The sequence below is a fragment of the Spirillospora sp. NPDC048911 genome, assembly GCF_043198015.1.
Classification (GTDB): domain Bacteria; phylum Actinomycetota; class Actinomycetes; order Streptosporangiales; family Streptosporangiaceae; genus Spirillospora.
Map to the genome: position 1 here is coordinate 197,797 of NZ_JBICUD010000005.1, position 113,259 is coordinate 311,055.

At 71.6% G+C, this 113,259-nt stretch carries 102 protein-coding genes and 2 pseudogenes (1 of these 104 only partly in view); 57 read left to right on the plus strand and 47 right to left on the minus strand.

Translation table 11 applies throughout. From position 1 onward, the window contains the following. Positions 1-206 precede the first annotated feature (206 nt). The 9 genes from ACGFNU_RS23770 to ACGFNU_RS23810 all read left to right on the plus strand — a co-directional run bounded on the left by ACGFNU_RS23770 (position 207) and on the right by ACGFNU_RS23810 (position 8,478). On the plus strand, positions 207-1,034 hold the full coding sequence (locus tag ACGFNU_RS23770) for a carbohydrate ABC transporter permease (RefSeq protein WP_392596866.1): 828 nt from the start codon (positions 207-209) through the stop codon (positions 1,032-1,034). Continuing rightward, positions 1,031-1,849 carry a carbohydrate ABC transporter permease gene (locus ACGFNU_RS23775; RefSeq protein WP_392596868.1) on the plus strand — a complete coding sequence of 273 codons (819 nt, stop codon included), beginning with the start codon at positions 1,031-1,033 and terminating at the stop codon, positions 1,847-1,849. The genes ACGFNU_RS23770 and ACGFNU_RS23775 overlap by 4 nt, the downstream gene beginning before the upstream one ends. After that, complete coding sequence (locus ACGFNU_RS23780) at positions 1,846-2,802, plus strand: ROK family protein (RefSeq protein ID WP_392596869.1); 957 nt, start codon at positions 1,846-1,848, stop codon at positions 2,800-2,802. Before ACGFNU_RS23775 ends, ACGFNU_RS23780 begins: the two co-directional genes overlap by 4 nt. A gap of 197 nt (positions 2,803-2,999) precedes the next feature. After that, positions 3,000-5,798, plus strand: coding sequence for an ATP-binding protein (locus tag ACGFNU_RS23785; protein ID WP_392596871.1), 2,799 nt, complete (start codon positions 3,000-3,002; stop codon positions 5,796-5,798). 98 nt (positions 5,799-5,896) lie between these two features. Further along, a complete protein-coding gene (locus tag ACGFNU_RS23790; protein WP_392596872.1) occupies positions 5,897-6,097 on the plus strand; it encodes a hypothetical protein in 201 nt (66 codons plus the stop codon). Then, positions 6,097-6,501 carry a hypothetical protein gene (locus ACGFNU_RS23795; protein ID WP_392596873.1) on the plus strand — a complete coding sequence of 135 codons (405 nt, stop codon included), beginning with the start codon at positions 6,097-6,099 and terminating at the stop codon, positions 6,499-6,501. Before ACGFNU_RS23790 ends, ACGFNU_RS23795 begins: the two co-directional genes overlap by 1 nt. A gap of 47 nt (positions 6,502-6,548) precedes the next feature. After that, positions 6,549-6,866, plus strand: a complete 318-nt coding sequence (locus ACGFNU_RS23800; RefSeq protein WP_392596874.1) for a hypothetical protein — start codon at positions 6,549-6,551, stop codon at positions 6,864-6,866. Beyond that, the gene (locus ACGFNU_RS23805) at positions 6,863-7,237 is read left to right on the plus strand and encodes a hypothetical protein (protein ID WP_392596876.1); all 375 of its coding nucleotides are present in this window, start codon (positions 6,863-6,865) and stop codon (positions 7,235-7,237) included. Before ACGFNU_RS23800 ends, ACGFNU_RS23805 begins: the two co-directional genes overlap by 4 nt. Before the next feature lie 8 nt (positions 7,238-7,245). Next, positions 7,246-8,478, plus strand: a complete 1,233-nt coding sequence (locus ACGFNU_RS23810) for an ATP-binding protein (RefSeq protein WP_392596878.1) — start codon at positions 7,246-7,248, stop codon at positions 8,476-8,478. A 183-nt stretch (positions 8,479-8,661) separates the two neighbouring features. Here ACGFNU_RS23810 and ACGFNU_RS23815 read toward each other — a convergent pair whose 3' ends face one another. Then, entirely contained in the window at positions 8,662-10,569 is a 1,908-nt protein-coding gene (locus ACGFNU_RS23815; protein WP_392596880.1) for an ABC transporter ATP-binding protein, read from the minus strand. A gap of 166 nt (positions 10,570-10,735) precedes the next feature. Between ACGFNU_RS23815 and ACGFNU_RS23820 the strand changes: the two genes are divergently transcribed. Continuing rightward, complete coding sequence (locus ACGFNU_RS23820; RefSeq protein WP_392596882.1) at positions 10,736-11,914, plus strand: aminotransferase class V-fold PLP-dependent enzyme; 1,179 nt, start codon at positions 10,736-10,738, stop codon at positions 11,912-11,914. Here ACGFNU_RS23820 and ACGFNU_RS23825 read toward each other — a convergent pair. Both ACGFNU_RS23825 and ACGFNU_RS23830 read right to left on the minus strand, forming a co-directional pair. Next, complete coding sequence (locus ACGFNU_RS23825; RefSeq protein WP_392596884.1) at positions 11,911-12,978, minus strand: LCP family protein; 1,068 nt, start codon at positions 12,976-12,978, stop codon at positions 11,911-11,913. The two genes, ACGFNU_RS23820 and ACGFNU_RS23825, sit on opposite strands and share 4 nt — an antisense overlap. A gap of 2 nt (positions 12,979-12,980) precedes the next feature. Then, a complete protein-coding gene (locus tag ACGFNU_RS23830; protein ID WP_392596886.1) occupies positions 12,981-13,625 on the minus strand; it encodes an RNA polymerase sigma factor in 645 nt (214 codons plus the stop codon). Positions 13,626-13,779: 154 nt separating this feature from the next. Between ACGFNU_RS23830 and zwf the strand changes: the two genes are divergently transcribed. Continuing rightward, complete coding sequence (gene zwf, locus ACGFNU_RS23835; RefSeq protein WP_392596887.1) at positions 13,780-15,177, plus strand: glucose-6-phosphate dehydrogenase; 1,398 nt, start codon at positions 13,780-13,782, stop codon at positions 15,175-15,177. 249 nt (positions 15,178-15,426) lie between these two features. Further along, positions 15,427-18,054, plus strand: coding sequence for a D-alanyl-D-alanine carboxypeptidase family protein (locus ACGFNU_RS23840; RefSeq protein WP_392596889.1), 2,628 nt, complete (start codon positions 15,427-15,429; stop codon positions 18,052-18,054). Here ACGFNU_RS23840 and ACGFNU_RS23845 read toward each other — a convergent pair. From ACGFNU_RS23845 to ACGFNU_RS23855, 3 genes are all read right to left on the minus strand, one after another. Then, positions 18,051-19,274 (minus strand): PucR family transcriptional regulator, encoded by a 1,224-nt coding sequence (locus ACGFNU_RS23845; RefSeq protein WP_392596891.1) that lies wholly within the window; start codon positions 19,272-19,274, stop codon positions 18,051-18,053. The genes ACGFNU_RS23840 and ACGFNU_RS23845 overlap by 4 nt on opposite strands. Before the next feature lie 126 nt (positions 19,275-19,400). Beyond that, positions 19,401-20,030, minus strand: a complete 630-nt coding sequence (locus ACGFNU_RS23850) for a LysE family translocator (protein WP_392596893.1) — start codon at positions 20,028-20,030, stop codon at positions 19,401-19,403. A gap of 81 nt (positions 20,031-20,111) precedes the next feature. Beyond that, positions 20,112-20,732: a TetR/AcrR family transcriptional regulator gene (locus ACGFNU_RS23855; RefSeq protein WP_392596894.1), complete on the minus strand. Its 621-nt coding sequence runs from the start codon at positions 20,730-20,732 to the stop codon at positions 20,112-20,114. A gap of 287 nt (positions 20,733-21,019) precedes the next feature. Between ACGFNU_RS23855 and ACGFNU_RS23860 the strand changes: the two genes are divergently transcribed. From ACGFNU_RS23860 to ACGFNU_RS23870, 3 genes are read left to right on the plus strand one after another with little or no spacing between them, the layout of a single operon-like run. After that, positions 21,020-21,775 carry an SDR family NAD(P)-dependent oxidoreductase gene (locus ACGFNU_RS23860; protein ID WP_392596896.1) on the plus strand — a complete coding sequence of 252 codons (756 nt, stop codon included), beginning with the start codon at positions 21,020-21,022 and terminating at the stop codon, positions 21,773-21,775. Positions 21,776-21,785: 10 nt separating this feature from the next. Further along, positions 21,786-22,661, plus strand: coding sequence for an SDR family oxidoreductase (locus ACGFNU_RS23865; RefSeq protein WP_392596898.1), 876 nt, complete (start codon positions 21,786-21,788; stop codon positions 22,659-22,661). A gap of 10 nt (positions 22,662-22,671) precedes the next feature. Next, entirely contained in the window at positions 22,672-23,853 is a 1,182-nt protein-coding gene (locus ACGFNU_RS23870) for a cytochrome P450 (RefSeq protein ID WP_392596900.1), read from the plus strand. 34 nt (positions 23,854-23,887) lie between these two features. On the opposite strand, the gene galE is transcribed toward ACGFNU_RS23870, so the two are convergent. Continuing rightward, positions 23,888-24,901, minus strand: a complete 1,014-nt coding sequence (galE, locus tag ACGFNU_RS23875; protein ID WP_392596901.1) for a UDP-glucose 4-epimerase GalE — start codon at positions 24,899-24,901, stop codon at positions 23,888-23,890. A 305-nt stretch (positions 24,902-25,206) separates the two neighbouring features. Between galE and ACGFNU_RS23880 the strand changes: the two genes are divergently transcribed. From ACGFNU_RS23880 to ACGFNU_RS23920, 9 genes are all read left to right on the plus strand, one after another. Further along, complete coding sequence (locus tag ACGFNU_RS23880) at positions 25,207-25,872, plus strand: response regulator (protein WP_392596903.1); 666 nt, start codon at positions 25,207-25,209, stop codon at positions 25,870-25,872. Positions 25,873-26,023: 151 nt separating this feature from the next. Next, positions 26,024-27,448: a hypothetical protein gene (locus ACGFNU_RS23885; RefSeq protein WP_392596905.1), complete on the plus strand. Its 1,425-nt coding sequence runs from the start codon at positions 26,024-26,026 to the stop codon at positions 27,446-27,448. 5 nt (positions 27,449-27,453) lie between these two features. Beyond that, complete coding sequence (locus ACGFNU_RS23890; protein WP_392596906.1) at positions 27,454-28,644, plus strand: DegT/DnrJ/EryC1/StrS family aminotransferase; 1,191 nt, start codon at positions 27,454-27,456, stop codon at positions 28,642-28,644. Between the two features lie 2 nt (positions 28,645-28,646). Continuing rightward, complete coding sequence (locus tag ACGFNU_RS23895; RefSeq protein ID WP_392596908.1) at positions 28,647-29,894, plus strand: SDR family NAD(P)-dependent oxidoreductase; 1,248 nt, start codon at positions 28,647-28,649, stop codon at positions 29,892-29,894. 8 nt (positions 29,895-29,902) lie between these two features. Continuing rightward, positions 29,903-31,144, plus strand: a complete 1,242-nt coding sequence (locus ACGFNU_RS23900) for a glycosyltransferase (protein ID WP_392596910.1) — start codon at positions 29,903-29,905, stop codon at positions 31,142-31,144. Positions 31,145-31,155: 11 nt separating this feature from the next. After that, complete coding sequence (locus ACGFNU_RS23905; RefSeq protein ID WP_392596911.1) at positions 31,156-32,508, plus strand: O-antigen ligase family protein; 1,353 nt, start codon at positions 31,156-31,158, stop codon at positions 32,506-32,508. Next, a complete protein-coding gene (locus ACGFNU_RS23910) occupies positions 32,505-33,860 on the plus strand; it encodes a lipopolysaccharide biosynthesis protein (RefSeq protein WP_392596913.1) in 1,356 nt (451 codons plus the stop codon). Before ACGFNU_RS23905 ends, ACGFNU_RS23910 begins: the two co-directional genes overlap by 4 nt. A 4-nt stretch (positions 33,861-33,864) precedes the next feature. Continuing rightward, positions 33,865-34,659, plus strand: a complete 795-nt coding sequence (locus tag ACGFNU_RS23915) for a sugar transferase (protein WP_392596915.1) — start codon at positions 33,865-33,867, stop codon at positions 34,657-34,659. 28 nt (positions 34,660-34,687) lie between these two features. Then, on the plus strand, positions 34,688-35,602 hold the full coding sequence (locus ACGFNU_RS23920; protein ID WP_392596917.1) for a hypothetical protein: 915 nt from the start codon (positions 34,688-34,690) through the stop codon (positions 35,600-35,602). Between the two features lie 27 nt (positions 35,603-35,629). Here the strand turns inward: ACGFNU_RS23920 and ACGFNU_RS23925 are convergent, their stop codons facing one another. Beyond that, positions 35,630-35,836 (minus strand): hypothetical protein, encoded by a 207-nt coding sequence (locus ACGFNU_RS23925; protein ID WP_392596919.1) that lies wholly within the window; start codon positions 35,834-35,836, stop codon positions 35,630-35,632. 102 nt (positions 35,837-35,938) lie between these two features. Beyond that, a complete protein-coding gene (locus tag ACGFNU_RS23930) occupies positions 35,939-37,504 on the minus strand; it encodes a Rieske 2Fe-2S domain-containing protein (RefSeq protein ID WP_392596920.1) in 1,566 nt (521 codons plus the stop codon). Between the two features lie 288 nt (positions 37,505-37,792). Between ACGFNU_RS23930 and ACGFNU_RS23935 the strand changes: the two genes are divergently transcribed. The 10 genes from ACGFNU_RS23935 (at position 37,793) to ACGFNU_RS23980 (ending at position 47,616) form a co-directional block, all read left to right on the plus strand. Continuing rightward, positions 37,793-38,509 carry a sensor histidine kinase gene (locus ACGFNU_RS23935; RefSeq protein ID WP_392596921.1) on the plus strand — a complete coding sequence of 239 codons (717 nt, stop codon included), beginning with the start codon at positions 37,793-37,795 and terminating at the stop codon, positions 38,507-38,509. Further along, positions 38,506-39,159: a LuxR C-terminal-related transcriptional regulator gene (locus tag ACGFNU_RS23940; protein WP_392596922.1), complete on the plus strand. Its 654-nt coding sequence runs from the start codon at positions 38,506-38,508 to the stop codon at positions 39,157-39,159. The genes ACGFNU_RS23935 and ACGFNU_RS23940 overlap by 4 nt, the downstream gene beginning before the upstream one ends. A gap of 110 nt (positions 39,160-39,269) precedes the next feature. Further along, entirely contained in the window at positions 39,270-40,196 is a 927-nt protein-coding gene (locus tag ACGFNU_RS23945; RefSeq protein WP_392596924.1) for a cytochrome P450, read from the plus strand. 322 nt (positions 40,197-40,518) lie between these two features. Then, a complete protein-coding gene (locus ACGFNU_RS23950; protein WP_392596925.1) occupies positions 40,519-41,664 on the plus strand; it encodes an alpha/beta hydrolase in 1,146 nt (381 codons plus the stop codon). After that, entirely contained in the window at positions 41,661-42,872 is a 1,212-nt protein-coding gene (locus ACGFNU_RS23955; protein ID WP_392596927.1) for an alpha/beta hydrolase, read from the plus strand. The genes ACGFNU_RS23950 and ACGFNU_RS23955 overlap by 4 nt, the downstream gene beginning before the upstream one ends. Before the next feature lie 88 nt (positions 42,873-42,960). Further along, positions 42,961-44,220, plus strand: coding sequence for a sensor histidine kinase (locus ACGFNU_RS23960; protein WP_392596929.1), 1,260 nt, complete (start codon positions 42,961-42,963; stop codon positions 44,218-44,220). Next, on the plus strand, positions 44,217-44,882 hold the full coding sequence (locus tag ACGFNU_RS23965; protein WP_392596930.1) for a response regulator: 666 nt from the start codon (positions 44,217-44,219) through the stop codon (positions 44,880-44,882). The genes ACGFNU_RS23960 and ACGFNU_RS23965 overlap by 4 nt, the downstream gene beginning before the upstream one ends. A 117-nt stretch (positions 44,883-44,999) precedes the next feature. After that, complete coding sequence (locus ACGFNU_RS23970) at positions 45,000-45,623, plus strand: two-component system response regulator (protein WP_392596932.1); 624 nt, start codon at positions 45,000-45,002, stop codon at positions 45,621-45,623. A gap of 268 nt (positions 45,624-45,891) precedes the next feature. Beyond that, positions 45,892-46,479, plus strand: a complete 588-nt coding sequence (locus ACGFNU_RS23975) for a DUF6230 family protein (RefSeq protein WP_392596933.1) — start codon at positions 45,892-45,894, stop codon at positions 46,477-46,479. A 6-nt stretch (positions 46,480-46,485) separates the two neighbouring features. Next, a complete protein-coding gene (locus ACGFNU_RS23980) occupies positions 46,486-47,616 on the plus strand; it encodes a DUF6114 domain-containing protein (RefSeq protein WP_392596935.1) in 1,131 nt (376 codons plus the stop codon). A gap of 9 nt (positions 47,617-47,625) precedes the next feature. Here the strand turns inward: ACGFNU_RS23980 and ACGFNU_RS23985 are convergent, their stop codons facing one another. Then, positions 47,626-48,912 carry a serine/threonine-protein kinase gene (locus tag ACGFNU_RS23985; RefSeq protein ID WP_392596937.1) on the minus strand — a complete coding sequence of 429 codons (1,287 nt, stop codon included), beginning with the start codon at positions 48,910-48,912 and terminating at the stop codon, positions 47,626-47,628. A gap of 158 nt (positions 48,913-49,070) precedes the next feature. After that, positions 49,071-50,867: a protein kinase gene (locus ACGFNU_RS23990; protein WP_392596938.1), complete on the minus strand. Its 1,797-nt coding sequence runs from the start codon at positions 50,865-50,867 to the stop codon at positions 49,071-49,073. Positions 50,868-51,053: 186 nt separating this feature from the next. On the opposite strand from ACGFNU_RS23990, the gene lysX reads away from it, so the two are divergent. Next, positions 51,054-54,353, plus strand: a complete 3,300-nt coding sequence (gene lysX, locus ACGFNU_RS23995; protein WP_392596939.1) for a bifunctional lysylphosphatidylglycerol synthetase/lysine--tRNA ligase LysX — start codon at positions 51,054-51,056, stop codon at positions 54,351-54,353. Between the two features lie 15 nt (positions 54,354-54,368). On the opposite strand, the gene ACGFNU_RS24000 is transcribed toward lysX, so the two are convergent. The 6 genes from ACGFNU_RS24000 to ACGFNU_RS24025 all read right to left on the minus strand — a co-directional run bounded on the left by ACGFNU_RS24000 (position 54,369) and on the right by ACGFNU_RS24025 (position 60,658). Then, positions 54,369-54,950, minus strand: coding sequence for a hypothetical protein (locus tag ACGFNU_RS24000; protein ID WP_392596941.1), 582 nt, complete (start codon positions 54,948-54,950; stop codon positions 54,369-54,371). A 49-nt stretch (positions 54,951-54,999) separates the two neighbouring features. Beyond that, positions 55,000-55,380, minus strand: a complete 381-nt coding sequence (locus ACGFNU_RS24005) for a hypothetical protein (protein ID WP_392596942.1) — start codon at positions 55,378-55,380, stop codon at positions 55,000-55,002. 42 nt (positions 55,381-55,422) lie between these two features. Next, on the minus strand, positions 55,423-58,941 hold the full coding sequence (locus ACGFNU_RS24010; protein WP_392596944.1) for a hypothetical protein: 3,519 nt from the start codon (positions 58,939-58,941) through the stop codon (positions 55,423-55,425). A gap of 88 nt (positions 58,942-59,029) precedes the next feature. After that, the gene (locus ACGFNU_RS24015) at positions 59,030-59,236 is read right to left on the minus strand and encodes a PspC domain-containing protein (protein ID WP_392596946.1); all 207 of its coding nucleotides are present in this window, start codon (positions 59,234-59,236) and stop codon (positions 59,030-59,032) included. Between the two features lie 139 nt (positions 59,237-59,375). Further along, entirely contained in the window at positions 59,376-60,017 is a 642-nt protein-coding gene (locus ACGFNU_RS24020; protein WP_392596947.1) for an HAD family hydrolase, read from the minus strand. Beyond that, positions 60,014-60,658 (minus strand): MBL fold metallo-hydrolase, encoded by a 645-nt coding sequence (locus ACGFNU_RS24025; protein WP_392596949.1) that lies wholly within the window; start codon positions 60,656-60,658, stop codon positions 60,014-60,016. The genes ACGFNU_RS24020 and ACGFNU_RS24025 overlap by 4 nt, the downstream gene beginning before the upstream one ends. A 125-nt stretch (positions 60,659-60,783) precedes the next feature. On the opposite strand from ACGFNU_RS24025, the gene ACGFNU_RS24030 reads away from it, so the two are divergent. Beyond that, the gene (locus tag ACGFNU_RS24030) at positions 60,784-61,875 is read left to right on the plus strand and encodes a phosphotransferase family protein (protein WP_392596950.1); all 1,092 of its coding nucleotides are present in this window, start codon (positions 60,784-60,786) and stop codon (positions 61,873-61,875) included. Further along, positions 61,872-62,978 (plus strand): hypothetical protein, encoded by a 1,107-nt coding sequence (locus tag ACGFNU_RS24035; RefSeq protein WP_392596952.1) that lies wholly within the window; start codon positions 61,872-61,874, stop codon positions 62,976-62,978. Before ACGFNU_RS24030 ends, ACGFNU_RS24035 begins: the two co-directional genes overlap by 4 nt. Positions 62,979-62,987: 9 nt before the next feature. Here ACGFNU_RS24035 and ACGFNU_RS24040 read toward each other — a convergent pair whose 3' ends face one another. From ACGFNU_RS24040 to ACGFNU_RS24060, 5 genes are all read right to left on the minus strand, one after another. Then, positions 62,988-63,200: a hypothetical protein gene (locus tag ACGFNU_RS24040; protein ID WP_392596954.1), complete on the minus strand. Its 213-nt coding sequence runs from the start codon at positions 63,198-63,200 to the stop codon at positions 62,988-62,990. Positions 63,201-63,286: 86 nt separating this feature from the next. Further along, positions 63,287-63,577 carry a Fe-S cluster assembly protein HesB gene (locus ACGFNU_RS24045; RefSeq protein ID WP_392596956.1) on the minus strand — a complete coding sequence of 97 codons (291 nt, stop codon included), beginning with the start codon at positions 63,575-63,577 and terminating at the stop codon, positions 63,287-63,289. A 98-nt stretch (positions 63,578-63,675) separates the two neighbouring features. Next, the gene (locus ACGFNU_RS24050) at positions 63,676-64,632 is read right to left on the minus strand and encodes an LLM class F420-dependent oxidoreductase (RefSeq protein ID WP_392596957.1); all 957 of its coding nucleotides are present in this window, start codon (positions 64,630-64,632) and stop codon (positions 63,676-63,678) included. Positions 64,633-64,646: 14 nt separating this feature from the next. Continuing rightward, complete coding sequence (locus ACGFNU_RS24055; protein WP_392596958.1) at positions 64,647-65,414, minus strand: SDR family oxidoreductase; 768 nt, start codon at positions 65,412-65,414, stop codon at positions 64,647-64,649. A 94-nt stretch (positions 65,415-65,508) separates the two neighbouring features. After that, positions 65,509-66,438: a LysR family transcriptional regulator gene (locus tag ACGFNU_RS24060; protein WP_392596960.1), complete on the minus strand. Its 930-nt coding sequence runs from the start codon at positions 66,436-66,438 to the stop codon at positions 65,509-65,511. A gap of 59 nt (positions 66,439-66,497) precedes the next feature. Between ACGFNU_RS24060 and ACGFNU_RS24065 the strand changes: the two genes are divergently transcribed. From ACGFNU_RS24065 to ACGFNU_RS24075, 3 genes are read left to right on the plus strand one after another with little or no spacing between them, the layout of a single operon-like run. Continuing rightward, entirely contained in the window at positions 66,498-67,697 is a 1,200-nt protein-coding gene (locus tag ACGFNU_RS24065; protein ID WP_392596962.1) for an MFS transporter, read from the plus strand. A gap of 5 nt (positions 67,698-67,702) precedes the next feature. Beyond that, the gene (locus ACGFNU_RS24070; RefSeq protein ID WP_392597736.1) at positions 67,703-68,143 is read left to right on the plus strand and encodes a Zn-ribbon domain-containing OB-fold protein; all 441 of its coding nucleotides are present in this window, start codon (positions 67,703-67,705) and stop codon (positions 68,141-68,143) included. Between the two features lie 40 nt (positions 68,144-68,183). Continuing rightward, positions 68,184-69,341: a lipid-transfer protein gene (locus ACGFNU_RS24075; RefSeq protein ID WP_392597738.1), complete on the plus strand. Its 1,158-nt coding sequence runs from the start codon at positions 68,184-68,186 to the stop codon at positions 69,339-69,341. A gap of 4 nt (positions 69,342-69,345) precedes the next feature. Here ACGFNU_RS24075 and ACGFNU_RS24080 read toward each other — a convergent pair whose 3' ends face one another. Then, complete coding sequence (locus tag ACGFNU_RS24080; RefSeq protein WP_392596964.1) at positions 69,346-69,792, minus strand: hypothetical protein; 447 nt, start codon at positions 69,790-69,792, stop codon at positions 69,346-69,348. Positions 69,793-69,885: 93 nt separating this feature from the next. Here ACGFNU_RS24080 and ACGFNU_RS24085 point away from each other — a divergent pair, with 93 nt between their 5' ends. The 3 genes from ACGFNU_RS24085 to ACGFNU_RS24095 are packed head-to-tail and all read left to right on the plus strand — an operon-like array spanning position 69,886 to position 73,183. After that, positions 69,886-70,527 (plus strand): ATP-binding cassette domain-containing protein, encoded by a 642-nt coding sequence (locus ACGFNU_RS24085; RefSeq protein ID WP_392596966.1) that lies wholly within the window; start codon positions 69,886-69,888, stop codon positions 70,525-70,527. Further along, positions 70,524-72,599: a YhgE/Pip family protein gene (locus ACGFNU_RS24090; RefSeq protein ID WP_392596967.1), complete on the plus strand. Its 2,076-nt coding sequence runs from the start codon at positions 70,524-70,526 to the stop codon at positions 72,597-72,599. Before ACGFNU_RS24085 ends, ACGFNU_RS24090 begins: the two co-directional genes overlap by 4 nt. A 5-nt stretch (positions 72,600-72,604) precedes the next feature. Further along, positions 72,605-73,183: a TetR/AcrR family transcriptional regulator gene (locus ACGFNU_RS24095; protein WP_392596968.1), complete on the plus strand. Its 579-nt coding sequence runs from the start codon at positions 72,605-72,607 to the stop codon at positions 73,181-73,183. Here ACGFNU_RS24095 and ACGFNU_RS24100 read toward each other — a convergent pair. From ACGFNU_RS24100 to ACGFNU_RS24130, 7 genes are all read right to left on the minus strand, one after another. Then, positions 73,180-74,766: a serine/threonine-protein kinase gene (locus ACGFNU_RS24100; protein WP_392596969.1), complete on the minus strand. Its 1,587-nt coding sequence runs from the start codon at positions 74,764-74,766 to the stop codon at positions 73,180-73,182. The two genes, ACGFNU_RS24095 and ACGFNU_RS24100, sit on opposite strands and share 4 nt — an antisense overlap. Position 74,767: 1 nt before the next feature. Then, positions 74,768-75,238 carry a MarR family winged helix-turn-helix transcriptional regulator gene (locus ACGFNU_RS24105; RefSeq protein WP_392596970.1) on the minus strand — a complete coding sequence of 157 codons (471 nt, stop codon included), beginning with the start codon at positions 75,236-75,238 and terminating at the stop codon, positions 74,768-74,770. Between the two features lie 63 nt (positions 75,239-75,301). Next, the gene (locus tag ACGFNU_RS24110) at positions 75,302-76,873 is read right to left on the minus strand and encodes an acyl-CoA synthetase (RefSeq protein WP_392596972.1); all 1,572 of its coding nucleotides are present in this window, start codon (positions 76,871-76,873) and stop codon (positions 75,302-75,304) included. A gap of 72 nt (positions 76,874-76,945) precedes the next feature. Next, the gene (locus tag ACGFNU_RS24115) at positions 76,946-78,103 is read right to left on the minus strand and encodes a thiolase domain-containing protein (RefSeq protein WP_392596973.1); all 1,158 of its coding nucleotides are present in this window, start codon (positions 78,101-78,103) and stop codon (positions 76,946-76,948) included. Next, positions 78,096-79,136, minus strand: a complete 1,041-nt coding sequence (locus ACGFNU_RS24120) for a thiolase domain-containing protein (protein ID WP_392596975.1) — start codon at positions 79,134-79,136, stop codon at positions 78,096-78,098. Before ACGFNU_RS24120 ends, ACGFNU_RS24115 begins: the two co-directional genes overlap by 8 nt. Positions 79,137-79,233: 97 nt before the next feature. Next, positions 79,234-80,172: a Zn-ribbon domain-containing OB-fold protein gene (locus ACGFNU_RS24125; RefSeq protein WP_392596976.1), complete on the minus strand. Its 939-nt coding sequence runs from the start codon at positions 80,170-80,172 to the stop codon at positions 79,234-79,236. Beyond that, complete coding sequence (locus ACGFNU_RS24130) at positions 80,162-81,727, minus strand: acyl-CoA synthetase (protein ID WP_392596978.1); 1,566 nt, start codon at positions 81,725-81,727, stop codon at positions 80,162-80,164. Before ACGFNU_RS24130 ends, ACGFNU_RS24125 begins: the two co-directional genes overlap by 11 nt. 156 nt (positions 81,728-81,883) lie before the next feature. Here ACGFNU_RS24130 and ACGFNU_RS24135 point away from each other — a divergent pair, with 156 nt between their 5' ends. From ACGFNU_RS24135 to ACGFNU_RS24145, 3 genes are all read left to right on the plus strand, one after another. Then, a complete protein-coding gene (locus ACGFNU_RS24135) occupies positions 81,884-82,693 on the plus strand; it encodes a crotonase/enoyl-CoA hydratase family protein (RefSeq protein WP_392597739.1) in 810 nt (269 codons plus the stop codon). A gap of 105 nt (positions 82,694-82,798) precedes the next feature. Then, positions 82,799-83,233, plus strand: coding sequence for a hypothetical protein (locus tag ACGFNU_RS24140; RefSeq protein WP_392596979.1), 435 nt, complete (start codon positions 82,799-82,801; stop codon positions 83,231-83,233). 163 nt (positions 83,234-83,396) lie between these two features. After that, positions 83,397-83,648, plus strand: a complete 252-nt coding sequence (locus tag ACGFNU_RS24145; protein WP_392596981.1) for a hypothetical protein — start codon at positions 83,397-83,399, stop codon at positions 83,646-83,648. Positions 83,649-83,699: 51 nt separating this feature from the next. On the opposite strand, the pseudogene ACGFNU_RS24150 reads toward ACGFNU_RS24145, so the two are convergent. After that, positions 83,700-84,026 (minus strand): annotated as a pseudogene (locus tag ACGFNU_RS24150) (Uma2 family endonuclease); the annotation flags it as partial. A 169-nt stretch (positions 84,027-84,195) separates the two neighbouring features. On the opposite strand from ACGFNU_RS24150, the gene ACGFNU_RS24155 reads away from it, so the two are divergent. Both ACGFNU_RS24155 and ACGFNU_RS24160 read left to right on the plus strand, forming a co-directional pair. After that, entirely contained in the window at positions 84,196-84,627 is a 432-nt protein-coding gene (locus ACGFNU_RS24155) for a helix-turn-helix domain-containing protein (RefSeq protein WP_392596982.1), read from the plus strand. Between the two features lie 34 nt (positions 84,628-84,661). After that, positions 84,662-85,084: a VOC family protein gene (locus tag ACGFNU_RS24160; protein ID WP_392596984.1), complete on the plus strand. Its 423-nt coding sequence runs from the start codon at positions 84,662-84,664 to the stop codon at positions 85,082-85,084. A 43-nt stretch (positions 85,085-85,127) separates the two neighbouring features. On the opposite strand, the gene ACGFNU_RS24165 is transcribed toward ACGFNU_RS24160, so the two are convergent. Together ACGFNU_RS24165 and ACGFNU_RS24170 are read right to left on the minus strand one after the other, a co-directional pair. Further along, a complete protein-coding gene (locus ACGFNU_RS24165; RefSeq protein ID WP_392596986.1) occupies positions 85,128-86,237 on the minus strand; it encodes an NAD(P)H-dependent flavin oxidoreductase in 1,110 nt (369 codons plus the stop codon). Positions 86,238-86,383: 146 nt separating this feature from the next. Then, positions 86,384-87,406, minus strand: a complete 1,023-nt coding sequence (locus tag ACGFNU_RS24170; RefSeq protein WP_392596988.1) for a DUF3068 domain-containing protein — start codon at positions 87,404-87,406, stop codon at positions 86,384-86,386. 134 nt (positions 87,407-87,540) lie between these two features. On the opposite strand from ACGFNU_RS24170, the gene ACGFNU_RS24175 reads away from it, so the two are divergent. From ACGFNU_RS24175 to ACGFNU_RS24185, 3 genes and pseudogenes are all read left to right on the plus strand, one after another. Beyond that, entirely contained in the window at positions 87,541-89,061 is a 1,521-nt protein-coding gene (locus tag ACGFNU_RS24175; RefSeq protein WP_392596990.1) for an MFS transporter, read from the plus strand. Between the two features lie 11 nt (positions 89,062-89,072). Beyond that, positions 89,073-89,855, plus strand: a complete 783-nt coding sequence (locus ACGFNU_RS24180; protein WP_392596991.1) for a glycosyltransferase family 2 protein — start codon at positions 89,073-89,075, stop codon at positions 89,853-89,855. 116 nt (positions 89,856-89,971) lie between these two features. After that, positions 89,972-90,976 (plus strand): annotated as a pseudogene (locus ACGFNU_RS24185) (acyltransferase family protein); the annotation flags it as partial. Positions 90,977-91,003: 27 nt separating this feature from the next. Here ACGFNU_RS24185 and ACGFNU_RS24190 read toward each other — a convergent pair. The 5 genes from ACGFNU_RS24190 to ACGFNU_RS24210 are packed head-to-tail and all read right to left on the minus strand — an operon-like array spanning position 91,004 to position 99,639. Continuing rightward, positions 91,004-95,512, minus strand: a complete 4,509-nt coding sequence (locus ACGFNU_RS24190; RefSeq protein WP_392596993.1) for an alpha-(1->3)-arabinofuranosyltransferase family protein — start codon at positions 95,510-95,512, stop codon at positions 91,004-91,006. 60 nt (positions 95,513-95,572) lie between these two features. Then, on the minus strand, positions 95,573-96,940 hold the full coding sequence (locus ACGFNU_RS24195) for a glycosyltransferase family 4 protein (protein ID WP_392596995.1): 1,368 nt from the start codon (positions 96,938-96,940) through the stop codon (positions 95,573-95,575). Continuing rightward, a complete protein-coding gene (locus tag ACGFNU_RS24200; protein WP_392596996.1) occupies positions 96,937-97,794 on the minus strand; it encodes a glycosyltransferase in 858 nt (285 codons plus the stop codon). Before ACGFNU_RS24200 ends, ACGFNU_RS24195 begins: the two co-directional genes overlap by 4 nt. 31 nt (positions 97,795-97,825) lie before the next feature. Beyond that, the gene (locus ACGFNU_RS24205) at positions 97,826-97,957 is read right to left on the minus strand and encodes a hypothetical protein (protein WP_392596998.1); all 132 of its coding nucleotides are present in this window, start codon (positions 97,955-97,957) and stop codon (positions 97,826-97,828) included. Then, complete coding sequence (locus ACGFNU_RS24210) at positions 97,957-99,639, minus strand: hypothetical protein (protein ID WP_392597000.1); 1,683 nt, start codon at positions 99,637-99,639, stop codon at positions 97,957-97,959. The genes ACGFNU_RS24205 and ACGFNU_RS24210 overlap by 1 nt, the downstream gene beginning before the upstream one ends. 127 nt (positions 99,640-99,766) lie before the next feature. Between ACGFNU_RS24210 and ACGFNU_RS24215 the strand changes: the two genes are divergently transcribed. Continuing rightward, positions 99,767-100,558 (plus strand): alpha/beta fold hydrolase, encoded by a 792-nt coding sequence (locus ACGFNU_RS24215; RefSeq protein WP_392597001.1) that lies wholly within the window; start codon positions 99,767-99,769, stop codon positions 100,556-100,558. Here ACGFNU_RS24215 and ACGFNU_RS24220 read toward each other — a convergent pair. The 6 genes from ACGFNU_RS24220 to ACGFNU_RS24245 all read right to left on the minus strand — a co-directional run bounded on the left by ACGFNU_RS24220 (position 100,506) and on the right by ACGFNU_RS24245 (position 107,875). After that, positions 100,506-101,792: an RNA polymerase sigma factor gene (locus ACGFNU_RS24220; protein ID WP_392597003.1), complete on the minus strand. Its 1,287-nt coding sequence runs from the start codon at positions 101,790-101,792 to the stop codon at positions 100,506-100,508. The genes ACGFNU_RS24215 and ACGFNU_RS24220 overlap by 53 nt on opposite strands. A gap of 33 nt (positions 101,793-101,825) precedes the next feature. Next, the gene (locus ACGFNU_RS24225) at positions 101,826-102,188 is read right to left on the minus strand and encodes a YciI family protein (protein WP_392597004.1); all 363 of its coding nucleotides are present in this window, start codon (positions 102,186-102,188) and stop codon (positions 101,826-101,828) included. A 71-nt stretch (positions 102,189-102,259) separates the two neighbouring features. After that, on the minus strand, positions 102,260-102,949 hold the full coding sequence (locus ACGFNU_RS24230) for a DUF998 domain-containing protein (protein ID WP_392597006.1): 690 nt from the start codon (positions 102,947-102,949) through the stop codon (positions 102,260-102,262). Positions 102,950-103,046: 97 nt separating this feature from the next. Continuing rightward, positions 103,047-105,239 carry an acyl-CoA dehydrogenase gene (locus ACGFNU_RS24235; protein WP_392597008.1) on the minus strand — a complete coding sequence of 731 codons (2,193 nt, stop codon included), beginning with the start codon at positions 105,237-105,239 and terminating at the stop codon, positions 103,047-103,049. 74 nt (positions 105,240-105,313) lie between these two features. After that, positions 105,314-106,945, minus strand: coding sequence for a hypothetical protein (locus tag ACGFNU_RS24240; RefSeq protein ID WP_392597009.1), 1,632 nt, complete (start codon positions 106,943-106,945; stop codon positions 105,314-105,316). Between the two features lie 75 nt (positions 106,946-107,020). Next, complete coding sequence (locus ACGFNU_RS24245) at positions 107,021-107,875, minus strand: EI24 domain-containing protein (protein ID WP_392597011.1); 855 nt, start codon at positions 107,873-107,875, stop codon at positions 107,021-107,023. A 288-nt stretch (positions 107,876-108,163) separates the two neighbouring features. Here ACGFNU_RS24245 and ACGFNU_RS24250 point away from each other — a divergent pair, with 288 nt between their 5' ends. Together ACGFNU_RS24250 and ACGFNU_RS24255 are read left to right on the plus strand one after the other, a co-directional pair. Continuing rightward, entirely contained in the window at positions 108,164-108,541 is a 378-nt protein-coding gene (locus tag ACGFNU_RS24250) for a hypothetical protein (protein WP_392597013.1), read from the plus strand. A 29-nt stretch (positions 108,542-108,570) separates the two neighbouring features. After that, entirely contained in the window at positions 108,571-109,077 is a 507-nt protein-coding gene (locus tag ACGFNU_RS24255; protein WP_392597015.1) for a hypothetical protein, read from the plus strand. 89 nt (positions 109,078-109,166) lie between these two features. Here the strand turns inward: ACGFNU_RS24255 and ACGFNU_RS24260 are convergent, their stop codons facing one another. Beyond that, positions 109,167-109,742 (minus strand): TIGR03086 family metal-binding protein, encoded by a 576-nt coding sequence (locus tag ACGFNU_RS24260; protein WP_392597017.1) that lies wholly within the window; start codon positions 109,740-109,742, stop codon positions 109,167-109,169. Positions 109,743-109,807: 65 nt separating this feature from the next. On the opposite strand from ACGFNU_RS24260, the gene ACGFNU_RS24265 reads away from it, so the two are divergent. From ACGFNU_RS24265 to ACGFNU_RS24275, 3 genes are read left to right on the plus strand one after another with little or no spacing between them, the layout of a single operon-like run. Then, a complete protein-coding gene (locus ACGFNU_RS24265; RefSeq protein ID WP_392597019.1) occupies positions 109,808-110,575 on the plus strand; it encodes a helix-turn-helix domain-containing protein in 768 nt (255 codons plus the stop codon). Continuing rightward, a complete protein-coding gene (locus ACGFNU_RS24270) occupies positions 110,575-110,994 on the plus strand; it encodes a helix-turn-helix transcriptional regulator (protein WP_392597021.1) in 420 nt (139 codons plus the stop codon). Before ACGFNU_RS24265 ends, ACGFNU_RS24270 begins: the two co-directional genes overlap by 1 nt. Positions 110,995-111,004: 10 nt before the next feature. Next, a complete protein-coding gene (locus ACGFNU_RS24275; protein ID WP_392597023.1) occupies positions 111,005-111,421 on the plus strand; it encodes a VOC family protein in 417 nt (138 codons plus the stop codon). A gap of 36 nt (positions 111,422-111,457) precedes the next feature. On the opposite strand, the gene ACGFNU_RS24280 is transcribed toward ACGFNU_RS24275, so the two are convergent. Both ACGFNU_RS24280 and ACGFNU_RS24285 read right to left on the minus strand, forming a co-directional pair. Next, positions 111,458-112,273 carry an SAM-dependent methyltransferase gene (locus ACGFNU_RS24280; RefSeq protein ID WP_392597025.1) on the minus strand — a complete coding sequence of 272 codons (816 nt, stop codon included), beginning with the start codon at positions 112,271-112,273 and terminating at the stop codon, positions 111,458-111,460. 107 nt (positions 112,274-112,380) lie between these two features. Further along, positions 112,381-113,259, minus strand: partial view of an NADAR family protein gene (locus ACGFNU_RS24285; protein ID WP_392597026.1) — the 3' portion only. The gene runs 147 nt beyond the window's last position; only the last 879 of its 1,026 coding nucleotides appear in the window; its start codon lies beyond the right edge, outside the window; it ends in the stop codon at positions 112,381-112,383.

The window sequence follows — 113,259 nt, forward strand, 5'->3', positions numbered from 1 at the left end:
CCGCGCGGGGCTGGCCCCCCTGTGTGCCGGCCAATATTTTTTTTTTCTTGTGGTTGACAATGGGGGGGGGGGGGCGGGGGGGGGGGGGGCCGCCGCCCCCCCCCCCCGGGGGGGGGGGGGGGGCCCCCCCCCGGCCACCACGTTCCACGCTCGGGCGGCGGCTCGGCCGCGCGCTGACGCCGCTGCTGTGGCTCGGCCCGTCGATCGTGCTCATCGCGGTCGTGGTGCTGTGGCCGGTCGTCGAGATGGTCCGCACGTCCACGCTGAAGATCAGCTCTTCGGGCGTCACGCTCGGGTCGAACGGCACCGTCAACTACTCCGACCTGTTCGCCGAGGACGACCTGATCCCGGTGCTGGGCCGGACGCTGTTCTGGGTCGTCGGCGTCGTGGCCGTCACGATGGTGCTGTCGCTGGCGCTGGGGCAGTTGCTGAACGCCCGCTTCCCCGGGCGGCGCGTCGTGCGATGGGCGGTGATCGTGCCGTGGGCGGCGTCGGTGCTGATGACGGCGCTGATCTGGAAGTGGATGCTCGACAACTACTCCGGCCTGGTCAACCGCGTCCTGCTCGACCTCGGCGTCCTGGACGAGCCGGTCAACTGGCTCGCCCACCCCGGCCAGGCGATGGTGTGGATGATGTGGGTGGCGGTGTTCGTGTCGCTGCCGTTCACCTCGTTCGTGATCCTGGCCGGCCTGCAGACCATCCCCGGCGAGCTGTACGAGGCGGCGCGGGTGGACGGGGCGACCCCGCTCCGCACCTACTTCCAGATCACGCTGCCGCTGCTGCGGCCCGCCATCCTGATCGCGTCGATCGTGAACGTGATCAACGTCTTCAACTCGTTCCCGATCATCTGGGCGATGACCGGCGGCGGCCCGGGCCACGCCACCGACACCACCACGACGTTCATGTACAAGATCGCTTTCTTCGACCAGAACGTGGGCGAGTCGGCCGCCATGGCCGTGGTCAACTTCGTGCTCGTCCTCGTCATGGTGCTGCTCTATCTGCGCGCCTCGCGCTGGCGGGAGGAGGTCCGATGAGGCCCCGCACGGTCATCCTCACCGGCGTCGGCTGGCTGGTCGGGCTGCTGTTCCTGCTCCCGTACCTCCAGATGTTGCTGACCTCGCTCAAACCCGAGAACGAGCTCACCAAGTCGCCCGGCACCTACCTGCCGGGCGACTGGAAGTGGTCGAACTTCATCGACGTCTGGTCGTCGCAGCCGATCTGGCAGAACATGCAGGTCTCCCTGGTCGTCGCCGCCGCGGCCACCCTGGTCACCCTCGTCTGCGCGCTGCCCGCCGCCTACTACACGGCCCGCAACCGTTTCCGCGGCCGCAACGTGTTCCTCCTGATGGTGCTCATCACCCAGATGTTCGCGCCCACGGCCCTCGTGATCGGCATCTACCGGGAGATGGTGGCGCTCGACCTGACCGACACCCTGCTGGCGCTCATCCTGGTGAACGCGGCGTTCAACCTGCCGTTCTGCGTGTGGATCCTGCACGGCTACTTCTCCAGCATCCCCAAGGAGCTCGAAGAGGCCGCGTTCCTGGACGGCGCCGGCCGGGTGGGCGCCCTCACCCGCGTCACCCTCCCCATCTCGATGCCCGGCGTGGTGACGGCCGTCGTCTACACGTTCATCTCGGCGTGGAACGAGTACATCGTCGCGCTCACCGTGACGGCCTCCCCCAACCGCCGCCCGCTCACGGTCGCGATCCCCTCCTTCGTCACCCAATATCAGGAACACTGGCAATTCCTGTTCGCCACGTCCCTGATCGCTATCGTGCCTGTGGTGATCCTCTTCATCTTCATCGAGCGCTACCTCATCGGCGGCCTGACCGCTGGGTCGGTCAAATGACCGTCATCGCCCTCGACGTCGGCGGCACCTCCATGAAGGGCGCGATCGTCTCGGGCGACACCGTGCTGGAGACCGAACGCCGCCCGACCGACCGCGAACGCGGCCCCGAAGTCGTCGTGGACGCCATCCTGGACTTCGCCGCCGACCTCAAGACCCGCGCCGTCAACCGCGGCGAACCCCCTGTGGCCGCCGGCCTCGCCCTGCCCGGCGTCGTGGACGACGCCACCGGCACCGCCGTCCGCTCCGCCAACATCGGCTGGGAGAACGTCCCGATCCGCAAGCTGGCCGCCGAACGCCTGGACGTCCCGGTCGCCATCGCCCACGACGTCCGGACGGGCGGCATCGGCGAAGCCGTCCGCGGCGCCGGTCGCGACACCACCGACTTCCTCTTCCTCCCCATCGGCACCGGCATCGCCGCCGCCGTAATGATCGACGGCGCTCCCTACGCCGGCGCCACGTCCTGGGGCGGCGAGATAGGGCACATCGTCGTCCGCCCGGGCGGCGAGCCCTGCGCGTGCGGGGCCCACGGCTGCCTGGAGACCTACGCCTCCGCCGCCTCCATCTCCCGCCGCTACGCCGCCCCGGCCCGCTCGTCCATCGGCATCTGGGAGACCGAGCCCCCGCTCGCCGAGCCCCCCGTCCCCGCCGAAACGGTCATCGAACGCGCCGAAGCCGGCGACCCCGTAGCCGAACGGGTCTGGACCGAAGCCCTGGACACCCTCGCCGACGCCTTGGCCACCGCGACCATGCTCCTGGACCCCTCGATAATCGTCATAGGCGGTGGCCTGGCCGAGGCTGGAGAACGTCTCTTCACTCCCCTGACGACCCGCCTGACGGACCGCCTCCCCCTCCGTCCGCCTCCGCCGTTGGTCCCCGCCCAGCTAGGCCCCGAAGCCGCCATGCACGGGGCCGCAGTCCTCGCCTACCAAACCGCCGCCGCTCATGAGAACTGACGGATCGTCAATCGCGGCAACCGGAGAGAGTCGCGCGCATAAATCCGAACTCCGCACGCTCACCCGTCTTCGCCGGCCCATTTTCGGGGGTTTTGGGGCCGGGTGATCGGTGGGTTGATTCACTTTGACCGATGGTGGCCTTGGCTGAGTGGCGTGCGGTGGCCTGTGCGCGGGGGTCGGGTCTCTAGCGTTTGAGTATGGCGCTGGTCGAGCGGGATCGGGATGTGCGGGCGATTCTTGATCTGCTTGGCGGGGTCGGGACGGGGCGAGGTGTGACGGTGCTGGTGGAGGGGGCACCGGGCATCGGGAAGACGGCTCTGCTCGCGGCCGTGCGCGAGCGTGCGGCGAGTTCGGACGTGCGGGCGCTGGCGTCGGTGGGCGGAGAACTGGAGCGTGATCTGCCCTTCGCCATCGTGCGGCAGTTGTTCGAGCCGCCGTTGCGGGCGGCTTCGGCGGCGAGGCGGGCAGAGTTGCTCGCCGGGGCGGCGGGGCTGGCGTCGCCGGTGTTCGGTTACCGCGAGAAGCGGGATCTGTCGGATGCCGTTTACGGGCTGTACTGGCTGTGCGCCAATCTGGCGGAGGACGGGCCGCTGTTGCTGGCGGTGGACGATGTCCACTGGGCCGACGACGCCTCTCTGCGGTTTCTGTCGTATCTGTCGCGGCGCGTCTCGGATTTGCCGGTGCTGTTGTTGCTGGCCGGTCGTCCCTTCGACGGGAGCGCGTTCGCGCCGCAGGTGATCCGGTTGAGGCCGCTGACCGAGGAAGCGGTGCGCGTCGTGGTGCGCCAGGAGTTGTCTCTCGACGCCGACGAGGAGTTCTGCCACGCGTGCGCGGTCGCGAGCGGGGGCAATCCGTTCCTGCTCACGGAGGCGCTGACCCAGCTGCGGGCGGCCGGGACGAGGCCGGTCGCGGCCGAGGCGCATCGGCTTGAGCACCTGCGGGCCGAGACCCTCTCGCGGGCCGTGCTCGCCCGGATCGCGCGGCTGGGGCCCGACGCCGTCCGGTTCGCCAGGGCGCTGGCCGTGTTCGGGTCGGCGGCGCAGCCGCGGCATGTGGCCGCCTTGGCCGGGTTGTCGGTCGACGCGGCCGCCTCCGTCGCCGACGTGCTGGCGCGGGAGGCCATCGTGACCGCCGACCGCCCGATCGGGTTCGTGCATCCGCTGTTGCGGACGGCCGTCTATCTCGACGCGAGCAGCCTGCTGCGGGCGAGCCAGCACAAGCGGGCGGCACGGGTGCTCGCCGAGGAGGACGCCGAGCCCGAGCGGCTCGCGCCGCACCTGCTGGCCGCCGAGCCGGAGTCCGATCCGTGGGTGGTCGACTCGCTGCACGCGGCGGCCACGTCCGCGATCGGGCACGGCGCGCCGGAGTCCGCGGCCGTGTATCTGCGCCGGGCTCGCGCCGAGCCGCCGCCGGCGGCCCGGCGGGGCCCCCTCGCCGCGCTGCTGGGCCGGACCCTCGCCATGGCGGCGCGGCCGGACGAGGCCGCGGTCGTGCTGCGCGAGGCGATCACGCTCACCGAGCCGCCGGCCGAGCGATTGCGGCTGGCGATCGACCTGGGCCTCCTGCTGACGCAGACGGGCCGCGCCGACGAGGCGGGCGAGGTCGCCGCGATGGCCCGCGGCATGGTCACCGACGACGCCGAGCTGCCCGTCGGGCTGTACGCGGAGTTCGTCACGCTCGACCTCGTGACCCTGCGGCCGCCCGCGGCGGTGCTCGACCGCGTGGAGGCGATCGCGTCCCGGCTGACCGGCACGAGCGACGACGACCGGATGCTGCTGTCGGTGCTGGCGTACGGATGGGCCACCGCCGGCCTCCGTCCGGCCGCCCGGACCGCCGAACTGGCCCTGCGTGCCGCGGCGGGTCCCCTTCCCGCGCGCGGCGCATGGATCCTGGTCAACCTCGCGAGTGCGGCGCTGGGGCTCACCGATCACCATGCCGAGGCGCTGGAGCTGCTCGACCGGGGCCTGGAGGGCGCACGTGAGCTGGGCAACGCCGGGGATTTCCGCTATCTGTCGACGCTCCGGTCCCATACCGCCTGGTACGCGGGCCGCCTGATCGAAGCCGAGGGCGACGCGCGCGCCGCGCTGGAGAGGGTGCCCGGGGAGCCCAGCACGCCCAGCACGCCGCTCGCGGCGGCCGTGCTGGTCGACGCGCTGGTCGAACGCGGCGAGCTCGACGAGGCCCGGCGGGTGCTCGACGAGTACGGCATCGGCGGCGACCAGCCGGCGGGCACACTGATCATGCACTTCATCCCGATGGCCCGCGGCCGGCTCAGGCTCCGGTCCGGTGAGCCGGCCGCCGCACTGGCCGATCTCCTCGGCGTCGGCAAGTTCCTCGTGGACGCGGGGTACCTCTATCCCGGCTTCGCCGAATGGCGCAGCGACGCCGTCGGGGCCCACCTCGCGCTCGGTCAGACCGAAGCGGCCGCGGCGCTGGCGTCGGAGAATCTCGAACTCGCCCGGAGTTTCGGTGCCCCGCGTTCGACGGCGCGGGCGCTCCGCACCATGGCGCAGGTCGAACGCGGGGAACGCGGGCCGGCGTTGCTCGCCGAGGCCGTCGACCTGCTGGCCGGTTCGCCCTCCGAGCTGGAGCACGCCCACTGCCTGGTCGGCTACGGATCGGCGCTGCGCCGTGCCGGGCAGCGCACTCGCGCTCTCGACCACCTGCGTCACGGGCTCGACCTGGCCGTCCGCTGCGGTGCGGGCGGCCTGGCGGAACGGGCCAGGCAGGAGCTGCACGCCGCCGGTGCCCGGCCGCGCAGGGACGCCCTGTCCGGGCGCGACGCGCTGACCGCGAGTGAACTGAGAGTCGCCCGGCTGGCCGCCGACGGCGCGACCAACCGCGAGATCGCGCAGACCCTGTTCGTGACGACGCGGACCGTCGAGGTCCACCTCACCAGCACCTACCGCAAGCTGAAGATCCAGGGCAGGCGGCAGCTGCGGGCGATGATCGCCGATCCGCCCCCGGACCGACGGATCCACCCTCCTGGCCGATGAGCCGCCCCACCGAAACGGGGACCGCGGTGCGGGCGGGGCAGAACATTTCGGTGGCCACCACGAGGCCATCCGGCGCCGATCGGGTCATCGTCGTATCCATGACTGACACGAACAGCGAGATGTTGCGGGTGGAGCTCGACTTCGTCCCCGGCGTCGAGCCCATCCGGGGACGCGCCCGCGACGCCGACGGGGTCGAGCACGCGTTCGCCGGCTGGCTTGAGCTGGTCGAGGTACTCGATGAGGCACGCATGGGGCGGCGGGCCGGCGGCACCGGCCGATCGAAGGAGCCGCGACGGTGATGGCGGGCATCTTCCGGCGGCGGGGCGGTGCGGAGACGGCGGAGACGCGGGAGATGGCGGCGCCCGCCGACGGCGTCGCGCGAAGTCTCGTGGAGATCTCCCGGCTGGTCACCCTGCTCACCAGGACGCACGAGTCGATCAGGGCGGGCGGGCCGCCGGTCGTCGACACGATCACCATGGGGGAGGTGGTCGGGTTCTTCGTCGAGCACCGCGACGAAGCGAAGGGGGCCGTCGCCGCGGTCGCCGTACGCCGGCCGGACCCGCGCGGGCAGTTGCTGTGGCTCGGCTTCGTGGACGCCGCGGGGCGGCCCCTCGCCAAGCCCGCCCGCGCCTACGTGGCGAACTCGCTCGACCCCGAACTCGACGAGAGCTTCGGCGCGCACCAGGTCGTCCTCTTCACCTGAGACACGACTTCTCCTGAAACATCACGAGGGCAGGAGATCCCGAATCCATGGACCCGCTCACTCTGCTCATCCTCACCGCCGTCGCCCAGATCGTCATCGACGTGGTGGTCCAGCTGCTGCATCTGGCGTTCGCCCGGCTCGCCGAGTGGTTCGTCAGCCGGCAGGCGCAGGTCGCCGGCAACCCGAACCGCATGGCCGTCACCGTGGCCGAGAGCCTGCGCTCCGGCGACTTCGCCGTCGTCCAGGGCATCTTCGACCAGTACACGGGGAACTTCGTCGGCCAGCCGCGACGCGTCCGGGCGGGCTCGGCCGACCCGCAGGTCTCGTGGCTGCACAGCGGCAACCGCGTCGCGGTCTGGACGTGACGGCCGTGGTGCTCACGTTCATCCTCATCGGCGCCGCCGTCGGCTGGGGTGTGAAGAAGCTCTTCTTCGACGAGCCCGAGACCTACACGCGACAGACACCCGCTTACGCGCCGCGCATGTCCGTCCACCAGGCCGCCCGCACCCTGGTCACGGTGACGCTCCAAGCGATCCGCAACTGGCTGGGCCACCACAGCACCGCCGCCTACGCCGACATCATCCGCCGGCACCTCGCCAACGGCCAGGTCAACGTCGTCTCGATCGGGCTCACCGCGTACGGGCACCAGGTCGCCTCCAAGTCCTGGACAGGGCCGGTGGCGACCGACCTGAACGCCGCGTTCGGCACCGCCCATCAATTCCGCCTGTACACCTAAGGATCGCCATGTACGCCGAGACCGGATTCCAGCGGCTCCTGCGCCAGAAGACCCGCCCCCTCCACATCTCGGGCATCCCCGAGAACGCCGGGGCGACCGCCGTGGCCCTGCTCACCAGCAGGCTCGGCAAGGCGGTCGGCGATTTCCTCGACACCGAGGCACTGGACGGGCTGACGCTGCGCCTGTCCACCCGGACGCCGTTCGGCGGAGGGCCCGAGGACGAGGACGAGGAGCCGCCGGCGCGGTTCCGTCCCATCGAACCCGAGTACGACTTCGACCGGCTCATCCTGCCCGCCGCGACCCGGGAGCAGCTGATGCTCGCGATCACGACGATGGAGCATCGGGCGCAGCTGTTCGAGCGCTGGAACCTGGGGATGATCGAACCGCACCCCAACGCCGCGATCAGCCTGCACGGCCCCTCGGGGACGGGCAAGACGATGGCGGCCCACGCGATCGCCCACCGGCTCGGCAAGAAGATCATCCTGGCCGACTACGCGCAGCTGGAGTCCAAGTACCACGGTGACGGCACCAAGAACCTCCACGCCATGTTCGCCGCCGCCCTCGCGCACGACGCGGTCCTGTTCCTCGACGAGGCCGACGCCCTGCTCCACCGGCGCTTCGAGGCCACCAGCCAGGGTTCGGAGCACGCCGTCAACACCCTGCGCAGCGCCCTGCTCATGGCCCTGGACGCCTTCGAGGGCCTGGCCGTCTTCGCCACCAACTCGGCGAGCAGCTACGACCCCGCCGTCCACACCCGCGTGAGGCATGTGGAGATCCCGCTCCCCGACGCGCCCGCCCGCGAGGCCATCTGGCGCGCCCACCTCCCGCCGGGGCTTCCACTGGCGGAGGACGTGTCGTGCGCGGCCCTGGCCGAGCTCGACGGCGTCTCCGGCCGCGAGATCAAGAAGGCCGTCATCGAGGCGGCGACCCGCGCCCTGCGCGCCGGACGGTTCCACGTCGATCAGGCCGATTTCCGAACCGCTCTCGAATCCGCCCGCGCCGCCCGGCAGTCCGCGGAAACGCCGAGGCCCGCACAGGCCGGACAGGCCGCAGAGGCCGCCCAACCGGCAGAGGCCGCCCAACCGGCAGAGGTCGTCCAGCCGGCAGAGGCCGCGCAAGCCGGGCACCCCGCACAGGACAGGCCGGCCTCCGGCCCGATCCCCGCGCCGTCCGAGTTGGCCAGAGCCGTCCTTGACGCCGCGTCCGATCTGGAGAGCACCACCACAGGAAACGCCCGATGACCACAGCCCGAATCTGACCGCCCCCGCTCCGCACAGCGCGAGGGATGGGTCTGCACCCGCGTGACCCGCGGCTTCGGACGGCCGGCGCGATCGGAGCTCGCGCGGCCGAGCCGCGGCACCGAGCGGAGCGAGGAACCATGGCGTTGCCCTGCCACGGAACCTCCGGGGCAGGGCAACGACGATTCAGGCGATCGCTTCGAGTTCTTCGGTGCGGGGCTGGGACGGGCTGTCTTGCTCGTCGAACTGGGTGCGGTAGAGCTCGGTGTAGCGCCCGTTCGCGGCCAGGAGGTCGTCGTGGGTGCCGCGCTCGACGATGCGGCCGGACTCGACCACCAGGATCTGGTCGGCGGCCCGGACCGTGGACAGGCGGTGGGCGATGACGACGGCGGTGCGGCCGTCGAGCGCCTCGGTGAGGGCCTCCTGCACGGCGGCCTCGGAGGTGGAGTCGAGGTGCGCGGTGGCCTCGTCCAGGATCACCACCCGGGGGCGGGCCAGGAGGAGGCGGGCGATGGTGAGGCGCTGGCGTTCGCCGCCGGAGAGGCGGTAGCCGCGCTCACCGACGATCGTGTCGAGGCCGTCGGGGAGCGATCTGATGAGGTCGTCCAGGCGGGCGCGGCGCAGGACGTCCCACAGGTCGGGCTCGGTGGCCTCGGGGCGGGCCAGCAGGAGGTTGTCGCGGATGGACTCGTGGAAGAGATGGCCGTCCTGGGTGACCATCCCGAGGGTGGCGCGGATGGTGTCGAAGCTCAGGTCGCGCACGTCGACGCCGCCCAGGCGCACGGCGCCCTCGTCGACGTCGTAGAGGCGCGGGAGCAGCTGGGCGATGGTGGACTTGCCCGCGCCGGACGAACCCACGAGGGCGATCATCTGGCCGGGCTCCGCCTTGAACGAGACGTCGTGCAGAACCTCTACGCCGCCGCGGGTGTCGAGGGTCGCCACTTCTTCGAGGGAGGCGAGGGAGACCTTGTCGGCGGAGGGGTAGCTGAAGCGGACGTCACTGAACTCGACCGAGACGGGGCCCTCGGGGACGGGCGCGGTCTCGGGCTTCTCGGCCACCAGCGGCTTGAGGTCGAGGACCTCGAAGACCCGCTCGAAGCTCACCAGGGCGCTCATGACCTCGACCCGGGCGCTGGCCAGGGCGGTGAGGGGCGCGTAGAGACGGACCAGGAGGAATGACATCGCCACGACCGCGCCCGCGTCGAGGTTGCCCTTGAGGGCGAAGAAGCCGCCCAGGCCGTAGACCAGCGCCAGGGCCAGGGCCGAGACCACTGTGAGCGCCGTGATGAAGACGTACTGCACCATCGCGGTGCGCACGCCGATGTCGCGGACGCGGCGGGCGCGGCTGGCGAACTCCTCCGACTCGCGGGCGGGGCGGCCGAACAGCTTGACCAGGGTCGCGCCGGGCGCCGAGAAGCGCTCGGTCATCTGGGTGCTCATCGCCGAGTCGTGGGCGGCCGCCTCGCGCTGGAGCCGGGCGAGCCGGGAGCCCATGCGGCGGGCGGGGAGGACGAAGACGGGGAGGAGGACCAGGGCCAGCACGGTGATCTGCCAGGAGATGCCCATCATGACGATCAAGGTGAGGAGGAGGGTCACCAGGTTGCCGACGACGCCGGAGAGGGTGTCGCTGAACGCGCGCTGGGCCCCGATGACGTCATTGTTGAGACGGCTGACGAGCGCGCCGGTGCGGGTGCGGGTGAAGAACGCGACCGGCATGCGCTGGACGTGGTCGAAGACGGCGGTGCGCAGGTCGAGGATCAGCCCCTCGCCGATGCTGGCCGACAGCCAGCGGTTGAGCAGCGCCAGCCCGCCCTCGGCCAGGGCGATGATCGCGATGATCACGGCCAGCCAGACCACCGTCGAGGAGGACGAGCCCTTGACGATCGCGTCGACCACCCGGCCCGCCAGCACGGGGGTCGCCACCGCGAGGACGGCGGTGACCACGCTGAGCAGCAGGAACCAGCCGAGCTGGGCGCGGTGCGGGCGCGCGAACGCCCAGATGCGCTTGAACGTGGCCTTGGAGAACGGCCGTTTGTCATCTTGCGCGTTCATCGCGTGGTGCAAGGACATCCACGCGGTCACTTCCATATCCATGTGCACACACCGTCGCTTGTCAGAGAGCCTCGGCGGCCGCCGGCCGGCGACCTGATGATCAGGATGCAACCTCAACATTGATTGAGGTCAACCCCGAGGCCGCCCTCAGGGTCTCCCACAGGTCTGACACTTTGCGCCGCCGAAACTCATCGGGCAGCCTGTGATCATGGGAATCGACATCGACCAGGTCCGCGCCGAGACTCCCGGCAGCGCGGGCGTCGTCCACCTCAACAACGCCGGGGCCGCGCTTCCTCCCCGTCCGGTGACCGATTCCGTCCTCGCGCACCTCGAACTCGAGGCGACGATCGGCGGCTACGAGGCCGCCGACCGGAACGCCGCCGCGATCGCCCGCTTCTACGGCGCGGTGGCGGAGCTGATCGGTGCGGTTCCCGAAGAGATCGCGTACGTGGAGAACGCCACCCGGGCCTGGGACATGGCCTTCTACGCCATCCCGTTCGAACGCGGCGACCGCATCCTGACCACGACGAGCGAGTACGCCAGCAACGCCATCGCCTACCGCCAGATCGCGGCCGCGCGCGGGTTGAGCGTCGAGGTCGTCCCCGACGACGAGCATGGGCAGATCTCGCTGGAGGCGCTCGCCACCGAGCTCTCCAGGGGCGGGGTCCGGCTCGTCGCGATCAACCACATCCCGACCCACAACGGCCTGATCAACCCGGCCGCCGCGGTCGGGCGGCTCGCCCGGGAGGCGGGCGCGCTCTACCTGCTGGACGCCTGCCAGTCGGTCGGCCAGCTCGCCGTCGACGTCCGCGAGATCGGCTGCGACATGCTGTCGGCGACCGGCCGCAAGTACCTGCGCGGCCCGCGCGGCACCGGGTTCCTGTACGTGCGGCGCGACGTCGTGCAGTCGCTGGAGCCGCCGTTCCTCGACCTGCAGGCCGCCGACTGGATCACGCCCGAGACCTACGAGGTGCACGACGACGCGCGCCGCTTCGAGACGTGGGAGCGCTTCGTCGCCGGGCAGGTCGGCCTGGGCGTCGCGGCCGACTACGCCGCCGCGCTCGGCATGGACGTGATCGAGGAACGGGTGACGGGCCTCGCCACCCTTCTGCGCGGCGAGCTCGCCGCCCGTCCCGGCATCACGATCCTGGACCGGGGCGAGCGGCGCTCCGGCGTCGTCACGTTCACCGTGGACGGGCACGACTCGATGGCGGTCAAGCTCGCCCTGCGCGAGCGCGGCATCAACGTCAGCGCCACCGACAACGCCCACCAGCGCTTCGACCCGCACGCGGTCCCGTCCGCCGTACGAGCCTCGGTGCACTACTACAACACCGAGGACGAACTGGACCGCCTCCTGGCCGCGCTCCCCCAGACCCGTGCTCTCTAGACCCTGAACGTCTGGAAGAGCTTGCGGGCGGCCGGCTCGTCCAGGGCCAGCCGGTTGGGGTCGGCCGGGTACGGGCGTACGGGAACGGTGCTGAACCGCGCCGCGTCCGGCCCTGTCCGTTCGACGCTCCGGGCCAGCTCCCGCAGCACCGTCATGTCGAGCGGTCCGGTGCTCGTGATCGAGCCGGTCGCCGCCTTGACGAACGCCGCCAGCTTCGGCGCGTCACCGATCCCCAGTTCCTGGGCCCGGCGCAGCATGGAGGCCATGAACAGCTGCTGCCGTTCGATCCGGTCCAGGTCCGAGCCGTCCCCGAGACCATGCCTGGCCCGGACGTACGCCAGCGCCTGATCCCCTCGGACGACGTGGCGGCCGGCGCTCAGCCGCAACCCCGACTTGGAGTCCGACACCGCCTTCGGCACCACGACCTCCACCCCGCCGAGCGCGTTCACCATCGACGTGAACCCGGCGAAGTCGATCGACAGCGCGTGATCGACACGGACGTGGGTGAGGGTCTCGATCGCCTTGAGCGAGCAGCTCAGGCCGCCCATGCTGTACGCGGAGTTGATCTGCCCGATCCCGGCCTTCCCGACGTCGCCGGAAGGCGTCCGGCAGGACGGCAGCGTCATCATCAGGTCGCGCGGGATGCTGACCGCCGAGACCCGCTTGCGGTCGCGGGGCACGTGCACCAGCACGATCGTGTCCGACCGCGGCGAGACGCCGCCGCGGCCCCCGTGGGCATCGGAGCCACCGCGGGCGTTCGAGCCGTTGCGGGCGTCGGAGCCGAGCACCAGGATGTTGAACGCCTTCCCCGCTCCTGGCGACGGCGTGGGGCCGTCGGCGCCGGGCTCGCCGGGGTCGCCGCCCCGCAGCAGCACCGTCGGCACGAGGATGAGCGCGGCCGTCACCGCCGCGGCCACGCCGATCACGAGCCGGCTCCGGCCGCGCCGGCGGCCGGTCCGCCCGGCGGCCGTCTCCAGCAGGCGGTGCCGCTGCCGGACGAGCGTGGCGGGAGGTTCGTGTTCGAGGTCGTGACCCAGGTCGCGAAGCAGGTCGAGGTCGTCCATGGTCACTCCTCCTCGTTCATCGGGTTGGTGTCGCCCAGGACGGCCCGGACCTTGCGGCGGGCGCGGTTCAGGCGCGAACGGACCGTCCCGACCGGGATGCCGAGCGCCCGCGCGACCTCCTCGTACGCCAGATCGCCCCACGCCACCAGCAACAGCACGTCCCGGTCGCGGCGCGGGAGCCCGGCGAGCGCCTCGGCCAGCAACGGCCGCGACGCCGACGCCGTCACGCCGGCGGCCACCCGGTCGGCGGGCCCCTCGACCTGGCTCTCCACGGGGCTGCGGCGCAGCGCCCGGTAGCGCGCGGCCTCGCCGCGGTGATGGCGGGAGACGAGCTTGGTGATGATCCCGAACAGCCACGGCCGCGCGTCCGCGTGGCTCAGGTCGTACCGGTTCCGGCGGCTGAACGCGACGAGAAAGGTCTCGCCGACGAGGTCCTCGGCCACCTCGGGCCCGAGCCGCCGCGAGACGTACCGGTAGAGCATGCCGCTGTAGCGGTCGAACAGCGCGGCGAACGCCTCCGGATCCGTGCGCGACCGTTCGATCAGGTCCGCGTCACCCGCGGCGGGACCGGCATCGGCGGTGGCGGTGCCGCCGGCCGGAGAGGCTGCGGGAACACCGGTTCGGGCACCGGTGGGTGGAGCGGTCATCGCGGACACCATTGCATGAAGACCGGCCTTACCGTCATGGGGGGATTCGTTCGCGGATGTATCGCCACAACCCCCGATCCGGGTTCACGCACAAATTGGCAAAGTCTCGCTCTCCGCCATGGATCGGCGGCGGGATGCCGGGAAGGACCCGAGCATGAACGTCAACGACCAGCGGGCCGGCGCGCTCGTCCTCTTCGGCATCACGGGCGACCTCGCCAAGAAGATGCTGCTGCCCGCGCTCTACCGGCTGACCGCCCGCGGCGAGCTGGACGTGCCGGTCATCGGGGTGGCCAAGTCCGACTGGGACGACGAGGCGCTCCGTTCCCACGCGCGCGAGGCGATCGCCGCCGTCCACGAGATCGACGACGAGGTCTTCGGGCGGCTCGCGGAGCGGCTGAGCATCGTGACCGGCGACTACAAGGACGGCGCGACGTTCGACCGGCTCCGCGAGGCCGTCAAGGACCTCGGGTTCCTGACGCACTACCTGGCGATCCCGCCGTCGCTGTTCGAGACCGTGGCGGAGGCGATCGCCGCGGCGGGGCTGAACGAGAACGCCCGGCTCGTGGTGGAGAAGCCGTTCGGCCATGACCTGGAGTCGGCACGCGCGCTCAACGCCGAGCTCCAGAAGTACTTCGACGAGGACCGCCTGTTCCGGGTCGACCACTTCCTCGGCAGCGAGCCGGTCGACGGGCTGATGATCGCGCGGTTCGCCAACACGCTGATCGAACCGGTCTGGAACCGGTCGTACGTGGACAACGTGCAGATCACGCTCTCGGAGGACTTCGACGTCGCCGACCGCGGCTCGTTCTACGACTCGGTCGGGGCGCTGCGCGACGTCGTCCAGAACCACCTCCTCCAGGTCCTCGCCTACCTGCTCATGGAGCCGCCGGCCGACTCCGATCCCGGGTCGTTGCTGAACGAGAAGTGGCGGGCCCTCAGCGCGGCGCGCGCCATCGACCCCTCCGACGTGGTGCGCGGGCAGTACGCGGGCTACCAGGACGTCGAGGGCGTCGAGCCGGGCTCCACGACCGAGACGTTCATCGCGCTGCGGATGTTCGTCGACAACTGGCGCTGGGCGGGCGTCCCCTTCCATGTCCGTTCCGGCAAGTGCATGTCGGTCACCTCCACCGAGGTCATCGTGGAGCTGCGGCGGCCGCCGGTCACGCTCTTCCGGACGCCCGACGGCACCGCACCGCCCAACCTCCTCCGGTTCCGCCTCGAACCCAAGGCCGGGATGACCTTCGACCTCCTCGTCGAGCAGCCGGGGAACGAGGACCGGCCCGTGCCCGTCCCGCTCGCCGTGGACTTCTCCGACGTGCTCGGGCCCGGCGAGATGCCGTACGAGCACATCCTCAGCGCCGCGGTGAACGGCGAACCGGAGCTGTTCACCCGCTTCGACCTCGTCGAGGAGTCGTGGCGGATCGTCCAGGGCATCCTCGACGCGCCGGACCCGCCCGAGCCGTACAAGCCCGGCACCGACGGCCCCGCGGCGGCGGAACGGCTGCCCGGCCCGGCCGGCTGGCACGCCCTGGAAGGCGCCTCGCACCGGTAGCGGTCCAGCTCAACGGCCCCTTTCGGGTGCGATCAGGGTTCCAACCGCCCGTCCGGCCGGGCCGCGCCGGACTTCGGCACCATCGACGCGCACTGGACCCGCCGTCCCTGACCAGCGACGACTTTGATCACCAATGCATCACGGCGTGAACTTTCGGGCTAAGCTGCGCATCCTCAATGGTGCACGGGGGGTCGCCGGCGAGGCCGCTCCGTCCGCCTGTCCCGGAACAGTCGTCGAGGAGGTCGCGCGGTGAAGGAAACCCGGCACGAGCCGGAGTCTGCGGACAAGGCCGCCGACCCCACAGAGCCCGTCACGGACTCGGTCGGCGACGCCCCTGACCGTACGGACACGGCCGAGTTCCCCCTCCCCCAGCCCGCCCCGGCGGACGAGGCCCCCGCCGGCCCGGACGAGGTGACCCCGGACGGCGAGGCGCTCTCGGCCATCCTCGGCGTCCCCGCCACCCCGGAGCCCGAGGAGGCGCCCGCCGAGGCCGAGGCGAGCGCGCCCGAGGAGACCGAGCCGGAGCCCGCCGAGCCCGAGCCCGCGGAAGCCGAAGCCGAGCCCGCCGAGGCCGAAGCCCCCACGGCCGCCGAAGAGCCCAGGTCCTCCGCCCCCGACACCGATCCTGATCGCGGATCGTGGACCATCGAGGACCCCGGCGTCACAGCCGCGCTGGACGAGGTCTTGGCCGACAACGCCCCGCAGACCGTCGATCCGGACCATACGGCGACCGACCCCGTTCTGCAGGCCTCCCCGCCGGACGCGCCCGAGCCGGAGGCGTCCGCACCGGAGTCCGAGGCAGCAGCGTCCGCCCCCACCCCGGAGACGCCCGCGGCACCCGCTGAACCGACCCCAGAACCGGAAGCACCCGCGCCGCAGACGCCCACCGCACCGCCCGCTCCGGCAGTGGCTGAACCAGCTGCACCCGAACCCACGTCGGCGGAGTCAGCGCCCACGCCTGCAGCGCAGGAACCTGGACCGGCCGCGCCCGCCTCACCGGCCCCTGAACCGGAGGCGCTCACACCGCCAGCGCAGACCTCGTCGGCGCCCCCGTCTCCCGCACCGGCACCGCAGCCGCCTGCCTCACCACCATCCGCGCCCGCAGCGCCCGCACCACAGGCATCCGCACCGGCAGCTCCCGCGCCACAGGCTCCCGCACCGGCGCACAGCTCGTCGGCGTCCGCGCCACCGGCGCCCGCCGCACCGCCGCCCGCGCCGGGAAGGCATGCCGCACCGCCCGCGCCTCCAGCGCATGCCCCGCAGCCGCCTGCTCCGCCTGCCTCTCCACAGGGGGGTCCGTCCTCGTGGGGGGCGACGGTGGAGTGGGGGGCCGGGGCACCGGCGCCTGTCGATCCGGACGAGACGACCAAGGATCAGCCGCCGACGCTCAGGCAGGTCACGGAGTGGAGGGCGGCGGTCGCGCCGCCCCGGACGGATGTTCCTGAGCCCAGCCAGGCTTGGGGCAGCCCTCCTGCCGTTCAGCCCGATCAGTCCTTCCAAGAGGGCTGGGGGGCCGCGGCTGACCAGGCCTCGACGACTCAGACTGATCTGCCTAGGCGCAGCGCCGCCCCGACTGTCGAGACTCCGCTCTCGCATGCGCCCCAGCCCACGTCCACGGATTCCGGTCAGTGGGCGGTTCCGTGGGCGGGTCAAGAAGAAGCCGAAGCACCGCCCAAGAAGAAGCGGCGCGGCTGGCTCATCGCGACCGTTCTGGTGGTCGTGCTGCTGGCCGGCGGGGCGGTGGCGGGCCAGTTGCTGCGGCCGCTGCCCAAGCCCACGGTCACGTTGACCATGGCCAAGACCAGTCACACCTTCGCCGGGGCCAAGCCCGTGCTGGCCTGGCCCGCCCAGGGCCAGTCGGCGTTGTTCGTCGACGGCGTCGGGACGATGGGCTCGGCAGGCGGTTCGACGCCGATTCCCACGGCCAGCGTGGCCAAGACGATGACCGCGTACGTCTTCCTCAAGAGCCATCCGCTGGCCAGCGGGCAGCCTGGCCCGACGTACACGATCTCCAGGGAGGCCGCGATGCGGCTCCCCGGGCAGAAGCGGCGCGGCGAGTCGTTGCTGGACGTCAAGATGGGGCAGCGGCTCACCGAGCGCAAGGCCCTCGAGGCGCTGATGATCATTTCGGCGAACGACGTGGCGCACGAGCTGGCCCGGTGGGACGCGGGCAACCCGCAGGCGTTCGTCGCGAAGATGAACGCGGCGGCCAGGCAGCTGGGCATGACCAGCACCCGTTATACGGATCCGAGCGGCTACGACTCCCGCACGGTCAGCACGGCGGCGGACCAGGTGAAGCTGCTGCGCGCGGCGATGCGCATCCCCGCGTTCGCCGAGATCGTCGGCAAGCGGATGTATGTGCCCGACAACGGCGGCGTGACGCGGGTGGGCGGCAACATGCTGCTAGGCCAGCTGGGCGTCGTCGGCGGCAAGACCGGCTACACGGACGCGGCGGGCGGCAACTACATCTTCGCCGCGCGCAAGCGGGTCGGCGACGTCAACGCCCTCATCGTCGGCGCGGTGATGGGCCAGCGCTCGGCGAGCGCGGTCGGCGCCATCGACGCGGCCAAGAACCTGGTCGCCGGTGCGGAGAACGCGCTCGTCTCGGCCACGCTGGCCCCGGCGGGCCAGCAGGTCGCGGAGGTCGACGACGGCCTGGGCGGCACGACGCCGCTGACCGCGAAGACCCCGCTGACCGTGATCGGCTGGCCCGGGCTCACGGTGCCGGTGACGGTCAAGGCGACCGCGCCGCACGAGGCCGCGCAGGGCACGCAGGTGGGCACGGTGTCGGCGGGCGCGTCGCGCGTCCCGCTGGTGCTGGGCGCGGAGCTGACCGAACCGGCGATCATCAAGCGGCTCGTCCGCCTGGCCGACTAGGACGGGTCGGGCGGGCGGTCCACGGGAGTGGTGAGCCACACGGTGAGCACCATCTCCATCTCCAGGCGGTTCTCCGGGTCGTAGAGGCTCTCGCCGAAGAGCTCCTCCAGCTGGTGCAGCCGGTAGCGGACCGTCTGGGGGTGGACGTGCAGGCGCGTCGCCACCTCCGTGGCGTTGAACCCGCTCTGCAGGCACGCCAGCAAAGTGTGGGCGAGCCGTTCGCGATGGCGTGGCCGCACGGTGCGCAGCGGCGCCAAGCGCAGGTCGGCCACGGCGCGGACGAGTTCCTCGTCCTTGAAGACGACGAGCGTCGGCATGTGGTCCGAGCAGCGGATCAGCTGGTCGGACGGGAGGATGCCGCGCCGGGCGAGCGGCAGCGCCTCGCGTGCCCAGCGGAGCGACTTGGACGCGTCCTCGGTGCGCACCGTCGGGCCCATCGCGGCGACCCAGTTGCGCAGGGACGAGTCGAGCAGGCGGCCGCGCCCGGGCCCTTCCGGGTCCGGGACGACCAGGCACGGCTCGCGCCGGTTGACGTCGGCGAGCACGTCGGGCGGCAGCGACGGGTGGGAGAACGGATGGTGGCCCCGCTCGTACAGCACGACCGCGGCGACCGTGCGCGGAACGCGCCATTGGGCGAGCCGCGCGAGGTCGGCGATCGCCTGCGGTGACGCGGGCGGCTCGGCCAGCAGCAGGTCCAGCAGACGGCGGCGCCGGTGTTCGAGCTCGCCGGCCTCCTGCTCGCGTGCCTTGGTGTACCCCTCGGTCGCGGCGCGCGCGATCTCGTCGAGAAACGCGAAGATGGCCTCGGCGAGGCCCGCCAGGTGGCGGCGCGAGACGTTCATCTGCTCCGACTCCGCCGCCAGCCGCCGCCACGCCACCCGGGCGCCCAGCCGCAGCGTGCCCTGAAGCACGTCGAGGTTGCGGCCCTCCCGGGCCTCCGCCCAGCCGATCTCCCGGTAGACCGCGGCGACCGGCTCCCAGGACGCGTTCGGGTCGACGATCAGGTCCACGAACTGCCGCAGCGCCCCCTCCACCGCGAGCCGCACCAGCCGGGCGTACTCCTCGTCCTGCGGCCGGTCGTACTCCGGGATGCCGGCGAGGATCTCCTCGATCATCTCGTCGGCCAGCTCGGCGAGATGGGGCCGGAAGATGTCGGAGAGCTCGCCGGGGACACCGGCCCAGGGCTTGCGGGGCGAAGGCTCCTCGATCGCCGTCGTCACGTCCGCACCTCCAGCCCCCGCACCGGGAACGCGGGGGTTCGGAAGTTACCTCGGAGTGATCGAAAGCACTGCACCGCCCATGAAGCAAAGAGCCCGTCGAATTGTCACCTGGGTGACAAGGTGCGTTCAGGCGCGCCGGTGGCCCGGACCGGCGAAGACCGCCGCCGCGCCGAGCCCCAGATAGATGACGCCGGTGGCGAAGCGCTGGCGCCGCTGGAACGTCGGTCTGGCTCGCAGCCAGCCGGCGATCGAGTCGGCCGCGAGCGCGTACAGGATGTCGCTGACCAGCCCGATCAGTCCCGTGATCAGCCCCATGACCAGGATCTGCATGGGCACCGCGCCCGCCTTCTGGTCCACGAACTGCGGCAGGAACGCGAGGAAGAAGAGGATGACCTTGGGGTTGAGGACGTTGACCAGCGCGCCGTCCAGGTAGACGCGGCCCAGTGACTGCGGCTTGAGGTCGGGCGCGCCGTGGTCGCCGCGGCTGCGGAACGTACGGATCGCCATGTAGACCAGGTACGCGGCGCCCGCGTAGCGCACGATCCCGAACGCGGTCGAGGAGGCCGCGATCACCGCCGACAGGCCCGCCGCCGCGGCCGCCATGTGCACGATCGTGCCGGTCTCGACGCCGAGCGCGGACGCGATGCCCGCGCGCCGGCCCTCGGCGATGCTGCGCGTGGTGATGTAGAGGTGGTTCGGCCCGGGGATGACGATCAGGGTCGTCGCCGCGAGCAGAAAGAGCAGTGGATTCGTCACGTCTCGGACGTTACGGGGTCGTTCTGGACCCCGAGTAGGGCCAAACCGCCACAGCTGACGTGGACCAAACGGACCGCGCGATCAGGCTCCGGCGGGCGCCGGGCCGACGGCCAGGGCGCCCGCGAGCACGAGCCGCCCGGACGTGCGGACCATGCGCGTGACCTCCTCGGTCGGCCGCCGCAGCGCGGTGAGGCTGACCAGGGCGGCGAGCAGGATGTGCCCGAGCACGATCTCGACGTCGTCGAGGTCGGGCACGGGGTCGCCGATCGCCGCCGACAGGCGGTCACGGACGAACAGGAACAGCACCGTGCGGGCGTCGTCCACGCTGGAGTCGTCCGAGGTGACCGCCTGGATGATGGCCGACGTGAGCGTGAGCTCGCCGGCCGCGACCTCGACGATGCGCTCGAGCATCGTGGTGAGCCGCTCGGCCGGGGTGTCGCCGATGGCCAGCGCGTCGACGTCGTGGGTGACCCGGTGCGCCCAGGTGGCGGCGACCTCGGTGAGCAGGTGGTCCTTGGTGGCGAAGTAGCGGTAGACCGTCGCCCTCGCGACGCCCGCGCGGTCGGCCACGTCGTGCATGGTGACGGCCGGGTAGCCGCCCTCGTGCGCGAGGTCGCGGGCGGCGTCGAGCAGCCGTTCCCGCCGTGCCTGCTGGTCCTTGCTCAGCGTCCGCGTGACGGTGATCCGCACATCGCCGGTCAAGTGTCGCCTCCTATATGTGGCCGCGCCCATTCTCTCGCACATTTGTTACAACCCGGTCGCACATTGCGAGTCAGTAAGCGAAAACGCCCTTCGCGGACACGACCGCACGACCACAACCGGCCGCCGCTTCACGGCGCCCGCACCGGCGCGCGGCGCACATGAGCCCCGGCACTTGCCGCCCATCTCGCGGGACGTCAGGATGGCAGGAGGCTTGGCCTACCGCTTGCTTGGTTTGACCGTTCCGCGACGCTAGCCTAGACCGGAGTCTCACTCCCCGGGAGCCGCCCATGCAGCACCCCTCCCCCTCGACCGGCGTCATCGTCACCGGCGGCGCCTCCGGCATCGGGGCCGCCAGCGCCCGCGCTCTCGCCGAAGCCGGCCGCCCTGTCGCGCTCTGGGACCTGGCCGACCCCGCGACGCTCGCCAAGGAGATCGCCGAGAAGTACGGCGTCGCCACCCATCCCGTCACCATCGACGTCACCGACACCGCCGCCCTCCCCGCCGCCGTCGCCGCGAGCCGTACCGCCCTCGGCACCATCGGCGGCCTCGTGCACGCCGCCGGCAGGCCCGGGCCGCATCCGGTCGGCGACCTGACCGAGGAACGCTGGGACTCCGTCCTCGACGTCAACCTGCGCGCCCAGGCCCTTCTCGCCCAGGAGCTCCTCGCCGACCTCAAGACCCACCCCGGCTCCGCGATCGTCGGCATCTCCTCCATCGAGGCGTTCCTCGGCCAGGCGTTCATCCCGGCCTACTGCTCGTCCAAGGCGGGGCTGCTCGGCCTCACCCGATCCCTCGCCCACCTGCTCGGCGGCGACGGCGTCCGGGTGAACGCGGTCTGCCCCGGCTACATCGACACCCCGATGCTGCGCGGCTCCGCGCCCGCCGAATACATCGCGCGCTACTCCACCAAGGCCGTGCTCGGCCGCCTCGGCGATCCGGCCGAGGTCGCCAGGGCCGTGCGCTTCCTCATGAGCGACGAGGCCTCGTTCATCACCGGCACGCACCTCACCGTCGACGGCGGCACCACCGCGGTGGACCACTGATGGAGGCCCCATGAGCACATCCCTCGCCGGAACCGCCGCGCTCGTCACCGGCGGCGGCAGCGGCATCGGCCTCGCCTGCGCGCGCCGCCTCGCCGCGGACGGCGCGATCGTGACCCTCTGCGGCCGGACGGAGGAACGCCTCGCCCGGGCCGCCAAGGAGATCAGCACCAAGGAGATCGGCGCCATCGACATCGGCGCCAGGAACATCGAGGTCCGGCACATCGTCGCGGACGTCACCGACGAGGAGCAGATCGCGGCCGCCGTCGCGTTCGCCGCCGAGCCCGCGCCGCTGCGCGCCGTCGTCCACAGCGCGGGCGGCTCCACCTCGATCGGCCCGATCGGCGGGCTCGACACCGACGCCTGGCGCGCGACCCTCGAACTCAACGCGACCGGCACGATGCTCACGCTCAAGCACGCCGCGAACCAGATGGCGCGCACCGGCGGCGGCGCCTTCGTGGCCATCTCGTCGATCGCGAGCTCCAACACGCACCGCTGGTTCGGCGCGTACGGCGTCTCCAAGGCCGCCGTCGACCATCTCGTCGCGCTCGCCGCCGACGAGCTCGGCGGCGCCGGGATCCGCGTCAACGGCATCCGGCCCGGCCTCGTCCGGACCGAGCTCGTCGGCGGGATCGCCGAACCCGGCCCGATCCTCGACGACTACCTGGCCTGCATGCCGCTCGGCCGCGTGGGCGAGCCGGAGGACATCGCGGCGGCAGCCCGATTCCTCGCCGGCCCGGACTCGTCCTGGATGACCGGCCAGGTCATCAACGTCGACGGCGGCCACCATCTGCGCCGCGGCCCCGACCTCCGCGCCATGTTCGAGCCCATGTTCGGCGCCGGCGCCCTCGACGGCGTCCCCGAAGTGCCCGGACCCGAAGCGCCCTAGGAGCACGCCGATGACCGACCTCAACGTGGATCTGCTCGACGGGGAGATGTACGCGACCGACCCCTGGTCGGTGTACGCGCGGCTGCGCGCCGAGGCGCCCGTCTACCACGACGCCGCGAACGGCCTCTTCGGGATCTCCCGGCACGCCGACGTCTTCGCGATCGAGCGCGACGCCAGGCTGTGGAGCAACGCCGGCGGCTACCGCCCGCAGCTCCCCGCCGACCCGTCCATGATCGGCCAGGACGATCCCGAGCACATGCGCCGGCGCCGGCTCGTCTACGACCGCTTCACCCCGCGCGGGGTGGCCCGCTACGAGGACCGGATCCGCGCCACCGCGATCGACTGCGTCGACACCGCGCTGGCGAAGGGCACGGTCGACGCCGTCGCCGGGCTCGCCGCGCCGCTGCCCGCCCGCGTCATCGGCTGGCTGCTGGGCTTTCCCGAGGACGCCTGGCCGAAGATCGTGCACTGGTCGGAGACGGCGGGCCTCGCGGGCGGCGGCCGCCGCTACATCACCGACGAGGCGACCATCGCGGCCGGCGAGTTCGCGCTGGCCGCGCTGGAGATGGCGAAGGAACGCCGCGCCTGCCCGACCGACGACCTGCTGTCCATCTGGTCGAACGTGGGCCCCGGCCAGCCCGAGTACGACGACGAGCACCTCGCCCATGAGGCGCTGCTGCTGCTCGTCGGGGGCGCCGAGACGACCAGGACGGTCATCGCCACCGCGATCGACGCGCTCATCCGGCATCCGGCCCAGTGGGAGCTCCTCCGCGACGATCCGTCGCTCATCCCGGACGCGGTGGAGGAGTTCATCCGCTGGACGACGCCCATCCTCAACATGTGCCGCGTCCCCAAGCACGACACCGAGCTCCACGGCGTGACCATCCCGGCGGGCGAGCAGGTGCTCCTGATGTACGGGTCCGCCAACCGCGACGAGACCGTCTTCGAGGCACCCGACACGTTCGACGTGACACGCACGCCGGGCGACCACATCGCGTTCGGCCTCGGCGCCCACTTCTGCCTCGGCGCCTCGCTCGCACGGCTGGAGCTCCGCGTCTTCTTCGAGGAGTACCTCGCCCGCGTCGGCACCGCCGGATGGGCCGACGCCGAGGGGCCGCGCTTCTTCCGCAACGCCTTCTTCCGCGGGGTGAACGAGTTCCCCATCTCCCTCACCCCGCGGAGCCGCCCATGACGGCGGGCAAGCCGGACTACGCCCGGGCCCTGACCTATGCGACGTCGAGTTCGCGGCGGCGTTCGGCCCAGAGCAGCGAGTGACGGATGGCGTCCTCGATCGTGTACTCGGGCTGCCAGCCGAGCAGGGCCCGGGCCTTGGCCGGCCTGACGAAGGCGCCGACCACGTCGCCGGGACGGGCCGGGGCCTCCTCGGCCAGGAAGCCGTCGCCGACGACGTCCCGGAACGCGGTGACCAGCTCCCGTACCGTGGTGCCGTCGCCGGTGCCGAGGTTGATGACCTGGTAGGCCCGCTGCCGGCCGGCCGGCCGGAGCGCCGGCACGATCGCGTCGAAGCGGCTCGCCGCCTCGTAGAAGGCGCGCGCGATGTCCCAGACGTGGATGTAGTCGCGGATCGCGGTGCCGTCGCGGGTCTCCCAGTCCACGCCGGTGATCTTGAACGGGACGCCGAGCTGGTACGACTCGATCATCTTGCCGAGCGCGTGCGTGGGCTTGCTGTTCTGCAGGCCGGTGCGCAGCTGCGGGTCGGCGCCGATCGGGTTGAGGTAGCGCAGCGAGATGACGCGCAGCCCGTACGCGGTCGCGAAGTCGTGGAGCATCTCCTCGGCCATCATCTTCGAGCGCGTGTACGGATTCTGCGGGTCCAGGCCGGAGTCCTCCGTGACCGACAGGTCGGCCTCGGGCCGGTACATGCCGGCGGTGGACGCGAAGATCATCCGATCGCACGAGTTGCGGTGCAGGTGCCCGGCCAGTTCGAGCGTCTTGGCCAGGTTGACCCGGTAGTACCGCAGCGGGTCGGTCATGGAGTCGGGCACGACGATGAGCGCCGCGCAGTGCACGGTGACGGTGATGTCCGGGTGGTCGCGGAAGATCTGGTCGACCAGGTCGCCGTCCGCGATGTCGCCCTGATAGAAGATCTTTCCTTCGGTGAATTCCGGCCGGCCGGTGATGAGGCTGTCGAGCACGACGGGAGTGACACCCCGCTCGGCGAAGGCCGAGGCGATCGTGCTCCCGATGAACCCGGCGCCCCCAGTGATCAGGACTTTCACGGTGTTCCCCTGAAATCCGATGAGCTCCCCTGAATCTGTACGCACAGGATCAACAGGCAGTGGTGGACGGTCAACGCCGCGTCGTCCAGGTTGACCGGCTCCGGACTCGCGTCAACCAACGCGGAGCGCCGGGCGTCCGCGCGTGATTCGACCATGCGGGCACGCTCCCACCCACCCGGGACGGGATACGGACGTACCGGAGCGGTGGATTCGGCTCCCGTCCCGCGGCGTGGACCGGTCTCCGGTCCACGGCGTACAGCGTTTGGAGGATCCGTTCCGGCGCCGGACGCGTCATCGTCGTGGGCATGCAGCACATCCGCGTCCTCATCGTGGACGATCACGCACTGTTCGCCGAGGCCCTGTCCGCCCGCCTCGGCCGCGAGCCCGACCTGGTGATCCTGCCGGTGGCCGCCGACGTCCGGCGCGCCCTCGCGCTCACCGCGACCGAACGGCCGCAAGTGATCGTGCTCGATCTGACGCTGGGGCCCGAGAACGGCCTGGACGTGCTCGACCGGGTCCGCGAGCACCATCCGGACGTCCGGGTGGTGTGCCTCACCGCGATGAGCGACGTGGACGCGATCGTGCAGGCGATCCGGCGCGGCGCGGTCGGCTGGCTGTCCAAGACCGAGAGCGCCGACCTCGTGGCGCAGGTGATCCGGAGCGCGGCCCGGCGCGGCGGCTGGATCCCGCCGGACGTCCTCGGCGACGTGCTGCGCCGGCTCCTCGGCGACGATCCGGAGCCGAACGGCGGCGCCCAGCTGCTCGCCGACCTCACGCCGCGCGAGCGCGAGGTGCTCCAGTGCATGGTCGACGGCCTCAACCGGGCGGAGATCGCCGACCGGCTCGGCCTGTCCGCCAACACGGTCCGCACGCACACGCAGAACCTGCTGGCCAAGCTGGACATGCACTCGGCCCTGGAAGCGATCACGCTCGCGATGCGGGCCGGCATGCGCCCGGTACGCCGCGACTAGGGCCCTCGGGGCCTGTGGTGCAAACGACGTAGCGGGCCATCGTCTCGATGGGCGATTCGACCTCCGCCAGCCCTTCCTACGCTCGGGCCAACGTACAGCCGCGCCACGATGCGCGGAGCGAGCCCACGAGCGGGGCGCTGGAGGGAAGATCGTGGAGATCGACGAGGTCGCGGCGCGCGTCATCCGGAGTTACTGGGCGCTCCTGCTGGTCATGACGGTCCTCCCGCTGCTGCTCGTCGGGTACGTGATGAGCGGCCAGGAGCCGCCGCACGTCGCCAAGTCGCGGATCCAGGCCAGCAGCCGCGCCACCGACGCGGCCGCAGGGGACGCGGGCGTGAGCATCGTGGTGAGCCAGGTCAAGGCGTTCGCGACCAGCCACACCCTGCTGCTGCGGGTGCTGCGGGCGCAGAACGTCAACCGCGACCCGGAGAAGCTCGCCAAGCAGATCGGGGTCACCGGCTTGGGCACATCGACGATCGTCGAGATGTCGGTCAAGGATGCCGACCCCGACGTGGCGCGCAAGCTCACCGACGCCATCGGGACCGCCGTCGTCGACGAGATCAACGAGTCGAACCAGGGCGCGATCACCCGCCAGATCAAGGAGCTCGACAAGCGCATCCGGGAGCTGGAGAAGCGCCTGGGTCCGCTGTCGCGCCAGGCCGGTGCCGTGCCGAACCCCAGCATCAGCGCTGCCAACGAGCGCGAACGCGTCCAGGCCGAGCTGACCGATCTGCGCTCCAACCGCACCGACCTGCGCACCCAGCTCACCGCGGCCGGGACCGCCTCGGTGGTCCAGCCGGCCGTCCTTGCGCCGCAGTCCAACCCGGTGGTCATGATGTCGGCCATCGCCGGGCTGGTCGGGCTGATCTTCGGCATCCTCGTCGCGGTGGTGACCGAGATGTTCCGGCCCACGATCCCCGGCCAGAGCCGGGTGGCCAGGCGGCTCGGCGTGCCGCTGCTGGGCTGGGCCGACCGCACCGACGCCGAGCTCGTCGACCTGGGCCGCCGGATCCGCCTGGCCTCCAAGCGCGCCGGGGTCACGCGGGTGACGCTCGTCGGGACCGGCAAGGAGCCGCTGCCCCCGGAGCTGGTCTCCAAGGTGGCCGCCGCGGTGTACGGCGACGAGACCAAGGTCGTCACGACGGCCCGCCCCAGCGCCGCGAAGCCCGCGCCCGGCAAGCCCGGCGGCGACGGCAGCACCAACGCCGCGGCGAACGGCAAGGTCACGGACACGGGCAAGGACAAGGGCGCCGGCAAGAGCGACGGCACGTCCTCCTCAAGCGGCACGTCGGTCGTACGGGCGGGCAGCGGCACCGCGCTCAAGCCCAAGCCGTCCGGCAGCGAGGCCGTCTCCCCCAGCGAGCTGACGCAGCCGCTGCAGATCCCGGTGCGCGCCACCTGCCACGTGCACGCCTTCGAAGACATCGACCCGGGCGCCGACGACGAGGTCGGCGTGGTCGCGGTGGCCGGGCCGGTGACCCTGCTCACCGGCCTGGAGTCGGTCCGCGATCTGATCACCGCGTCCGGCTGGCCGCTGCTCGGGGTCGCCGCCACGGCACGGAAGACGAAGGGGTAGCCGACATGACCACCACCAGCGAGAAATCCAGCACCGAGAAATCCGGCACCGAGAAGTCCACGATCCCGTTCGCCGTTCCGACCGTGGCCGCCGGGGTGCCGGACGCCGTCGCGAAGGTGCTCGGCTCGGGCTGGATCACGACCGGCCCGCAGACCGCCGCGTTCGAGCAGGACTTCGCCGGATTCCTGGGCGCCACGCACGTCGTGGCGGTCTCCTCCTGCACCGCCGCGCTGGAGCTGTGCCTGCGCGCGATGAACCTGCCGCCCGGATCGGCGGTGCTCACGCCGAGCCTGACGTTCTGCGGAGCGATCAACGCCATCCTGCACGCGGGGCACCGGCCCGTCCTGGCCGACATCGACGAGGACACCCTCGTCGCGAGCCCCGAGACGGTCGCCGCGGCCGCCGCCCGCGTCGCGCCCGCCGCGATGGTCACGCAGAACCAGGGCGGTTACCCGGTCGACGTGGCGGCGCTCACCGAGGCGGCGGGCCTGGACCGCACGAGGGTGATCGAGGACGCGGCGCACGGGCCGGGCGCGGCCCGCGACGGCGTCCCGGTCGGCGCCCACTCCTTCGCGGCCTGTTTCTCTTTCTATGCCACCAAGAACATGCCGATCGGTGAGGGCGGCGCGGTCGCCACCAGCGACCAGGAGCTCGCCGACCGCGTCAAGTCCATGCGGTTGCACGGTATGAGCAAAGACTCCTGGCGCCGTTACCTTCCGGGTGGCAGCTGGCGCTACGACGTGAAGAACGTCGGCCTCAAAGGCAACATGACCGACGTCCAGGCTGTCATCGGCCGCGCCCAGCTCGCCGCCCTGCCCGCATGGCAGCGGGAACGCGCCGAGCTCGTCGCCCGCTATGACGAGGCCCTGTCCGGCCTGCCCAACCTGACGCTTCCCCAGCGCCACCTGGACGGCGTCCAGCACGCCTGGCATCTCTACCAGATACGCGTACCGGACAGGGACGCCATCATCGCCGAGCTGGAGACGGCGGGCGTCGGCACGTCCGTGCACTTCATCCCGGCCCATCACATGACCTCCTACCGGTCGATCCTCGGCCCCGAGGAGTGCGCGACGGTCCCGGTCACCGACCGGGTGGCCGACGAGCTGCTCTCGCTGCCGCTCTATCCCGGCCTGCCCGCCGCCGCCCAGGACCGCGTCGTCGCCGCGATCACCGAGGCTCTGCGGACACGAGGCTGACCGTGCCCAGGTTCCTGCGGCGCGGCCCGCTGTCCCGCCCGAGGGGCGAGGACCCCCCGCGCCCCGCGTGGCGGCTCCGCCGCCCGGGCGAGCCCCTCGCCCCGGCGCCGCCCGCCGAGGTGAGCCCGCTGGCCCGGCTGATGGGCCGGGACGAGGTCGTCCTGACCGGGCTGCGCGGCCACCGGCTCGTCGCGGGCCGGCGGGTGCTGGTCACCGGCGCCTGCGGAACGCTCGGGTCTGCCTTCTGCCACCAGGTGAAGAACCTCGGCCCGGCCGCGCTGTGCCTCGTCGACCGGGACGGCCCGCGGCTGAGCCGGCTCGGGCACGAGATGACGGGCCGCCTCGACGCGGAACGGATCACCCTCGCCGAGACCGACGTGAGCGACCGGGCCGCCGTCGACGACGTCTTCCGCACCGCCCGGCCCGACCTGGTGTTCCACACGGCGGGGCAGAACGAGCTCGCCAAGGTCGAGTCGGAGCCGTGCCGGGGCGTCACCGCCAACGTGGTCGGCACCCGGCATGTGGTGGCCGCCTCCGTCCAGCACGACGTGACGCGCATGGTGTTCGTCTCGTCCGACAAGGCCGCCGACCCGACGTCGGTGTTCGGCGCGACGATGCGGCTGGGCGAGCTGCTCACGCAGAGCGCGACCGGCGGCCCGACCCGCTTCGCCGCCGTCCGGATCGGCAACATCATCGGTGAGCCGGGCGCGCTGCTGAGCACGCTCGCGCACCGCATCTCCTCGGGCGAGGTCGTCACGATCACCCATCCGGAGGTCGCCCGCCACTTCATGACCGTGGACGAGGCGGCCGGGCTGCTCCTGGAGGCGGCCGCGCTCGCCGAGGAGGCCGAGACGTTCGTGCTCGACATGGGCAGCCCCGTCCCGGTGATCGAGCTCGTGCACCGGTACGCCGAGCAGCTCCGGCTGCCCGAGGTGACCATCCGGTTCAGCGGGCTCGGGCCGGGCGAGAAGCTCGCCGAGAAGACCTTCGCCGACTCCGAGCGGCGGATCCGCACCGCGCATCCCAAGATCTGGGCCACCCGGCCCGCGCCGCCCCCCGCCGGGCTCCCGCAGCTGCTCGACGCCCTGTGCGACGCCGCCGGCACCGGCGACGACGACGAGGTGCGCCTGCTGCTGCGGCGGCTGCTCCCCGAGTATCACCCCGTACGACGCCCGCGCCCCCAGCGCGAGCCGGGCGGCGACCCGCCGCTCTGCGACGCGGGCTGCAGCCCCGATCCACCCGGCCTGTGAGGTGCTCCATGGGTACAAGCCGCAAGCTCAGAGTGGCCACCGTGATCACGCGGTTCAACGGCGGCGCCGGTCAGGTGGCGCTGAACGGCGCACTCGCCCTGCCGCCCGGCGACTACGAACGCGCCGTCATCACCGGCGGCGTCGGCATCGACAGCAAGGCCGGCGGGGCGGGCGGTGAAGCGGCGGCGAGCGTGCTGTACGGGGACGAGGCGGTGGCCAACGCGGCCGCCGGCGACCTCACCCCGCGCGCCCGGGCGGCCGGCATGGAGATCGTCCAGGTGCGGTCCCTCGTCCCGCAGATCTCGCCGCGCGACGACCTGGCCGCGCTGCGCACGCTCACCCACGTCCTGGCCGAGGGCCGGTACGACGTGGTGCACACCCACAGCGCGAAGGGCGGCGTCATCGGCCGGGTCGCGGCGGCGCGCGCCGGGGTGCCGCGGATCGTGCACACCTGGCACGGCTTCCCCTTCAACGAGTTCCAGTCGTGGGCGCGGCGCCGCGCCTACATCGCGCTCGAACGCGTCGCGGCCAAGCACACCGACGCCTTCCTGGCCATCGGCTCCGAGACGATCACCACCGCGCTGCGCCTCGGCCTGACCACGCCGGAGCGGGTGCGGCTGTCCTGGCCCGCCGTCGACACCGCCGCGTACACGACCATGCCGGGCTCGCGCGCGCAGGCGCGGCGGCGCCTCGATCTGCCGCTCGGCGTGAAGGTCGTCGGCTCGGTCGGCCGGCTCACGTTCCAGAAGGGGCCGGAGATCTTCGTCCGGGCGCTGGCCGGATTGCCCGACGACGTGTTCGGGCTGTGGGTCGGCGGCGGTCCGATGGCCGGCAAGCTCGCCGATCTGACGGCCAAGCTCGGCGTCGAGGACAGGATGCGCTGGCTCGGCCACCGCGACGACGTCGCCGACGTGCTGCCCGCGTTCGACCTCATGGCGATGGCCAGCCGCTGGGAGGGCCTGCCGTGCGTGCTGGTCGAGGCGATCAGCGCGGGCATCCCGCTGGTCGCCACCGCCGTGCCGTCCAACCAGGACCTCGTGCTCGCCGGGGAGACCGGCCTGCTCGTGCCGCCGCAGGACGCGGGGCAGCTGGGCCGCGCCATCGCGCACCTCCTCGACAACCCGGCGGCGGCGGCCCGGATGGCCGAGCGCGCCCGGGACCGGGTCGGCGACTGGTTCTCCCCCGGCTACCTCGGCGACGTGCTCGACGACACCTACCGGGGGAACTCCAAGCGGCCGTTCCAGAAGTGAGCGGGAGAGTGATGATGTCGCCGACCACCAAGGCTCCGCGGGTCGAACCGCCGCCGGCCGCGGCGGCGACGGTCACGTCCGACCCGGCGCCCGCGCCGGGACCCGCGCCTCAGCCGGAACTGCGGCGCCGCCGGTCGCTGGCCGCCATCGTCACGGTGTTCGGCATCGCGTCGCTGCCGATGCTGATGCCGTTCGGGATGGGCCCGGGACCGGGCAACACCGGGCTGCCGGACGCCGCGCTGATCGTGGTGACGGCGGTCGTGCTGCTGTGGGCGGGCTCGCGCAAGCAGGCGATCCGCTGGCCGTTCCTCATCCCCACCCTGCTCACCATCATCGCGGGCGGCATCGCCTCGATCGCGAACGAGGGCATCGGCGCGCTGACGCTGGTCAAGGACCTGTTCGTGCTGCTGTGGGCGGTCAGCCTCGCCAACCTCGGCCGTGACCCGGCGCTGCTCCGCGTCGCCATCAAGTCCTGGGTGTGGATCGGCACCTTCTACGCGCTGGTCATGATCTTCGGCTTCGTGATCGGGAACGACACGCTGTCGGGCAAGCAGATCGACGGCGAGCGGGCGATGTTCACGTTCGGCGACGCCAACTACGCCTCGAACTGGTTCATCTGCGTCTTCTTCGTCTCGCGTGCCTGCCGGTTCCCGGAGCGGAACGCGCACCGGTACGCGATCTGCGGCATCCTCCTGGTCGCCGAGGTGCTGACCGGCTCCAACGGCGGCGCGCTGGCGCTCGGCTGCGCGATCGTGCTCGGCCACCTCTTCCGGCTGTTCCGGGAGGGCAAGGCGCACCAGGCGCTCGCCACGGGCACGCTGGCGGTGTTCCTCGGCGGCGGCGGCGTGGCCCTGCTCTCGGTCGTCGACATCCAGCCGCTCCTCGACCGCGCGAGCGCGACCTCGCCCATCCTGCGCGACTCGATCGGCAGGACCACCGGGGAGAGCACCGAATCGCGCAGCACGGTCTTCGGCACCACGGTCCGGATGATGGAGGAGCAGCCGCATCCGTGGGGCATCGGCCCGGGGCACACCGAGAAGGCGATGCTCGTCAACCAGGAGACCTACGTCCGCGAGGCGCACAACGACTACATCGCGGCGGTACTGGAACGCGGCTTCCTCGGCGGCATCGCGCTGATCGTGCTCATCTTCGTCCTGCTGCTCAAGTGCACGCGCATCGCGCGGCGTGACGCGCTCAAGCCCGAGTACGCCCGGCTGGTGCCGAGACCCGAGCTCTTCGGCGCGCTCGTCGCGGTGTTCCTCATCTCCGGGCTCTTCTACGAGACGTTGCACTACCGCCACGGCTGGGCGTTCTTCGGCCTGATCGCCGCCCTGGACCTCTTCGGCCGGAGGGACGCCGCATGACCGACACGCAGACCCCCGGTACGCAGACCCCCGGCGCCCAGACGCCTGCCGCCGCGCCGGCGGCGGCACCGGCACCGGCACCGGCGCGCACGATCACCGGCAGGCTCGTCGCGCTGATGGCGGGGAACATGGCCGGCCGCGTGGGCGCGCTGGCCTCGCTCGGCATCGCGACCGTCATGGTGGCGCGGATCGGCGGGCCCGCCCTGGTCGGCGCGTTCACGCTCGTCCGGATCCTGCCGGGGCTGCTCTGCCACCTGTCGAACGCAGGGCTCCCCGCAGCCGCGCCGTACTTCCTCGCAGGCAAGGAGTACGACCAGTCGCGGGTCCGGCCGACGCTGGCGTGGCTGACCGTCGTGGGCGCGCTGATCGGCGGGCTCTCCTGGCTCGGCCTCAGCCCGCTGATCTACCTCGGGTTCTTCAAGTCGTTCGGCTACTGGGTGGTGCTCGCCGCGACGGTCCCCGCGTTCACCCAGGGGTTCGTCTCGGTCGGCAAGGGGCTGCTTCAGGGCACCGACGACATGCGCGGCGCGAGCTTGGCGATCGCGGTCGAGGAGTTCGTCTTCCTGCCGATCTACCTGGTCATCCTGCTCGGCTGGTACGGGCCGGGCGCACTGATCACCGGGCTGGTGCTCGCGGACGTGGCCGCGGCCGCCTGGATCGCGGTCCGGCTCGCACGACGCGAGTTCTTCACCGGATGGGGCCGCCCCGACCTGCGGCTGGCGCGCACCGTCTCCGGCTACGGCTTCCGCGGCTACCTCGGCCAGCTCATCGACCTGCTGCAACTGCGCTTCGACATGGCCCTGCTCGGCGCGCTCGCGGGGCCGAAGGTCCTGGGCGTCTACACGGTCGCCAGCAAGTTCGCCGAGCTCGTGCAACTGCCAGGGCTGGCGGTCAACTACGTCCTCTATCCCGACTTCGCCAAGGAGAGCCGGGCGGAGGCCACCCGCCGCACGCGCAAACTCATCCTCCCCGCGTTCGGCGTCTCGGTGCTGGCCGCGCTGCCGCTCGCGGCCATCGCGGGAACGGCGCTGCCGTGGGTGTTCGGCGACGTCTTCGACGACGCGGTGGTGCCGACCTACATCCGGCTCGCCGGGGTCGTCACCTTCGGCGTCACCGGGCTGATCATGGCGTACCTGTACGGCGTCGGCCGGCCCGGCGCCGCCTCCACCGGGCAGGCGATCGGCCTCGTGGTGGTCGTCCTCTCCGGCGTGCTGCTGATCCCGTCGTACGAGGCCGAGGGCGCCGCGATCGCCACCGCGCTCTCCTTCGTCGCCACCACCGCCGCGTTGCTGGCGTGGTTCTTCCACGTCGCGCGCCTCCAGAAGAAGCAGCTCCCCGAGAAGAAGGGGTGACCGCATGTCCGCCGAGAAGGAGTTCGGACCTCCCAAAGAACTCGAGACGCGTTCGGTCGATCCGTCGGACGGCATCGCGCCCTCCAGGGGACGCCGCGTCCTCGACATCGCCGGGGCGCTCGCCGGTCTGGTGCTGCTGAGCGTGCCGCTGCTCTGCCTCTACCTGCTCGTGAAGATGACGAGCCCGGGGCCGGGGATCTTCAGGCAGACGCGGGTCGGGCAGGGCGGGCGGCCGTTCGTCATGTACAAGTTCCGCACCATGCGCGAGGGCGTCGGCGGGCTGACCGTCACCGCCAACTGCGACCCGCGGCTGACCAAGGTCGGCAAGCTGATGCGGGAATGGTCGCTGGACGAGCTGCCGCAACTGGTGAACGTGCTGCGCGGCCACATGACGCTGGTCGGGCCGCGGCCCGAGACGTACGACCTGGCCGTGCACTACGACGCGCACTGCCGCTGGATCTTCGACCACCGGCCCGGCCTCACCGGCGTCTCGGAGGTGCGCTTCCGCGACTTCGACGTGCTGCCGCCGGGCGAGGAGGTCGATCTCGTCAACTACATCGAACGCATCGTCCCGGCTCGCGTCCAGGTCGACGCGATCTACCTGAGCCACCCGTCGATGCGCGCCACCTTCCGCGCGCTCTGGGACACCGTGCGGCACATACTCGGCTTCCAGATCCCGCCGCTGCAGGTCACCGCGGACGGCACCGTGGCGCAACGGCCCGCGCCCGCGCCCCGGTCACCCGCACCACTGCACCAGGCCGACGGCCAGCGGGTGGAGGAGCCGGGCTCGGCCGCCTGACGTTCCGCCCCGGGGAAGGACATCGTCGATGGACATCCGCTTCAAGGTCTCGGCCGTGGTCGCCACGGTGGTGCTCGTCGCGGGCTTCCTCTTCTATGTGCAGCGCAGCGCCTCCGACACCCACGAGCCGTACCGCGGGCCACTCGCCAGCCCCGGCGTGGCCGCCACCAGTCCCGGCATGACCCTGCACATCACGCTCAACACCAAGCCGGGCGACCATCCGCGGCTCAAGGAGCTCGGCTACGACCTCGTCGACGTCAAGCCCGACGACGGCGATCTCGCCGCGCTGCCCGAGGGCATGCGGGCGCTGCTCTGGGCCGGCAACTTCCAGTGCGACGACTTCGAGCTGTCGTACGACGAGTTCACCGCCGCCGTCCGGAAGTACGGCAGCCATCCCAAGGTGTACGGCTGGTATCTGTCGGACGAGCCCGATCCCGGCACGTGCCCCAAGATCGCCGGTGACATCCGCCGCCGCGCCGACTACGTGAAGCGGCACGCCCCCGGGCAGGTCACGTTCATCTCGCTGACCGACTTCCCGATGAAGCCGGTCACCCCGAAGAAGGTGAACGTCGATCTCGTCGGCCTCGATCCCTACCCATGCAAGGGCGCCTCGAAGGCCCGCGCGGAGTGCAACATCGACGCGATCGACCGCATGGTGCGCATGGCCGACGACGCGGGCATCCCGCGGCGCGTGATCGTGCCGGTCTTCCAGACGTTCGGCACGGAGTGCTCAGACGGCCCCCGGCACTACTGGCTGCCGACCGCGGGCCAGTTCCGGGAGCTGCTGCGGCGCTGGGACCGGCTCGTCCCGCGGCCCCCGCTCGACATCGCGTACTCGTGGGGACACCAGGGCGAGTGGGCCTGCCCGACGCTCGCCGACGCCGACGGCCGGAACGGGCATCCCGACCTGCAGTCGCTCCTCAAGGAGCACAACGCGAGATGAGTGGCCGAATCAGCGGTGACCGGGTGATCAGCCGCCGGCCGCGGTGCCCCCGTCGTCGCCGCCGAGGAGCGGCACCTGCACGTGGCCCAGCTGGAGCGCGGCCACTTCGAGCAGGCCGACCATCACGACGAACGCGACGATGAGCACGCCGATCCGCTTCGGTGTGTTCAGCGCGTCCAGCTTCCCGAACACGGCCGCCAGCCTGCTCGCCAGCTCGGCCTTCTTGCCCGCCATTCCCCGACACTCCCCCCGAAACCCGTTCAAAGCAAAGGCAAACCTTACCGTTACGGACATGGGGGAGAGTGACCAGGGTACCAAAACGTGATCTTGCCGGGCTCAGGCCAGCCGGCGGCTGGTCAGGTTGGCCGACCGGGCGTTGATGCACACGCCGGTGGTGAGGTCGAACGCGAAGTTGTGGGCGAGGCAGTGCAGCCGCCCGTCGCGGATGACGGCGCCGACCGCGAGGTCCTCTCCGGCGTGCGGGCAGTACCGCGGGATGTCGTAGGAGTGGCCGGCCGACTCCACCACGATGCGCTCCGACTCGTCGCGGCCCGTCTCGTACGCCTCGACGGCCTGCAGCGCGGGCGCGTTGGCGTGCTTGAGGAGGCCGACCAGATAGTCGTTGTAGACGTCGGGGTCGCGGTAGAGGCTGAGCCGGAACGAGATCAGCAGATCCTCCCAGGCGAGCCGGCCCTTGAGGATGCCGTCCACCCAGCGTCCCGCGGTGGTGATCCGGTAGTGCGGGCGCGTGCCCTGGCGGGCCACTCCCACCGTGAGCCCGTCCGGGGAGAAGTCGACGTCCCAGACGCCCCCGTTCGGCCCGGTGATCTCGAAGCGGACCAGCATGCCGATCTGGCGCAGGAAGTAGTCGCTCAGGCCGCCCAGGTACTCGAAGTGGGCGACGAAGCGATCGAAGAGCCCCGCGTCGGGCACCGGGTACTCGGCGAGGACCTCCTCGATGTGCGCGGCGCGGTCGGCGGTGTAGCGGGCGAGGTAGTCCGGCCTGGCCTCGTCGCCGAACTCGAACGCGGCCGACGTGGGGTCGAGCGTGATCTCGCCCGTGTCCAGGTCGATGGTGTCGCCCGGCTTGAAGTACTCCCAGCGCTGGGCGGGGAGGTGTTCGCGCAGCCATCCGGTGGCGACCGACGCGTCGCAGAACGCGCCGTCCGCCTGGTCGAGCACCCAGTTGAGCCGCTCGACCTCCTCGCCCAGGAAGCACGGCGGCCCGGCGAACGGCACCGCCAGCTCGGGCGCGGTCTGCCGGACGAGCCGCTGGGCCGCGCGCAGCTTGGCCACGCGCTTGTCCATGGAGACCTTGGCCATCTCCTCCGGCGGGTACTCGTAGCAGATCGGATGCCAGGAGGCGCCCGCGGTCTGCAGGGCCATGAGGTCGAGCCGCCCGCCCGCCTGATGCTTGGCGCGGCGGGCCTGTGCCGCGGTCAGCCGGGCGTCGTTGCAGTGCAGGATCCCGCGCCCGTCGGCAACTATCAGAAATGCCGCGTCATGACACATTGGGGACAGCTCTGGAATCGCGGTGATCCATGATCCGCGATTGTCGAGAGGGAATTTCTCCCAGGCCGGGATCTCGATTACCTGACGGGCTCCCGCGGCCTCCTGCATCCGTTCCCGGAAGGCGGGTCCGGGGTAACGCGGAATGAGGATTCTGGCCCGTTCGGGAAGGCGCGCGATGACCCAGGGATCGAAATGATCTAGATGCTCGTGGGACACGGCGATCCAGTCGGCATCGAGCAACGCGGGAACGTCAAGATGATCGTTTCTCGGGTACTGGTGCCAGGCCCCGAGAAACGCACCCGTTGGAGCGAGCCACGGGTCCGCGAGCAGGTGGAACGCGTCCCCGTCGACCGCCAGCCCTGCATGTCCGAGAAAGGTGACCGTCGGCATACCAAGACTGTCGCTCCGGGGGATGGCGTTCACACCCACCGGAATGCGCAAGGTAACTACGCCGTAGGCATGAAAGAAATGGCGAGAGCAAAACCGACAATCTTGGCTTGGACGCCCCGACAATGGGGAGGGTTTACCTCAACTCGGCTATGTCCACTTCCGGTCATGGCTCGGTCGGTTGCGGTCAATTGTCTGGACAGAGGTGGCGTTTCGGGTGACGGTCATCATGGTGCTGGTATTACGGACGGGGGTCCATCCATGAAAAACGGGCAGTCTCGGTCATCACCGTTGGACACGCCCGAATACGCCGCGACGCTCACCGGGGTGAGCCCGCGGGGGCCCGAGCCGGGGGACTCGGCCCTGTGGCGGCGGCGGCTACGGCACGACATCAGGCACGAACTCGGAACGATCATCATGCTCGCCTCGGCGGTGGTCGTGGCCGACGACATCGGCGCCGGCAGCCGCGAGCGCATCGAGCAGCTGCTCGGCGAGACGCGGTGGCTCGACCATCTGATCCGCCAGCTCGACGAGGACAACGACGACGACATCACCACCCAGCCCATGGTCTGCCCGGAACGCATCCAGGTCGACGGCCTCACCGCCGAGGTCGTCACCGGCATGCGCCTCGCCACCTCGCACGAGGTGGCGTTCGAGGGCACCGCGGCCTGGGCGCACATGGACCCGGTGGCGCTGTGGCGGGCGCTCCGGAACGTCCTCGACAACGCCTGCCGGGTGGCCGCCGGCCGGGTCGACGTCCGTGTCGGCGTCGACCAGGGCTGGGTCACCATCCAGGTGGACGACGACGGACCGGGATTCGGCGCGGGCACGGGCGGGCTGGCCTCGCTGGGGCTCGGCATCGTGCACGACCTGATCTCGGGTTACGGCGGCAGCCTGGAGATCCGTACCTGCGAGATGGGCGGCGCGCGCGTGCGCATGCTGCTGCCCTCGGCCCCGCCCGTGGAGATGACGGACATGACGAAGGACGACTGGCGGCTCCATCCGTGAGGGTCATCATCTGCGACGACCACGCCGTCTTCGCCGACTCGTTGTCGCTGGTGCTCAACGACGCGGGACACGTCGTCGTGGGGGTGGCGTACTCCCCCGACGACGTGCTCCCCGTGCTGCGGGGCAGGCGGGCAGATGTCTGCCTGATCGACCTGCACTTCCCGGGCGGCACGATCCTGGAGTGGATGCCGCGGCTGCGCGCCGCCGCGCCCGAGACCATGTTCGTGGTGCTGACCGGCTACCTCGACCGGGCGGTCCTGGACGCGGGCATCGCCGCCGGCGTCCGCGGGTTCGCGCACAAGGGGCAGCAGGCCGGCGACATCCTGACCGTGCTGCGGCGCGTCGCCGGCGGCGAGGTCGTGATCGACCAGGGCACCCGCCGGGACGCCCTGGACGTCCGGCCGCGCAGCCAGGCGCAGAAGGTCGCGCAGTTCCTCACCCCGCGCGAGCGCGAGGTGCTCACCAGGCTGGCCCGGGGCGAGTCCACCCAGGCGCTCGCCAAGGCGATGGGCGTCACGCGCAGCACCGCCCGCAGCCACGTGCAGAGCGTGCTGAGCAAGCTCGGCGTGCACTCCCAGCGCGAGGCCGTGATCGAGGCCGCGCGGCACGGCCTGGTGAGCGTCGAGACCGGCGAATGGCTGGTCGGCTGACCGGACGCCCGAGGCATCGCGGCAGTTGCGCGTTCGACACGACCGAAACCGGACATAGAGGGGAGAGCCGGGACGCGTTAACTTCCGCATAGGAAGAGCAGGAGGTCCCCATGCCTCAACGACGAGGCGCGCTGCCCATCTCCGACACCGAGGTCCTCAACTGTCCGGACACCTACGCCCGCGGCGTCCCCTACGACTGCCTCGACCGCCTGCGCGGCAAGACGCCGGTGGTGTGGCTGGACGGGCGCTTCGCGGGCGAGCCGGGTTCGTGGGCGGTCCTGAGGTACACGGACGTGCGGCGAGCGCTGTCCCGGCCCGAACTGTTCTCCCCCATCCCCTTGGAGACCCTGCACGGTCCCGTCGTGCGGGGCTCGGCACATGACGGGATGCCGATCGACACCGGAGGTACGGCGGCCGACGACGGAGGCGGGGCGGCCGCGGGGACGCCCATCGACATGGACCCGCAGGCGCAGGCCCTGCTCAGCCGGATCGGGCAAGAGAGCGCCGACCTCATCACGGGCGTCCTCAACGAGATGCCCGAGACGTTGCGCAACACGGTGGCCGGCGGCGCGTACGCCCTGGTCCGGCACCCCGAGCAGTACGCGCGGCTGCGCGCGGGCCGTGCCGACGAGACCCTCCTCGACAGCGCGGTCGAGGAGATGCTGCGCTGGTGGACCCCGGTGATGCAGGTACGGCGGCTCGTCCGGCGCAGCACGAAGATGGGCGGCGTGCCGTTGCGGACCGGTGAGCAGGTGGCGCTGTGGCTCACGGCGGCCAATCACGACGACGAGGTCTACGTCCAGCCCGGCCGGTTCCTGCCCGAACGGTTCGTCTCCGGCAGCGAGCGGCATCTGAGCTTCGGCCACGGCGCCCGGGTCTGCCTCGGCGGGCATCTGGCGCGCGTCCACCTGCGCGCGATGATCCTCGCGATCCTCGACCGGCCCGGCCGGCTGGAGCTCGCCGGCGAGCCCGTCCGGCTCCGGTCCACCGCCCGGCACGGCTTCGAGCACCTGCCGGTCCGCTGGGCGCCGGAATGACGACGGCCGGAATGACGACGGCCCGAGTGACGACGGCCCGACTGACCGACCGGCCGGTTCCGGCCATCTGAGCCGTCCCTCGCGTCCGCTGCGTACCTCACGGCACGGCGCCCACATCGCGATGAATGCCCGGCCGTGGCACGACACGGCATTCCGGAGACGTGCCGGAGACGCCCGGTCCGTTAGGTTCTTGATCGTTTGCCGCAGAGTCGCTGGAACTCTCCTGAATGCCCGCTGAGTTGTCACTTCGGCTGGTGTCGATCAGCTGAGTGGCGCGCCCGGCCGTCGGGGGCAGGGTTCATCGGACGAGGAGTGCAGGGTCGTGGGACTGACGAGCTGGGGCCTGCTCGGGGTGCTCTCCCTGATCACGGCGGTGTGCCTGGCGGGCACGGTGTGGGCCTGGCCGCGGCTGGCGGCCGCCGGGATCAAGACCACGGCGGCGCGCGCGGGGCTGCTGTTCGGCGGCCAGGTGCTGATCGTTCTCACCCTGCTGGTGTGGGTCAACGCCTACTACCTCTTCTACGGCACCTGGACCGACCTGGTGGGGGCGGCGGGCGGCAAGGCGCAGGTCCGGCAGCATCCGCGGCCGGTGACCGGGCCGGGCGCCGCCGCGGCCACGCGGGTGGTCAGGACGGTGCAGGCCAAGCTCGGCCCCCGCGACGGTGCGAAGCCCGTCCGCGACGGGCAGGTGCAGCACCTGGAGATCAGCGGCGTGCGGAGCGGCATCACCTCCGAGGCGTACGTCTACCTGCCGCCGGAGTACTTCCAGCCGCAGCACGCGGTCAAGCGGTTCCCGGTCGCGCTCTTCATCGCCGGCTACCCCTCGCGGGACCGGCTGGTCTGGATCGAGAAGGGCCATCTCCCCGAGGAGGTCGCGAGGCAGCGGGCGGCCGGCGGGATCCAGCCGATGATCTACGTGATGATGCGGCCGACGGTCGAGCCGGGCTGGGACACCGAGTGCACGGACGTGCCGGGCGGCCCCAAGGTCGAGACGTTCTTCACCCAGGACGTGCCCGAGGCGATCCTCGACACCTACCGGGCGGCGCGGTCCCGCCAGGGCTGGGGCGTCGCGGGCTACTCGGCGGGCGGCTACTGCGCCGTCAAGCTGGCGATGCTGCACTCCGACCGGTTCACCGCCGCGGCCAGCCTCGCCGGGCATTTCCACGCGATCCTCGACACCACGACGCGTGAGCTCTACGACCGCAGCAAGCAGCTGAGGCAGGACAACGACCTGCTCTGGAGGATGCGGAACCTGCCCCAGCCGCCGATCTCCGTCCTCGTGGCCTCGGCCGACGTCGGCGAGAAGACCTACGCGCAGGCGAAGACGTTCATGCAACTGGCGCGGCCGCCGCTGCTGGTCGACAAGGTGCTGCTGCCCACCGGCGGCCACAACTTCAAGACGTTCCGCAAGTACATCCCGCCCACCATCGAATGGCTGAGCACGCACCTGCGAGGAGAAGGCCAGTGACCTCGCTGGAGCCCACGAGCGCGGGACTCATCCTCCCCGTCTGCCTGCTGGCCGCCGTCGCCTTCGTGCTGTCGGTACGGCGGTGGCCGCGGCTCACCGGGCGCGGCCCGCTGCCGCTGCTGGCCCGCTCCGGCCTGCTGCTCACCTGCCAGGTGCTGCTGACGGCGGCGATCGTCCTGATCTCCAACCGCTACTTCGTCTTCTACGCCACCTGGAAGGACCTGCTCGGCAGCGACCGGGTGAACGTGAAGGTCAAGCAGGTGCAGCAGAGCAAGGGCGCGGAGGCCGACCCGGCCGTCCTCGTCCGGCGGACCACGACCGGCCTCGGGCCGTCGCGGCGGGGGCGCAAGCACGATCCGGTGAAGGACGGCCAGGTCGACCGGCTCGACATCACGGGCGCGCGGAGCGGCCTGCGCGGCGAGGCGTACGTCTACCTCCCGCCGGAGTACTTCAGGCCCGAGTACGCGGCCAAACGGCTGCCGGTCACGATCTTCATGTCCGGGGCGCCGTCCGACGACAGGCTGGCCTGGATCAAGCAGGCCCGGCTGCCCCGGAGCGCCGTCGAGGGCGCCTCCGGCCCCCCGATGATCTCCGTGATGATCCGTTCGCCGCAGGGCCTCTCCCCGGTGAAGCAGCCGCCTGCCGGCCCTGAGGCGGGCAAGGGTCTCCCCCACCGAGGGAAACCCGTCGTCGGTCGCCCCACCGCCTGCCTGGACGTGCCAGGGCAACGTGGCGGCCGCGCAGAGACGTTCTATGCCCAAGACCTCCCGGTCGCACTCGGCGACACGTACCGGCTGCCTCAGTCACGCCAGGGATGGGGGATCGCCGGGTTCGGCGCGAGCGGCCAGTGCGCGACCCGCCTGGCCATGCTGCACTCAGACCGCTTCGCGGCGGCGGCGAGCATCTCCGGCGTCTTCACGGCCGCACAGGGCCCGTTCTATGGCGGCAGCAGGGTCTACCAACAGGACAACGACCTGTTGTGGCGCCTCAAGAACCTGCCCACCCCGCCGATCGCGTTCCTGGCCGCGGCGGGGAAGGCCGACCCGAGGACGATCCAGCAGGCCGCCCAGTTCGTGAGGCTCGTCCGGCCGCCGATGACGGCCCAGCAGCTGGTGCTCGCGGTCTCGCCCGAGACCCTCCAGGGCTGGCAGGGCCACGTCCCGCACGTCGCCGACTGGCTGGTCCGGCACCTCCGGACCGACCAGTGAACCGGGTTCGGCGTACGCCTGGGGGAGTATCCGCGAACGCGCCTCTGAGCCGACGCCATACCGGGAAGCGGTGGCCTAACGTGCAGGAATGAGCACCTCCACGCCGCACCAGCCGCACTGGCCGCGGCCCGCGCAATGGCCGGTCTGGGTCGTCCCGCTGCTGATCCTGCCGATCCAGGTCATCGGGTCGTTCGGCGCGCAGAGGTCGGACGGGCACGGCCCGCCCTGGGCCCAGGACGGGTCCGACGGGGGAGGCGCGGGCTCGGGGGACGACTTCACCCATCTGGGCGTGCTGGGCGTCGCGCTGCTGATCGCCGGACCGGTCTTGCTGCTGCTCCGCCGCCGGTATCCGCGCGAGACGCTCCTCGGCGTCGCGGCGGTCACGGCGACCTACGCGCTGAGCCGCTTCGTCCCCGGGCCGGTCTTCATCTCGCTCTGCGTGGCGCTCGTCGCGGCGGTCGTGGCCGGGCACCGGCTGGTGGCCTGGGCCGGCACGGTCGTGTCGCTCGCGGGGATGCTGGCGGTCGCCTGGCTGTTCGGCGGCGACGACCCGCTGCCCGTGAGCAGGCCCGGCTGGGGCGCCTCGACGATGGTGGTCGGCTGGGCCCTGGTCGTGCTCACCGGCGCGGAGCTGGTCCGGATGCGCAGCGCCCAGCTCGCCGAACGGGCCCGGACGCAGGCCGAGGAGGCCAGACGCCAGGCCAGCGAGGAACGGCTGCGGATGGCCCGCGAACTGCACGACGTGCTCGCCCACAACATCTCGATGATCAACGTGCAGGCCGGGGTCGCGCTCCATCTGATGGACGACGACCCGCAGCAGGCGAGGACCGCGCTCGCGGCGATCAAGGACGCCAGCAAGGAGGCGCTCACCGAGATGCGCTCGGTGATCGGCGCGCTGCGCTCGCAGGGCGAGACCGCGCCGCGCTCCCCCACCGCCGGGCTGGCCCGGCTCGAAGAGCTGCTCGACCGCGCCCGCAACGCCGGGCTGCCGGTCACGGCCGAGATCGAGGGCGACCGGCGGCCGCTGCCCGCCGGGGCCGACCTGGCCGCCTACCGGATCGTGCAGGAGTCGCTCACCAACGTCAGCCGGCACGCCGGTCCCGGCCCGGTGACGGCCGAGGTCCGGATCGCCTACGGTGAGCGGGAGATCTCCGTACAGATCGACGACGACGGCCGAGGTGTCTCCTTGCTGGACGATCACGCGGGCACCGGCAGCGGCATCCGCGGCATGCGGGAGCGGGCCACGGCGCTCGGCGGCTCGTTCACCGCCGGGCCCCGGCCGGGCGGCGGCTTCGGCGTCCGCGTGACACTGCCCATCGCGGCCGAGCCCGAGAGGGAAGTTCAATGATCAAGGTGCTGCTGGCCGACGACCAGGTCCTCGTCCGGGCCGGGTTCCGGGCCCTCCTGGACGCCCAGCCCGACATCGAGGTCGTCGGCGAGGCGAGCGACGGCGAGGAGGCCGTCGCGCAGGCCCGCCGCCTGCACCCGGACGTGATCCTGATGGACATCCGGATGCCGGGCCTGGACGGGCTCAGCGCCACCCGGCGGATCGCCGCCGACGAGCGGCTGAACGGGGTGCGCATCGTCATCCTCACCACGTTCGAGCTGGACGAGTACGTCTTCGAGGCCCTGCGCGGCGGCGCCGGCGGGTTCCTCGTCAAGGACACCGAGCCGGTCGAGCTGATCCACGCCGTCCGGGCCGTGGCGGCGGGCGACGCGCTGCTCTCGCCCAGCGTCACCCGGCGGCTGATCTCCGAGTTCGCCACCCGGGCCAAGGAACCGGCGCCCTCACCGCGGCTCAACGCGCTCACCGAGCGTGAGCGCGAGGTCATGACCCTGGTCGGCGAGGGCCTCACCAACGAGGAGATCGCGGCACGGCTGGTCGTCAGCCCGGCGACGGCGAAGACCCACGTCAGCCGGACGATGGTGAAGCTCGGCGCCCGCGACCGGGCACAGCTGGTCGTCTTCGCCTACGAGTCCGGCCTCGTCAAACCAGGCTGGCTTTCCTGACATAATCACCCTACGTGGAAATTCGGTGACTCTGCGAGGATTCACTGTCACGGACGGCAAGGGCATGACAGGGTAGGTTCCGAAATGCACACTGACGGCAACGAGAGGAGGCGCTCGGTGCCGCACACCACGAAGATCCTCGCAGTGGACGATCGCGAGGAGAATCTGGTCGCGCTGTCCGCCGTGCTCGACTCGCTGCCGGTCACCGTCGTGCCCGCCGCCTCGGGCCATGAGGCCCTGCGCGAGCTGCTGCGAGACGAGTTCGCCCTGATCCTGCTGGACGTCGTGATGCCCGAGATGGACGGCTTCGAGACCGCCGGGCACATCAAGGGCCGGGCCCGCACCCGCGAGATCCCGATCATCTTCCTCACCGCCGCCGGCTCGGACGGCGACCAGGCGTTCCGCGGCTACGAGGCGGGCGCCGTCGACTACCTGACCAAGCCGTTCGACCCGTGGCTGCTGCGCGCCAAGGTCTCGGTCTTCGTCGAGCTGCACCAGCGCAACCTCCAGCTGCACCGGCAGGCCGCGGCGCTCCGCCACGCCATCGCCGAGGACACCGGCCTCCCCTCCTGCGAGCAGCTGCTCAAGAACCTCCACCAGCGGATCGCCCTGATCGAGGACGACCTGGCCCGCGTCCGCGCCGAGACACCGCCGGACATGCCCGTCGAGTCCCTCAAAAGCCTGGAGACCAACGCCGCCGAACTCCGCGCGACGCTGGACGCACTGGTCGCCGGAGCCTGAGCTTTCCGGACTCCCTTCTCGTCCTCTCACAAGGCCTCTCGATCTTTGTGCTCATCACCGTAAGTAGTCACTTTCGGCATGCCCGAAATCTGCTGCACCAGCGACAGATCGAGCATCTTTGCAGGTCAGCGACTCAAGATCTTTACGGTCGGCACCCCGGTTTGGGTTTTGCGCAAGTAAGTACTTGGGGGTAACTTCGCAGCAGTTCGTCACGTAAGTGGCGGGCGTCACCTGTGTCCGGTTCGGACGTTCTCCCCCTGGAGTGCACATGAGCAAGACCCCCGAGGCCCCCCTCGGCCGGGTGCGCTGGAAGCGGCTCGCCGCGATCGCCGCGCCCGCGACCCTCGGCGCCGGTGCGCTGATCTTCATGACCGCTCAGGGCACGATCGCGTCGTCCTTCGCCGTCTCCGGCAGCAGCTTCAAGGTCAGCGCCGACTCGCTCGACGGGAACGGGTTCGTGCAGTACGGCGGCGTCGACCACCAGGGCGACGGCACCAAGCACCCGGTGCAGGTGTCGGGCATCACCGAGGCCACGATCCGCAACATGTGCCAGTCGGTGAAGGTCGGCCCGTTCACCCTGCGGCTCACCGCGGGCACCGGCAAGACCCCGGTCACCGCCGAGAACCTCACGCTGGACGTGGCGCAGCTCGACGCCGACGCGGTGTTCAGGAACATCGAGATCGGCCGCGACGCCAGCACCCTCGACAAGGGCCCGGGCAAGGGCGCCGCGGGCATGTTCGGCCAGCAGGCCGACGAGATCCACCTCAAGAACGTCCGGCAGACCGCCTGGGCGACCACCGCCGGCACCTTCAGGCTGAGCGACCTCAGCATGAAGCTCGGCGACGAGTGCTTCTGAGGATCTATGAAGAACGCTGAACCGCACGGGTTCCGCCTGTGGAGGCGGACACGTCCCTTCTGGGGCGGCGTGTTCGCCGCCGCCGGCGGCGTCGAGCTGATCGCGATCCCCCTGGCGCCCATGCCGGTGACGGTCCACCAGGGCATGGCCGGAGTCGCCAGCTGGCTGCTCGGCGCGCTCCTCATCGTGGCCGGTGGCCTGCTGTGGTTCCAGCCCGCCCAGCGCAGCTTCTACGGCATCCTCATCGTGCTGCTGTCGCTGGCGTCGTTCCTCACGTCCAACTTCGGGGGCTTCGCGGCCGGAATGCTGTTCGGCCTCATCGGCGGCACGATGGGCTTCGCCTGGTCGCCGCTCCCGTCCCGGTCGGACGCTCCGGCGCCCGGGGCCCCCGTCGTGGAGCCCAAGCCGGTCTTCCCGGGCGAGGTCCTGGGACGGGAGGTCCACGCGGCCCCGCGCCACCGCAAGCTGATGGCGTTCGCGGCGCCCGCGCTGCTGCCCGCGGTGCTCGGCGTGCAGTTCCTCGGCCCGGCCCCATCACCGCAGGCCACCTCAACGGCGAGCCCGTCGGCGTCCCCTTCGGCTTCTCCTTCGCCGACCTCGACGGCGTCCCCGCCCGTGACGCCCACGCCGAGCGGCAAGGCGTGCCCTGAGGTCCCGGCCGGCACCTCCGGCCTCTCGCAGGGCGAGGCGGCCAAGCTGCTCCAGAAGCTCGAGGACTGCCCAGCTTCAGGCAAGGCCAAGTCCGCCGGGGGCTTCCAGACGTACACCGACCCGTCCACGCTCCGCGCGAGCTCGCTGACGATGTCCGGGCTGAGCTATGACGGCGTCGCCGAGCTCACCACCAGGACCGGCACCGTGCGCGCGCTGAAGTTCAGCATGAGCAAGGCCGTCCTCAAGAACGTCGACCAGGCGACGGTGAGGAGCGGGCTCACGACCCCGAGCCTCACCCTGAACGACGGCGTGGTGATGTTCACCACCAGAATGTCGGCCAAGCTGCTCGGCGTCCCGCTCACGTTCACCCCCGAGCGGCCGCCGCCGCTGACGCTGCCGATCATGGTCATGACGGACCTGGTGTCGGAGCAGTGCGCGGTACGGGCCGGGGGCGCCGAGATCGACGGCCTCGGCGTCCGGGCCTGAGCTCCGGGCCTAGAGGACCAGCACCGACCCGTGCTGCTGGACCGGCATCGCCGTCCCGTTCCGCTTCTGGCGCAGGATGAACGCGCCGGCGAGGACGGCCGCCACCACCAGGATCACCGCTATCGCGACGATCACGATCGTCTTCGTCCGTTCACGCGGGCGCCCCTGCGGCATCTCGATCGGCTGCGACCACTTCGCTGGCTGCGCCTCCCAGGGCGACCGCGCGCCGTGGTCCGGCGGCGGCGTCCACTCCGTCTCCGCGAGCGTTCGCACCTCCGGCTCGGGGGGCCGCCGCACCTCCGGCTCGGGTGGCCGGTAGGGCCCACCGGACCCGTTGCCCGGCTGCCACTGCGGGCCGCTGCGCGGGTATCCGCCCGAGTCCTCACGGGTGGCGGCCTCGAACCGCGCGGAGTCGAGCACGGTCTCGGCCGCGGGGAGCCGGCTCGGCTCGTCCAGCACGGTCTCGTCCACCGGCGCCGCCACCGGCATCGTGGCGACCTCGGTCAGCAGCGGCAACGCCTGCGGGCCGGTGATCCGGTGCCTCGGCTCCCGCGCCAGCAGCCCTTCCAGCACCCTCGACAGCGGCCCGGCGTTGCGCGGCGGCGGCACCGGCTCGCTCAGGGCCGCGGCCAGGGACGACATCGCGTCGGACCGCTCGTACGGCGACCGGCCCTCGACCGCCGCGTACAACGTCGCCCCCAGCGCCCACAGGTCGGACGCGGGGACCGCCCGCTCGCCCTGCGCCCGTTCCGGCGGGATGTAGGCGGGCGAGCCCATCACCAGGCCCGTCTGCGTCAGCGTCGCGTCGCCCTCCACCTGCGCGATGCCGAAGTCGGTCAGCACCACCCGCCCGGCATCGGTGATCAGCACGTTGCTGGGCTTGACGTCACGGTGCAGGATGCCCTTCTCATGGGCGTGCCGCAGCGCCGCCAGCATCTGCAGCCCGATCTCGGCCGTCCGCCGCGGCGTCAGCAGCCCCTGCTCGATGACGTCCTGCAGCGACCGCGCCCGGACCAGCTCCATCACGATCCAGGGCCGCCCGCCCTCCTCGACCACGTCGTGCACGGTGACGACACCCGGATGGGTGAGCCGCGCCGACGCGCGGGCCTCCCGGAACGTGCGCTCGTACAGGACATCGCGCTCGGGCACGCTCAGCCCCGGCGGGAGCACGACCTCCTTGACCGCGACCTCGCGATCCAGCATGACGTCGTACGCGCGCCACACCGTGCCCATCCCGCCGCGGCCCACCACCGACTCCAGCCGGTAGCGGTTGCCGAGCAGATGACCCTCTCCCATGGCTAAATGGTCCCCCGTCGCACGGAGCGCTGCCTAGAGGAACGCCCCCCGCACACCTCACCGACAACTGTTGTATCTGGGACGTCTCCACCCGTCCCCCGGTTCGCGACCTTACCGACCTAGAACAACAGATCGGAACAGGTACGGCGCGCCACCCGTCATTTCGCGGGCTTGAAGTGCTCGTAGACCGGCGCCAGCTTGTCGATGGTCTCGTCCCAGTCGTCAGCGGGGGCGCAGATCAGGATGGCGTAGCCGTGGCCGTTCGCCACAAAGCCGCGGTTGAGCACGCGGACCTTCCCCCGAGAGGTCTCGTGGGTGAACTCCCAGTCCGCGGACTTGGAGCCGTCGCCGGTGTCCGGAACCGGCGGCTTGTTGCCCGTCTTCTCCATCCGGAGGAGCTTGTAGCCGCTGAAGCGTGCGCCGCCTCCTTCCTGCTCCCGCCAGTCGGCCAGGGCGCTGGAGCTCGGATCGTCGGTCTGGTCGATCTGAATGTAGGTGCCCCGGTCGGGCGAGTAGAAGAAGTCACCGCCCGACTTGCTTTCGGGCCCGCTCCAGTCGTCGGGGACGACGATCTCGTATCCGCTCCCGTCCTTGTGGCGGCGGAAGCCCGCGGGGACGTCGTTCTTGGCCTTGGCCTTGGTGGCGGTGGCCGGGGTGGACGGGGAGGTCTGCTTGGGCGTGGACTTGCTGGTCGTCGGGGTGGGGCCGGGCTCGTCGTCGCCGCCCGACTGGGCGAGGGCGATGCCGATGATGGCGACCAGGAGGACCACCACGACGCCGGCGATGATCAGGGTGTTGCGGCTCAGCGGGAGGGCGGACCCGCCGGTCGCGGGAGGCTGCGAGACCGGCTCGGTCGCCGGGGGAAGGTCGTGCCGCTCCGGCATGAGGTTGAGGCGGATCTCGGGCTCGGGGGGAGTCTCGTTGTACGCGGGCTCGTTGTGCGCGGGCTCGCCGCGGGCGGACTCGTTGTACGCCGGTTCGTTGTAGGCGGGCTCGCTGTACGCCTGCTCGTCATATGCCTGCTCGTCGTACGCCTGCTCGGCGTAGGTGGGGTCGGCGGCGGTCTCCTCGGCCATGAGGTCTTCGAGGGCGACCTCCACGGCGAGGGTGCGCTGGGTGTCGACGGTCTCGCGGCGGACGATCTCGTCGAGGAGGGCGCCCGCCTCGATGGCGTCCATGCGCTGGTCGGGGTTCTTGGTGAGCAGGCCCTCGATGACGGGCGTCAGGGGACCGGCGTTGGCCGAGGGCATCGGGTCGTCGGAGATGATCGCGACGAGGGCGGCCATGGGCTCGGCGCGTTCGAACGGGGACTTGCCCTCGACCATCGCGTAGAGCGTGACGCCCAGGGACCACAGGTCGGAGGCCGGGCCGGCGATGCGGCCGCGGGCGCGCTCCGGGGCGATGTACGCGGGCGAGCCCATGACCAGGCCGGTCTGGGTGAGGGTGGCGTCGCCGGACGCGGTGGCGATGCCGAAGTCGGTCAGGACGGCGCGGTCACCGCGGGTGATGAGGACGTTGCTCGGCTTGACGTCGCGGTGCAGGACGCCGGCGTCGTGGGCGGCGTGCAGGGCCGCGAGCATCTGGCGGCCGATCTCGGCGGCGCGGCGGGGCTCCAGCGGCCCCTCCTGCTTGATGACCTGGTCGAGGGAGCGGGCGTGGATGAGCTCCATGATGATCCACGGCCGGCCGTCCTCCTCCACGACGTCGTAGACGGTGACGACGCCGGGGTGGCCCAGCCGCGCGGCGGTGCGCGCCTCACGGAAAGTGCGCTTGTATTGGACGCTGCGTTCCTCATCGGTGAGACCATGCGGCAGGATGACCTCCTTCACCGCAACGTCACGACCGAGGACCTCATCGTGAGCCTGCCAGACCGTGCCCATGCCACCGCGACCGACCTGGGTCCCCAGACGGTAACGGCCTGCGAGCAACCGCTCCCCGGTGGTGTCATTCGGCATATCCGCGACCATACCGAGTTTTGCTGACAATCTTTTACCCGGCCCGCGGGCCGAGTCCCCTCACTCTTTCACTATGACGCCCGTACCGCCCCAGGGGTTCACGGGCACTGGACGAGCGACAGAAGCGTGATGCCCGTGACAACCGGTACAAATAAGAGACCAAGGCAGAGCCGCGACGGGGGGACGATGGCGGACACGGGCCTGCGTGACGGGTGGCGGCGCCTCATCGAGGCGGTGCCGACCGGTTTCTTCTGGTACACGCGCCTGTCGGGAATCCTGTCGCTGATCTCGTGGGTCTCCTACGGCCTGATCGTCGACCTGCTGGAGTTCTGGGCCCTGCGGTGGCTCAACTTCCTCTTCATCATGCCGAGCGTGCCGGTCGCGCTCATGTGGATCCTGCTCTCGATGGGCGTGCGGCGGCGCAAGAAGGCCGCCTGGCGGATCCTGATGCTGATGTACGGCTTCTTCGCGGCCGTGAGCGCCCTCGGGGTGCTGTCGAGCCTGCTGGGCGCCAGCGAGGACCCCGATCAGCCCAAGCTGGTGGCCCTGTTCGTCACCGCCGTGCTCTACGCGCTGGTCGTGGCGCTGCTGATCGCCGCGCGCGGGCAGTTCACGACGGTGCCCGACCGGGCCAACCGGCGGATGGCGGCGATCGTCTTCTCGCTGCTGCTGATCGTCACCGGCGGCATCGGCACCATGCTCGTCACCCTGACGGACAAGAACCCCAAGGGCGGCTTCTGGACCCATCCGCTGTACGTGCTGGCGCAGACGGTCCTGGGACCCCGGGTCACCGGCGCGCCGATCTCCGTCTCGGTCCCGATGTGGGTCGACGGGATCCTGTGGGTGCTGGGCACCGGCCTGCTGCTGATCACGCTCTGGGCGTTGTTCAAGCCGGGCAGCCGCGACGCTGTGCTGAGCCCTGAGGAGGAGCTTCCGGCGCGGGCGCTGCTGGCCGAGTACGGCGACCAGGACTCGCTGGGCTACTTCGCCCTGCGGCGCGACAAGGACTTCATCACCGCCCCCAACGGCAAGGCGGGCATCGCCTACCGGGTCGAGGGCTCGGTCTCGCTCGCCAGCGGCGATCCGCTCGGCGACCCGGAGTCCTGGGACCAGGCGATCGAGGCGTGGCTGGGCGAGTGCCGCAACCACGCGTGGATCCCCGGCGCGGTGAGCGTCAGCGAGCGCGGGGCGCAGGCCTACCGGCGGCACGGGTTCGACGCGCTGGAGCTGGGCGACGAGGCGATCATCGACCTCACCGACTTCAACCTCGACGGCCGCGAGATGCGGCAGGTCCGCCAGGCGGTGCGCCGCGTCGAGCGGGCCAATTACACGGTCCGGATCCGGCGGCACTCGCAGATCCCCGACTGGGAGATGGCCAAGCTCATCCGCAGCGCCGACGCCTGGCGCGGGGAGAACACCGAACGCGGATTCTCCATGGCGCTGGGGCGGCTGGGCGACCCGACCGACGGCCGCTGCGTGATGCTGGAGGCGTTCGACGCCAAGGGCGAGCTGCGCGGCCTGCTCAGCTTCGTGCCCTGGGGCCGGACGGGGCTCTCGCTGGACCTCATGCGCCGCGACCGGTCGGCGGAGAACGGCCTCAACGAGTTCATGGTCGCCAAGCTGGCCGAGCGGGCCGCGACCGTCGGGGCCCAGCAGCTGTCGCTCAACTTCGCGATGCTCCGGTCGGCGTTCGAACGCGGCTCGCAGATCGGCGCCGGGCCGATCGCCCGCGTCTACTACCGGATGTTGTCGTTCGCCTCGAAGTTCTGGCAGCTGGAGTCGCTCTACATCTCCAACTCCAAGTACAACCCGCACTGGTACCCGCGCTTCATCTGCTACATGCAGAGCCGCGACATGGTGCGGCTCGGCCTGGCGTACGCGCGCGCCGAGGGCTTCGTGCCCTCCTTCAACCGGCCCAAGCTGGAACGGGTCGCCAACGCCGCGCCGCCCGCCTCGCTCGTCTCCAAGATCAAGGAGATCGAGGAGGCCGCCGACGCCGCCCGCGCGCCGCAGCGCCGCCTGTCGGAGCAGGAGCGGGTCCGGCACGCCAAGCTGGCGAAGATCCACGAGGCCGGCATGGAGGCCTATCCGCTGGGCTTCGAGCGCACCGACTATGCCGCCGGCATCCGCGAGCGGTTCGCCGAGCTGGCGCCCGACACCCGCACGGGCACGACCGCCGCGATCGCCGGCCGGGTGGTGCTGGCCCGCCAGCACGGCAAGCTGATCTTCGTGACGCTGCGCGACGAGACCGCCGACCTGCAGGTCATGCTGACCGCCGACGCGCTCGGCACCGAGTCGCTGCGGTCCTGGAAGTCGCTGATCGACCTCGGTGACCAGGTGGGGGTGCGCGGCGAGGTCGTCACGTCCAAGCGCGGGGAGCTGTCGCTGCTGGCGTCCGACTGGCGGCTCACCGCCAAGTGCCTGCGGCCGCTCCCCAACAAGCGCAGCGGCCTGTCCGACCCCGAGGCCAAGGTCCGGCAGCGGTACGTCGACTTCATCGTCAACGACGACTCCCGCAAGATGTTGCGAATGCGCGGGGACGCCGTCGCCGCCGTGCGGGACGGGCTGCGCGACCGCGGCTACCTCGAGGTCGAGACGCCGATGTTGCAGCCGATCCACGGCGGCGCGGCGGCCCGCCCGTTCACCACGCGGATCAACGCCTACAACATGCAGCTCTACTTGCGGATCGCGCCGGAGCTGTACCTCAAGCGGCTGCTGGTCGGCGGGGTCGGCAAGGTCTTCGAGCTCAACCGCAACTTCCGCAACGAGGGCGTCTCGCAGAAGCACAACCCCGAGTTCACGATGCTGGAGGCGTACGAGCCGTACGGCGACTACGACACCATGGCCGAGCTCACCCGCAGCCTCGTCAGGGACGCGGCCGAGGCCTCGCTCGGCACGACCGTGGTGGTGCGCGACGGCGTGGAGTACGACCTCGCCGAGCCCTGGCAGGAGATCACCGTCTACGGCTCGGTGTCGGAGGTCCTCGGCGAGGAGATCACGCCCGACACCGCCCTTCCCGCCGTCCACCGCCTCGCCGAGAAGGCCGGGCTCAACTTCAACTCCGAATGGGGCCAGGGCAAGGTCGTCCAGGAGCTCTTCGAGGCCCTGGTCGAGGAGGAGCTCAAGGCGCCGACGTTCGTCCGCGACTACCCGGCCGAGACCTCTCCCCTCACCCGGCCGCACCGCGACGATCCCCGGCTCGCGGAGAAGTGGGACCTCATCGTCTTCGGCCTCGAACTCGGCACCGCCTACTCGGAGCTGATCGACCCGGTGCTCCAGCGCCGCCGCCTCACCGAGCAGTCCCTCCAGGCGGCCGGCGGCGACCCGGAGGCGATGGAGCTGGACGAGGACTTCCTGCGCGCCCTCGAATACGCCATGCCTCCGGCGGGCGGCATGGGCATGGGCATCGACCGGCTCCTGATCACGCTCACGGGACGCAGCATCCGCGAGACGATCCCGTTCCCCCTCGTCCGCCCCGGCTCCTGATCGGGGCTCGCGGGCTCAGAGACCGCGCGGGGACGGACGGAGGCCGTACGCGGCGAGCCACAGCCGGGCCTTGCCGCGCTCGCGCTCCTCGCGGACGAACGGATCGTCCGGCGGCTCGTCGGCGGCGGGGCCGGCGGCCTCGGGCACCAACGTCAGCCAGCGCTCGCGGTCGTCGTCAGGGCCCAGCTCACCGGACGCCTCGTCGGGCGCCTCGGACAGTGGCAGCACGTCGCCGCGCGCCAGGTCGATGACGAACGGGCCGTCACCGAGCCGTCCGTGCAGCGCCCCCGCGAGCTCCCCCAGATCGACCGGCACCCGGGCGAACCCGTCGTCGGCGCCGCCCAGCGCCTGCGCCAGCTCGTCCGCGAGCTCGCGGTCGCCCGCCTCGCCACGCGCGTTGAGCGCCTGTACGCACTTCTCGGCCAGCGGCTGCGCGCCCGGAACGGACTGGCCGACCGCGGCCACGAGGACGTCACCCGCGTACTGCAGCACCGGCTCCAGCGGCCGCGTGCGCACCAGCTCGGCCCCCGCCGCGCCGCTCCCCAGGCTCGCCGCGGCGCGCAGCCCGCCCAGCGCGCCCTCGTCCCAGTCGGTCACGAGTCCTTTGTACAGAACCCCGGTGACACGCGATGAGTTGTGGGGAAATTCACCGGCCCGGGCGCTTGTCCTCGACGTGGACCACCGTGAGCTCGTGCCCGTCCTGGTCGCGCTTGGACCTGCCGACCAGCCCGACCGCCAGCTCCTCCGGGGCCGTGACCTCGTCAGGGGCGACGTAGGTGAGCACGTCGTTGTGGTGCCCGTAGACGACCCAGCCGGGCGCGGCCTCCAGGTCGATGGTGCCGAAGTCGCCCGCCGCACTGCCGGGGTGCACGGGACCGTACTCCCGCAGGATCTCGGTGGCCTGCGCGGCCAGGTCCTCCTCGGGCTCCATGAGGATCACGCAGGTGTCGTTCTCGAACAGCACCCAGGACTTCTCGTCGCCCACGATGACGCGCCGCCACACGTCGACCATCTCGATCGTCTCCACGGCACGGATCATGCCTTATGCCTACGACACCGGGCATCCCGATTATTCGGCCGCGCGATCCGCCTCTTCCCGGTAGGCCTCCACGGCGTACCGGAGCCGCGCTCCGACGAGCAGGTCCTCGTCCTCGGGACAGCCGAGCAGTTCGCGGGCCCGTTCGAGCAGCCGGTCGTCGGACAGGCCGGGCTCGCTCGCGGCGAGCCGGCGCACGATCTGGATGAGCTCCGGCCGCTTGTAGGAGACGATCGACCGGCCGCGTTCCACGGTGACCGGCCCGGCGGGAACGGGCTGCTCCGGTGCGGGTGGCGGCTCGGGGGCGGCCTGGAGCGCGCCGGGCGCCGGCGGGACGAAGCGCGTCAGGAGGATCTCGAACAGTGGCGCCGTCGGCGTGACGAGCTCGCGCAGGTCGTCGGCGAGGAGGTCGGCGGGCACCTCGTCCGCCGGCGCGGGCAGCGCGTCGCCGCTCTGGCCGACGAGGATCACGCGCGGCGCCGGCCAGAGGAGGAAGAGCGCCTCGGCGCCCGCCTCGTGCTCGCCGTCGATGATGACGACGTCGAACGCGTCGGGCTCGGCCGAGACGAGGGCGGGGATCTGCCAGAGGGGAGCGATCCAGGCCGGGACGGCGGGCGCCTCCGGGTCGAACCGTGTCAGGCAGGCCTCCCACGCCTGCGCTCCGGCGAGCGCGTCCGTGAGGCCCTCCAGCTGCGCCTCGGCCTCGGCGAGCGCGGTCCGGAGGCGGCTCTCGGCGGCGGACCTGGGCAGCTCGGCGAGCCGCGACGAGGCGTACGCCCACGCCCACGCCTGCTCCCAGCGCCGTACGGGCGGGCCTCCGGCGAGGAGTCCGGCGAGCTCGGGGTGAGCCGCGCGAAGACGCTCGTACAGGCCTTCGCAGCGGACTTGGAGCGCACGCTCATGCCGGACCTCGGCCAGCGCCGACAAGGCGGACGCGTACGCGGCGGCGTCGCGCTCGTCGATGGCGTTCACGGCGGCGACCAGTTCGGGGGGCGAGCCCTCGGGAAGGACGCCGATCGAGTCGCGGAGCGCGGTCAGGTCGGCGGTGGCGCGGTTGACCTTCAGGCCGAGCAGCGCGTTCTCCAGCGCGATCACGTAGCCGTGCCACTGGACCGGATGGGTGACCTGCACGCCGATGCCCGCCAGCAGCCCGCACGACTCCTCGATGGAGGGCAGCACCCGCCGGATGACGGCGAGACGGTCGTGGGCCCGGGCGAAGAACACGACCCGCTTCTCCGCCGGCGCGTCCGGGAACGTCGCGCCGACCGCCTCCCACACGTACTGCAGCTCCTGCGACGACATGCGGATCATCAGATGGACGAAGACGACGTCCAGCAGTTCCGGCGTGGTCGGCGGATGACCGTCGACCCTGGCGCCCGTCAGCAGCGGCTCGGCCGCGCGCTGCGCGGCTGAGCGCAGGGGGCCGCGCTTGAGCACGCCGCCGTCGGCCAGGTGGTTGCGCAGCTCCTGCGCGGCCGCCGCGAGCTGCCTGAGGTGCAGCTCGCCGGGCGGCAGCCGGACGTCGCGGCCCGCGATCGACGCGAGGGCGTGCCGCGCCCACTCGGCCTGCGGCGCCATCTCGGCGACCCGCGCCCAGAGCGTCGGGCGGCGGTTGCTCAGCGCGTCGCTGAACGCGCGGGCGGCCGGATCGCCCGGGTCCCATTCCCTCGGATGGCCCGCGAGCCCCAGTTCCTCCAGGGCGGCGGTCACGGTGGCTGCGCATCCGTCGAGCCGGGCGAGGAACGCGACGTCGCACTGCCGCAGCCGCCGCGACAGCTCGGTCTGCGACCGCTCGGCCCGTTCGGCGGCCACGGCCTCCGCGTCGATCAGCGTCCGGACGTAGGCGGCGCTCGGCAGCGAGCCGGGATCGACGTCCCGCTGGCCGGTGCGGGCGCGCCGGCGCGGCGTCTCCTCGCCCAGCAGCCGCTGGAGCTCGGCCGCCTGGGCCCCGTTGACGGGCGGCCGCTCCGGCATGCCCGTCAGCGGCGGCAGCCAGGAGTGCTCCGGGGCCTCGGCCGCCAGCCGCCGTTCCAGCTCGGCGCGGGCGCCGCGGTAGCCCGGCGCCAGATCGACCACGTCGGTCGCCTCGGTCAGCGCCAGCCGCTCGCGCAGCTCGTTCACCGTCCGGTCGGCGGCGGCGCCCCGTTCGGCGAGATTCTCCTGCCAGGCACGGTGGCGCCGCGGATCGTGCGCGACGCCCCGCGACCTCAGCCGTTCGAGGACGTCGGCCTCGTCGGTCGTCGCGCACAGCATCCCGATCTCCGCCGGCAGCGCCGCGTGCAGCCGGTCGGCCTCGGGACTGGCGACGAGCACCCGCCGGCCGCGCGTCAGCAGCCCGGTCAGCAGATCGGCCGACGTCCGAGGCGTGCGATCTGGGACATGCAGGATGCGCGTGTTGGATCCGGGGGCCAGGAACCGGGCGATCCCGCCGGGCACGCGCGCCCCCGGCCGGGCCAGCCACGCCAGCAGCTTGTCGTAGTGGTCGGCCAGCCCGCCGCGATCGGGCGGCCGCACGACGATCGCGGGCGCCAGGCGCAACTGCGGGATGGGCGCCGCGCCCTGCCCGGACGCCCAGTCCTCACGGAAGACGGCCGCGACATCGGTGCCGGTGAACGCGACCGTGCACCACTTGCGGAGGACGTCGGAGACCGAGGCGCGCAGCCCGAACCCCTGTCCGGCCTGCACGGCGTCCCACACCCAGTCGGTCCGCGCGGGCCGGAAGCCGGACAGGCCGCCGAGCAGCTCACGATCGCGCAGGGAGGTGTGGCCGGTGAGCACCACGTCCACCCGCTCGGTCCGCTCGTCCACCACGATCCGGACGGGCGTGGTCAGCAGATGGTCGCGGATCCCCGGCCCGGTTCCGGGCTGCCAGCTCAGCAGCCCGGTGGCCAGGACCAGTTCCTGGCCCTGCGCGGCGAGATCGCGCAGCGTCCGGTACCAGTGCCGCATCGCCAGCCAGCCGTCGAACTCCTCGATCACGGCGGGCGGCGACAGCGGGATCACCGGGACGCTGAACAGCACCTCCCCCGGACCCGCCTCGGCCTCGACATAGACGTCGCCGGGCAACTCCGCCAGCCAGTGGACCTGCCCGTAGGCGTCGACGTCGCGCGCCACCCCACGCCGTGCCCGGGCCAAGTCACGCAGGTAGCGCAGAAGATCGGTCGCCTCCTGCAACGGGCCGTGCTCTTCGCGGGCCACCCCGGCTCCGATACCGCCGTGAAGCCCGACCCGCGTCTCCCCCGGCTCGCGGCCGGCGTCGCGCGACGCCCGGACCGCCTCGCGCGGCGGTGCGACAGTGCCCTCGATCTCGGACGGCTCGGCGATGTCGTCCGGCTCGGGCGGCTCGGACGGGCGGCCGTTCTCAGGTGGGCGTGGGCGGTCTGCCGCAGCCGCACGGTAGAACGGCCTGGAGGCCGCCGGGGGCGGCCCGGCGGCCTGCTGCGGGACCCCGGGCGCCCCGGGGGGCGGCCACGGCATGTCGCGATGGCGCCGCCCGCCCCCCGGCCGGGAGTGCGGCCCGGGAGGCTCGCGGAGCGGGCCCTGGTCCGGCACGGTCACACACCTCTCGCCCGAAGCGAACTATGTGCACCGATCTAACACCCCGGAATGCCCTGTTCCAAGTGGTCCCCCGGTCCTTTGATCAGTAGGACGCCCGCGCGTGGTGCCTGTCCTCGCTCGGCAGCATGACCCAGAGGACGAGGTAGACCACGAACTGGGGGCCGGGCAGCAAGCAGGAGAGCAGGGCGAGCAGGCGGACGGCCCCGGCGCTCATCCCGAACCGCCGTGCGAGGGCCGCGCAGACTCCGCCGATCATCCGGCCGTCGCGCGGACGGTAAAGGCCGTTCATGTCGTTCTCCCCGTTTCAGGTTGATCCGTAGGTACCCGCTGATCTGCGGTTACGTGGTCCACACTACGAATCGGGAAGGCAGTCATGTATCGGCCGAACGGCTTGTTCCGCCCCATACTCCCGGATTAGGGGATCACCCTTAGGGGGCTACCAGGGCGGGAAGCCCGGTCAGATCGTCAAGGACGAATCGGCACCGCGCGAGGGCCTCGTCGTCCTCTTGGATGTGCCCCCACGGGCCGCGCCGGAGGAAGGCGACCTGCATGCCGAACGCGAGGGCCGGGCGCACGTCGTTGTCGATGCGGTCGCCCACGTAGAGGACCCGTTCGGGGAGCAGATCCGCCAGTTGCGCACACCGTTCGAAGAACTCGTGGGAGGGCTTCTCGACGCCCCAGACCTCCGAGATCCCGATGACGTCGGCGTCGAGGCGGAGGGCCTCCAGCTGCTCGGCGGCCTCGGCGGGCTGGTTGCCCGCGATGCCCACGAACAGGCCCTGGGCGTGGAGGCGGGCCAGGCAGTCGCGCGCGTCCGGGTAGAGGTCGTCCGCGCCGAAGCCGTTGGCGACGCCCGCCTCGGCCCGCTTCTTCTCCTCGACGACCAGGTCGAAGCCCGGCCGGAAGTACTCGAAGAGGTCCATGTGGGTGCCGCCGGTGGCGAGGACGGCGCCGAGCTTGGTCAGGAACGTGTGCCGGGGCACGCCGAGCCAGTCGGCCCAGCGGCCGTAGATCTCACCCTCGTTGATCAGGGTCTCGCCGATGTCGAAGAAGACGGCCTCGATCTTCACAGCTCCACCGACTCGCCCGGCTTGAGGCGGCGGTAGTCGACGCCCGGGTCGCGGTCCTGGGCGGCGCGCGCGAGCCCGCTCTCCATGACCATGATCCCGTTCTCGTTCAGCAGCCCGTCGTGGATGATGAACGCCCGCTCCGGCGCGACCGTCCGCGCGTAGTCGTAGAACTCCCGGACCTTCATCCAGGGCGCGTTGCCGGGCAGGCAGAGCGTCGGAACCGGCTCGGACGGGACGGTCAGGGCGTCTCCGGGGTGGAAGACCTCGCCGTCCACGAGGAAGCCGACGTTGGGGATCGGCGGGACGTCGGGGTGGAGGATCTCGTGGTCCTCGCCGTAGACGTGGAGCTCGAAGCCGGCGGCCGTCACCGCGTCGCCGTGCCCGACCTGGTGCACGCGGCTTCCGAGGTCCGCCAGGTTCTCGGCGACGACGCGGGAGGTCCACACCTCCAGCAGCGGGTCGTCGGCCATGGCCTCGCGCAGCACGTCGGGGTTGAAGTGGTCGAAATGCTCGTGGGTGATCAGTACCGCGTCGGCGCCGGTGAGGGCGGAGGACTCGCTGAAGGCACCCGGGTCGATGACGAGGGTCCGGTCGTCCTTCTCCAGCCGTACGCACGCGTGTCCGAACTTGGTGAGGCGCATCGGACGATTTTTTCACGCCGCCGCGGCGGCACTTCCACGGCCCGGGACGAAACGAGCGCTTGGCCAATTGACCGTCCCACGCGAGATTGATAGAACACGTTTCACTTTCAGTCTTGGAGGCGGCGATGCCCGTTCCCGACCAGCGAGATCCCGAGCTCACCCGCGCGATCCTCACCCGATGGCTGAACCGGCATCTTCCCGGCGTCCGCATTCCCATGATCGAGACGCCCAAGACCAGCGGATTCTCCAGCGAGACCCTGCTGTTCGACGCGTCCTGGACCGAGGGCGGCGACGCGGGCGAGGGCACGGACGGCGGTGCGGAGCGGCACGAGCCGTTCGTCGTCCGCGTGGCGCCCGTGCACTACCAGATCTTCCCCGAGCCGCGGTTCGAGGAGCAGTACCGCCTGATGCGGATCCTCGACGAGCGCACCGGCGTCCCCGTGCCGCCCATCCGCTGGTACGAGCCGTCCGCCGAGCCGCTCGGCGCCCCGTTCTTCGTGATGGGCCGGATCGACGGCGACGTGCCGACCGACATGCCGCCGTACCACCAGGACGGCTGGGTCACCCACGTCCCGCCCGAGGAGCGCGCGGCGATGTGGTGGTCGCCGCTGGAGATCCTCGCGGAGCTGCACACGCTGGACGTGGCCGCGCTCGACCTCGGCTTCCTCGATCAGCCGGCCTGGGGCGCCACGGGGCTCGACCAGCGCCTCAACTACTACGAGCACTACCTGCACTGGGCGTACGAGGGGCCGCAGGAGACGGCGCTCCGGGCGCTGGAGTGGCTGCGGGCCAACCAGGTCGACGAGCCCGACCCGCCCGCCGTGCTGTGGGGCGACGCCCGCATCGGCAACATCATCTTCCAGAAGGGCGAGCCCCGCGCCGTCCTCGACTGGGAGACCGCGATGCTGGGCGCCCCCGAGGAGGATCTGGCCTGGTACATGTTCCTGGACCGGCACCACTCCGAGGGCATCGGCGTGCCGAGGCTGGCGGGCTTCCCCTCCTACGCGGACACGGTGGCGCGGTACGAGGCGCTGCTCGGGCGGCCGATGCGGCACCTGGACTACTACGAGATCCTGTCCGGCTTCAAGTTCTCAGTGATCATGGCCCGGATCGGGCAGGCGATGATCGACTTCGGCTGGATCGAGCCCGGCAACACCTTCCCGCACGACAACAACTGCACCCAGCTCCTGGCGCGCATCCTCGGAGGACTCCAGTGACGCTCTCCCCCCTCGACGACTACCCGATCCACCAGGCGCCGGAGGTCATGCGGCACGTCACCACCTCCGACCGCAACTTCTACGACCGCTACTACTTCAACGTGCACGCCTGCTCCGACGAGCTGATGCTGATCATCGGCGTCGGGCAGTACCCGAACCTCGGCGTCACCGACGCGTTCGCGGTCGTGCGGCGCGGCCCCCTGCACAAGGTCGTCCGGGCCTCGCGCGAGCTCGGGCTGGACCGGATGGACACCAACGTCGGCCCGTTCCACGTCGAGGTGATCGAGGGCCTCAAGAAGCTGCGCGTCGTCCTGGACGAGAACGAGCACGGCCTCGCGTTCGACCTCACCTGGGAGGGCGCGATCCCCGCCCAGCTCGAACCGCGGCACTACCTGCGCTGGCAGGAGCGCCTCACCTTCAACACCCAGCGGCTCGCCCAGACCGGCCGCTGGACCGGCACGATCGTCGTGGACGGCGAGAGCATCGACGTCACCCCCGACCGCTGGTGGGGCTCGCGGGACCGTTCGTGGGGCGTCCGCCCGGTCGGCGAGCCGGAGCCGCCCGGCATCCAGGTGAAGAACGCGGGCACGTTCTACTGGCTCTACACGCCGATCCAGTTCGAGGACCACGCGATCCTCGGCATGGTCCAGGAGGACGAGAAGGGCCGCCGGCTCATGGAGGAGGCCGTCCGCGTCTGGCCGGACGAGTCGCGCGACCCCGAGTACCTCGGCCGTCTCGACTACACGCCGGTGTACTCGGAGGGCACGCGCGACGTCGTCACCGCGACGCTGGCGTTCAGCCCGCCGGGCGGGAAGCCGTTCGAGATACGGGCGACGCCGATCCTGCCCGTCCATCTGATGGTCGGCACCGGGTACGGCCTGGAGCCCGACTGGAAGCACGGCATGTACCAGGGCCCGGAGCTCAAGGTGGAGGGCGTCGCCTACGACACCCGCAAGGAGGAGGACGCCGCCCGCATGTGGGGCCTGGTCGACGCCGTCGGGCGCTACGAGTACGCGGACGGCTCGGCCCCCACGGCCGCCGGCACCGGCTACGGCCTCTACGAGTACTGGGCGCTCGGCCCGCACCCGAGCTTCCCCGAATAGCTCAGCGGCTCAGCGGACGGCGAGGACGGCGGCGAGAACGGCCAGCCCGAAGGCCACGGTGGTCAGCACGAAGAACGCGGCGATCACCGCGCAGGCCACGCCCTTGGGCTGGTCCCGCCAGGTCCCGTAGTGGTCGCGCACCTGCTGATCGAGCTCCTCCCGCGCCGGCCCGCCGCCGGCCGGTCCGTCAGCGGCCGGTTCGTCGGCAGGGGGAGACGTCACGCCGCCCAGTCTCGCATCCCGAACGCGGAAGGGGCGCCGGTCCAGGTGGACCGGCGCCCCTTCGCGAAGCGTGCGTGCCCGCGGGGCTAGTGGGCCGTCCCCTCGGCGATGGTGAAGGAGACGTCACCCTGGGGGTCGACCGCCGCGTCGAGGGTCTTGTCGTCCAGGAGCTCGGCGACGTTGGACTCCAGGTAGACCCGGGCGCCCTCCTCCTCGACGACCTGGTCGCCCACCTCGGGCGCCGGGGCGACCGACAGCTGCAGGGCGTCGGCCCCCTCGGTGCCGGGCTCGATGCGGATGCCCGTCTCCGGCGGCAGTTCGGGGTTGGCGGTCACGGTCCGTATCACCTGAACGGCACCGCTGGTCAGTGTGAGCACGATCAGCTCCTCCGGGTTTTCGCAGGTCGGGTGGATTGACCCGACCCACCCTCCCCGCGAATCCCAGCGGTAAACACCCGAGTGGAAACCGATTGTGATCAGGTGTTCGGTGCCAGCGCGCGCACCGCGTCGATAGCGGACAGGCCGCCTCCGGGCACGATCGCGAGTACCGGAGTGGTGAGCCCGTTCGCCACGTACTCGCGGACGCGGGCACGGCAGGTCTCGGGCGAGCCGTGCACGATGAGGTCGTCGACGACCTCGTCCGGGATCACTTCGAGGGCCTTCTTGCGGTCACCGGCCGCCCAGGCGTCGTTCATCGGCTTGAGCGCCTCGCCGCGGCCCAGCCACTCGTGGAAGGCCTTGTAGACCGGGACCGTCATGTACGCGGCGATCATCCAGCGCCCGATCGCGCGGGCCTCGTCGGCGTCCTCGGTCGGGCACACGAACAGGCGGGCGATCAGCTCCGGCTCGTCCCCGAGCTCGGACCGGACGGTCCGGACGTCCTTGGGCGCCAGCCAGTTGGTGATGGCGCCGTCGGCCTCGCGGGCGGCCAGCCGCAGCATGCCGGGACGCAGCGCGGCCAGCACGATCGGCGGCGGGGTCTCCGGCGCCTTCTCCAGCTTGAAGCCCTTGACGGTGAAGGTGTCGTACTCCTCCTTCACCTTCTCCCCGCCGAGGGCGCGGCGCAGGAAGCGCAGCGTGTCACGGGTGCGCTTGTACGGCTCCTCGAACGGGATGCCGTTCCAGCGCTCGACGATCGTGTCGGAGGAGGTGCCGATGCCCATCACGAACCGGCCGGGTGCCAGCTCGGCGAGCGTGGCGGCCTGCTGGGCGAGCAGGGCGGGACCGCGCGTGTAGACCGGCACGATGGCCGGGCCGAGGCGCAGATCCGGGGCCCACTGCGAGGCGAGGGCCAGTGGGGTGAACGCGTCGGTGCCGTTGGTCTCGGCGGACCACGCGTCGGTGTAGCCCAGGGAGGGCAGCGAGGTCACGATCTCCTGATGCTCGGCCAGCGAGACACCGGTGAGCGGAATGGTCAGTCCCCAGCGCGACATGGATTCAGGTCACCTCAGGCGATGGAGGGGCGGATGGTGGCGCCGCCGTCGACGACGAGGGTCTGGCCGGTCAGCCAGGAGGCGGTGTCGCCGGCCAGGAACACCGCGGCGTTGGCGATGTCCTCGGGCTCGCCGATGCGGGCGAGCGGCATGAACTTGCTGATCGCTTCCTCGTTGTTCTCCCACAGCGCGCGGGCGAGGGCGGTCTTGACCAGGCCCGGCGCGATGCAGTTGACGCGGACCTTCGGCGCCAGTTCCATGGCGAACTGCCGCGACAGGTGGATCACGGCGGCCTTGGTGGCGTTGTAGTAGCCGATGCCGTGCTCGGTGACCATGCCGCCGACCGACGCGATGTTGATGATCGAGCCACCGTGCTCCTGCATGGACTTCTTCCAGGCCAGCTGCGTCCACTGGACGACCGCGAACTGGTTGACCTGGACGGTCTTCTCGGCGGCGGCGGGCTCGATGTCGACCATGGGGCCGAAGTAGGGGCTGGTCCCGGCGTTGTTGATCAGCACGTCCACGCCGCCGAACTCGGCGATCGCGGCGTCGAAGCACGCGGCGGCCTGCTCGGCGTCGCCCACGTGGGCGGCCTTGGCCAGGACGCCGGCCGCCGGGTACGCGGCCTGGATCTCCTTGGCCGCCTCGTCGAGCCCCTCCTGCTTGCGCGACGACAGCACGACGTTCGCGCCCTCGGCCGCCAGCGCGGCCGCGATCGCCTTGCCGATGCCGCGGGACGCCCCCGTGATCAGGGCCGTCTTCCCCTGCAGTCCAGTCCGCATTCGTACTCCTTGTGTCGCACCGTCTCGCGCGTGTCGCGCTGGGAGCCCCTAACAGAATCCGGCTCGGTTTCACTGTACCGAAGTGACTGACGAGTCAGTTATATCCGGGTGCCCCGGACAGCTCCTCCACCCGCGAGAGTACGAAGCGCCGGAAGCCGTCCACCACCGGCGGGCGGGTCCTGGCCTCCACCCAGGTCAGCCCGATGGTCCGGGTGGCGCCCGCGTCGGCGATCCCGAGGTGCCGCACCCCCTCGTGCGGCTCGTTCCCCGGGGGCGCCGGGGACACCAGCGCCACGCCGAGACCCGCCGCGACCAGGCCGCGCACGGTCTGGAGCTCCTCGCCCTCGAACGCGATCTCCGGCCGGAACCCGGCCCCGGCGGCCAGGTCGTCCAGGATCGTGCGCAGCCCGCCGCCCCGCTTGATCCCCACGAACGGCTCGCCGGCCAGCTCGGCCATCCGCACCCGGCGGCGGCCCGCCAGCCGGTGGTCGGCGGGCACGGCGAGCTGGAGCCGCTCGGTGATCAGCGGCGCCCAGGCCAGCCCGGCCGCCGCCGGTCGCGGGCTGGTGATCGCCACGTCGGCCCGGCCCTCGCGGACCGCCTCCTCCAGCGTGACCGCGCGATCCTGGATGAGCCGGACGGTGACCTGCGGATGGTGCTGCCGGAAGCCGCGCAGCAGCTCGGGCACCAGCCAGACGCCCTGGGTGTGGAGGAACGCGAGCACGACCTCGCCGTGTTCGGGGTCGGCCGCCTGGGCGAGCGCGCGGCGGGCCGCCTCCTCCTCGGCGACCAGGCGGCGCGCGTGCTCGGCGAAGATCCGGCCGTAGCCGCTGAGCCGGACGCCGCGTCCCTCGCGGTCGAACAGGGGGACGTCCAGTTCCCCTTCCAGCCGGGCGATCGCGCGCGACAACCCGGGCTGCGAGACGCGCAGTTCGGCGGCGGCGTTCGTCACATGCCCGAGCTCGGCGACCACGAGGAACCAGCGCAGCGTCGTCAGATCCATGCCCTCATGCATATCGCGCATCGTTTTGAATGAAAAGATTCATTGGACGCATGAGCGGCAGAGGACGAACCTATCGGGACATGACACCCGCCCGGAAAAGGGATCTCGCGCTCTTCGCCGCGGGGCTCAGCACGTTCATGTCGCTCTACTGCGCGCAGGTGCTGCTCCCCGAACTCTCCCGTGACTTCGACGTCACGCCTTCCCAAGCGAGCCTGCTGGTGTCGCTGGCCACCGGCGCGCTCGCCTTGGCGATCATCCCGGTGAGCTCGCTGTCGGAACGGCACGGACGGACGCGCGTGATGCTCACCTCGTCCGCCGTGTCCGTGGGCGTCGGCCTGCTGCTGCCGCTGTGCCCCTCGTTCGAGGCGCTGGCGGTCGTGCGCGCCCTCCAGGGGCTCGCCCTGGCAGGGGTGCCCGCCGTCGCGATGGCCTATCTCGCCGACGAGGTGCCGCCCGCGTCGCTGGGCGGGGCCATGGGACGGTATGTGGCGGGGACCGCCATCGGCGGGGTCATGGGACGGCTCGTCCCCGGCGTCGTGACCGATCTCGCCGGCTGGCGGTGGGCCTTCACCGTGACCATGATCGCCTGCCTCGGGTTCACGGTCCTCTTCTGGGCGCTGCTGCCGCCGTCCCGGAACTTCCGTCCGGGCCGGGCCGACCACCGTGCGCTGCTCGGCCATCTCGGCGTGCCGGGGCTCCGGCGGCTCTACCTGGTGGCCCTCGTGCTGATGGCCGGGTTCGTGACCACGTTCAACTTCCTGCCGTTCCGGCTCCTGGACGCTCCGTTCGGGCTGCCGCAGGCCGTGGTCAGCCTCATCGCGGTGGCCAACCTTGCGGGATCGTTCACCTCCGCGTGGGCCGGGACCCTCGCCGACCGCGCCGGCCGGCGCCCGGTGCTGCTCGGCGCGATCCTGGTGTCGGCGCTGGGGCTGCTGCTCACGCTGCCGCCGTCGCTCCCGCTCATCGGGCTCGGACTGCTGCTGTTCACCGGCGGGTTCCTCGCCGCGCACGCCGTGGCCAGCGGCTGGGTCGGATCGATCGCCACCACGGCACGGGCCCAGGCGTCGGCGCTGTACCTCTTCTCGTATTACCTGGGCAGCAGCATCGGCGGCGCGGCGGGCGGGCTCGCGTACGAGCGGGCGCACTGGGCGGGTACCGGCGCGTACGTGCTGGTCCTGCTCGCGATCGGGCTGGCCGCGGCCGCGTTCGCGGGAGGTGGGCGGGCCCGGGCCGCGCGTCTTGATTTGAGCGGTCGCTTGGTTGGTAAGCTGCCCCGGTGAGCACCATGAAGGAACGGCGCCCCGCCGTCGACGGCTGGTTCACCACGGATTCAGGGGACGTCCGGCTGCTGGGCACGCGTTGCACGAGCTGCGGCACCCCCTACTTCCCCCGGAACGAGCTGGCCTGCCGCAACCCCGGCTGCGGAGGTCCGAAGGACGGCTCGGAGCTGGAGGAGCACGCGCTCTCCAACCGCGGCACGATCTGGTCGTACGCGGACGCCCGTTACAAGCCGCCGCCGCCCTACGTCTCCCCCGACCCCTTCGTCCCCTACACCATCGCCGCCGTGGAGCTCACCGAGGAACGCATCGTCGTCCTCGGGCAGACGGTGCCGGGCGTCGGCGTCGCCGACCTGGAGGTCGGCATGGAGGTCGAGCTGACCACCGGCACCCTCTTCGAGGACGACGAGGCCGAGTACACCGTGTGGATGTGGAGGCCCAGTGACTAGCGGGAGCGCGACCAAGGAGATCGCCGTCCTCGGGGCCGGGATGCACCCGTGGGGCAAGTGGGGGCGCAACTTCGTCGAATACGGCCTGGCCGCCGCCCGCGCCGCGCTCGCCGACGCCGGGCTGTCGTGGCCCGACGTCCAGTACGTCGCCGGGGCCGACACCATCCGCAACGGCTACCCGGGCTTCATCGCGGGCGCGACGTTCGCCCAGGCGCTCGGCTGGTCCGGGGCCCGCGTCTCCAGTTGTTACGCCGCCTGCGCGTCGGGCGCGCAGGCGATCGGCAACGCCCGTGCCCAGATCCTCGCGGGGCTGTGCGACGTCGCCCTCGTCGTCGGTGCCGACGCCGCGCCGAAGGGGTTCTTCAAGCCGGTCGGCGGCGACCGTCCCGATGACCCCGACTGGCTTCGCTTCCGGCTCCTCGGCGCGACCAACCCGATCTACTTCGCCCTCGCGGCGCGCCGCCGGATGGCCCTGCACGGCGCCACGCTGGACGACTTCGCCGCGGTCAAGGTGAAGAACGCGCGGCACGGGCTGGCCAACCCCAACGCCCGGTACCGCAAGGAGGTCACGGCGGAGGACGTGGCCGAGTCGGCCGTGGTCGCCGACCCGCTGCGGCTCCTGGACATCTGCGCGACCAGCGACGGCGGCGCGGCCCTGGTGCTGTCGTCGATGGACTTCGCGCGGCGGCACGGCGTCAGTGATCCGGTCCGCATCCCGGCGTTGTCGACGGTGACGCCGACGTTCCCCAAGACCGTGATCGACCTGCCCGACTTCGCGACCGACTCCGCGATGACCGTCCCCGAGCCGGAGCGGCCGTTCCGCTCCGCCATCGCGCACGCCGCGTACGAGGAGGCGGGCATCGGGCCCGAAGACCTCTCCCTGGCCGAGGTGTACGACCTGTCGACCGCCCTGGAGCTGGACTGGTACGAGGACATCGGCCTCTGCGAGGTCGGCGGGGCGGAGGAGCTGCTCCGGTCCGGCGCCACGGCCCTGGGCGGCAGCATCCCTGTGAACGCCTCCGGAGGCCTGGCCTCCTTCGGCGAGGCCATCCCCGCGCAGGCCATCGCCCAGGTCTGCGAGCTGACCTGGCAGCTGCGGGGGCAGGCCGAGGGCCGTCAGGTCGAGGACGCGCGCGCCGGCATCGCCGTCAACCAGGGCCTCTTCGGCCACGGCTCGGCCATCATCACCGTTCGCTGACGCTTTAGTCCGCGCTGCGGGCGCCCTTGTCTCGGGTGCCCGTGTCGCGGGCGCCCTTGTTGTGGGTTCCCGCGTTGTGGGTTCCCGCGTTGCGGGCGACCAGCAGGGCCCAGCCGATCAGCGGGGCCTGGATCGGCAGGCGCCCGTACACGACGGCGCGCAGCGGGAGCGGGCGGTGCCGCCAGTCGCGGGCCATCTTCACGTTCGCCGGGAAGACCGCGGCGAAGAGCGCCGCCGCCGCGAGCGCGCCCTTGCGGCGCGTCTTCGGGTAGGCGACCGCGGCCGCGACGCCCAGTTCGGCGACGCCGCTGAGGTGCGTCCACGTCCGCGCCTTGCCCGGCAGACGTGCGGGGACGATCGCGTCGAAGGGCCGCGGCACGAGGAAGTGCGTCGTGCCCATGGTGGCCAGGAACGCGGCCAGCCGGCGAGCCGTACGTGACGAATCAGACATGCGCCGAGTCTGGCAGAACGGGCAGATCACCATCCGGCGGGGCTACATTGGTTTTTGTACTGACTGGTCAGTTCAAATAGGAATGTGGCGGCGATGGCACTCCGGATGGAAACCCGAGGACTCTCCCTCCGCGGCTCACGCGGGTGGGTCTTCCGCGACGTGACGGCGACCGTCCCGGCGGGGGGCCTGGCGGCGGTGAGCGGCATCGCGGGTTCCGGGCGCACGGCCCTATTGCTCACCCTCGGCGGCCGGATGGAACCCACCGGCGGCATCGGCATGATCGGCGATCGGCAACTGGGGCGCGGCGTCCAGCGCGTCGCCGCCCTCGGCGTGATCGCCGGGGTCACCGAGCTCGACCCCTCGCTGACGGTACGGGAGCACGTCAGCGAGGCCCTCGACCTGCACGAAGGGATCTTCGGCAGATGGCGGGGACGGAAGGCGCGCATCGGTGAGGCGCTCGGCCGGGTCGGGCTGGACGTCGATCCGGGAACCCTCGTCCAGGATCTGGCCCCCGACGAGGCCCAGCTGCTCGGAGCGGCGCTCGGCCTGATCGGCGAGCCCGGCCTGCTGCTCCTCGACGACGTGGACGAGGGCCTGCCCTCCGACCGGCAGCACGAGCTGTGGCGGCGGCTGCGCGCCATCGCCGACTCCGGCGTGACCGTCGTCGCGACGTGCCACGACCCCGCCCCTGCCGAAGACGTCGCCCAGATCATCGAATTGGAGCCCTCCCGATGAGACTTCCCGCGCTGACGTCGGGCGGCCTGGAGCTACGGCGCTTCGGGCGGAACCGGCTGACCCGGATCGCGGTGGCCGGACTCGTCCTCCTGCCACTGCTGTACGCGGGCCTCTACCTCTGGTCGTTCTGGGACCCCTACGCCCGCCTCTCCCACGTACCGGTCGCGCTCGTCGTCGACGACAAGCCCGCCAAGGCGGACGGGAAGACGGTCCAGGCCGGTGCGGATCTCGCCGCCGAGCTGGAGAAGCGCAAGGTCTTCGACTGGCACACGGTCAGCCAGGACGCGGCGGACGACGGCGTGCGGTCCGGCAAGTACTACATGTCGCTCACCATCCCCTCCGACTTCAGCTCGCGGATCGTCTCGCCGAGCGGCTCCGGGGCGCCCCAGGCGGCGGCCTTGAAGCTGCAGATGAACGACGCCAACAACTACGTGGTCGGGACGCTCGCCCAGGCCGCGTTCAAGGAGGTCAGCACGGCGGCCGGGAGCGACGCGGTGCGCGGCTACTTCGACCAGATCTTCGTCTCGTTCGGCAAGCTGCACGGTGAGCTCGACAAGGCCGCGGATGGCGCCGGGCAGCTCGCGGACGGTTCCGGCAAGGCGCATGACGGCGCAGGCAAGCTGGCAGGCAAGCTCGGCCAGGCGCACTCGGCCGGTGAGCAGCTGACCTCTGGGCTCGGCACACTGCACGACGGCACCGGCGAGCTTGCCGACGGCAGCAGGCAGGTGTCCGACGGCATGCGGCAATTGACGGCGACGGTCGACAGGGCGGCGGACGCGGTCGTGCCGCTGCTGCGCGAGAACGCCCCGCAGATCCGTTCCGCCGCCTTGCTGGTGGCGAAGGGAGCCGACCGTCTGGCCGATGCCGCCGGGACCCTTCCCGCTCAGTCACGCGAGGCCGTCCGGGCCGCGGAGGCGGCTCAGGCCCAGCTCGACCGCTACCTCGCCGCCCACCCGGAGATCCCGCCGAACGTCCGGCACAGGCTGACGCAGGCCGCCGGCCAGGTCGTGTCGGTGGCACGCCAGGTCGACAGGTACATCCAGACGCACACGGCCGACCTCAAGAAGCTCGCCGCCGACGCCCGCGAGGCCGAGCGGCTCGCACGCAAGGTCGCCGCGAACGCGCCCACTCTCGCGGGCAAGGTCGAGGCGGCTCGGCGGAACGTGGACCGCCTGAACAACGGCGCCCGCCAGGTCGCCTCCGGCGCCGCTCAGGTCGATGCTGGCACCGGCAAGGCGTTCACTGGGACGTCCAAGCTGACCAGTGGGCTCGGGCAGCTTTCGGAGGGCGCCGTAACTCTCGACACCGCACTGCTGCAGATCTCCCAAGGAAGCAACGACCTCGCCCAGGGGCTTGAGGACGGCGTGAAGCAGGTTCCCTCGTACAGCAAGGGCGAGCGGAACGACCGCGCCGACATGATGAGCAGCCCGGTGCGGCTGGCCAGCACCACCGACAACAAGGCACCGAACTACGGCACCGGCTTCGCGCCGTTCTTCGTGCCGCTCGCGCTGTGGGTCGGCGGGATGGTCATCTACATGATGCTGCGCCCGCTCAACCCGCGGGCTCTCGCCGGGACCGCGCCCGGCTGGCGCGTCGCGCTGGCGGGCTGGCTTCCGGCCGCCGCGATCGGGGTCGCGCAGGCAGGGGTCGTGCTGGCCGTGCTGCACTTCGGCCTGGGACTGGAGGCCAAGCACTGGGCGGGGCTGATCGCCTTCCTGTCGCTCGCGTCCGCCGCGTTCCTGGCCGTGATCCAGTGGGTGAACGCGCGCTTCGGGCCGGTCGGGCGCATCCTCGCGCTCGCCCTGCTGATGTTGCAGCTGACGTCCGCGGCGGGTACCTATCCCATCGAGACGAGCCCGGGATTCTTCCAGGCGATCCAGCCGTACCTGCCCATGCCGTGGGTGGTCACCGCCGTCCGTCATCTGATCAGTGGCGGCAGCCTGCTCCCGGTGTGGCAGGGTGGTGCGGTGCTGGCGGCCTTCCTGGCAGGCGGGCTCGCGCTCACGTCCCTGGCCGCCCGGCAGAACCGCGTGTGGACGATGAAGCGGCTCCACCCCGTACTGAAACTGTGAGGCCCATGGGCAGGACGGCGACCCGCGAGCGGCTGTTCGCGGCGGCGATCGAGCTGATCGCCGCGCAGGGCTTCACGGCGACCACCGTCGACCAGATCGCGGACGCGGCGGGCGTCGCCAAGGGAACGGTCTACTACAACTTCGGCAGCAAGGCCGCACTGTTCACGGCGCTGCTCGACTACGGCATCGAGCGACTCTCGGCCACGCTGCGGGAGGCGTCGCGAGGGCGCAAACCGCTGGCGGCGCTTGAGGCGGTCGTCGGCGCGGAGCTGGCGTTCATCGGCGAGCACGAGTCGTTCGCCCGGCTGCTGATCGCCGAGACCTGGCGGTCGGGCGGCGGCGACTGGCGGCACGCCGCCCGGCTCATCCGCGAGCAGGCGATCGGCGTGATCGCCGACGTGCTGCGCGCCGCCGTCACCGCCGGTGAGCTGCGCGAGGACCTCGACATCGGCATCGCCGCGTCCGCGGTCTTCGGCATGGTCTTCACGGTCGCGCTCGACTGGCGCACGCTCCAGCCGGAACGCCCGCTCGCCGACGTCCACGCCACCCTGATGGACCTCCTGCGCGGCCGCCTCGCGGGCTAACGGGGACGGAAGACGCCGCCGATCAGCTTCTTGCCGTAGGGCACCTCGCCCACGCAGCGGTACATGCGGTCGCCCTGTTCGAACCGGCTCTGCGAAGGCGGGATCAAGCCCACGTCCCACCGCAGCGACCGGTACTTGGCCGCCCGGCCCTGCAGCGACCGCCGCAGGACGTTCTTGTTGCAGACCTTGCGCACGGTCGGGTTCTTGGCCAGCAGGTCCCGGTCGCCGGTCTCGCCGTCGGGCGGCATGAGGGCGATCGCGAAGACCTGGCGGCCGTGCGGCTCCTTGCAGTCGAACCTGCTCATCGACAGGATCCAGCCGTTCACCCAGACACCGCCTCCCCAGCACTCCGCCGTGCGGGTGCAGCGGGCCCGGGCGCCGGGCACGAGCGCGGCCGGGCAGTTCGCGGTGACGGTCTCCACGCCGTAGAGCTTCTTGTCAGCGGCCGCCGTATTGGCGTTGCCGGAGCCCTTTCCCGGCGTGGTTCCACCGCCCTGCTGCGAAGTGCCGGACTTGCCGGGGCCGGAGCCCTTGCCCGAATCGGAGCCCGAATCGGAGCCCGAATCGGGCGCGAACGCGACCAGCGCGCCCGCGCCGAGGATGCCGGCACCCACCAGCGCCGCGGCTCCGAGAATGAGGCCCTGCGACAACCCCCGCGACTGCCCGGCGGGAGCAACCGCAGGCTCGGTCGTGTGCCCGCCGATCGTCATGGGCGGCGCCATCACGGTGCGCAGCGGCGTCGGTGATTGCATGTCGACACCGGCCAGCGCGTCCCGGAAGGCGTCGGCGGTGGGAATGCGGGCGTTCCGGTCGAACGCCATGGCCTGCCGGAGCACCCCGGTCAGCGACGTCGGTACGCCGGGGAGATCGGGAACGGGCTGCTGCTGCGCCGCCATCAGGGCCGCGATGCTCAGCTGGCGATCAGGCGGGAAGTGCGGCGGCCGGCCGGACAAAAGCGCGTACAAAGAGGCCGCGAGAGAATAGACGTCGCCCGCCGGGCCCGGCTCGTCCAGCCGGAACGCCTCCGGCGGCGCGTACGCGGGCGTCAGCGCCTCGCGCGTGGCCGATGACTCCATTCCGGGCGTGGGCATGCTCGCCAGCCCGAAGTCCGCGAGCCCGGGGTTGCCGTACTGGTCCACCAAGATGTTGGCGGGCTTGACGTCGCGGTGCAGGACCCCGGCGGCATGCGCGGCGGCCAGCGCGTCGGCGATGTTGACGCCGATGTCGCGCACCTCCGGCGGCTGGAAGGGGCCACGCTCCCGGAGCCGGTCGTTCAGCGAGCCGCCCGGACAGAGCTCCAGGACCATGTACGGCCGCCCGTCCGGCAGCACGCCCGCGTCGTAAACAGCGACGACGTGCGGGTGGCCGGACAACCGCCCGGCGGCGGTGACCTCGCGCATGAACCGCCGCTGATCGCGCTCGGACGTGAGCGAGCGGCTGTCGACCTTCAGCGCCACCTCGCGCCGCACCGAGAGCTGGCGGGCGCGGTAGACGGTGCCGAACCCGCCCGCGCCCAGCGTCTCGACGAGCTCGTAGCCGGGGATGTTCATGCCGTACCGCTCCTGGAATGCCGGGATCAGCACCCTAGGGCATCTCGCGGACCTGCTCGATCACCCGCGGCATGATCGTGTTGTTGTCGCTCACATACCCGAGCAGGAATCCCAGCTGCTCGTCGGTGAAGCCGTCCAGTTTCTCGCCGAAGGCCCGCGCGATCGGCTCGAAGTACCGAGCGAAGCGCCCGATGCTCTCCGGCACCAGCTCGATGATCACCCGCCGCCGGTCGTCCGGATCCCGGGTGCGCCTGACGAACCCGGCCTTCTCCAGCCGGTCGATGACGGCGGTGATCGCTCCCCCGGTCGTGATGCCCATGAGCTGCGCGAGCTGCCCCGGCGTCTGCGGCCCGTCCAGCGTCAGCGCGTTGATGCACTGCGCGTCCGTGACGTTCATGCCGGCCTTGCTCGCGGTGGTGTGGTGCAGCAGCACCGTCCACATGGTGCTGCGCTGGATCGCCAGCTGCAGCTCCCGCTCCATCCGCGCCCGTTCCGGGTTCGACACGCACCCACCCCAATTCTCTCTTATACCGAGAGATTCTACCAGGGCAGGCGGGCGACGGCTCTGTCAGGCCTCCTGGGCTATTTGTTTGGCCCAGCGGTAGTCGGCCTTGCCGGCGGGCGAGCGCTTCATCTCGTCGACGAACGCGTAGGTGCGCGGGACCTTGTAGCCCGACAGCTCCTTGCGGCAGTGCGCGTCGAGCTCGTCGGGGGACGGGGGCTCGCCCTGCGGCTGGATGACGGCGGCCACGCGGCTGCCCCAGCGTTCGTCCGGAATGCCCGTGACCACGGCGTCGTAGACCGCGGGATGGCCCTTGAGGACCGCCTCGATCTCCTCGGGGAAGACCTTCTCGCCGCCCGTGTTGATGGCCTGCGAGCCCCGGCCGTACACGGCGATCGAGCCGTCCTCCTCGACGGTGGCGATGTCACCGGTCAGGAGCCAGCGCTTGCCGTCCACCTCGGGGAACGTCCGGGCCGTCTTCTCGGGGTCGTTGTAGTAGCCGCGCGCGATCCAGCCGGAGCGGGCCACCTGGCCCACCACGCCCGAGCCCGGCTGGACCACCTTGAGGGCGTCGTCGAGGACCGTCACGTTCTCCACGTCCGGCGCGAACCGCAGGCCCTTCTCGGGGGTCGAGCCCGCGACGGCCGCGGCGGTCGAGCCGGACTCGGTGGAGCCGAACCGGTCCAGGATCATGACGTTGGGCAACGCGCGGGCCAGGCGGTCGCTGACGGTGCCGGAGAGGATGGCGCCGGTGGAGACGTAGGCGAACAGGCTGGACACGTCGTACGAGGCGCCCGGCCGTTCCAGCTCCTCCACCATGGGGATGGCCATGGCGTCGCCGGTGATCGTGACGGAGTTGACCTTCTCCCGCTCGATCGTCCGCCACACCTCCGCCGCCTCGAACTTGCGGACGTAGACGACCGTGGCGCCCATCCACCAGGAGATGAACGTGGCCATCTGCGCGGCGCCGTGCATCAGCGGCGCGATCGGCATCATGGTGACGTGCCCGGCGTTCACGGCCTGGTCGACGACGTCCTGCGGCTTGCCCGGGCGGGGGAAGGTGGGGTTCCAGAACGCGAGGAGCATGTCCTCCATGCCCCACATCACGCCCTTGGGCATGCCGGTCGTGCCGCCGGTGTAGATGATGTAGGTGTCATCGGCCGACCTCGCCGGGAAGCCGCGCGTGGCGGGCTGGGCGGCGATGGCCTCCTCGTAGGCGACGGCGCCGGGGACCGTGGACGGGCCCGCCACCGCGATCAGATGCCGGATGGCCGGCACCTGCGGGGCCGTCGCCGCCACCCGCTCGTCGAACTCGGCGTCGTAGAGCAGCGCGACGCTGTCGGAGTCGCGGTAGACGTAGAGCAGCTCCGACTCGACGTAGCGGTAGTTGACGTTGATCGGCACGGCCCGGATCTTCAGCGCGGCCAGCAGCGCGACCGCGTACTCGATCCCGTTGTAGAGCTGGATCGCGACGTGCTGCCCGGGCGCCACGCCGGCGCCGTCCAGATGGTGCGCGAGCCGGTTGGCCTCGGCGTCCAGCTCGGCGTAGGTGAGCCGCCGATCGCCGCAGACGAGCGCGACGCGGTCCCCGATCGCGTCGGCGACTCCCTCGAACATGTCCGCGTAATTGAACTCCATCGGGCTTCTTCCTCCGGAGGGGCGGGAAGTGGGTGGGTGCCCGGGGCGCGCGCCTTCGCCCCGGGTGGAGAACTACGGTTTGTCGCTGCCGACGATCCACATGGCGAAGAACTGGGCCCCGCCGCCGTAGGCGTGGCCGAGGGCCCGGCGGGCCCCCTCGACCTGGTGCTCCCCGGCGAGGCCGCGGACCTGGAGGGCCGCCTCGGCGAACCGGATCATGCCGGAGGCGCCGATCGGGTTGGACGAGAGCACGCCGCCGGAGGCGTTCCACGGAATGTCGCCGTCGAGCGCGGTGGCGCCCGACTCGGTGAGCTTCCAGCCCTCGCCCTCGCCGCAAAAGCCGAGGTTCTCCAGCCACATCGGCTCGTACCAGGAGAACGGCACGTACACCTCGGCGACGTCGAGCTCGCTGCGCGGGTCGGCGATGCCGGCCTGCCGGTAGACGTCGGCCGCGGCGTCCATGCCGCCCTGCGGGTTCACCGTGTCGCGGCCCGCGAAGAAGATCGGCTCGGACCGCATCGTGGTGCCGTGCACCCAGGCCGGCTTGTTGGGGGTCTTGCGCGCGGCCTCCTCGGACGCGAGCACCATCGCGCACGCGCCGTCGGACGACGGGCAGGTCTCCAGGTAGCGGATCGGCTCCCAGAGCATCGGCGTCGACTCGACCATCTCGCGCGAGATGCCCGGGATCTTGAGGTGCGCGTACGGGTTCTTCAGCGCGTTCTCCCGGTCCTTGACCGCGACGAGCGTGCCGATGTGGTCGGGGGCGCCGGAACGCCGCATGTACGCGCGGATGTGCGGGGCGAAGTAACCGCCCGCCCCGACGACCAGCGAGGTCGAGTAGGGGGTGTTGACGGTGAGCGCCCAGGTGGCGTTGGACTCCGACTGCTTCTCCCACGCCACGGTGAGGACCCGGTCGTGCACGCCGCTCTGGATGAGGCTCGCCGCGACGTTCGCGGTCGAGCCGCCGACCGAGCCCGCCGTGTGCACGCGCATCATCGGCTTGCCGCGCGCGCCGAGCGCGTCGGCGAGGTAGGCCTCCGGCATCATGACGCCCTCGAAGAGGTCGGGCGCCTTGCCGATGACCACCGCGTCGATGTCGTTCCAGGTCAGCCCGGCGTCGTCGAGCGCGCGCTGCGCCGCCTCACGGACCAGCCCGGCGATCGAGACGTCCAGCCGCTTGGTCTTGTACGCCGTCTGACCCACGCCGATGATCGCGCACGGGTTACCCATTGTTCTCTCCCGAAAGGACGCAGACGAGGTTCTGCTGGAGGCACGGGCCGGACGTGGCGTGCGCGAGCACGCGCGTGGCGGTGCCGTCGGCGATGCGGGCGGCGGCCTCGCCGATGCGGATCAGGCCGGTGGCCATCACCGGGTTGGCCGACAGCGCGCCGCCCGAAGGGTTGACCGTCACGTCGTCGCCGAGGCCCAGCGCCTCCCGGAGGATCAGCTCCTCGTGGGTGAACTGGGCGTGCAGCTCGGCGACCTCGATGCCGGTGGCGCCGGCCTTCTCGCCTGCGATCCGGGCCGACTCCGAGCGGGTCAGGTCGCGTACGCCGGGAAGATGGGCCTCGCTGCGATGGTCGATCCCGGTGATCCAGGCGGGCCGTTCGCACAGCTCGCGAGCCTTGTCGCCGGCGGCCAGCACGATCGCCGCCGCGCCGTCGGCGTCCGCCGCGATGTCGTGCGGGCGGAGCGGCGCGACGTCGTAACCGGAGTCGCCGGGCTCGTCGAGGTGGAGGGCGAACGGGTTGTCGCGGCCGGCCGCGCGGGACCGGGCGGCGACGGCGCGCAGATCGTCCTCCTTGGCGCCCGACCGTTCCAGGTAGGCGCGGGCCTGGAGGGCCGCGAGCGACACCTGGTCGACCCCGAGCGGCGCCAGGTAGTACGGGTCGAACTGCTGGGTCATGATCTCGCGCAGCGTTCCCTGCGAGGGCTTGCCGAAGCCGTACACCAGCGCGGTGTCGATCTCGCCGTGCTGGAGCTTGACCCACGCCTCGTACAGCGCCCACGCCGCGTCCATCTCGACGTGCGACTCCATGATCGGCGGCCAGGCGCCGACCGCGTCGAGCGCGGACACGAACGAGAACGGCGCGCCGGCGAGGTAGTCGCACGACCCCGAGCAGGTGAAGCCGAAGCGCTTCACCCCGGTGCGTTCCTTGATCTCGGTGATGACCGGCGCGAGGAGCTCGACCTCGGCCTGCCCGGTGTCCTCGGCGGTGTGCCGCGTCTGGACGAACGCGACGACGGCCACATCTCTGCTCATTGTTCGCTCCGCTCACGGTGCGCCGCCGCTTCGACCCGGCGGCTTCCCTCGTCGCTCGTCCCTGGCTCCTCGGTCCGGCCGCCGGGCGGCGGCGCACTCACAGGTAGTCCTTGATCGCGTCGAAGGGGACGTCGGGCTCGTCGAGCGGCTCGAACCACTTGATGTTGGCCATGGTCTTGCCCCACTCCTCGCGGGGCTTCCAGGCCGCCTTGACCCGCATGCCCATCCGGACCTGGTCCGCCGGGATGCCCGCGACGAGGGCGAGCATGGTGAGCCCGGCGCCGTCCAGCAGGATGTAGGCCGACACGAACGGCACCTCGGGGGCGCGCGGGTCGGGCAGGTTGTTCACCGCGAACGTGGTGACGGTGCCGGTGTCGGCGACCTCGACCTCTTCGGTGGTGGGCACTCCGTCCTTGGGGCACAGGCCCTTCATCGGGACGATGACCTGCTCGCAGACCGGGCACCGGTGGCCGATGAGCTTGCCCTGCGACACGCCCTCCAGGAAGCGGTCGAGCGCCCGGCCGCCCCGCAGGTCGTACTCCAGCCGCGACGGCGCGTTGATCATCGTGACCTCGGGCTCGAAGCACTCGATGTCGCCGATCGACCCGGCCCGCTTGCCCCGGCCGCGGAACTTGGGCCGGACGCGCATGCCCGTCTTGAGGAAGCGCGGGGCGTCCGCGCCCTCGTCCAGCACGCCCACGTCGAGCGCGTGCAGCAGCGCGGTGTCGGCGCCGTCCGGCTGGATCAGCGCCCAGGCGAACGGGCGGTCGAGGGGATGCACCTTCAGCGGCCGGGACACCCACGACCAGCTCTGGACGGTGCCGGCGGGCCCGACCTCGACGTACTCGTCCGTCACCGCCTCGCCGGTGTCGGGGTCGTATTCCAGCGGCGGGAAGAGCACCTTCCCTGCCTGGGTGCGCACGCCCACCAGGCGCCCGTCGCGCAGCTCGCTCAGGAACCGGCCGATGACCGGCCCGACCGACCGCGTGTAACCGCCGGGGAACTCGAGGACGTGGTTGGGGGCTTCAGATGGCACTCTCGCGGTCCTTCCAGTACGGGTCGCGGAGCTTCCTCTTGAGGAGCTTGCCGTTGGGCTCGCGCGGCATGGTCTCGATGAAGTCGATCGACCGTGGCCACTTCATCTTGGCCAGCCGGCCCTCCAGTGAGGAGAGGATCTCGGCGGCCAGCTCCGGCCCCGGCGCGACGCCCGCCGCGGGCTCGACGATGGCCTTGATCTGCTCGCCCCACTCGTCGTCGGGGATGCCGAAGACTGCCACGTCGGCGACCTTGGGGTGGAGCGTGATCTCGTTCTCGATCTCGGCGGGGTAGATGTTCGCGCCGCCGGAAATGATCATGTCGGACTTGCGGTCGGACAGGAAAAGAAAGCCGTCCTCGGTGAGGTAGCCGATGTCGCCGACCGTGAAGTGGTCGTCGAGCCGGTTCTTCTCCGTCTTCTCCTTGTCGCCCTTGTACTCGAACGTCGTGCCGGCCATCTTCATGTAGATCGTGCCCGGCGTCCCCGCCGGCACCGGCTGCCCGTCGTCGTCCACGATGAGCAGCTCGCTGATCGGCCAGGCCTTGCCGACCGTGCCCGGGTGGGCGCGCCAGTCCGCGGGCGAGGCGATCGTGCCGCCGCCCTCGGTGGCCGCGTAGTACTCCCAGATGCAGTCGCCCCACCATTCGAGCATCCGCTGCTTGATCGGCACCGGGCACGGCGCGGCCGCGTGGATGGCCCACTTCATGGACGAGACGTCGTAGCGCTTCTTGACGTCGTCCGGCAGGCCGAGCAGCCGCTTGAAGTGCGTCGGCACCATGTGCGTGTTGGTGATCTTGTAGCGCTCGATCAGCCGGAGCGTCTCCTCGGCGTCCCACTTGTCGACGTAGACCAGTGTGTGGCCCATCTGCAGCGCCGTGCCGCCGAACTGGGTGACCGCGGTGTGGTAGTTCGGCGAGGTCACCAGGTGCGCCTGCGGTTCGTTCCCGGCGGGACGCCCGGCCTGCATGCCGAACAGCGACAGCAGGAACGTCATCAGCTCGGCGCTGTCGTCGGGATCGATGCCCGCCAGCTTGCGCTTGACGCCCTTGGGCCGCCCGGTGGTGCCGGACGTGTAGTGCATGGTCGCGCCGTTGCTGCGGTCGTCCGGCAACGTGTCGGGCTGCCCGTCGACCAGCTCGCCGAACGGCCGGAACCCCTCGACGGCACCGAAGCCGAACCGCCGATGCGCCTCGATCCCCGACTCCCCGGCACCGCGCACGCCTTCCTCGGCGTACCGCTCGTGCACGAAGAACGCCTTGGCCTCGCTGTCGGCCACGATGTAGCCGATCTCGGGGCCGGTCAGATGCCAGTTGATCGGCGTGTAGTACCAGCCCGCCTGCAACGCGGCCAGATAGAGCACCAGGCCCTCGACGCCGTTCGGCACCAGCCCGCAGAATCCGTCGCCGGTCTTGAGCCCGAGGCCCCGCAACCCGTGCACGACACGGTTGGCACGGGCGAGCAGGTCACCCGCGGTGTACTCGATCCCCTCCGGGTCGACGGCCGCGATCCACTCCGGATCGGCCTGCGCCAGCCGCCAAAATCCCAACGATCCCATCGGATCTCCTCGTTGGTCGCACGGTCGATGAGCAGCGTCGCACTCACCCCGGAATGCCAAAGTAGATCACGTTCTCGTTTTCTGGGGCAAGACCTGTTGACGCGCCGATCTCCCCACTAGAATCTGTTCTTGTTTCTTTCTGCCTGGGAGGACGCGTTGGAACGGCTGCCGATCAGCACCGAGCACTGCACCGTCGAGCGGGACGGTCACGTCGTCATCGCGACGATGAACCGTCCCGAGGCCCGCAACGCGCTGAGCTCGGCCATGCTCGTCGGTCTCGCCGACGCCTGGGCCTACATGTCCGAGACGCCCGAGGTGCGCGTGGGCATCCTCACCGGCGCCGAGGGCCAGTTCTGCGCGGGCGCCGACCTGAAGGCGATGGGCACCCCGCCCTCCGACCCCAAGGTCCAGGAGCGCATGCAGCAGATCCCGAACTTCCACTGGAAGGGACTGCTTCGCGAGGGCCAGCCGACCAAACCGCTCATCTGCGCGATCGAGGGCTACGCCGTGGCCGGCGGCACCGAACTCCTCGTCGGCACCGACCTCCGCGTAGTGGCGGAAGACGCCACCCTCGGCCTGTACGAGGCGAAGCGCGGCCTCTTCCCCATGGGCGGCTCCGCGATCCGGCTCCCCCGCCAGATCGGCTACGCCGCCGCGATGGACATCCTCCTCACCGCCCGTTCGGTGACCCCGCAGGAGGCCCTCGCCATGGGCCTCATCAACAAGGTCGTCCCGTCCGGCACCGCCCTCCAGGCCGCCCGCGAGCTCGCCGACCAGATCGCCGAATGCGGGCCCCTCGCCGTCCAGGGCATCCTCCGCACCTACCGCGAGACGCAGCACCTCTCCGAAGAGGAGGCCCTCAAGATCTCCGACGAGATCGGCTGGCCCGTCATCGGCTCCGAGGACGCCAAGGAAGGCTCCAAGGCATTCAAGGAGAAGCGTCCCGCCGTCTACCGGGGCAAGTGATCCCTAACCCTCATTAGGTCACATCCGGAAACACCCATGTTGATTGCCGGCTCTTCCCGTGGCTATGGCACCGGACGCATGTGTCAGAGGAGGAGCGACCGGATCATGGCACTGAACATAGGACGCAAGCGACAGGACGCGCCCGTCGCGGAGGAGCGGCGCCCGCCCCTGCGAGAGCGCCTGTGGCCCCGGCGCACGACCGCCGAGGCCACGCAGACCCCCACGCGCACCGTCGTCGTCGAGCGCAAGCCGCGCCGGTGGCCCCGTCATCGGCCCAACCCCGTCAGCTCGATGGTCATGGGCGCGGGCTGGGCGGCCGTCCTGATCCTCGTGCTCGGGATGCTGCTCACCCTGGGCGACGCCAACCCGGGCAACACCCTCGTCGACTCGACCCTCGACGCCGGACGCTGGCTGGCGACCCCGTTCCACGACGCGTTCACCCGTTCCAACCCCGAGCACCAGCTCTACCTCAACTGGGGGATCGCCGCCGCCGTCTACTACGCGATGGCGCGGGTCGTCTCCTGGCTGATCCGCTTCTGATCGTCGGCGCGCCTGCCGACACCCGCTCAGAACTGAGCAGGCGCGCCGCTCCAGCTCCTGAACGGCCCGCGCACCCCCGTCATCCGCGGGTCGTTCAGCATGTCACCGGTAGACGGCGGAAACCTGCCAGCTCGAACCCGTGGCCCCTTGATCGACTTGGGGCATGACCACAACGATCAACTCGGCGCCCCGGCTCGGCGTCGTCGCGGTCACGCTGGGGATCTTCTCCATCGTCACCACGGAGATCCTCCCGATCGGCCTGCTCCCGTCGATCGCGGACGGCTTCGAAATCTCGGCCGGGACAGCGGGCCTCACGATGACCGTCCCGGGCTTCGTCTCGGCGGTCGCAGCACCCGCCGTGACCGTAGCCAGTGGCCGGATCGACCGGCGAACACAATCTTGTGCGGCCTCATGACCGTGCTGGCCCTGGCCGATTTCCTCGCACTCCTAGCAGCGGCGACGATGGCTATTGGAACTCGCCCGTCTCCAACATGAAGCCGAACGGCTCAGGCAGGTCGATCCCCTTGCCGAAGCCCAACCGGATGTCCTCGCGGTAGTCCCCCGCGTCACGGTCAGGCTCGCTGAACAGGCACAGCGTCCTGTCCACGCGGTCTGCCAGCAGGTAGAGCGGAATGCCCGCCTTCGCATAGCAGTGCCGCTTGATCCAGCGGTCCATCTCGGGCTTGCCGGAGGTCACCTCGACCACCATCGCGACACCAACTGAAGGCATCCAAGGCTCGGCCCCGGCGAACAGATCCAGGTCCATCGGCGCGAAGACACCGTCCGGAACTAGATAGTTCTTCGTGTTGTGGAGCGCCTGGCGACCTGCCGGCCGATGGAGGACAGGACTCCCTCATGGTCTCCCCCGGGGGCGGCGACACGACGATCTCTCCTTCGATGAACAGACGAACGCCGCTGCTCGGACGCGCGTGAATAGCAGAGAAGATGCACATAATGGGCGGGTGGCCTCTGTTCCGCCTGCGCGGCATCTGGTGCGTGCCAAGGACCTCGCTGACGCGCGGTATTTCGAGCCGCTGACCGTGGACGACCTCGCGCGGGCGGCGGGGCTTTCGCGGGGGCATTTCAGTGCGGAGTTTCGCAGGGCGTTCGGGGAGACGCCGCATGCGTATCTGTTGACTCGGCGGCTGGAACGGGCCGCGGCCATGCTTCGGACGACCGACCGCTCGGTGGCGGACATCTGTGTGGGCGTGGGGCTTCAGAGCATCGGCTCGTTCACGACCAGCTTCAGCCGCGTGTACGGGATGTCACCGACGGCCTACCGCGCCTCATACCCGCCCGCTGTTGACTTCGCGCTGATACCCGCGTGCGTCCTGCGTGCATATGGGCGTCCGCGAAACCGGACGTTTCGAGAAGACGCCGCGCGGCCTCGCTGATTAGCGTCGGTGGCGACCGACGAGGGAGGACCCGATGATCAAGATCGCCAACGCGCAGTTGTGGGTGCACGACCAGGACGAGGCTCTCGCGTTCTACACGCAGAAGCTCGGCATGGAGGTGCGCGTCGACGCCACCATCCCCGAGATGGGCTTCCGCTGGCTCACCGTCGGGCCGGTCGGCCAGCCGGACGTCGCGATCGTCCTCATGGCGATCCCCGGGCGGCCCCTGATGGACGACGCCACGAGCGGGCAGGTGCGGGAGCTGGTGGCGAAGGGCTTCGCGGGGACCGTCTTCCTGGTCACCGACGACTGCCGCGCCGCGTTCAAGGAGCTCACCGAACGGGGTGTGGAGTTCACCGAAGAGCCCGACGAACGCCCGTACGGGATCGATTCGGCGTTCCGCGACCCCTCCGGCAACAACATCCGCCTGACCGAGGCCTACTCGGCCATGCCGTAACGAAGAACGCTCCGGCCGGGTGGGCGGCCGGAGCGCTCTTCGGTCAGGCTTCGGTGATGGTGTTGAGGCGTTCGATCGCCTCGACGTACTCCTCGATCAGGTCGTAGACGACCTGGGCGGCGGGCTTGACCTGGTTCATCGAGCCGACGATCTGGCCTACCGGGAAGGTGACCAGCTCGCCGTCGCCGGAGCGGGCGATGCGGGGCAGGGCGTCGGCGACCAGCATGAACTGCATGGGCATCGGGAGGTAGCCGGGCGACTTCTCGCTCTCCCAGGCCTCGGTCCACGCGGTCTTGAGGAAGCGGGCGGGCTTGCCCGTCCAGGCCCGGGAGCGCACGGTGTCGCGGGAGGTCGCGTTCAGGAGTTTAGGCATCGCTCTTTCGGGGGTGTCGGCCTCGTCGACCGTCAGCCAGATCGAGCCGGTCCAGGCGCCGTCGGCGCCGAGGGCCATGCCCGCCGCGAGCTGGCGGCCGCGGCCGATGCCGCCGGCGGCCAGGACGATCGTCTCCTCGCCGACCGCGTCCACGACCTCGGGGATCAGGACCATCGTCGAGACCTCGCCGGTGTGGCCGCCCGCCTCGGTGCCCTGCGCCACGATGATGTCGACGCCGACCGCGACCTGCTTGCGGGCGTGGCGGGCCGTGGAGGCGAGGCCCGCGACCTTGACGCCGTGCTGGTGGGCCAGCTCCACGACGTCGGCCGGGGGCGGGCCGAGGGCGTTGGCCAGCAGGGCGATGGGGTGCTTGAGGGCGACCTCGACCTGCGGGCGGGCGGTCTGGTCGGTCCAGCCGAGCAGGGCTTTGTTCGCCTTCTCGGTGGACGGCTCGACGCCGTGCTCGGCGAGGAGGTCCTCCAGGAAGGTCCGGTGCTCCTGCGGGATCATGCCCTGCAGCTTGCCGAGCAGCTCGTCGGCGTCGCCGAGGTCGGCGCCCTCGTACTTGGCGGGCATGACCACGTCCACGCCGTACGGCTTGCCGCCGACGTTCTCGTCGATCCATTTGAGCTCGAGCTCGAGCTCCTCAGGGGTGAAGTACAGCGCGCCAAGCACGCCCATGCCGCCGGCGCGGCTCACGGCCGCGACGACGTCGCGGCAGTGACTGAACGCGAAGATCGGGTACTCGATGCCGAATAGTTCGGTGACTCGTGTCCGCACACCCCGAACGATAGGCCCCCGATCAGCAAACTGCAACATGTTCTACTTTGGGGATTCGGCTGGAGGGGCAGGTTGTTGAGGTCGGTGGTTAGAACACGTATCAGAGACCCCGTGGCGCCGCCACGGGATCGCTGGGAAGGGGGAGGTCAGGAGCGCTTGACCGGCTCGCCGGGCTGCACCTCGCCGAACTTGCCGTCCGCCCGCCGGACCGGCTTCTTCGGCGGCCGCGCGGCCTTGCGGTCGGCCACCATGCCCGAGATGGCGCCCAGCAGGAGCATGATCACACCCAGGAAGAGCGAGCCGACCGGCACGTAGACCCGGACGGCGGCGATCTTCAAGGCGTAGGCGTCGGCCTGGGAGACCAGGCTCTTCTCGCCCTGCTCGGTGGTCCGCAGGTCGGCCGACGCGACCGTCATCTTGCCCCGGCCGTCCGGGGTCTGGACGAAGCTGTGGATCGCCTGCCGGACCTTGACCGGGACGCCGGTGCGCGGGTCGACCCACTGGGTGATCGTCGACTGGAAGTAGCGGTCGACCTTCTGGGCGGGGCTCTTCTTGCCCAGCCCGAGCCACTCGCCCGGCATCTTGAAGGTGACCTTCTGGGTCATCGTGACCGGGACCTGCCGGGTGAACTTGTACGCGGTGATGCCCTGCACCGTCTCCTCGGCCTCGAAGCGCATCGGGACCGAGCGGCGGGTGGTCATGTCGAAGAACGGGTAGTCGCGCTTCTCCACGTTCGCCAGCGGGAAGAGCAGGCCGTAGCCGCTCATCTGCACCTTGGTGTCGCCGCCGATGTTGACGCCGCAGCAGTTGACCAGCTGCGCGGACCGCCGGTCGAAGGCGATCCGGTACCCCTGGACCTCGATCATCTTGTCCGGGTGGGCCTTGTCGTAGATGTTGGTCGACGAGTCCCAGACGGCGATGTCGTTGTCGCCGTTGTTGGCGCGGACGTCGCCGCGCACGGTGTTCTCGGCGACGAGCGTGACGTTCTTGCGCATCTTGAGCGTCGCCGTGTCGAAGTAGGCGGCGTTCTGGGCCTGGAGCTGCGTGCGCTGGTAGCGGTTGAGCGGCGCGCGCACCATCTGGTCGGCGACATAGAACCGGACGAGCGGCGCCATCGCGAGGAAGAACGCCCCGAAAACGACCAGGACCAGGCCGAACGTCCGGCGCATGTCCAACCTCCCGCAGGGCGTCTCACGACACGTCGTTTCACGAGCACGAGGGGCCGACCCCGGCGTGTGCGCGTTACCCTACAGGACCACTGAAACCGGTCATCCAATAAGCCGATTCCGCAGAAGGCGCCCTTGTGAACACCGGTATCCGCACCTCGGGCCGGCGCCGGCCGGGGCCTCCGGGCCGCGCCCGGCTCGCCCTTCCGGGCCGCCGCTGGCTGGCGCTCGGCGCGGTGCTGCTCGCCACGTTCATGGACCTCGTGGACGTGACGATCGTGAACGTGGCGCTGCCGGCGATCCAGCGGGAGCTGCACGCCGGTTACGCCGCCGGGCAGTGGATGGCCGCGGTCTACGCGCTCGGTTACGCGCTGCTGTTGATCACGGGCGGACGCCTCGGCGACATCCTCGGGCGGCGGCGGGTCTTCCTGGCCGGGATCATCGGGTTCACGGTCGCGTCGGCGGTGGCGGGGGCGGCGGTCTCCCCCGGCATGCTGATCGGTGCCCGCGCGGCCCAGGGCGCGTTCGCCGGGATCATGGTGCCGCAGGCGCTGTCGGTGATCACCGTGCAGTTCGCGCCCGGCCGCGAGCGCACGCTGGCGTTCAGCCTGTACGGGGGGCTGCTCGGCGTGGCCCAGGTCGGCGGGCCGATCCTGGGCGGGCTGCTCACCCAGCACGGCGTCTTCGGCGCGCTGGGCTGGCGGGCGATCTTCTACGTCAACATTCCGGTGGGCCTGGTCGCGCTGGCCGGCGCCGCGCGGTGGATGGACGACTCGCGCGCCAAGCCGCCGCCTCGGCTCGACCTGATCGGGGTGGCGCTGATCAGCGTCGCGTCGCTGCTGTTGATGTTCCCTCTCGTGCAGGGACGGGAGTACGGCTGGCCGTGGTGGTCCGTGGCGCTCCTCGTATGCACCCTGCCCGTCCTGATCTTGTTCGCGGCGTACGAGCGGCGGAGCACGAGCCCCCTCGTCCCGCCGCAATTGTTCGCCCGGCGCCCCTTCACCGCCGGGCTGATCCTCACGCTGGCCCTCTTCGCCGGCGTCGCCGCGTGCTTCATCACGCTCACGTGGGGCCTGCAGTTCGGCCTCGGCTGGTCGCCGATGCGGGTGGCCCTGACCGGCTTGGCCTGGCCCGCCGGGGTCGCGTGCACGGCCCAGTACACGCACCGGCACGGCCACCGCCACGCCCGCCGCCTGGTCGGCGCCGGCACGCTGATCATGGCCTTCGGGCTGGCCGGTCTCAGCGTCCTCACCGCCGCGGCCGGCCGCGGCCTGACGCCCTGGCCGATGGTCCCGTGGCTGTTCGTCGCCGGGCTGGGGATGGGCTTCGCGCTCCCGATCCTGGCGAACGCGGTGATCAGCGACGTGCCCCACCACAGCGCCGGGGCGGCCTCGGGCGTCTTCAACTCCGTCACCCAGCTCGGCGGCGTCCTGGGCGTCGCCGCGGCCGGGCTCCTCTATTTCGGTGCCGCCAAGGCCCCGGTCGCCATCTCCCCGGACGGGACCCCGCGGGCCCTGGCGTTCAGCTCGGCGGCGTTGCTGCTCGCCGCCGTACTCTCCGGTTTGCTACCGAGACGTATCGCATCGGACGAACCCGGCCAACTACCCTTCAGCGACACCGTCGAGACTCCACGCCGACCGGAGGGGAGGCCGCGCTGACGCCGACGCGCGTGACCGTCGTGGTCCCGACCCGGAACTCCGCCCGCACGCTGGAGCGGTGCCTGGCCTCCGTCCGGGCGCAGACGCAGGCGGTGGAGCTGGTCGTCGTCGACAACGCCTCCACCGACGCGACCCCCGCGATCGCGGCGGCGCACGCCGACGTGGTGGCGGGCCACGGGCCCGAACGCAGCGCCCAGCGCAACCACGGCTGGCGGACCGGCACCGGCGAGATCATCGCCTTCGTCGACTCCGACATGGTCCTGGAACCCGAGGTCGTCGAGCAGGCGGTCAAGATCTTCGCCACCGAGCCCGACCTCGGCGGCCTCGTCATCCCGGAACTCTCGTTCGGCGAGGGATTCCTGGCCCGCTGCCGGGCCGTCGAGAAGCGGTCCTACCTCGGCGACGAGACGGTCGAGGCCGCCCGCGTCTTCCGCCGTTCGGCCCTGGAGCGGGCCGGCGGCTACGACGAGGAGCTGAGCGCCTTCGAGGACTGGGACCTCGCCGACCGGGTGGCCGCCGGCGGGTTCCGCATCGGCCGGGTGACGGCGGTCGTCTGGCACGACGAAGGCCGCATCACGCTGCGTTCCGCGTACCACAAGCGCCTCTATTACGGCCGCTGGCTTCCCGCCTACCGATCCCGCCCGCACGCCCGGTCGTTCAACCGCCCGCGGTCGGTGCGGGCACTCCTGCGGCAGGGCGCGCCCCACCTCGTGGCCGGGCTGGTCGCGCTCAAGATCTCCGAGGCGCTGGGCCTGCTCCGCGGATCCCGCTCGGATACCCTTCGGCCACCGTGACACTCGCAGCTCCCCGACCCCAGGCCCCCCGACCCCACGCGGGCCGGGACGATCGGCTCCCCACGATCTCCGGGCACCACGCCGCGCTCGACGGTCTCCGCGCCGTGGCGGCGCTCATGGTGCTGCTCTTCCATGTCGCGGCGAGCACGGGCTACCTCACCCGCCAGGGCGCGCTGCCCTCGCTGCTGTCGCGGGGCGAGATCGGCGTGCCGATCTTCTTCACGCTGTCCGGCCTGCTCCTCTACCGGCCCTGGGCCGCGGCGGCGCTCGGGCTCCGTCCGCCGCCCGGGACGATCGGCTACCTCTGGAAGCGCGCGCTGCGGCTGCTGCCCGCCTACTGGGCGCTGGTCGCGGTGACGATGGTGATGTACGCCGAAGATCACCTCACGGACGTCTGGACCTGGATCTCGCTAGGGACCCTCACCTACAGCTACGACCCTCACCCCTGGTGGAACAACTACCTCGGCCCCAACGGAATGGGCCAGATCTGGAGCCTTACGGTCGAGGCCGCGTTCTACGTGGCGCTGCCGCTGCTCGCACTCCTGCTCCGGCTCTGGGCACAGCGGGCCGGTGCGGACGTCGGCGCGCGCGCCCGGCGGCTCCTGTACGGGCTGGGCGGCTATTCGCTGATCTCCGGGATCTACGCGCTCGGGGTCTCGTTCACCTCGAACGAGGGTTTCTACGGCAACTGGCTGCCCCGCTACCTGGCCTGGTTCGCGGTGGGGATGGCCCTGGCCGTGGTGTCGGTCTGGGCCCACGCCGAAAGCGACGGCGGGCCGGTGGGCCGGTTCTGCCGGACGGTCGCGGCCTCGTGGGGCATGTGCTGGATCACGGCCGCGCTGCTCTACTGCGTGGCCTCGACGCCGCTCACCGGGGTGTCCCGCTTCATCGCCGCGAGCGCCTGGACGACCGAGCTGCACATCGTGCTGTACGGCCTCGTCGCCGCGTTCCTGATCGCCCCGGTGGCGCTGGCCCCGGCCGGCCATCCGGCGATACGGCAGATCCTGGGCAACCGGGTGATGGCGTTCCTCGGCAAGATCTCCTACAGCATCTTCCTGTGGCAGTTCGTGGTCATCTACGTCTGGTTCGACATCACGGACCACCCGCCGTTCACCGGCAACCTGCTCGTCGACTTCCCCGTCTGCGCGCTACTCACGGTCGGGGTGTCGGCTCTGAGCTACTACCTGATCGAAAGCCCCGCCCGGCGCCTGGGAACGGGACGCCGGAAGCCCGTTGGCCGGAAGCCCGTCGGGGAGGGTCTCCCTGGGTGAAGGCCCACCCTCGGAGGGCCCACCCTCCGGCGGACGTGCCTCCGCCCGCCCTACCTCTGCCCCACCTGTCTCCGCCCGACTTGCCTCTGGCACACCTGTCTCCGGCACACCTGTCTCCGGCACGCCTGCGTCCGGCGGGTTTGTCTCTGCTGGGCTGACGGGTACCCAGCGCAGCTCTCCCCCGCCGGGGAGCCAGATGTCCGGCTCGCGCGATGCGGCGAGCATGGCCGCCAGGTAGCCCACCACCACGAGGCCGAGCACCTGCGGCACGACGTCCCGGAGCACGTCCGGCACGGTGCCCTCGTCGCCCTGGCGCGCCATCCACGTACCGGCGGCGACGCACGCGCCGCCGGCCACCATCGGCATCGCGATCACCCAGGACGAACGCAGCCGGCGGACGGGAGCGGAGCCATGGCGCTGCGCCCAGTGCGTCACCAGCGCCACGACCACGGTCACGCCCAGGCCGACGAGGCCCGCCAGCCAGAAGCCGAGCCCGGCGGCCAGCCCGAGCGCCGCGAAGCGGGCCGCGAATCCCGGTGTTCCCGTGGGCGCGGGAGCCGCCGCCCTGACGGGAGCCTGCCGCCGCCAGAACGCCACGAGGAAGAGCACGAGCAGGAGGTTGAGGCCGGCGAAGAGCGCGATCCGGTAGAGCCCGTCGGGTTCGTAGGTCAGCTTGACCACGCCCGCCGTGCCCGCCGGGACCTCCCACGCCTGCCGCCAGCCGTCGAGACGGACGGGGCGCAACTCCTGGCCGTCGACCACGGCCTTCCAGCCGACGTTGTAGTTCTCGTTCACGACGAGGTACGAGCGCCCTTGGGTGTCGACCTCCACCTCACGCGCGCCCTTGTCCCAGCCCCGGACCTGCACCGGCTGGCTCGCCTGGGGCTTGGCCGCGCCCAGCTCGCCGCCCGGGTCGACGACCATCGAGTCGACCCGGTAGGCGGTGCCACCGGCGCCGATCCGGTTGTCGCCCGCGACGACCCGTACCGGCTCGCAGGTCTGGAACCGCATGAGCCGCCCGCCCAGCACGTCGTCCACGGTCCCGCTGAGCCGCGTCCGGCTGGAGGTGCCGTTGACCTGGACGGTCGGCCCGTATCCGCAGGGCGTGGTGAACGGCTTGAACCCCGACGCCGTCAGCGGCTGCACCCCCGGCACGGTGACGTCGCTGATCTGGAGGGGCACCTGAGAGGACGTGAACCTGAGCGTGATGCGGTCGGTCCAGATCGGGGAGAACCGCAGCCGCCCGTTCTTGTCGACCAGGCCCTCGCGGACCTCGCCGCGCGCCCCGGTCACGGTGACGCGCAGCGCCGCCGACGCTCCGGCGGGCCGGGCGATCGTCACCTCGCCGAGCCGCCCCGCCCGGCCCCAGGCGATCTTGAGGGTGGGCGCGCGGTCGTCGCCGGCGGCCAGCCAGGTCGTCGCCGGGTTGCCGTCGAACGCCGACCGCGGCAGGCCCGCCGGTTCGCGCGTCCAGGTCGAGCTCGCGCCGACGGTGACCTTGGACCCGAACCGGGTGAGCCGGTCGATCAGCCCCGGCTCGGTGAGCACCGCGTTTCCGCTGATCTTGGCGCTCGCCTCGGCCGGCGAAGGGAAGACCCTGTTGAACGTGTTGCCCTCTTCGTCGTCCTTGCCCAGGTCGGGCGAGCAGACCCAGCGGGACGAGCCGCGCATGCACTCCGACCGCCGCGGCACCGATCGCGCCATCAGCTGAGCGGGCGCCTGGCCGGCGGACTTGGCCTGCCTGCCCGCCACCGCGGCCTGTCCGCTCGGCACCGCGGGCATGCGGAGGTAGCGGGACGCCCGCACGCCCGGGATCGTGAGCTCGGAGACGGCCACCCGCGCGGCGGCGGGCGACACCGGCTCCTTGGCGAGCTTCAGGATGCGGATCCGGATCCATCCCGTCGGCCCCGCCGGGGCCCGCAGCCGCTGCGCCTCGGCGGTCGGCCGCAGGTCCTGCTCGATCGTGCCCGCCTGGGTGTCGACCGCGACGCGCGCCGGCGACGGGCCGAGGAAGTCGTTCTGGACGAAGGACACGTCGACGCCCTGGCCGACCTCCCGGGACTCCTTGAAGTCCACGCGCAACCACTGCTGGAGCGGCCCGTTCCAGCCGCCCGTCGTCCAGTGGGTGCGCGGGTCGTTGTCGAGGGCCGCCGACGGCAGGGCGCCCGGGTCGTCGAACCCGGTGAGCGCGCCGGGATCGGCGGCCGAGGACGAGGCCGTGACGCTCTTGATCCCGTCGTACGCGGCGGTCGTGCGGTAGCGCAGCCACTCGGGCTCTTCCGGATCGGCGCCCTGGCCGCGCGTGTCCGACCGCGTCCCGTCGGCCGTCTTCGTCGGGGAGATCTGGCTGCGGATCTCCCCGATGTTGCGGTCGCGCCAGCGCATGGCGTCCGACACGACGCGCTGGGCCGGAGCCGCCGGATCGTCGTCGTCGAGCAGCACCGGACGGCCCTTGAGGGCGCCGTTGTCGGCGAGCGACAGCAGCCCCTCCGGCGCCCCGTACATCCGGACGGCCCGGCTCGCGTCGAGCATGCTCACGACGTCGTCGGCCTCGCCCACCTCGTAGATCTCGACCGGCGGGTAGCGCTGGTCGAAGGAGCCGACCGCCTCGTCGTCGCCCCAGCCGCCGACCGGCTGGTCACCGAACGAGGCGACGCGCTTGATGCCGGGCGAGGTCTCCAGGGCCTCGTGGATCCGGGCGGGCCAGGCGCCGCGCAGATCCGACCGGCTGAGATCGTTGCGCACGAGCAGGAAGCGCACGCCCATCCGCGCCAGCACCTCGGTCAGCCCCGCGGAGCCGCGCCCGGCCGCGACGCGCTGGTCGATGGCGTCCATCAGCCGCGCGTAACCCGGCGAGCCCTGCGGGACGAGCTGCCGCGCGCCCCAGCGAGTGCTGAGCAACGGCTGGACGATGTCGTCCATGGGACGGCCCCAGGTGTACTCCCCGAAGCGGGCGCCCGGCACGGCGAGCACGGCCTGCTGCCCGGCCCGCCCGTTCAGCCAGTTGGCGGCCTGCTGCCAGTACTGCGGAACGGCCGGAAAGTCGCCTGGCCCAGCCAGGCCGTTGGTGAGCGCGGGGAATGACACCGCCGCCAGCGTGGCACCCGAGACCGCGAAGAGGCTCAGCCGCGCCCGTGGCCGCCGCAGCGTCCCCGGCAGGTGGACGAGCCCGAGCGCGAGCGGCAGCCTCACCAGGCCGTCGAACTTGTAGAGGTTGCGCAGCGGCGCCAGCGGCCCGTCCAGCAGCTCGCGCATCGGCGCGGCCAGCGGCCCCTCGATCCGGCTCGCGTGCCCGGCCGCGATGATCGCGAGCCCGGCGAACAGGACGAGCAGCAGGAACGTGCGTTCGGGCAGGTCGCGGCGGGCCAACCCGGCCAGGCCGAGCGCGGCCAGCATCGCGGTCACGATGATCAGGAACGTGCCGGTGGACAGCTGGAACCCGACCGGAAGCGAGAAGGGGTCGAGATAGTTGATCCAGCGTTCGGCGCCCCGCAGCACGTCGATCAGCCCGGTCGGCCCGGTCGTGGTGTCGGACTTCTCGGTGTAGCCGAGCCAGGAGAAGCCGTACCGCCCGGTCAGGACCAGCGGCGCCAGCCACCAGGCCGTGGCGAGCACGACGGCGACGCCCCACCAGATCATCAGCCGGATCCGTCCCGGCACGCCGCGGCGCCGGGTGAGGAGGTAGATCGCGGGGACGGCGAGCACGGCGATCGTCGCGGTGCCGTTGATCCCGCCGCACAGCGCCACGGCGACGCCGGACCGCGCGGCGGCCCGGATCCGGGAGCCGCGCCCGTCACCGGCCGACGTCAGCGGGAGGACGATCCACGGCAACATCGCGAGCGGGAGGTACTCCCAGGAGTTCTGGCCGAGGGCCGAGAGCCCGTGCGGCCCGAGGGCGTACGCCATCGCGCCCACGAGCCGGCTGACCGGGCCACCGATCCCGAACCGTTCGGCCAGCCGTCTGGCGCCCAGGAAGGCCGCGCAGAGCAGCAGCGACAACCACAGGCGCTGGGTGATCCACGCGGGCAGCCCGATCAGGTCGCCGAGGGCGTAGAACGGGCCCATCGGGAAGAAGTAGCCGGCCGCCTGGTTCTGGAGCTGGCCGAACTGCTCGGGATCCCACAGGTGCAGCGCCCGGCCGAGGAAACCGAGCGGGTTGACCGCCATGTCGATCTTGGTGTCGGCGAGGATCCGGCCCGGCCGGGTGGACGTCACCAGGACGATCAGGGCCAGGCAGCAGATCGCGCTCCGGAACCGTTCGCGCAGCCGTTCGTCGAGGCCCTCCCCGCCGTGATCAGGCTGCTCGGGCCGCCGGGCGGGGTCACGGTCGGCGTCGGAGAGGCGGCGCGCCAGCCGGTCGGCCCACGCACCGGTGCCGGTAGCCATGCCGCTCGCCCCTCCTCCCTGCCCTGGATCCCGTCCGTCCGCGCGCGGATCGGGTGCGACTCAGCGGACCGAACCGTCGCCGGCGGAGACGTCCTCGCCCGAACGGACGTCCTCGGCGGCACGGACGCTCTCGTCGGCGCGGCCGAGCAGCCGCTCCGCCGGGGTGGCGATCCGTACGTCGAGCACGCCGCCGCGGTCGCGGAGCAATTCGTCCCTCACCGGACCCTCGACGACGCGGGGATGCTCGTCACCGTACCCGCGTACGACGTGTGCGTCGGCGTCTCCGGTGGCACTGGTGCCCGCGCGCACCGCCGCCGCGATCAGCTCGCCCATCCGGTCGGCGGTGCGCGCCCAGTCGAACTCCGCCGCCCAGGCGCGGCAGTCGGCGGCCACCCGCGCCCGGCGCTCGGGATCGTCCAGCTCCTTGAGCACCCGTTCGACGGTGCCGGCGAGCTCCTCCTCGTCGGGGACCAGCCAGCCGGTCACGCCGTCGCGGATCGCGTCGCGCAGGCCGTCCACGTCGTAGGCGACGGTCGGCACGCCCAGCGCGGCGGCCTCGGCGACGCACAGCCCCCAGCCCTCGCCCTGCGAGGCGCTCAGATGGAGATCGGCACGACCGACCAGGGCCGCCTTCTCCTCCTCCGACACGAAACCGTGCAGGACGACCGTCCTGCCGAGGCCGCGCGCGGTGATCTCGGCGGCGAGCCGGTCGTGCTCGGGGCCGCGCCCGACGATGCCGATCCGCAGATCCGGCCACTGCGGAAGCAGCCGCTCGGCGAGGTCGAGCACCCGGCCGACCCGCTTGTGCGGCACCAGCCGGGTCACGCACACCAGCTCGGGAGCCCCCACCGGCTCGGCCTCAACAACCTCGTCGGGGATGGTGACGCCGACGGGCACCAGGTAGATCGGGCCCGTCCAGGCCAGCCGCTCCCGGAGGGCGGTCATCGTGGTGAGGGAGATGGCCGTGCACGCGTGCCTTCGGTACGTCCAGCGCGCGACCGGGCCTTCGAGCATGCGTCCCACCCATGCGAGCCAGGCGGGGAAGTAGAGGCCGAACTGCTCGTCGTGCACATGGAAGATCGAGCAGAAGACCGGCACCCGGCGCGGCAGCACCCAGGGGGTGAAGAACGGGATGCCGTTCTGGCAGTCGATCACCGCGTCGAACCGGCGCCGCCGGAGCAGCAGCCACAGCAGCACCAGCGGGTAGACCGTGAACCGGCCGCCGGCGCGGACGAAGTCCACGCCCTCGACCCGTTCCCGGCGCTCCTGCCCGGGCGCGCGGCAGGTCAGGTACGTCACCCGGACGCCCCGCGCCGCCAGGCGCCTGGCCAGCTCCCAGGCATAGCGTTCGGCACCCCCCGCCGAGGGGTGCCAGGGGTCCCGCCAGTTGACGATCGCCAGCCGGCGGCCGGAGACGCCGCCGGTCATCCCGGCCCGGATCGGCTGGTCTCGGTGACGGGGAACACGTGCGCGCCAGGCAGCGCGGGCGCCACGGGCAGGACGGGCGCGACCGGCAACGCGGGCCGCTCCGCCGTCACCCATGGCGGGGGGACGGGCCAGGAGAGTTCACGCGCGGTCTTGAAGCGGATCCGGGCCAAATCGCGGAGGCAGGGGAAGGAGTGCCGGCGGACCGAGAACGTGGTGCCGGGAACGTCCCGCCACTCCACCGGCAGATCGATGATCGCGGCGCCGCGCCGGACGCAGTGCATCAGCAGCTCGACGTCGAACGCGAACCCCGCCGTGCGCAGGTCGGCCGCGGCGGCCCGGGCCAGCGGCCCGGCGAAGAACTTGAAGCCGCACTGGGTGTCGGTCACCCCGCCCGCGAGGTCGCGGATCAGCAGGTTGAACGTGACGGCCCCGAACTTGCGCAGCGGATGGCTGTAGTCCTCGACGCGCGACCGCGGATGGCGGCGGGAGCCGACGACGACGGGATGGCCCGCGCGCAGCAGGCCGACCGCGGTCTCCAGCGCCTCCAGCCCGGTGGCCATGTCGGCGTCGCAGAATCCGACGTAGGGGGCACTGGTGGCGAGCAGCCCCTCCCGCACGGCCGCGCCCTTGCCCCGGCGCGCGCAGCCGATCAGCCGTACCGGCACGGGGCCCGTCCAGTCACGGACGATCTGCGGGGTGGCGTCGCTGCTGGCGTTGTCGACGACGATCACGCCGGCGGGAAAGGGCAGCGCGTCCAGGGCGGCGCTGAGCCGGGCCAGGCCGCCCGGGAGCCGGGCCGCCTCGTTGTACGCGGGGACCACGATCTCCAGGAGGGAGGGCTCGGCTGCGTCCATGAGACCTGCGGTGACGCCCGGAGGGCGTCGCTCAGCGAGAGCCGTAGTTGTAGAGCGGCTTGATGACCGGGTCGCTCTGCGAAGCGTTCGATATCTGCACGACGCTCACCGACGTGAGGGCGGCCAGCACGATGCCGACCACGGCCGCGATCGCAATGCGCATCAGGAGGTCCTTCTACGTCGGATGCTGCGGGGAAAGTAAGTGGTTAGCGTACTGGCTGGTACGAAAAATGACCAGAGAATCACGCTTATCACGATTGACCACGCCAGCACCGCCGACCACACCGGCGCGCCGCCGTCTTCGGCCTTCGCGGGCCCCTCGATCCGGTAGAGCACCAGGTCCGGCCGGTCGAGCACCGGCTCCGCCCCGGCGAGCCTCCCCCGGACCGGATTCGCCGCCGAGGTCTCCGCGTCCAGCGCCACGTACCGGATGCCCGCCGCCCGCAGGCCCGCCGTGAGCGGCCCGCCGGACCGCACCACCTCGTCCAGCCGCCGGGCCCGCGGATCCTCCGCCCGGATGGTCAGCGAGCCGATCATCACCGCGTCGCTGATGATCACCCGGCGGCCGAGATAGCGCGGCAGGGCGTCCAGGCTCGTCCGCCCGCCGTTCCAGGAATACGAGCGGTACGTCGCCCACGGCAGCACCAGCACGTCGCCGGGCACCCCGTCCGCCGCGATGATCTTCCGTGCGGCGGCCCACTCCGCCGGATAGTCCACGGCCTTGAGACGGCCCGCCGCGCCCCAGGCCAGCGAGGGCAGCAGGACGACGGGCGCGAGGATCGCGAAGATCGCCAGAGCGACCCCGGCGGTGTCCGCCCGCCGCCTCGTGAACCGTTCGACCAGGACACCCGAGCCCACGGCCACCAGCACGGCCAGCGGCGCCACGTACTGCTGCCCGTCCCGCAGCATCGCGAAGCCGGTCCAGAGCCCGATCGCCCACCGCAGCAGGCCCGGCACGACCGCCCCCGAGGCCGCCAGCACGAAGCCGATCCCCGCCGCGAGCGCCACGCCCCGGGTCCATGCCGTCCGGCACCACCGCCCGTACGCGAAGACGGCGGCCACGACGACGAGCAGCCAGGCGAACGCGGTGATCGGCGCGCCGTAACCGGCGGGAACCGTCTCCCGGTTCCACGCGCCGCCCAGCAGGAGGAGGCTCCCGAGCGCGCCGAACGGGGTGTCGGCGCGCGCCGCGAAGGCGGCCACGCCCGCCGCGTCACCGGGAATGCCCGACGGCCGCAACCAGCCGGTCACCAGCCAGGGCAAGCTCAGCACGACGAGCGCCGCGACCGTCCGGCCCAGCGCACGTCCCCGCTCCCTGCCCGCCGCCGCGACGACGAGGGCGGTCAGCGCGGATATCATGATCGCCGCGAAACCGCCGATCGCCGCCGGCAGCAGCGCCCGAACGAGCCGTTTTCCGCCTCCCGGCTCCGCCACCCGCGACGCCGCCCCCACCACCCAGGGCAACGCCGCGTACCCCAGCAGGAAGGCCCAGTGGCCCAGCAGCAGCCGCTCGGCGACGAAGGGATTCCAGGCGTAGAGGACGCCCGCCGCCAGCCTGGGCGCGAGGCGCTCCGACGGCACCAGCGACGCGGCCGACGCGCACGCCATCACGAAGATCGAGAGCAGCACCAGCTTCTGCACGGCGTGCGCCGGGACGACCGTGGCCAGCGCGGTGACGAAGGCGTCGCTGGGCACGTGCCGCGGCACCGTCCCGGTCAGTCCGAACGTCATCTTCGAGAACGCGGGATCGGGCACGAACACCATGTCGAACGACAGCACGAAGCCGGGCGCCAGACCCGGCCCGATCGCCAGAAGTCCCAGCACCAAGCCGGTGAATGCGGCCACCCCATGCCGCCCGCGCCCCATCATCGCGCTTGGACGCTACCGGATGGACCGCGTGCCCCCGTTCGCGCGATGACTTTTGGCTCCGGCGGGGGTCTGTACGGGTGAGAGCGAGCGAGAGGAGTTCGGCATGCCCGAGAACAGCCTGCGGGTTCCGGGTGCGACGCTTCACTACGAGGTCCAAGGGTCCGGGCCCGTGCTGGTGCTGATCCCGGCGGCCTTCATGGGCGCGAGCGCCTTCGGGGGCGTGGTGCCCCGGCTGGCGCGGGACTACACGGTCGTGAGGTACGACCCGCGCGGGCTGGCGCTGAGCACGGTCGACGGGCCCGGGGAGATGCCGCCGGAGGTGCTGGCGGACGACGTCCGGCACCTCATCGCGGCGGTCTCGGACGGTCCGGCGCACGTCTTCGGGACGAGCAACGGAGCGATCAACGGGCTCAGCCTGGCCGCCAGGCATCCCGAGGCCGTCCGCACCCTCGTGGCCCACGAACCGCCGGTCGTCGAACTGTTGCCCGAACGCGAGGAGTACCGGGCCGAGAGCGAGCGGGTGAAGGCCGTCTACGAGGAGAAGGGTCCGATCGCCGCCATGCGGGCGTTCATGGTGGGGGCGGGCTTCGCCGAGGACGCCGGAGGCGAGCCCGAGCCGTGGATGCTGATGATGGAGAAGGACATCGACGTCTTCTACGGGCGGATCTACCCGGCGCTACGCGGGTTCGTGCCCGACTTCGCGGCGCTGCGGGCGGGCTCCGCGAAGGTCGTCATAGCCGGCGGCATCGAGTCCAAGGGCGAGATCGCCCACCGGGCGGCGGCCGCGGCGGCCACCGAGCTGGGCACGGCGATCGTGGACTTCCCGGGAGACCACGGCAGTTTCACCGCTCATCCGGAGGCCTTCGCCCGGGCCCTGCGGGAGGTGCTGGACTGAGCTCCGCCGCCCTGCGCTCGAAGATGGCGCGCTCGCGTTCGTTGCGGGTCATGGCCGCGGCACGGCCGAACTCGGCGCGGGCCTCGGCGGCGCGTCCCAGCTTGGCCAGCAGGTCGCCGCGGGCGGCGGGGAGCTGGGCGTAGCCGTCGAGCGTGAGCGTGTCGAGGATCTCCAGCCCCTTGGCGGCGCCGTAGGCCATGCCGACGGCGATGCCGCGGTTGAGGTCGACGACCGGCGACGGCGTCACGTGCGCGAGGACCGTGTAGAGGGCCGCGATCCGTTCCCAGTCGGTGTCCTCCGGGGCCGTCGCGCGAGCGTGGCAGGCGGCGATCGCGGCCTGGAGGGTGTACGGGCCGATCGTGCCCGCCAAGGTCTCGGCCCGTTCGAGCGCCGCCAGGCCGCGGCGGATCAGGAGGCGATCCCAGCGGGCGCGGTCCTGGTCGAGGAGCAGCACGGGCTCACCCGAGGGCGCGGTGCGGGCGGGGAGCCGGGAGGCCTGGAGCTCCATCAGCGCCACCAGGCCGTGCGCCTCGGGCTCGGCGGGCAGGAGACCGGCGAGCACCCGGCCCAGGCGGAGCGCCTCCTCGCACAGCGCCGGGCGCGTCCAGTCGTCGCCCGCCGTCGCCGAGTACCCCTCGTTGAAGACCAGGTAGATGATCTCCAGAACGGAGGAGAGCCGGGCCGGGAGGTCCACCGGCGCGGGCATCTCGAAGCGCACGCCCTTCGTGGCGAGGGCGCGCTTGGCGCGGAAGATCCGTTGCCCGATGGTCGGCTCGGCGGTGAGGAACGCCCGCGCGATCTCGTCCGTGCCGAGCCCGCAGAGCAGCCGCAGCGTGAGCGCCGCGCGGGCCTCGGCGGACAGCACCGGATGGCAGGCCATGAAGATCAGCTGGAGCAGGTCGTCGCCGATGTGGTCGTCGAGCGCCGCGTCCAGGTCGGGCTCGTGGTGCGCCGGAATCTCGTGCCCGAGCTGCTGGAGCTTGCGCTCGTAGGTGGCGCGCCGCCGCACGAGATCGATCGCCCGGTGCTTGGCGGTCGACATCAGCCAGCCGCCGGGATTGGGCGGGACACCCTCGTCCGGCCACTGTTCGAGCGCGATGACGAACGCGTCCTGGGCGAGCTCCTCGGCGAGCCCGACATCGCCCACCATGCGGGTGAGCCCGGCGATGACGCGGGCCGACTCGATCCGCCAGATCGCCTCGATGGCCCGATGGGAGGAATCGGTGGCCGCCATGGCCACCGATTCAACCACCTCACCGGCGCGGCGTTACTGGAAGTCCTCCGGGCCGAAGATCTGGAGCACCTCGCTCTCGCCCTCCCAGCCTGGCCACAGCTCCTGGTGCAGCTTCATGAAGCGGGAGCACCACTCGACGGCCTCCTCCTTCGACCGCACCTGGTAGACCGCGTAGCTGATCATTTCCTTGGACTCGGCGAACGGCCCGTCGGTGACGTTCAGCGCGCCCGCCGCCACCTCGATCCGGGCGCCCAGCGCGCTGGGCGCCAGCCCGCCCTGGTCGAGCAGCACGCCCGCCTTGGCCGCCTCCTCGCCGAGCTTCATGATCGCCTCCATCAGCTCGGGCGGCGGCGGGGTCCCGGGGCGGCTGTCCTTCATGGTCGCCAGGTATCGCATCGGCCTTCTCCTTCTCTCTGACTCTCGGATTCTCGGGGTCTCGGGGTCTCAGGGTCTCGGGGTCTCGGGGTCTAGGCGTTCGGAAGACGGTGGTGGAGATGGACCGCGACGGCACTCAGCCAGGCCCAGACCAGCAGGATCGCGGCGGTGAAGGCAAGGTTGGCGACGGAGCTGCCGGCCCCCGCGGCCATGCCGACGAAGCCGGCCAGGAAGAGCGCGCCGGTCGTGCGGGAGAACGCCGCCCACCCGCGGCGGCCCTCGGCGGCGAAGCGGCGGCCGAGCACGAAGCACGCCGCGATCAGGCAGGCGAACCCGATCCCGCCGGAGACGAAGTGCAGCATGCCGTGCCAGCTGACCTCCGCCGTCTCGTCCGGAGTGCCCGCCGGAAACCCCAGGGCGGGGTCGGCGCGGAAGACCCCGGAGGCGATCAGGCTCGCGCCGTACACCGCGATCAGGCGCGGCGCCCAGCCGCCGAGGTCCGGCAGGCGGCGCAGGGCGGCGGCCAGGGCCAGGCTGAGCACGCCTGCCACCACGAGGTTGGTCACCTGGATCCAGCCGAGGTCACCGTTGGCGAGCAGGCTCCAGGCGTGGCGGGAGAAGTCGAATCCGTCGCGCGTCAGGCCCTGCGCGACCGACACGAGGACGTAGAGCGGACCGGCGACGGCGCCCGCCGCCAGGAGGGCCCTGGTGACGCGGGCGGCCGGGACGGTGCCGGTGTTCGTGCTGCTCGTGCTGCCGGTGTTCGTGCTGATCGTGGCCATCGTTCGCTCCCTTGCTTTCGAGGTTCTTTCTAGGCCTCGAACGGGGAACGGCGGATTCGACACACGACTTCAAGATTTTTTCGGCGGGTCGTTCCGGCTAGGCCTCGGGGTCGCGGGGCAGGCCGAGGATGCGTTCGCCGATGACGTTGAGGTTGACCTCCGTCGTGCCGCCGCCGATCGTCATCGCGCGGGAGGCGAGCAGGTAGCGGGTCCATCGGCGGCGAAGGCCGGACCGCCAGCCGCCCGTCAGGGCCCCTTCCGGCCCGAGCAGGCCGAAGCCGTATTCGGTGACCTGCTGCCCGTGCTCCATCGCGACCAGCTTGCGCACGTTCGCCGTCGCGCCCGGATCGGTGCCCGACAGCTGCTTGAGGGTGGCGCGGAGGCCGAGCAGGGCGAACGCGTGCTCGTCACAGGCGAGGCGGCCGAGATCGTCACGGACGAGCGGATCGTCGGCGAGGCCCAGCTCGGTGGCGAGCTCGATCAGCTTGGGCACGTCGCCGCCGAGCTGGAACGAGCTGGTCAGGCCGACCCGCTCGTTCGCCAGGGTGTTGCGGGCGACCCGCCAGCCCTCGTTGACGGGACCCACCACGAGCTCGTCGGGCACGAAGACCTCGTCGAGGAAGACCTCGTTGAAGACGGCGTCGCCGGTGCACTCGCGGAGGGGACGGACGTCGATGCCCGGCGACGCCATGTCGACCACGAAGTAGGTGATGCCATCGTGCTTGGGCCGGCCGGGGCCGGTACGGGCGATGCAGATCCCCCACTGGGCGTCGCGGGCGAGCGACGTCCAGACCTTCTGCCCGCTGATCCGCCAGCCCCCTTCGGCCCGCTGGGCGCGGGTGGTCAGTCCGGCCAGGTCGGACCCGGCGCCCGGCTCGCTGAACAGCTGGCACCAGATGATCTCGCCGCGCAGCGTCGGCGGCAGGAAACGTTCTTGCTGCTCGGCCGTGCCGTACTGGACGAGGGAGGGCACCACCCAGGCGGCGATCATGAGCGGGACGGGCCGGACCTTCGCGGCCCTGAGCTCCTGCTGGATCACGATCTGCTCCAGCGGCCCGGCGGCCCTCCCCCACGGCTCGGGCAGGTGCGGCGTCACCCACCCGCCCGACGCCATCGCCGCGCGCTGGGCGGCCATGTCCATCGCGGCCAGCTCGGCGACCTGGGCGCGGATCCGCTCCCGCAGCGGCGCGGCGCCGGCTCCGGTCACCTCGACGTCCATCGGACGCCGGAGGCCCGCGAGGGCGAGCGCGGCCACCTCGGCATGGGCGGCGGACGTGCGGCCGAGCAGGGCTCGCAGCGTCAGCGCGCGGCGATAGAGCAGATGGGCGTCGTGCTCGAACGTGTAGCCGATGCCGCCGTGCACCTGGATGGCGCCTTCCGCGCACTCGACGGCGGCGTCGGCGGCCAGGGCGGCGGCCACGCCCACGGCGTACGCGCGCTGCCGCTCGTCCGGCTCGGCGAGCGAGCGCGCGGCGTCCCAGACGGCGGCGCGGGCCCGTTCGAGAGCGATGAGCATGCGGCCGCACTTGTGCTTGACACCCTGGAACTGGCCGATCGGACGGCCGAACTGCTCGCGCAGCTTGGCGTACGCGACGGCCTCGTCCAGGGCCCGCCCGGCGACGCCGCACGCCTCGGCGCCGAGGAGCACCACGGCGAGGGGACGGGCGTCGACGCCGGTGAGCAGCCGTTCGGCGGCGGGCGCGTCGGTGACGGCGACCGCGCCGATCGGGCGCGTGAGATCGAGTGCTTCGAGTGGTTCGATCGTGGTGTCCGTGGCGTCGAGGACCGCCCAGCGGCCCTCCTCGACCGGGAGGACGAGGAGATCGGCGAGCTGCGCGCCGAGCACCGGCTGGACGGTGCCGGAGAGCCGTCCGTCCCGTTCGGCGAGCGCGCCGGGGCCCTCGGTGAGAGCGACCGCGGCGGTACGGGAACCATCGGCGAGACCGGGCAGCAGCTCACTCTTGAGCTTGCCGGAACCGCCCGCCTCGATGAGCGCGGCGGCCAGGACGGTGGGCACGTACGAGCCGGGCGCGAGTGACCGGCCCAGCTCTTCGAGCGCCACGGCCTGGGCGAGGAGGCCGAAGCCCTGCCCGCCGTACTCCTCGGGCAGGTGCAGGCCGAGCAGGCCCTGACCGGCGAGGGCGGGCCAGAACTCCGGCGGCGCGGGCGGCTCGCCCCGATCGGCGGGACCGACCGCCGCCCGGACGGCCGCCGGCGTGAGGTGCCGCTCCGCGAACCCGCGTACGGCCGCCGCCAGCGCCTCGTGCTCCTCGGTCAAGCCGATCGCCATGACTCGCCCCTCTCCTCGGGTAAGTCACAGCTTATTAGAACGAGATTCGGTGGCGGCCCCGGTTCAGGTTCGGCTCAGGGCACGACCTTGAGCTGCGCCACGAACTGGTTGAGGTCCGGCCACAACCGGCGGTGGGTGTTGGGCAGCGAGGCGAACACCACGCCCGGGGACGGGCGGCCGGTGTCGATGATCGCGGTCACGACGACCTCGCCGGTGGCCCGCACCCCCGCGCGCTTGTAGGTGAGGTACGAGGCGATGAGCCAGCCCTTGCGGCCGCCGATCGCCAGCGGCTGCGAGGCCAGCGGCGTCGTCTTGTGCGGGAAGCCGTAGTAGCTCTGCTCGAACCCGGTGGCGGCGAGCGCGGCGACCGGCTTGACGCTCTCGGGCCCCTTGTAGGCGCCCCGCAGCGTCGGGACCAGCGTGCCGGTGAGCAACTGGCCGTACCACATCTGCCCGGCGCGCTTCTCGGTGACGAGGATCTGCTGGCCGGACCAGCCCGTGACGCCGAGCTTGTTCTTCTTGGTCGGCACCTGCCAGGGCGCGGCGAGCCGCGGGTAGGACAGGCCCGAGTGCGCGTCGGGGACCCGGCCGAGCATCCTGCTCGGCCGGCCGGCGAACCTCTTGAGCACCTTGTCCGGCGGGAGCTGGACCTTCGGCTCGTCCTGGGGCCCGGGGTTTCCCGCGGCCGGGCGGCCGGGCTTGCCCTCCGAGGCGGCGGGGCCGGTGCTGTCGCGGCCCTTCAGGAAGTAGACGCCGCCGGCGGCGATCACGGCCACCGCGAGCAGCCCCACCCCGCCGATCAGGACGAGCCGGGACCGGCCGCCCTCGTCCTCGATCACGTCGTGGCGAGGCGGCACGGGAGGCGCGGGCACGCCGCTCGCGCGGTCGGCCGGGGCGGACGGGCCAGACCGGCCGGACGGCTGGGAGGGCTGAGAGGGCTCGGCCTCGGTGACGCCGGCCGCGCTCGCTCGCTCCGAACGTCCGGACCGGCCGAACCGGCTGCGCTTGCCGCCGTCATCGCCGGTGCCGAGCATGGCGTCGGCGGACTCTTCGTCGTCCATCCAGTCCGGCATCTGCCAGTTGCCGGAACTCGGCTTGCCCGGCTTGGGCGGGGTGGCCGGTCCGGTCGGCGTGACCGGCGCGTACAGGTCGTTGCCGGCGCCGCTGTCGCCGCCCTGGCCGTCGAACAGCGAACCTTCCCAGGCCTGCTGGCCACCGGCGGCGGGCGGCCCGCTCGCGGCGTCCGGCGCCGGAACGGAGGAACCCGCGACCGGCAGGTCGGTCTCGCCGGGCTCGGCGGGAGCAGGCACTGCGGGCCCGGGCTCCGCGGCGAACGAGGAGGGCGCACCCGCGAGGTCGTCGTCAGCGGACGGCACGGGCGCGACCTTGATGTCATCGGCGTCCGGCAGCCGGGAGTCGGCGAGCGAGGCCTCCGATGCGGCCCCGGCGACGGCGTCACCGGAATCGCCGGACGACTCGACCTTGCCCCACACGTCGTGCGGGGCCCCGGCGGCGGCCTCGGCCGGAGGGGGACCCACCACCTCGGGCATCTTGGCCTCGGTCTCGGGGAACGACATCCGGACCGGAGGCTCCTCGGCACCGGTCACGGCCGTCGTGTCCTCGGCCCCGTCCACCTCACGGTCACGCCCGCCGGCATCATCACTCATCTCGGTCCAGCGCATGACGCGCTCCCCCTGATCGGACATGCGGCACACGTTACGCGAAGATCGAGATTTGCGGACCGGCCGGTAATCACGCTCAGGACACATCTTTCTATCGCCTCAGTGATGTCCGGGGACCCCACTGTCACCCCCCGTGACCAGCGGATTGATCGCCAGACGCTCCCTGGCCAGCAAGGTTCCGCCCGCCACGGCGCCCGGCATGGCGAGAACGGCCCCGAGGGGGATGAGGAAGACCACAAATGTGGCCGCGCCGAACCCGACCGCCATCAGGCGGTTCTGCTTCAGGATCGCGAACCGCTCCCTGCGGCGGATGCCACGCCGTTCGAGCGCGATGGACGTGAGCTCGCCCGCGAGAAAGTAACCGGAAACACACGCGGCGATGACCGGCACCACGGTCTGGCCGATGATCGGCAGGAAGCCGCACAGGAAGAAGACGACCGCGAAGCAGAGCGCCACCGCGCCCAGCAGCAGCGCGTCCCTGATCGCCCGCCCGATCTGCACCATCAGCGACTCGTCCGGCTCGGGCGGCGCGCCGCCCTGCGACTCCTCCACGTTCACCGCGATGCGCTCGTAGAACGGCTCTCCGACGAGCAGCGTGATCGCCGTGAACGTGATGATCGCCAGGAAGGTCGCCGCTCCGAAGATCGCGATCCCGGCGATCACCCGGACGGACGACCGCGCGCTCTCGGACCAGTCGTCGGCGAAGGGCGTCACCCAGGAGGCCAGCCCGTCCAGGTTCCAGCCCAGGGCCGCCAGCCCCGCCACGTAGACGATCAGCACGATCAGCGCCGGGATGAGCCCGAACAGCCACTGCCCCGGCCGCCTCGCCACCCAGCCGAGCCCGCGAAAGAGGTAGCCGATGCCGGCGAAGAAGGCCGCCAATCCCCGCTTGGGCGGCAGCACTTCCTGCGGCGGCGGCCCGTACGCCTGCGGCGGCGCCTGCTGACCGGGCATCGGCGACTGACCTGGGACCGGCGGCCGACCCGAGACCGGCGGGCCGCCGGCGGGAGCCGGGGGACGTCCGGAGTACGGCGGAGGGCCAGGTGGCGGGGGGCGGCCAGGCTCGTACGGTTGGTTCACCCGCCCCACGCTATCGGGCTGCAAGGCCCGGACGGGCAGCCGTGAAACCTTGCCAAAGCATCATGACCCTTGGTAATTGTATGACTGCCCAGAGTGACAGTGACGGCTCCGCCCAGGTGCAGCCGTCGTCCCCCCAACCGAAGGGTCATACCTGTGTCTTCGATGCGTAGTCGCGTAGCAGCGGCCCTCCTCATCACCGCCGCGGCCACCGCGGTCGTGGGACAGTCGACGGCGGCGTTCGCCGACGACCACCCGGCCGGCCTGCCGGGCCAGATCACCTGGCCGGCTCCCGGCCTGATCACCACCGAGCACAAGGAGACCGACACCTACCAGTACGACCCCAAGGGCTCCAGCTCCTCCTCCGGCTCCGGCTCCTCCTCCGAGCAGTCCTCGGGCGCGTCCTCCCAGACCACGCCGCGTGAGCCGGGCGCGGCGACCGAGCTCAAGGACACGGCCAACTCCGCCGTCCAAGGGCTGGCCAACACCGGCTCCGACGCCGTCAGCGGCGGCGGCGCCGCGGCCTCCGCGGCCCTGAAGTAGCCCTGCCGGCGCAACCTCCAGGAGACTCGATGAGCGAACCAACGGCGCCGCGCGCCCCCGCAGGAGCCCTGCGCAGGCATGCCAGGCCACAGCGGCCCGCTACGTACACCCTCGCGGCACTCATCGCGGCAATGGCGCTGATGGGCGGCACCGCTACTTCGGCGACGGCAGACCCCGAACCCAAAAAAGAGAACTGGGGTGTCAGCTACCAAGAGACCACCATTCCCGGTGATTGGAAGGTCGGTGGCTACGGCGAGGTATGGAGAGAAGGCAACTCCTACCACATCAAGGGCAGCCTGCACAGCAAGTGCCCGTATGGGCGCGGGGGGAAAGCAGCGCTCATGTACGGCTCCAGCGTCGAAGGCTGGAGGTACTTCACCACCAAGTGTGGTGACGGCGAGAATGTCACTGTTGACCTCGAGTTGAGCGGACCACTCGGCCCCGACGGCAAAGTGTGGTTCAAGCCCGCCTGCTACACGATCTGGGCGATCAGCGCCACGTGGGGCTATGGAGGCGAGAGCATTGAGCGCGTCTGATGCTCCCACCGCTCTGACCTCCTGATTCCAGGAGGGCGCAAGGAAAGAGGGCCGCCGAGGCGGCCCTCTTTCTCATGGGGCCAGTGGGCTCATGGGGTCCAGTGGGGGTCGCGGCCGGACAGCGCCAGCGCGCGCTCGAACGCGGTGCCCGACTCCAGCGGCACGGGATCGGCGAAGCCGTCGTACTGGCGGTACATCTCGGCGTGCTCGTCGACGACCTTCAGCAGCATCTCGCCGACCGCGACGGAGACGCGGAACTCCTGGCCGGTGGCCTTCGCGACGTCCCAGCCGTGCACCGCCGTCTCCTTGATGATCAGCTGTGCGATCTCACGCGCCGGGGACGTGGCGAAGCCGAGGTCGATCTCGCCCTCCCAGACCGCCGGGTCCGACCAGGCCGCGACGGCCCGGTCGAGCTGCGCCGCGTACGCCTCGGCCCAGCCCTTTTCGCCCGCGAAGTCCCGTTCGGTCAGCGCCTCGGGGATCGGACGCCGCTGGGCGCGGCATTCCAGGCCGTGCGAGGTGTAGAGCACCCAGTGGTTGACGAGCGTCCGGACGTCGAACTCCGCGCACGGGGTGGCGCCGGCCAGCTGGTCCGCCTTGACACCGCGCGCGATCCGGGCGGCTTCGGCGGCGCATTCCTTCATGTGGGTGTGGAGTTCGTTCATGTGGAAAACCCTAGGTAGACAGACCGATCTCGCTCTTGAAGAAACGCGCCAAGTACCCTGGGCGGATGCACCCGCGAGGTCTCCTGAACCCGGACGAGAACGCCTCGTACGCGACCTCGGCCACGCACGCGCCGGCCCCGGCGGCGGCCCCGTTCGTGGTGTTCTACTGGCACGTCCGCTGGCGGGCGCCGGAGCCGTACGACACCAAGGTGCTCGCCCACCCGAACGTGCATCTCGTCTTCGAGGAGCCCGAACCGCTCGTCTACGGCGTGGACCGCGGATTGTTCGTCCGGCGGATCGAGGGAGAGGGGCACGTCCTGGGCATCAAGTTCACGCCAGGCGGGTTCCGGTCGTTCGCCGGCGGGCCCGTGATCGACCTCGCCGACCGCCGCGTGCCCGCCCGCCACTTCTTCGGCGCCGAGATCGCGGACGTCAACGAGGCCGTGCTCGGCTCCGGCGACCCGGCGGCGCGGGCCGAGGCGTTCCTCCTCCCCCGCCTTCCCGCCGAGCCCGACCCGCTGGCCGGAGAGGTCGCGGAGATGGTCGGCCGGATCACCGACGACCCGTCGCTCACCCGGGTCGCGCAGGCCGCCCGCACCCTCGGCGTCTCGACCCGCACGCTCCAGCGCCTCTTCGCCGAGTACGTCGGCGCGAGCCCCAAATGGGTGCTGCGCCGGGCCCGCCTCCACGAGGCCGCGGCCCGCGCCGACCGGGGCGGCACCGTCGACTGGGCCGAGCTCGCCGCCGACCTCGGCTACTCCGACCAGTCCCACCTGACCCGCGACTTCACCGCCACGGTCGGCACCTCGCCGGCCGCGTACGCGAGGGCATGATGACCCCAGAAGACCTTGTACTGCTGCGCCGGGCCCGCGACACGATGGACCGCGACTACGCGCAGCCGCTCGACGTCACGGCGCTGGCCCAGGCGGCGCTCATGTCACCGGGCCACTTCTCGCGCAGCTTCCGCGCCGCGTTCGGCGAGACGCCCTACAGCTACCTGATGACGCGCCGCATCGAACGCGCCAAGGCGCTCCTGCGGCGAGGCGACCTCACGGTCACCGAGGTCTGCATGGAGGTCGGCTGTACGTCGCTCGGCTCGTTCAGCACCCGCTTCACCGAGCTCGTCGGCGAGAGCCCCAGCGCCTACCGCGCACGCGACCATGACGAGGGCATCGACATCCCGGCGTGCTTCGCCAAGATCTACACGCGGCCGGTCCGGGGCGGGGTGGCCAGGCCCGGCTCCGGGTCATAGCCTGACCGCCATGGACCTCACCCTCTCCCACTGTTTCATCGCCGTGCACGACCATGACCAGGCGCTCGCCTTCTACCGCGACGTGCTCGGCCTCAAGGTCAAGACCGATGTCTCGTTCGAGGAGATGCGCTGGGTCACGTTGACGCCGCCCGCCCAGCCCGAGGTGGAGATCGTCCTGGAGCCGCCGAACGCGGACCCGAACGCCTCCGCGGCCGACCACCAGGCCATCACGGACCTGATGGCCAAGGGCCTGCTGCGCGGCGTCATCTTCCGCACGGACGACTGCGACGCGACGTTCGAGCGGATCGCCGCCTCGGGCGCCGAGGTGCTCCAGGAGCCGATGGACCAGCCCTACGGCGTCCGCGACTGCGCCTTCCGCGACCCGTCCGGCAACCTCCTGCGCTTCAACCAGTCCCGCAAGGACTGACCCCGCGCGAGCGGGGCCGTCCCGGAACGCGGCGGGTCAGGGCTTGCGGCCCACACCGCCGTAGGCGTCGCTGGGCTGCGGCGAGCCGATCTCCGTCGGCTCGGGACGCCAGAACGGGCAGGAGACCACACCGGGCTCGACGAGTTCGAGACCGTCGAAGAAGCGCGTGATCTCTTCGGGGCTGCGCAGGGTGTAGGGCACGGCCCCGCCCTCGTTGTAGTCCTCCTGCGCCTCCTCGACCGCCTCACCGGAGACGACGCTGGAGCCGTCGTTGAGGGAGAGGTAGCTGCCGGACGGCAGGGCCTCCAGAAGCGTCCGCACGATCGAGCGCGCCCGGTCGCCGTCCGCGACATGGCCCATGATCCCGCTCAGGATGAGCCCGATGGGCTGCGTGAAGTCCAGCGTCTTGCCCGCGGCCTGGAGCACGTTCTCCGGCTCGTGCAGATCCGCGTCGACGTAGTCCGTCGCGCCCTCGGGGTGGCTGTTGAGCAGCGCCCGCGCGTGCACCAGCACCAGCGGGTCGTTGTCCACGTAGACGATCCGGGCGGACGGGGCGGCCCGCTGCGCGACCTCGTGGGTGTTGTCCACCGTGGGCAGGCCGGTGCCGACGTCGAGGAACTGCCGGATGCCGGCCTCGGCCGCCAGATAGGTCACCGACCGCGTGAGGAACCCCCGGGACGCGCGGGCGACGTCGGCGACGCCCGGAAACGTTTCCAGGTACTGGTCGCCGGCGGCCCGGTCGACCGGGTAGTTGTCCTTGCCGCCGAGCCAGTAGTTCCAGATCCGCGCCGAATGCGGGACCGAGGTGTCGATCCTGTCCGAAAGGTTCGAGTAGGGCTGCTCACCCGTCATAGGAGGGCTCCATTCCGAGGGGAAGTCGTTCCAGGGAGAAGCCCGGAACAGTCGGAACCCTCATCTTGACGTAAACCGCCCAGCCCGACAGGCCTTCCGGTCTTCTGCTAGGCCTGGTCACCGAGGCTTAGCTCAGCCCGGACCAGTTCGAGCAGGCGCCCCACCCAATTGCGTCCTTCCCTGGGGCCGCGGTCCGTCCAATGGGGCGACTCGGAGATCCCGGTGTAGCTGATCCGCGCATCCCCCGTGGAGGTCAACAGCTCGGCCAGCTCGGGATGCTGGGTGAACTTGGCGCGCAGCAAGGCGGCCATCACGGCCACGCGCACATGGGCCCAGTCGGGCCGCAGCTCCGCGCAGCCACCGGCCTCATGCGCCTCCCTGACGGTCGCCGCCGTACGGACGCGATCGTGGTCGGAACGATCGGCCGCCGCGATCGCCCAATATCCATGCAGGACGGTGGGGTACATCTGGCCGCCATAGGAGAACGGAGTCGGGAACTCGTTGCGAAGCGCCTCCAGGTCGAACGTTGCAGGAGCCTCCACCGGCGGATTGAGCCGCTCGTGCAACGTGATCGCAGGCGAACCCTGCACCGGGTCGTCGGCGTGCAGGACGGCGTAACCCTCCCGTTCGCGTTCCTCCCCCCGATCACCCGCCTCGAAGTACTCCAGCACCTCCCGGTACATCTCCGTCGTGGCGATCGGCCCATCGCCCCCGACCGGCTGGCCGAGGTCGGTGACCAGCTGCCGCAACGGAACGTCCTGCCGATCCATGTCGCCCAGCACGTAGACGCGCCGGTGAGCCGGGATCGCGAGATACGCCGCCTTCACCAGCAGCCGGTTGGCCTCCGTGGGCTCCCGCTGGTAGGCCCTGATGGCATCCCAGCACAGATCCGAGCTCGTGGGCCGGCCGTTCAGCGTCTCGATCTGGTCGCGGACCTCCCCCAGGAATCCCTCGTTCGTCAGGGGCTCGGGGTACCGCGCCGACCA

Coding starts and splice junctions, on each gene's coding strand:
- ACGFNU_RS24280 (WP_392597025.1), bottom strand. CDS start 112,273: ATGACGGGTGAGCAGCCCTACTCGAACCTTTCGGACAGGATCGACACC.
- ACGFNU_RS24110 (WP_392596972.1), bottom strand. CDS start 76,873: ATGGAGTTCAATTACGCGGACATGTTCGAGGGAGTCGCCGACGCGATC.
- ACGFNU_RS24030 (WP_392596950.1), top strand. CDS start 60,784: ATGCCCGTTCCCGACCAGCGAGATCCCGAGCTCACCCGCGCGATCCTC.
- ACGFNU_RS24225 (WP_392597004.1), bottom strand. CDS start 102,188: ATGCGATACCTGGCGACCATGAAGGACAGCCGCCCCGGGACCCCGCCG.
- ACGFNU_RS24130 (WP_392596978.1), bottom strand. CDS start 81,727: ATGGGATCGTTGGGATTTTGGCGGCTGGCGCAGGCCGATCCGGAGTGG.
- ACGFNU_RS24090 (WP_392596967.1), top strand. CDS start 70,524: ATGAGACTTCCCGCGCTGACGTCGGGCGGCCTGGAGCTACGGCGCTTC.
- ACGFNU_RS24215 (WP_392597001.1), top strand. CDS start 99,767: ATGCCCGAGAACAGCCTGCGGGTTCCGGGTGCGACGCTTCACTACGAG.
- ACGFNU_RS24050 (WP_392596957.1), bottom strand. CDS start 64,632: ATGTCGCGCTGGGGACTGACCATTCCGCTCACCGGTGTCTCGCTGGCC.
- ACGFNU_RS24190 (WP_392596993.1), bottom strand. CDS start 95,512: ATGGCTACCGGCACCGGTGCGTGGGCCGACCGGCTGGCGCGCCGCCTC.
- ACGFNU_RS23965 (WP_392596930.1), top strand. CDS start 44,217: ATGATCAAGGTGCTGCTGGCCGACGACCAGGTCCTCGTCCGGGCCGGG.
- ACGFNU_RS23830 (WP_392596886.1), bottom strand. CDS start 13,625: ATGACCGCTCCACCCACCGGTGCCCGAACCGGTGTTCCCGCAGCCTCT.
- ACGFNU_RS24115 (WP_392596973.1), bottom strand. CDS start 78,103: ATGGGTAACCCGTGCGCGATCATCGGCGTGGGTCAGACGGCGTACAAG.
- ACGFNU_RS23890 (WP_392596906.1), top strand. CDS start 27,454: ATGACCACCACCAGCGAGAAATCCAGCACCGAGAAATCCGGCACCGAG.
- ACGFNU_RS24140 (WP_392596979.1), top strand. CDS start 82,799: ATGGCACTGAACATAGGACGCAAGCGACAGGACGCGCCCGTCGCGGAG.
- ACGFNU_RS24120 (WP_392596975.1), bottom strand. CDS start 79,136: ATGAGCAGAGATGTGGCCGTCGTCGCGTTCGTCCAGACGCGGCACACC.
- ACGFNU_RS24060 (WP_392596960.1), bottom strand. CDS start 66,438: ATGCGCGATATGCATGAGGGCATGGATCTGACGACGCTGCGCTGGTTC.
- ACGFNU_RS24205 (WP_392596998.1), bottom strand. CDS start 97,957: ATGCGCATTGCGATCGCGGCCGTGGTCGGCATCGTGCTGGCCGCCCTC.
- ACGFNU_RS23815 (WP_392596880.1), bottom strand. CDS start 10,569: ATGGATATGGAAGTGACCGCGTGGATGTCCTTGCACCACGCGATGAAC.
- ACGFNU_RS24200 (WP_392596996.1), bottom strand. CDS start 97,794: ATGGACGCAGCCGAGCCCTCCCTCCTGGAGATCGTGGTCCCCGCGTAC.
- ACGFNU_RS24250 (WP_392597013.1), top strand. CDS start 108,164: ATGCGTAGTCGCGTAGCAGCGGCCCTCCTCATCACCGCCGCGGCCACC.
- ACGFNU_RS24275 (WP_392597023.1), top strand. CDS start 111,005: ATGGACCTCACCCTCTCCCACTGTTTCATCGCCGTGCACGACCATGAC.
- ACGFNU_RS24080 (WP_392596964.1), bottom strand. CDS start 69,792: ATGTCTGATTCGTCACGTACGGCTCGCCGGCTGGCCGCGTTCCTGGCC.
- ACGFNU_RS24270 (WP_392597021.1), top strand. CDS start 110,575: ATGACCCCAGAAGACCTTGTACTGCTGCGCCGGGCCCGCGACACGATG.
- ACGFNU_RS24170 (WP_392596988.1), bottom strand. CDS start 87,406: ATGCGCCGGACGTTCGGCCTGGTCCTGGTCGTTTTCGGGGCGTTCTTC.
- ACGFNU_RS24260 (WP_392597017.1), bottom strand. CDS start 109,742: ATGAACGAACTCCACACCCACATGAAGGAATGCGCCGCCGAAGCCGCC.
- ACGFNU_RS24245 (WP_392597011.1), bottom strand. CDS start 107,875: ATGCCCGGTCAGCAGGCGCCGCCGCAGGCGTACGGGCCGCCGCCGCAG.
- ACGFNU_RS24075 (WP_392597738.1), top strand. CDS start 68,184: ATGCACCCGTGGGGCAAGTGGGGGCGCAACTTCGTCGAATACGGCCTG.
- ACGFNU_RS24145 (WP_392596981.1), top strand. CDS start 83,397: ATGACCACAACGATCAACTCGGCGCCCCGGCTCGGCGTCGTCGCGGTC.
- ACGFNU_RS24220 (WP_392597003.1), bottom strand. CDS start 101,792: ATGGCGGCCACCGATTCCTCCCATCGGGCCATCGAGGCGATCTGGCGG.
- ACGFNU_RS23800 (WP_392596874.1), top strand. CDS start 6,549: ATGGACCCGCTCACTCTGCTCATCCTCACCGCCGTCGCCCAGATCGTC.
- ACGFNU_RS24065 (WP_392596962.1), top strand. CDS start 66,498: ATGACACCCGCCCGGAAAAGGGATCTCGCGCTCTTCGCCGCGGGGCTC.
- ACGFNU_RS23880 (WP_392596903.1), top strand. CDS start 25,207: ATGCAGCACATCCGCGTCCTCATCGTGGACGATCACGCACTGTTCGCC.
- ACGFNU_RS23975 (WP_392596933.1), top strand. CDS start 45,892: ATGAGCAAGACCCCCGAGGCCCCCCTCGGCCGGGTGCGCTGGAAGCGG.
- ACGFNU_RS23810 (WP_392596878.1), top strand. CDS start 7,246: ATGTACGCCGAGACCGGATTCCAGCGGCTCCTGCGCCAGAAGACCCGC.
- ACGFNU_RS23785 (WP_392596871.1), top strand. CDS start 3,000: ATGGCGCTGGTCGAGCGGGATCGGGATGTGCGGGCGATTCTTGATCTG.
- ACGFNU_RS24195 (WP_392596995.1), bottom strand. CDS start 96,940: ATGACCGGCGGCGTCTCCGGCCGCCGGCTGGCGATCGTCAACTGGCGG.
- zwf (WP_392596887.1), top strand. CDS start 13,780: ATGAACGTCAACGACCAGCGGGCCGGCGCGCTCGTCCTCTTCGGCATC.
- ACGFNU_RS23820 (WP_392596882.1), top strand. CDS start 10,736: ATGGGAATCGACATCGACCAGGTCCGCGCCGAGACTCCCGGCAGCGCG.
- ACGFNU_RS23900 (WP_392596910.1), top strand. CDS start 29,903: ATGGGTACAAGCCGCAAGCTCAGAGTGGCCACCGTGATCACGCGGTTC.
- ACGFNU_RS23925 (WP_392596919.1), bottom strand. CDS start 35,836: ATGGCGGGCAAGAAGGCCGAGCTGGCGAGCAGGCTGGCGGCCGTGTTC.
- ACGFNU_RS24235 (WP_392597008.1), bottom strand. CDS start 105,239: ATGGCGATCGGCTTGACCGAGGAGCACGAGGCGCTGGCGGCGGCCGTA.
- ACGFNU_RS23910 (WP_392596913.1), top strand. CDS start 32,505: ATGACCGACACGCAGACCCCCGGTACGCAGACCCCCGGCGCCCAGACG.
- ACGFNU_RS23915 (WP_392596915.1), top strand. CDS start 33,865: ATGTCCGCCGAGAAGGAGTTCGGACCTCCCAAAGAACTCGAGACGCGT.
- ACGFNU_RS24025 (WP_392596949.1), bottom strand. CDS start 60,658: ATGCGCCTCACCAAGTTCGGACACGCGTGCGTACGGCTGGAGAAGGAC.
- ACGFNU_RS24230 (WP_392597006.1), bottom strand. CDS start 102,949: ATGGCCACGATCAGCACGAACACCGGCAGCACGAGCAGCACGAACACC.
- ACGFNU_RS24085 (WP_392596966.1), top strand. CDS start 69,886: ATGGCACTCCGGATGGAAACCCGAGGACTCTCCCTCCGCGGCTCACGC.
- ACGFNU_RS24240 (WP_392597009.1), bottom strand. CDS start 106,945: ATGTCCGATCAGGGGGAGCGCGTCATGCGCTGGACCGAGATGAGTGAT.
- ACGFNU_RS24265 (WP_392597019.1), top strand. CDS start 109,808: ATGCACCCGCGAGGTCTCCTGAACCCGGACGAGAACGCCTCGTACGCG.
- ACGFNU_RS23780 (WP_392596869.1), top strand. CDS start 1,846: ATGACCGTCATCGCCCTCGACGTCGGCGGCACCTCCATGAAGGGCGCG.
- ACGFNU_RS24160 (WP_392596984.1), top strand. CDS start 84,662: ATGATCAAGATCGCCAACGCGCAGTTGTGGGTGCACGACCAGGACGAG.
- ACGFNU_RS23920 (WP_392596917.1), top strand. CDS start 34,688: ATGGACATCCGCTTCAAGGTCTCGGCCGTGGTCGCCACGGTGGTGCTC.
- ACGFNU_RS23930 (WP_392596920.1), bottom strand. CDS start 37,504: ATGCCGACGGTCACCTTTCTCGGACATGCAGGGCTGGCGGTCGACGGG.
- ACGFNU_RS23860 (WP_392596896.1), top strand. CDS start 21,020: ATGCAGCACCCCTCCCCCTCGACCGGCGTCATCGTCACCGGCGGCGCC.
- ACGFNU_RS23945 (WP_392596924.1), top strand. CDS start 39,270: ATGCCTCAACGACGAGGCGCGCTGCCCATCTCCGACACCGAGGTCCTC.
- ACGFNU_RS23985 (WP_392596937.1), bottom strand. CDS start 48,912: ATGGGAGAGGGTCATCTGCTCGGCAACCGCTACCGGCTGGAGTCGGTG.
- ACGFNU_RS23795 (WP_392596873.1), top strand. CDS start 6,097: ATGGCGGGCATCTTCCGGCGGCGGGGCGGTGCGGAGACGGCGGAGACG.
- ACGFNU_RS24255 (WP_392597015.1), top strand. CDS start 108,571: ATGAGCGAACCAACGGCGCCGCGCGCCCCCGCAGGAGCCCTGCGCAGG.
- ACGFNU_RS23865 (WP_392596898.1), top strand. CDS start 21,786: ATGAGCACATCCCTCGCCGGAACCGCCGCGCTCGTCACCGGCGGCGGC.
- ACGFNU_RS23775 (WP_392596868.1), top strand. CDS start 1,031: ATGAGGCCCCGCACGGTCATCCTCACCGGCGTCGGCTGGCTGGTCGGG.
- ACGFNU_RS23790 (WP_392596872.1), top strand. CDS start 5,897: ATGACTGACACGAACAGCGAGATGTTGCGGGTGGAGCTCGACTTCGTC.
- ACGFNU_RS23870 (WP_392596900.1), top strand. CDS start 22,672: ATGACCGACCTCAACGTGGATCTGCTCGACGGGGAGATGTACGCGACC.
- ACGFNU_RS24095 (WP_392596968.1), top strand. CDS start 72,605: ATGGGCAGGACGGCGACCCGCGAGCGGCTGTTCGCGGCGGCGATCGAG.
- ACGFNU_RS23825 (WP_392596884.1), bottom strand. CDS start 12,978: ATGGACGACCTCGACCTGCTTCGCGACCTGGGTCACGACCTCGAACAC.
- ACGFNU_RS23960 (WP_392596929.1), top strand. CDS start 42,961: ATGAGCACCTCCACGCCGCACCAGCCGCACTGGCCGCGGCCCGCGCAA.
- ACGFNU_RS24070 (WP_392597736.1), top strand. CDS start 67,703: ATGAAGGAACGGCGCCCCGCCGTCGACGGCTGGTTCACCACGGATTCA.
- ACGFNU_RS23990 (WP_392596938.1), bottom strand. CDS start 50,867: ATGCCGAATGACACCACCGGGGAGCGGTTGCTCGCAGGCCGTTACCGT.
- lysX (WP_392596939.1), top strand. CDS start 51,054: ATGGCGGACACGGGCCTGCGTGACGGGTGGCGGCGCCTCATCGAGGCG.
- ACGFNU_RS24055 (WP_392596958.1), bottom strand. CDS start 65,414: ATGCGGACTGGACTGCAGGGGAAGACGGCCCTGATCACGGGGGCGTCC.
- ACGFNU_RS23905 (WP_392596911.1), top strand. CDS start 31,156: ATGATGTCGCCGACCACCAAGGCTCCGCGGGTCGAACCGCCGCCGGCC.
- ACGFNU_RS24015 (WP_392596946.1), bottom strand. CDS start 59,236: ATGAACGGCCTTTACCGTCCGCGCGACGGCCGGATGATCGGCGGAGTC.
- ACGFNU_RS23980 (WP_392596935.1), top strand. CDS start 46,486: ATGAAGAACGCTGAACCGCACGGGTTCCGCCTGTGGAGGCGGACACGT.